Source organism: Nonomuraea rubra, from assembly GCF_014207985.1.
Taxonomy (GTDB): Bacteria; Actinomycetota; Actinomycetes; order Streptosporangiales; family Streptosporangiaceae; genus Nonomuraea; species Nonomuraea rubra.
This window is the reverse complement of sequence record NZ_JACHMI010000001.1, coordinates 8,080,887-8,190,731: the sequence shown is the minus strand read 5'-3', so window position 1 is coordinate 8,190,731 and position 109,845 is coordinate 8,080,887. Positions and strand designations below refer to the sequence as shown.

At 72.5% G+C, this 109,845-nt stretch carries 113 protein-coding genes and 1 tRNA gene (2 of these 114 running past the window's edge); 55 read left to right on the top strand and 59 right to left on the bottom strand.

The annotated features are described in order from the left end of the window. Positions 1 to 655: the 5' portion of an NAD(P)H-dependent flavin oxidoreductase gene (locus HD593_RS37195; RefSeq protein WP_185106594.1), read on the bottom strand. It extends 473 nt beyond the left edge of the window; only the first 655 of its 1,128 coding nucleotides appear in the window; it begins with the start codon at positions 653 to 655; the stop codon falls past the left edge of the window. A 45-nt stretch (positions 656 to 700) separates the two neighbouring features. Further along, positions 701 to 1,315, bottom strand: a complete 615-nt coding sequence (locus HD593_RS37190) for an acyltransferase (RefSeq protein WP_312903968.1) — start codon at positions 1,313 to 1,315, stop codon at positions 701 to 703. Positions 1,316 to 1,455: 140 nt separating this feature from the next. Between HD593_RS37190 and HD593_RS37185 the strand changes: the two genes are divergently transcribed. The 10 genes from HD593_RS37185 (at position 1,456) to HD593_RS37140 (ending at position 12,368) form a co-directional block, all read left to right on the top strand. Next, positions 1,456 to 3,120, top strand: coding sequence for a CTP synthase (locus HD593_RS37185; protein WP_185106592.1), 1,665 nt, complete (start codon positions 1,456 to 1,458; stop codon positions 3,118 to 3,120). Beyond that, positions 3,117 to 3,731 carry an NUDIX domain-containing protein gene (locus HD593_RS37180; protein WP_185106591.1) on the top strand — a complete coding sequence of 205 codons (615 nt, stop codon included), beginning with the start codon at positions 3,117 to 3,119 and terminating at the stop codon, positions 3,729 to 3,731. The genes HD593_RS37185 and HD593_RS37180 overlap by 4 nt, the downstream gene beginning before the upstream one ends. Positions 3,732 to 3,746: 15 nt before the next feature. Continuing rightward, entirely contained in the window at positions 3,747 to 4,652 is a 906-nt protein-coding gene (locus tag HD593_RS37175) for a site-specific tyrosine recombinase XerD (RefSeq protein WP_185106590.1), read from the top strand. A 124-nt stretch (positions 4,653 to 4,776) separates the two neighbouring features. Then, entirely contained in the window at positions 4,777 to 5,712 is a 936-nt protein-coding gene (locus HD593_RS37170) for a ParA family protein (protein WP_371250375.1), read from the top strand. Beyond that, a complete protein-coding gene (locus HD593_RS37165) occupies positions 5,709 to 6,527 on the top strand; it encodes a segregation and condensation protein A (RefSeq protein ID WP_185106588.1) in 819 nt (272 codons plus the stop codon). Before HD593_RS37170 ends, HD593_RS37165 begins: the two co-directional genes overlap by 4 nt. Before the next feature lie 541 nt (positions 6,528 to 7,068). Beyond that, on the top strand, positions 7,069 to 7,602 hold the full coding sequence (gene scpB / locus HD593_RS37160; RefSeq protein WP_185112363.1) for an SMC-Scp complex subunit ScpB: 534 nt from the start codon (positions 7,069 to 7,071) through the stop codon (positions 7,600 to 7,602). Further along, positions 7,599 to 9,527, top strand: coding sequence for a pseudouridine synthase (locus tag HD593_RS37155; protein WP_312903966.1), 1,929 nt, complete (start codon positions 7,599 to 7,601; stop codon positions 9,525 to 9,527). The genes scpB and HD593_RS37155 overlap by 4 nt, the downstream gene beginning before the upstream one ends. Before the next feature lie 69 nt (positions 9,528 to 9,596). Next, positions 9,597 to 9,956, top strand: a complete 360-nt coding sequence (gene aroH, locus HD593_RS37150; RefSeq protein WP_080040950.1) for a chorismate mutase — start codon at positions 9,597 to 9,599, stop codon at positions 9,954 to 9,956. Positions 9,957 to 10,051: 95 nt separating this feature from the next. Beyond that, positions 10,052 to 11,158, top strand: a complete 1,107-nt coding sequence (locus HD593_RS37145; protein ID WP_185106587.1) for a prephenate dehydrogenase — start codon at positions 10,052 to 10,054, stop codon at positions 11,156 to 11,158. 61 nt (positions 11,159 to 11,219) lie between these two features. Then, positions 11,220 to 12,368 carry an NAD(P)/FAD-dependent oxidoreductase gene (locus HD593_RS37140; RefSeq protein ID WP_185106586.1) on the top strand — a complete coding sequence of 383 codons (1,149 nt, stop codon included), beginning with the start codon at positions 11,220 to 11,222 and terminating at the stop codon, positions 12,366 to 12,368. A 57-nt stretch (positions 12,369 to 12,425) separates the two neighbouring features. On the opposite strand, the gene HD593_RS37135 is transcribed toward HD593_RS37140, so the two are convergent. Genes HD593_RS37135 through HD593_RS37125 form a run of 3 tightly spaced genes read right to left on the bottom strand, consistent with a single transcriptional unit; the run spans position 12,426 to position 14,378 of the window. Further along, the gene (locus HD593_RS37135) at positions 12,426 to 12,620 is read right to left on the bottom strand and encodes a DUF2795 domain-containing protein (protein WP_043638925.1); all 195 of its coding nucleotides are present in this window, start codon (positions 12,618 to 12,620) and stop codon (positions 12,426 to 12,428) included. 20 nt (positions 12,621 to 12,640) lie between these two features. Further along, on the bottom strand, positions 12,641 to 13,537 hold the full coding sequence (locus tag HD593_RS37130; protein ID WP_185106585.1) for a glycosyltransferase family 2 protein: 897 nt from the start codon (positions 13,535 to 13,537) through the stop codon (positions 12,641 to 12,643). Then, on the bottom strand, positions 13,530 to 14,378 hold the full coding sequence (locus HD593_RS37125) for a glycosyltransferase family 2 protein (RefSeq protein ID WP_185106584.1): 849 nt from the start codon (positions 14,376 to 14,378) through the stop codon (positions 13,530 to 13,532). The genes HD593_RS37130 and HD593_RS37125 overlap by 8 nt, the downstream gene beginning before the upstream one ends. Before the next feature lie 117 nt (positions 14,379 to 14,495). Here HD593_RS37125 and HD593_RS37120 point away from each other — a divergent pair, with 117 nt between their 5' ends. Together HD593_RS37120 and HD593_RS37115 are read left to right on the top strand one after the other, a co-directional pair. Further along, complete coding sequence (locus HD593_RS37120; RefSeq protein WP_221525175.1) at positions 14,496 to 15,125, top strand: TetR/AcrR family transcriptional regulator; 630 nt, start codon at positions 14,496 to 14,498, stop codon at positions 15,123 to 15,125. After that, the gene (locus HD593_RS37115) at positions 15,122 to 16,483 is read left to right on the top strand and encodes a carotenoid oxygenase family protein (RefSeq protein WP_185106583.1); all 1,362 of its coding nucleotides are present in this window, start codon (positions 15,122 to 15,124) and stop codon (positions 16,481 to 16,483) included. Before HD593_RS37120 ends, HD593_RS37115 begins: the two co-directional genes overlap by 4 nt. Before the next feature lie 114 nt (positions 16,484 to 16,597). Here the strand turns inward: HD593_RS37115 and HD593_RS37110 are convergent, their stop codons facing one another. Continuing rightward, on the bottom strand, positions 16,598 to 17,059 hold the full coding sequence (locus HD593_RS37110; protein ID WP_185106582.1) for a MarR family winged helix-turn-helix transcriptional regulator: 462 nt from the start codon (positions 17,057 to 17,059) through the stop codon (positions 16,598 to 16,600). A gap of 78 nt (positions 17,060 to 17,137) precedes the next feature. Between HD593_RS37110 and wrbA the strand changes: the two genes are divergently transcribed. The 5 genes from wrbA to aspS all read left to right on the top strand — a co-directional run bounded on the left by wrbA (position 17,138) and on the right by aspS (position 23,125). Continuing rightward, positions 17,138 to 17,854: an NAD(P)H:quinone oxidoreductase gene (gene wrbA, locus HD593_RS37105; RefSeq protein WP_185106581.1), complete on the top strand. Its 717-nt coding sequence runs from the start codon at positions 17,138 to 17,140 to the stop codon at positions 17,852 to 17,854. 26 nt (positions 17,855 to 17,880) lie between these two features. Beyond that, on the top strand, positions 17,881 to 19,386 hold the full coding sequence (locus HD593_RS37100) for an MFS transporter (RefSeq protein ID WP_246546908.1): 1,506 nt from the start codon (positions 17,881 to 17,883) through the stop codon (positions 19,384 to 19,386). A gap of 86 nt (positions 19,387 to 19,472) precedes the next feature. Further along, positions 19,473 to 20,129, top strand: coding sequence for a (d)CMP kinase (gene cmk / locus HD593_RS37095; protein WP_312903964.1), 657 nt, complete (start codon positions 19,473 to 19,475; stop codon positions 20,127 to 20,129). Between the two features lie 39 nt (positions 20,130 to 20,168). Further along, positions 20,169 to 21,563, top strand: a complete 1,395-nt coding sequence (der, locus tag HD593_RS37090; protein WP_185106580.1) for a ribosome biogenesis GTPase Der — start codon at positions 20,169 to 20,171, stop codon at positions 21,561 to 21,563. Between the two features lie 299 nt (positions 21,564 to 21,862). Continuing rightward, complete coding sequence (gene aspS / locus HD593_RS37085) at positions 21,863 to 23,125, top strand: aspartate--tRNA(Asn) ligase (RefSeq protein WP_185106579.1); 1,263 nt, start codon at positions 21,863 to 21,865, stop codon at positions 23,123 to 23,125. A 43-nt stretch (positions 23,126 to 23,168) separates the two neighbouring features. On the opposite strand, the gene HD593_RS37080 is transcribed toward aspS, so the two are convergent. The 3 genes from HD593_RS37080 to HD593_RS37070 are packed head-to-tail and all read right to left on the bottom strand — an operon-like array spanning position 23,169 to position 26,054. After that, the gene (locus tag HD593_RS37080) at positions 23,169 to 24,875 is read right to left on the bottom strand and encodes an MFS transporter (RefSeq protein ID WP_185106578.1); all 1,707 of its coding nucleotides are present in this window, start codon (positions 24,873 to 24,875) and stop codon (positions 23,169 to 23,171) included. Between the two features lie 10 nt (positions 24,876 to 24,885). Then, positions 24,886 to 25,536, bottom strand: a complete 651-nt coding sequence (locus HD593_RS37075; RefSeq protein ID WP_185106577.1) for an LppX_LprAFG lipoprotein — start codon at positions 25,534 to 25,536, stop codon at positions 24,886 to 24,888. A gap of 59 nt (positions 25,537 to 25,595) precedes the next feature. After that, positions 25,596 to 26,054, bottom strand: coding sequence for a MarR family winged helix-turn-helix transcriptional regulator (locus HD593_RS37070; protein ID WP_185106576.1), 459 nt, complete (start codon positions 26,052 to 26,054; stop codon positions 25,596 to 25,598). Between the two features lie 34 nt (positions 26,055 to 26,088). On the opposite strand from HD593_RS37070, the gene HD593_RS37065 reads away from it, so the two are divergent. Next, entirely contained in the window at positions 26,089 to 27,021 is a 933-nt protein-coding gene (locus HD593_RS37065; protein WP_185106575.1) for a cation diffusion facilitator family transporter, read from the top strand. Positions 27,022 to 27,085: 64 nt separating this feature from the next. On the opposite strand, the gene HD593_RS37060 is transcribed toward HD593_RS37065, so the two are convergent. From HD593_RS37060 to HD593_RS37010, 11 genes are all read right to left on the bottom strand, one after another. Then, positions 27,086 to 27,682 carry a 4'-phosphopantetheinyl transferase family protein gene (locus tag HD593_RS37060; protein ID WP_185106574.1) on the bottom strand — a complete coding sequence of 199 codons (597 nt, stop codon included), beginning with the start codon at positions 27,680 to 27,682 and terminating at the stop codon, positions 27,086 to 27,088. A 17-nt stretch (positions 27,683 to 27,699) separates the two neighbouring features. After that, positions 27,700 to 28,443 carry a hypothetical protein gene (locus HD593_RS37055; protein WP_185106573.1) on the bottom strand — a complete coding sequence of 248 codons (744 nt, stop codon included), beginning with the start codon at positions 28,441 to 28,443 and terminating at the stop codon, positions 27,700 to 27,702. Beyond that, entirely contained in the window at positions 28,440 to 29,789 is a 1,350-nt protein-coding gene (locus HD593_RS37050; RefSeq protein ID WP_185106572.1) for an MlaD family protein, read from the bottom strand. The genes HD593_RS37055 and HD593_RS37050 overlap by 4 nt, the downstream gene beginning before the upstream one ends. Continuing rightward, on the bottom strand, positions 29,786 to 30,784 hold the full coding sequence (locus HD593_RS37045; RefSeq protein ID WP_185106571.1) for an MCE family protein: 999 nt from the start codon (positions 30,782 to 30,784) through the stop codon (positions 29,786 to 29,788). Before HD593_RS37045 ends, HD593_RS37050 begins: the two co-directional genes overlap by 4 nt. Continuing rightward, on the bottom strand, positions 30,781 to 31,806 hold the full coding sequence (locus HD593_RS37040) for an MCE family protein (RefSeq protein WP_185106570.1): 1,026 nt from the start codon (positions 31,804 to 31,806) through the stop codon (positions 30,781 to 30,783). Before HD593_RS37040 ends, HD593_RS37045 begins: the two co-directional genes overlap by 4 nt. Continuing rightward, complete coding sequence (locus HD593_RS37035; RefSeq protein ID WP_185106569.1) at positions 31,803 to 32,828, bottom strand: MlaD family protein; 1,026 nt, start codon at positions 32,826 to 32,828, stop codon at positions 31,803 to 31,805. The genes HD593_RS37040 and HD593_RS37035 overlap by 4 nt, the downstream gene beginning before the upstream one ends. Further along, a complete protein-coding gene (locus tag HD593_RS37030; RefSeq protein WP_185106568.1) occupies positions 32,828 to 33,871 on the bottom strand; it encodes an MCE family protein in 1,044 nt (347 codons plus the stop codon). Before HD593_RS37030 ends, HD593_RS37035 begins: the two co-directional genes overlap by 1 nt. After that, a complete protein-coding gene (locus HD593_RS37025) occupies positions 33,871 to 34,884 on the bottom strand; it encodes an MCE family protein (protein ID WP_185106567.1) in 1,014 nt (337 codons plus the stop codon). Before HD593_RS37025 ends, HD593_RS37030 begins: the two co-directional genes overlap by 1 nt. Before the next feature lie 4 nt (positions 34,885 to 34,888). After that, on the bottom strand, positions 34,889 to 35,743 hold the full coding sequence (locus tag HD593_RS37020) for an MlaE family ABC transporter permease (protein WP_185106566.1): 855 nt from the start codon (positions 35,741 to 35,743) through the stop codon (positions 34,889 to 34,891). Then, positions 35,743 to 36,534: an MlaE family ABC transporter permease gene (locus HD593_RS37015; protein WP_080040927.1), complete on the bottom strand. Its 792-nt coding sequence runs from the start codon at positions 36,532 to 36,534 to the stop codon at positions 35,743 to 35,745. Before HD593_RS37015 ends, HD593_RS37020 begins: the two co-directional genes overlap by 1 nt. Positions 36,535 to 36,670: 136 nt before the next feature. Beyond that, positions 36,671 to 38,062, bottom strand: a complete 1,392-nt coding sequence (locus HD593_RS37010) for an aminopeptidase P family protein (RefSeq protein ID WP_185106565.1) — start codon at positions 38,060 to 38,062, stop codon at positions 36,671 to 36,673. 138 nt (positions 38,063 to 38,200) lie between these two features. Between HD593_RS37010 and HD593_RS37005 the strand changes: the two genes are divergently transcribed. The 5 genes from HD593_RS37005 to HD593_RS36985 all read left to right on the top strand — a co-directional run bounded on the left by HD593_RS37005 (position 38,201) and on the right by HD593_RS36985 (position 42,912). After that, positions 38,201 to 38,629, top strand: coding sequence for a CBS domain-containing protein (locus HD593_RS37005; RefSeq protein ID WP_185106564.1), 429 nt, complete (start codon positions 38,201 to 38,203; stop codon positions 38,627 to 38,629). A 21-nt stretch (positions 38,630 to 38,650) separates the two neighbouring features. Continuing rightward, on the top strand, positions 38,651 to 39,292 hold the full coding sequence (locus HD593_RS37000) for an Rv1352/Rv1906c domain-containing protein (protein WP_185106563.1): 642 nt from the start codon (positions 38,651 to 38,653) through the stop codon (positions 39,290 to 39,292). Positions 39,293 to 39,505: 213 nt separating this feature from the next. Beyond that, positions 39,506 to 40,354 (top strand): endo alpha-1,4 polygalactosaminidase, encoded by an 849-nt coding sequence (locus HD593_RS36995; protein WP_185106562.1) that lies wholly within the window; start codon positions 39,506 to 39,508, stop codon positions 40,352 to 40,354. A gap of 63 nt (positions 40,355 to 40,417) precedes the next feature. After that, positions 40,418 to 41,191 carry a cyclase family protein gene (locus HD593_RS36990; RefSeq protein ID WP_185106561.1) on the top strand — a complete coding sequence of 258 codons (774 nt, stop codon included), beginning with the start codon at positions 40,418 to 40,420 and terminating at the stop codon, positions 41,189 to 41,191. Continuing rightward, positions 41,188 to 42,912, top strand: coding sequence for a thiamine pyrophosphate-binding protein (locus HD593_RS36985; RefSeq protein ID WP_185106560.1), 1,725 nt, complete (start codon positions 41,188 to 41,190; stop codon positions 42,910 to 42,912). Before HD593_RS36990 ends, HD593_RS36985 begins: the two co-directional genes overlap by 4 nt. Positions 42,913 to 43,041: 129 nt before the next feature. On the opposite strand, the gene dhaM is transcribed toward HD593_RS36985, so the two are convergent. The 3 genes from dhaM to dhaK all read right to left on the bottom strand — a co-directional run bounded on the left by dhaM (position 43,042) and on the right by dhaK (position 45,081). Continuing rightward, on the bottom strand, positions 43,042 to 43,416 hold the full coding sequence (dhaM, locus tag HD593_RS36980; protein ID WP_185112358.1) for a dihydroxyacetone kinase phosphoryl donor subunit DhaM: 375 nt from the start codon (positions 43,414 to 43,416) through the stop codon (positions 43,042 to 43,044). 67 nt (positions 43,417 to 43,483) lie between these two features. Continuing rightward, entirely contained in the window at positions 43,484 to 44,101 is a 618-nt protein-coding gene (gene dhaL / locus HD593_RS36975) for a dihydroxyacetone kinase subunit DhaL (RefSeq protein WP_185112357.1), read from the bottom strand. After that, complete coding sequence (gene dhaK, locus HD593_RS36970; protein WP_185106559.1) at positions 44,101 to 45,081, bottom strand: dihydroxyacetone kinase subunit DhaK; 981 nt, start codon at positions 45,079 to 45,081, stop codon at positions 44,101 to 44,103. The genes dhaL and dhaK overlap by 1 nt, the downstream gene beginning before the upstream one ends. 45 nt (positions 45,082 to 45,126) lie before the next feature. Between dhaK and HD593_RS36965 the strand changes: the two genes are divergently transcribed. Continuing rightward, positions 45,127 to 46,302, top strand: a complete 1,176-nt coding sequence (locus HD593_RS36965; RefSeq protein WP_185106558.1) for a cytochrome P450 — start codon at positions 45,127 to 45,129, stop codon at positions 46,300 to 46,302. Between the two features lie 18 nt (positions 46,303 to 46,320). Further along, entirely contained in the window at positions 46,321 to 47,067 is a 747-nt protein-coding gene (locus HD593_RS36960; RefSeq protein WP_185106557.1) for a lysophospholipid acyltransferase family protein, read from the top strand. A gap of 10 nt (positions 47,068 to 47,077) precedes the next feature. Here the strand turns inward: HD593_RS36960 and HD593_RS36955 are convergent, their stop codons facing one another. Beyond that, positions 47,078 to 47,287, bottom strand: coding sequence for a hypothetical protein (locus tag HD593_RS36955; RefSeq protein ID WP_185106556.1), 210 nt, complete (start codon positions 47,285 to 47,287; stop codon positions 47,078 to 47,080). 119 nt (positions 47,288 to 47,406) lie between these two features. On the opposite strand from HD593_RS36955, the gene HD593_RS36950 reads away from it, so the two are divergent. Then, positions 47,407 to 47,628, top strand: a complete 222-nt coding sequence (locus HD593_RS36950) for a hypothetical protein (protein ID WP_185106555.1) — start codon at positions 47,407 to 47,409, stop codon at positions 47,626 to 47,628. Between the two features lie 68 nt (positions 47,629 to 47,696). Here HD593_RS36950 and HD593_RS36945 read toward each other — a convergent pair whose 3' ends face one another. Then, complete coding sequence (locus HD593_RS36945) at positions 47,697 to 48,503, bottom strand: serine/threonine-protein kinase (RefSeq protein WP_080040917.1); 807 nt, start codon at positions 48,501 to 48,503, stop codon at positions 47,697 to 47,699. Between the two features lie 56 nt (positions 48,504 to 48,559). Then, positions 48,560 to 49,807 carry an MFS transporter gene (locus HD593_RS36940; RefSeq protein WP_312903962.1) on the bottom strand — a complete coding sequence of 416 codons (1,248 nt, stop codon included), beginning with the start codon at positions 49,805 to 49,807 and terminating at the stop codon, positions 48,560 to 48,562. A 68-nt stretch (positions 49,808 to 49,875) separates the two neighbouring features. On the opposite strand from HD593_RS36940, the gene HD593_RS36935 reads away from it, so the two are divergent. Continuing rightward, a complete protein-coding gene (locus tag HD593_RS36935) occupies positions 49,876 to 50,460 on the top strand; it encodes an ArsR/SmtB family transcription factor (RefSeq protein WP_185106554.1) in 585 nt (194 codons plus the stop codon). A 289-nt stretch (positions 50,461 to 50,749) separates the two neighbouring features. On the opposite strand, the gene HD593_RS36930 is transcribed toward HD593_RS36935, so the two are convergent. From HD593_RS36930 to HD593_RS36910, 5 genes are all read right to left on the bottom strand, one after another. Continuing rightward, positions 50,750 to 51,373, bottom strand: a complete 624-nt coding sequence (locus tag HD593_RS36930) for a DJ-1/PfpI family protein (protein ID WP_185106553.1) — start codon at positions 51,371 to 51,373, stop codon at positions 50,750 to 50,752. Continuing rightward, the gene (locus HD593_RS36925; protein ID WP_185106552.1) at positions 51,370 to 52,341 is read right to left on the bottom strand and encodes a GlxA family transcriptional regulator; all 972 of its coding nucleotides are present in this window, start codon (positions 52,339 to 52,341) and stop codon (positions 51,370 to 51,372) included. The genes HD593_RS36930 and HD593_RS36925 overlap by 4 nt, the downstream gene beginning before the upstream one ends. Positions 52,342 to 52,396: 55 nt before the next feature. After that, positions 52,397 to 52,993: a hypothetical protein gene (locus HD593_RS36920; RefSeq protein WP_185106551.1), complete on the bottom strand. Its 597-nt coding sequence runs from the start codon at positions 52,991 to 52,993 to the stop codon at positions 52,397 to 52,399. A gap of 73 nt (positions 52,994 to 53,066) precedes the next feature. Further along, positions 53,067 to 54,692 (bottom strand): L-glutamate gamma-semialdehyde dehydrogenase, encoded by a 1,626-nt coding sequence (pruA, locus tag HD593_RS36915; protein WP_185106550.1) that lies wholly within the window; start codon positions 54,690 to 54,692, stop codon positions 53,067 to 53,069. Further along, positions 54,693 to 55,610: a proline dehydrogenase family protein gene (locus HD593_RS36910; protein ID WP_185106549.1), complete on the bottom strand. Its 918-nt coding sequence runs from the start codon at positions 55,608 to 55,610 to the stop codon at positions 54,693 to 54,695. A gap of 76 nt (positions 55,611 to 55,686) precedes the next feature. Between HD593_RS36910 and HD593_RS36905 the strand changes: the two genes are divergently transcribed. After that, positions 55,687 to 56,778 (top strand): PucR family transcriptional regulator, encoded by a 1,092-nt coding sequence (locus HD593_RS36905; protein WP_185106548.1) that lies wholly within the window; start codon positions 55,687 to 55,689, stop codon positions 56,776 to 56,778. Positions 56,779 to 56,799: 21 nt separating this feature from the next. Here HD593_RS36905 and HD593_RS36900 read toward each other — a convergent pair whose 3' ends face one another. After that, complete coding sequence (locus tag HD593_RS36900; protein ID WP_185106547.1) at positions 56,800 to 57,666, bottom strand: alpha/beta fold hydrolase; 867 nt, start codon at positions 57,664 to 57,666, stop codon at positions 56,800 to 56,802. A gap of 133 nt (positions 57,667 to 57,799) precedes the next feature. Between HD593_RS36900 and HD593_RS36895 the strand changes: the two genes are divergently transcribed. Beyond that, positions 57,800 to 62,272 (top strand): RHS repeat-associated core domain-containing protein, encoded by a 4,473-nt coding sequence (locus tag HD593_RS36895; RefSeq protein WP_185106546.1) that lies wholly within the window; start codon positions 57,800 to 57,802, stop codon positions 62,270 to 62,272. Positions 62,273 to 62,289: 17 nt separating this feature from the next. Then, positions 62,290 to 62,547, top strand: a complete 258-nt coding sequence (locus HD593_RS36890; protein ID WP_185106545.1) for a DUF7660 family protein — start codon at positions 62,290 to 62,292, stop codon at positions 62,545 to 62,547. Here HD593_RS36890 and HD593_RS36885 read toward each other — a convergent pair. From HD593_RS36885 to HD593_RS36870, 4 genes are all read right to left on the bottom strand, one after another. Beyond that, entirely contained in the window at positions 62,538 to 63,260 is a 723-nt protein-coding gene (locus HD593_RS36885) for a glycoside hydrolase family 16 protein (protein ID WP_185106544.1), read from the bottom strand. The genes HD593_RS36890 and HD593_RS36885 overlap by 10 nt on opposite strands. Positions 63,261 to 63,282: 22 nt before the next feature. Then, entirely contained in the window at positions 63,283 to 64,734 is a 1,452-nt protein-coding gene (locus tag HD593_RS36880) for an AAA family ATPase (protein ID WP_185106543.1), read from the bottom strand. 85 nt (positions 64,735 to 64,819) lie between these two features. Next, positions 64,820 to 65,872 carry a glycosyltransferase gene (locus HD593_RS36875; protein WP_246546906.1) on the bottom strand — a complete coding sequence of 351 codons (1,053 nt, stop codon included), beginning with the start codon at positions 65,870 to 65,872 and terminating at the stop codon, positions 64,820 to 64,822. Positions 65,873 to 66,029: 157 nt separating this feature from the next. Then, positions 66,030 to 67,862, bottom strand: a complete 1,833-nt coding sequence (locus HD593_RS36870; RefSeq protein WP_246546904.1) for a PP2C family protein-serine/threonine phosphatase — start codon at positions 67,860 to 67,862, stop codon at positions 66,030 to 66,032. 58 nt (positions 67,863 to 67,920) lie between these two features. On the opposite strand from HD593_RS36870, the gene HD593_RS36865 reads away from it, so the two are divergent. After that, positions 67,921 to 68,640, top strand: coding sequence for a GAF and ANTAR domain-containing protein (locus tag HD593_RS36865; protein WP_185106541.1), 720 nt, complete (start codon positions 67,921 to 67,923; stop codon positions 68,638 to 68,640). A 12-nt stretch (positions 68,641 to 68,652) separates the two neighbouring features. On the opposite strand, the gene HD593_RS36860 is transcribed toward HD593_RS36865, so the two are convergent. Beyond that, the gene (locus tag HD593_RS36860; protein WP_185112354.1) at positions 68,653 to 69,009 is read right to left on the bottom strand and encodes an STAS domain-containing protein; all 357 of its coding nucleotides are present in this window, start codon (positions 69,007 to 69,009) and stop codon (positions 68,653 to 68,655) included. 175 nt (positions 69,010 to 69,184) lie between these two features. On the opposite strand from HD593_RS36860, the gene HD593_RS36855 reads away from it, so the two are divergent. Next, the gene (locus tag HD593_RS36855) at positions 69,185 to 69,955 is read left to right on the top strand and encodes a SigB/SigF/SigG family RNA polymerase sigma factor (RefSeq protein WP_185106540.1); all 771 of its coding nucleotides are present in this window, start codon (positions 69,185 to 69,187) and stop codon (positions 69,953 to 69,955) included. Positions 69,956 to 69,971: 16 nt separating this feature from the next. Beyond that, on the top strand, positions 69,972 to 70,388 hold the full coding sequence (locus HD593_RS63735) for an ATP-binding protein (RefSeq protein WP_185106539.1): 417 nt from the start codon (positions 69,972 to 69,974) through the stop codon (positions 70,386 to 70,388). Positions 70,389 to 70,448: 60 nt separating this feature from the next. Here HD593_RS63735 and HD593_RS36845 read toward each other — a convergent pair whose 3' ends face one another. The 4 genes from HD593_RS36845 to HD593_RS36830 all read right to left on the bottom strand — a co-directional run bounded on the left by HD593_RS36845 (position 70,449) and on the right by HD593_RS36830 (position 72,505). Beyond that, entirely contained in the window at positions 70,449 to 70,646 is a 198-nt protein-coding gene (locus HD593_RS36845) for a hypothetical protein (protein WP_185106538.1), read from the bottom strand. A gap of 6 nt (positions 70,647 to 70,652) precedes the next feature. Further along, the gene (locus HD593_RS36840; protein WP_185106537.1) at positions 70,653 to 71,414 is read right to left on the bottom strand and encodes a hypothetical protein; all 762 of its coding nucleotides are present in this window, start codon (positions 71,412 to 71,414) and stop codon (positions 70,653 to 70,655) included. A 6-nt stretch (positions 71,415 to 71,420) separates the two neighbouring features. After that, positions 71,421 to 71,972 (bottom strand): hypothetical protein, encoded by a 552-nt coding sequence (locus HD593_RS36835; protein ID WP_185106536.1) that lies wholly within the window; start codon positions 71,970 to 71,972, stop codon positions 71,421 to 71,423. 68 nt (positions 71,973 to 72,040) lie between these two features. Then, complete coding sequence (locus HD593_RS36830; RefSeq protein ID WP_312903960.1) at positions 72,041 to 72,505, bottom strand: helix-turn-helix domain-containing protein; 465 nt, start codon at positions 72,503 to 72,505, stop codon at positions 72,041 to 72,043. Between the two features lie 58 nt (positions 72,506 to 72,563). Between HD593_RS36830 and HD593_RS36825 the strand changes: the two genes are divergently transcribed. Together HD593_RS36825 and HD593_RS36820 are read left to right on the top strand one after the other, a co-directional pair. Continuing rightward, positions 72,564 to 72,640, top strand: a tRNA-Pro gene (locus HD593_RS36825). A gap of 70 nt (positions 72,641 to 72,710) precedes the next feature. Beyond that, positions 72,711 to 73,385, top strand: a complete 675-nt coding sequence (locus HD593_RS36820) for a hypothetical protein (protein WP_185106535.1) — start codon at positions 72,711 to 72,713, stop codon at positions 73,383 to 73,385. Between the two features lie 5 nt (positions 73,386 to 73,390). Here the strand turns inward: HD593_RS36820 and HD593_RS36815 are convergent, their stop codons facing one another. The 4 genes from HD593_RS36815 to HD593_RS36800 form a co-directional block, all read right to left on the bottom strand. Next, on the bottom strand, positions 73,391 to 74,671 hold the full coding sequence (locus tag HD593_RS36815; protein WP_221525173.1) for an NAD(P)/FAD-dependent oxidoreductase: 1,281 nt from the start codon (positions 74,669 to 74,671) through the stop codon (positions 73,391 to 73,393). Between the two features lie 3 nt (positions 74,672 to 74,674). Next, positions 74,675 to 74,866: a ferredoxin gene (locus tag HD593_RS36810; protein ID WP_185106534.1), complete on the bottom strand. Its 192-nt coding sequence runs from the start codon at positions 74,864 to 74,866 to the stop codon at positions 74,675 to 74,677. Then, positions 74,845 to 75,789: a pyridoxamine 5'-phosphate oxidase family protein gene (locus HD593_RS36805; protein ID WP_185106533.1), complete on the bottom strand. Its 945-nt coding sequence runs from the start codon at positions 75,787 to 75,789 to the stop codon at positions 74,845 to 74,847. Before HD593_RS36805 ends, HD593_RS36810 begins: the two co-directional genes overlap by 22 nt. Before the next feature lie 62 nt (positions 75,790 to 75,851). Further along, on the bottom strand, positions 75,852 to 76,304 hold the full coding sequence (locus tag HD593_RS36800) for a VOC family protein (protein ID WP_185106532.1): 453 nt from the start codon (positions 76,302 to 76,304) through the stop codon (positions 75,852 to 75,854). Positions 76,305 to 76,421: 117 nt separating this feature from the next. Here HD593_RS36800 and HD593_RS36795 point away from each other — a divergent pair, with 117 nt between their 5' ends. Continuing rightward, entirely contained in the window at positions 76,422 to 77,027 is a 606-nt protein-coding gene (locus HD593_RS36795; protein WP_312903958.1) for a CGNR zinc finger domain-containing protein, read from the top strand. Here HD593_RS36795 and HD593_RS36790 read toward each other — a convergent pair. The 4 genes from HD593_RS36790 to HD593_RS36775 are packed head-to-tail and all read right to left on the bottom strand — an operon-like array spanning position 77,020 to position 80,270. Beyond that, positions 77,020 to 78,450 (bottom strand): aldehyde dehydrogenase, encoded by a 1,431-nt coding sequence (locus HD593_RS36790; RefSeq protein ID WP_185106531.1) that lies wholly within the window; start codon positions 78,448 to 78,450, stop codon positions 77,020 to 77,022. The two genes, HD593_RS36795 and HD593_RS36790, sit on opposite strands and share 8 nt — an antisense overlap. Before the next feature lies 1 nt (position 78,451). After that, positions 78,452 to 78,658 carry a tautomerase family protein gene (locus HD593_RS36785; RefSeq protein WP_185106530.1) on the bottom strand — a complete coding sequence of 69 codons (207 nt, stop codon included), beginning with the start codon at positions 78,656 to 78,658 and terminating at the stop codon, positions 78,452 to 78,454. Between the two features lie 59 nt (positions 78,659 to 78,717). Then, entirely contained in the window at positions 78,718 to 79,608 is an 891-nt protein-coding gene (locus tag HD593_RS36780; protein WP_185106529.1) for a VOC family protein, read from the bottom strand. Next, complete coding sequence (locus HD593_RS36775) at positions 79,605 to 80,270, bottom strand: class II aldolase/adducin family protein (protein ID WP_312903956.1); 666 nt, start codon at positions 80,268 to 80,270, stop codon at positions 79,605 to 79,607. Before HD593_RS36775 ends, HD593_RS36780 begins: the two co-directional genes overlap by 4 nt. Before the next feature lie 89 nt (positions 80,271 to 80,359). Between HD593_RS36775 and HD593_RS36770 the strand changes: the two genes are divergently transcribed. Continuing rightward, positions 80,360 to 80,959, top strand: a complete 600-nt coding sequence (locus HD593_RS36770; RefSeq protein ID WP_246546902.1) for a PadR family transcriptional regulator — start codon at positions 80,360 to 80,362, stop codon at positions 80,957 to 80,959. Positions 80,960 to 80,980: 21 nt separating this feature from the next. Here the strand turns inward: HD593_RS36770 and HD593_RS36765 are convergent, their stop codons facing one another. Further along, positions 80,981 to 81,901, bottom strand: a complete 921-nt coding sequence (locus HD593_RS36765; protein ID WP_185106526.1) for a GNAT family N-acetyltransferase — start codon at positions 81,899 to 81,901, stop codon at positions 80,981 to 80,983. Positions 81,902 to 82,115: 214 nt separating this feature from the next. Next, positions 82,116 to 82,478 carry a nuclear transport factor 2 family protein gene (locus tag HD593_RS36760; protein WP_185106525.1) on the bottom strand — a complete coding sequence of 121 codons (363 nt, stop codon included), beginning with the start codon at positions 82,476 to 82,478 and terminating at the stop codon, positions 82,116 to 82,118. 165 nt (positions 82,479 to 82,643) lie between these two features. On the opposite strand from HD593_RS36760, the gene HD593_RS36755 reads away from it, so the two are divergent. The 12 genes from HD593_RS36755 to HD593_RS36700 all read left to right on the top strand — a co-directional run bounded on the left by HD593_RS36755 (position 82,644) and on the right by HD593_RS36700 (position 95,957). Then, a complete protein-coding gene (locus tag HD593_RS36755) occupies positions 82,644 to 82,871 on the top strand; it encodes a hypothetical protein (RefSeq protein WP_185106524.1) in 228 nt (75 codons plus the stop codon). Between the two features lie 95 nt (positions 82,872 to 82,966). After that, positions 82,967 to 83,992 (top strand): zinc-dependent alcohol dehydrogenase family protein, encoded by a 1,026-nt coding sequence (locus HD593_RS36750; RefSeq protein WP_185106523.1) that lies wholly within the window; start codon positions 82,967 to 82,969, stop codon positions 83,990 to 83,992. A 62-nt stretch (positions 83,993 to 84,054) separates the two neighbouring features. After that, positions 84,055 to 84,825 (top strand): IclR family transcriptional regulator, encoded by a 771-nt coding sequence (locus HD593_RS36745; protein WP_185106522.1) that lies wholly within the window; start codon positions 84,055 to 84,057, stop codon positions 84,823 to 84,825. Between the two features lie 94 nt (positions 84,826 to 84,919). Continuing rightward, the gene (locus HD593_RS36740) at positions 84,920 to 85,768 is read left to right on the top strand and encodes a fumarylacetoacetate hydrolase family protein (RefSeq protein WP_185106521.1); all 849 of its coding nucleotides are present in this window, start codon (positions 84,920 to 84,922) and stop codon (positions 85,766 to 85,768) included. A 68-nt stretch (positions 85,769 to 85,836) separates the two neighbouring features. After that, a complete protein-coding gene (locus HD593_RS36735; RefSeq protein WP_185106520.1) occupies positions 85,837 to 88,620 on the top strand; it encodes an FAD-binding and (Fe-S)-binding domain-containing protein in 2,784 nt (927 codons plus the stop codon). A 100-nt stretch (positions 88,621 to 88,720) separates the two neighbouring features. After that, positions 88,721 to 88,873: a hypothetical protein gene (locus HD593_RS36730; protein ID WP_185106519.1), complete on the top strand. Its 153-nt coding sequence runs from the start codon at positions 88,721 to 88,723 to the stop codon at positions 88,871 to 88,873. 99 nt (positions 88,874 to 88,972) lie between these two features. Beyond that, entirely contained in the window at positions 88,973 to 89,887 is a 915-nt protein-coding gene (locus HD593_RS36725) for an LLM class F420-dependent oxidoreductase (protein WP_185106518.1), read from the top strand. 157 nt (positions 89,888 to 90,044) lie between these two features. Beyond that, entirely contained in the window at positions 90,045 to 91,640 is a 1,596-nt protein-coding gene (locus HD593_RS36720; RefSeq protein ID WP_185106517.1) for an FAD-dependent oxidoreductase, read from the top strand. Positions 91,641 to 91,689: 49 nt separating this feature from the next. Then, on the top strand, positions 91,690 to 92,895 hold the full coding sequence (locus tag HD593_RS36715; protein WP_185106516.1) for a cytochrome P450: 1,206 nt from the start codon (positions 91,690 to 91,692) through the stop codon (positions 92,893 to 92,895). Between the two features lie 85 nt (positions 92,896 to 92,980). Beyond that, positions 92,981 to 94,102: an L-talarate/galactarate dehydratase gene (locus HD593_RS36710; protein WP_281402493.1), complete on the top strand. Its 1,122-nt coding sequence runs from the start codon at positions 92,981 to 92,983 to the stop codon at positions 94,100 to 94,102. A 3-nt stretch (positions 94,103 to 94,105) separates the two neighbouring features. Next, positions 94,106 to 95,230, top strand: a complete 1,125-nt coding sequence (locus HD593_RS36705; RefSeq protein WP_185106514.1) for an L-talarate/galactarate dehydratase — start codon at positions 94,106 to 94,108, stop codon at positions 95,228 to 95,230. Positions 95,231 to 95,240: 10 nt separating this feature from the next. Next, complete coding sequence (locus tag HD593_RS36700) at positions 95,241 to 95,957, top strand: FadR/GntR family transcriptional regulator (protein ID WP_185106513.1); 717 nt, start codon at positions 95,241 to 95,243, stop codon at positions 95,955 to 95,957. Positions 95,958 to 95,997: 40 nt separating this feature from the next. On the opposite strand, the gene HD593_RS36695 is transcribed toward HD593_RS36700, so the two are convergent. The 5 genes from HD593_RS36695 to HD593_RS36675 form a co-directional block, all read right to left on the bottom strand. After that, positions 95,998 to 97,272, bottom strand: coding sequence for a glucarate dehydratase family protein (locus HD593_RS36695; protein ID WP_185106512.1), 1,275 nt, complete (start codon positions 97,270 to 97,272; stop codon positions 95,998 to 96,000). After that, on the bottom strand, positions 97,269 to 97,664 hold the full coding sequence (locus tag HD593_RS36690; RefSeq protein ID WP_185106511.1) for a universal stress protein: 396 nt from the start codon (positions 97,662 to 97,664) through the stop codon (positions 97,269 to 97,271). Before HD593_RS36690 ends, HD593_RS36695 begins: the two co-directional genes overlap by 4 nt. Further along, positions 97,661 to 99,172, bottom strand: a complete 1,512-nt coding sequence (locus HD593_RS36685) for a tripartite tricarboxylate transporter permease (RefSeq protein ID WP_185106510.1) — start codon at positions 99,170 to 99,172, stop codon at positions 97,661 to 97,663. The genes HD593_RS36690 and HD593_RS36685 overlap by 4 nt, the downstream gene beginning before the upstream one ends. Positions 99,173 to 99,181: 9 nt before the next feature. Next, positions 99,182 to 99,733: a tripartite tricarboxylate transporter TctB family protein gene (locus tag HD593_RS36680; protein WP_221525171.1), complete on the bottom strand. Its 552-nt coding sequence runs from the start codon at positions 99,731 to 99,733 to the stop codon at positions 99,182 to 99,184. A 64-nt stretch (positions 99,734 to 99,797) separates the two neighbouring features. Further along, a complete protein-coding gene (locus HD593_RS36675; protein WP_185106509.1) occupies positions 99,798 to 100,805 on the bottom strand; it encodes a tripartite tricarboxylate transporter substrate binding protein in 1,008 nt (335 codons plus the stop codon). Positions 100,806 to 100,976: 171 nt separating this feature from the next. Between HD593_RS36675 and HD593_RS36670 the strand changes: the two genes are divergently transcribed. From HD593_RS36670 to HD593_RS36660, 3 genes are all read left to right on the top strand, one after another. Beyond that, entirely contained in the window at positions 100,977 to 101,894 is a 918-nt protein-coding gene (locus HD593_RS36670; RefSeq protein ID WP_185106508.1) for a LysR family transcriptional regulator, read from the top strand. A 134-nt stretch (positions 101,895 to 102,028) separates the two neighbouring features. Further along, entirely contained in the window at positions 102,029 to 102,943 is a 915-nt protein-coding gene (gene kdgD / locus HD593_RS36665) for a 5-dehydro-4-deoxyglucarate dehydratase (RefSeq protein ID WP_185106507.1), read from the top strand. 9 nt (positions 102,944 to 102,952) lie between these two features. Then, positions 102,953 to 104,275, top strand: coding sequence for an enolase C-terminal domain-like protein (locus tag HD593_RS36660; RefSeq protein WP_312903954.1), 1,323 nt, complete (start codon positions 102,953 to 102,955; stop codon positions 104,273 to 104,275). On the opposite strand, the gene HD593_RS36655 is transcribed toward HD593_RS36660, so the two are convergent. Next, positions 104,272 to 105,138, bottom strand: coding sequence for a DUF72 domain-containing protein (locus HD593_RS36655; RefSeq protein WP_185106506.1), 867 nt, complete (start codon positions 105,136 to 105,138; stop codon positions 104,272 to 104,274). The two genes, HD593_RS36660 and HD593_RS36655, sit on opposite strands and share 4 nt — an antisense overlap. Before the next feature lie 69 nt (positions 105,139 to 105,207). On the opposite strand from HD593_RS36655, the gene HD593_RS36650 reads away from it, so the two are divergent. Then, on the top strand, positions 105,208 to 106,065 hold the full coding sequence (locus HD593_RS36650) for an NAD(+)/NADH kinase (RefSeq protein WP_185106505.1): 858 nt from the start codon (positions 105,208 to 105,210) through the stop codon (positions 106,063 to 106,065). Positions 106,066 to 106,421: 356 nt separating this feature from the next. Here HD593_RS36650 and HD593_RS36645 read toward each other — a convergent pair whose 3' ends face one another. Next, on the bottom strand, positions 106,422 to 106,889 hold the full coding sequence (locus HD593_RS36645) for an adenylyltransferase/cytidyltransferase family protein (protein WP_185106504.1): 468 nt from the start codon (positions 106,887 to 106,889) through the stop codon (positions 106,422 to 106,424). A 171-nt stretch (positions 106,890 to 107,060) separates the two neighbouring features. On the opposite strand from HD593_RS36645, the gene HD593_RS36640 reads away from it, so the two are divergent. Continuing rightward, positions 107,061 to 107,522, top strand: coding sequence for an ATP-binding protein (locus HD593_RS36640; RefSeq protein WP_312903953.1), 462 nt, complete (start codon positions 107,061 to 107,063; stop codon positions 107,520 to 107,522). A 32-nt stretch (positions 107,523 to 107,554) separates the two neighbouring features. Next, a complete protein-coding gene (locus HD593_RS64640) occupies positions 107,555 to 108,784 on the top strand; it encodes a cytochrome P450 (protein ID WP_221525170.1) in 1,230 nt (409 codons plus the stop codon). Here HD593_RS64640 and HD593_RS36630 read toward each other — a convergent pair. Continuing rightward, positions 108,781 to 109,845, bottom strand: the 3' portion of a protein-coding gene (locus HD593_RS36630) for an RNA polymerase sigma factor (RefSeq protein WP_185106502.1). It continues 195 nt past the right edge of the window; only the last 1,065 of its 1,260 coding nucleotides appear in the window; the start codon falls outside the window, past its right edge; the stop codon is at positions 108,781 to 108,783. The genes HD593_RS64640 and HD593_RS36630 overlap by 4 nt on opposite strands.

The window sequence follows — 109,845 nt, the reverse complement described above, 5'->3', positions numbered from 1 at the left end:
GCACGGGGACCGGCGCGACCGCGTCCACGACCTGCGGCACCAGCACCATCGTGGAGACGTCGCCGGTGTGCCCGCCCGCCTCGGTGCCCTGCGCCACGATGAGGTCCGCGCCCGCCGCGACCTGCCTGCGGGCGTGCTCGACCGTGCCGACCAGCGCGGCCACCGGCACGCCCGCCTCCCTGGCCCTGGAGACCATCTCGGGCGGCGGCGGCCCCAGGGCGCTGGCGATCAGCCCGATGCGGTGCTTGAGCGCCACGTCGATCAGCCCGGTCGCGCCGGCCGCCGTCACCCGCCTGCCGAACTCGTCGGCCACCGCCGTCATGGGCTGGCCGGGGGCGCTGACGCCGTACTTGGCCAGCAGGTGGGTGACGAAGTCCCGGTGGCGGTCGGGGACCGCCTCCATGAGGTGCGTGCGGCGGTCGAGCGCGGAGGCGTCGATCTTGCCGGGGACGAGCACGTCCACGCCGTACGGGCGGCCGCCCACCCGTTCGTCCAGCCAGGTCAGCTCCGTGTCGAGCTGCTCGGGCGAGTACGCGACCGCGCCCAGCACCCCGAAACCGCCCGCGTTCGTGACGGCGGCCACCACGTCGCGGCAGTGGCTGAAGGCGAACAGCGGGAACTCGATGCCCAGACGTTCACAGATGGCGGTCCGCATGGAACGACGCTAACTGTCAGAACCTTGTTCGGTCCAGAGGGTGACTCAGGGGAAGGTGTCCAGCGTGATCGGCGCGTGCCAGCCGAGCTCCGGCGTGTAGCCGCGCACGCGCCTGGCGGGCACCCCCGCCACCACGCTGTGGTCGGGGAACTCGCCGCGCACCACCGCGCCACCTGCGACCACGCAGTGCCGCCCCAGCGTGGTGCCCGGCAGGATGATCGCGCCCGTGCCCAGCCAGGAGCCGGAGCCGATGGACACGGGGCTGTTGCGCGGCCACTGCCGTCCGATCGGGATGTCCGGATCGTCGTAGACGTGGTTCTGGTCCGTGATGTAGACGTACGGGCCGGTGAAGACGTCGTCGCCGATCTCGACCGACTGGTGCGCGACGAGGTGCGAGCCGCGGCCGATCGAGCAGCTCGCCCCGATCCGCAGGATCGTGTCGGGACCGAGATCCCGGTCCGGGACCATGCCGCACGAGATCGACACCCGCTCGCCGATGAGCGTGTGGTCGCCGATCTCGATCCACTGCTCGCCGAAGATCGCGCCGGGCGGGAACGCGATGCTGACCCCGTCGCCGAGCCGGCGGAACCGGTACCCAGCGGGACTCTCCGGAGAGATCGCGCCGGCGTGGCGGATCGCCGCGTAGGTACGATGAATCAACGCGCCCAAAGCCCGCCGTACTACTGACATAGGGACCAAAGTTACCGCTAGGTCAGGCCGTTCAGGCATGTGAGGGGCGTTGTTTGATATCCTGAGAGCCCGTGGACACTTCGACCACACCTCGAGCCACGGGAGCCCCTTTGCGCAGCGCATCGCAAACCAAGCATCTGTTCGTCACCGGCGGTGTCGCCTCCAGTCTCGGCAAGGGGCTCACGGCATCCAGCCTCGGTCGCCTGCTCAAAGGGCGCGGTCTCAGGGTCACCATGCAGAAGCTCGACCCTTACCTCAATGTCGACCCCGGCACCATGAACCCGTTCCAGCACGGCGAGGTGTTCGTCACCGACGACGGTGCCGAGACCGACCTCGACGTCGGCCACTACGAACGGTTCCTCGACACCCACCTGCACGGCTCGGCCAACGTGACGACCGGCCAGGTCTACTCCAACGTCATCGCCAAGGAGCGGCGGGGCGAGTACCTGGGCGACACCGTCCAGGTCATCCCGCACATCACCAACGAGATCAAGGACCGGATCCGGGGGATGGCCGGCCCTGACGTGGACGTCGTCATCACCGAGGTCGGCGGCACGGTCGGCGACATCGAGTCGCTGCCGTTCCTGGAGGCCGTGCGCCAGATCAGGCACGAGGTCGGGCGCGACAACGTGTTCTTCCTGCACGTGTCGCTGCTGCCGTACATCGGGCCGTCAGGAGAGCTGAAGACCAAGCCCACCCAGCACAGCGTGTCGGCGCTGCGCAGCATCGGCATCCAGCCCGACGCGATCGTGCTGCGCTCCGACCGGCCGGTGCAGACGGCGATCAAGCGGAAGATCAGCCTGATGTGTGACGTCGACGAGGACGCCGTCGTCTCCGCCGTCGACGCCGCCTCCATCTACGACATCCCCAAGGTGCTGCACTCCGAGGGCCTCGACGCCTACGTCGTGCGCCGCCTCGGCCTGCCCTTCCGCGACGTCGACTGGAAGGAGTGGGAGCAGCTCCTGCGCCGCGTGCACCGGCCCGCCAAGGAGGTCACGGTCGCGCTCGTCGGAAAGTACATCGACCTGCCCGACGCGTACCTGTCGGTCACCGAGGCGCTGCGCGCCGGCGGGTTCGCCAACGACGCCCGCGTCAACATCCGCTGGGTCAAGAGCGACGACTGCGAGACGCCCGAGGGCGCCGAGCGCGAGCTCGACGGCGTGGACGGCGTGCTCATCCCCGGCGGCTTCGGCGTACGCGGCATCGAGGGCAAGATCGGCGCCATCCGCCACGCCCGCGAGAACAAGATCCCGCTGCTCGGCATCTGCCTAGGCATGCAGGGCATGGTCATCGAGGCCGCCCGCAACATGGCCGGCATCGAGGACGCCAACTCCGCCGAGTTCGACCCCGACACCAAGCACCCGGTCATCTCCACCATGGCCGACCAGGAGGACGTCGTCGCCGGCGAGCGCGACATGGGCGGCACCATGCGCCTGGGCAGCTACACCGCCAAGCTCGGCGAGGGCACCCTGGCCCGGCAGCTCTACGGCGGCAAGGCCAAGGCCGACGAGCGCCACCGCCACCGCTACGAGGTCAACAACGCCTACCGCGAGCAGCTCGAGCAGGTCGGCCTGGTCTTCTCCGGCCTGTCGCCCGACGGCCGCCTGGTCGAGTACACCGAGCTGCCCGTCGACGTGCACCCCTTCTTCATCGGCACCCAGGCCCACCCCGAGTTCCGCTCCCGGCCCACCAGGGCCAACCCGATGTTCAAGGGGCTCATCAGCGCCGCCCTCGCCTACGCCGACAGCCGCGTCGGTGCCAAGGTGGGCCCATGATGAAGGTGGAAGACACGCCCGAGGCGTGGGACGTCGTCGATTCCAAGCACCGGTTCAAGGGCTACGTGATCGAGGTCGTCACCGACAGCGTCAAAATGCCCCGCGACGAGGTCGCCGACCGCGATTACGTCGTCCATCCGGGAGCCGTCGCCGTGCTCGCCCTCGACGAGCACGACCGCGTCCTGATGATCAGGCAGTACCGCCACCCGACGCGGCACCTCATGTGGGAGCTGCCCGCCGGGATCCGCGACGTGGCAGGCGAACCGCTCGTCACCACCGCCGCCCGCGAGCTGGCCGAGGAGGCCGGCTACCGGGCCGGCACCTGGTACACCCTGCTCGACCTGCGCTCCTCGCCGGGCATGACCGACGAGCGCGTCCGGGTGTTCCTGGCCCGCGACCTGAGCAGGATCCCCGAGGAGGAGAACGGCTTCGAGCACCGGCACGAGGAAATCGACATGCCGGTCGAATGGGTCCCTCTGGCCGACGCGGTCGAGAAGGCGCTCATGGGAATGATCCACAATTCCTCGACCGTGGCCGGTATCCTCGCCGCATATGCGGCATCGGTCGAGGGGCATGCCCTGCTCCGCCCGGCCGACGCACCGGAGGCGTGACGGAAGGACCAGTTCGTGGAGGCGGTGCTCTCCAGCTACCTCGCCCATCTGGCCGTGGAGCGCGGCCTGGCCGCCAACACGCTCGCGTCCTACCGCCGTGACCTGCGCCGATACTTCGAACACCTCCAGGCGCGCGGGCGCCTGGAGCTCGGCGAGGTGGGGGAGGCCGACGTGCTGGCCTTCCTCGCCGCGCTGCGCGAGGGCGACGGCGAGCACCCCGCCCTGGTCGCCAGCTCCGCCGCCCGCGCCGTCTCCGCCGTGCGCGGGCTGCACCGCTTCGCCCTGCGCGAAGGCGTCACCGCCCACGACCCCGCCCACCAGGTACGCCCGCCGCGCCAGCTCCGCCGCCTGCCCAAGGCCATCGGCGTGGCCGAGGTCGAACGCCTCATCGCCGCCTCCGGCCCCGACGGCGCCCCCCTCACGCTGCGCAACCGCGCCCTGCTGGAGGTCCTGTACGGCACCGGCGCCCGCATCTCGGAAGCCGTCGGGCTGGCCGTGGACGACCTGGAGGACGACCAGGTACGCCTGCACGGCAAGGGCGGCCGTACCCGCGTCGTGCCCCTGGGGAGATACGCGCGTTCGGCGCTGGACGCCTACCTCGTACGGGCCAGGCCCGGGCTGCTCGCCCACGGGCGCGGCACCCCCGCGGTCTTCCTCAACGCCCGCGGCGGCCGCCTGACCAGGCAGGGAGCCTGGGAAGTGCTCCAGGCCGCCGCCGAACGCGCCGGACTCGACGGGATAAGCCCCCACGTACTCCGCCATTCCTTTGCAACCCACCTGATTGACGGCGGCGCGGACGTTAGGGTGGTACAGGAGTTGCTCGGCCATGCCTCTGTGACGACCACCCAGGTCTACACCCTGGTCACGGTCGACAAACTCCGCGAGGTCTACGCCGCGGCGCATCCCCGTGCCCGGCAGTGATCTATAGTCTTTTGGGACGTGCGCCGGCCCACGGCGTGCCGCCTTGCCGCGTTAAGTGGTGACGCCATAGTGTCCGTCCGGACGGTCCGGTTCGGGATCGTCAGGGAGGTTCGAGCTGGTGACTGTGACGACCAAGGGTTCGACCCCGGGGACCCCCGACAACCCCTGGGGCGACACGAAGACCAACGCGCCTTCCAACGGCGTCAATCTCGGGCCGACGCAGCGGCCCCGGCCGGTGTTCCCCGAGCCGGTGCCCCCGGCGGTGCACGGCCCGGCGCGCGTGGTCGCGATGGTCAACCAGAAGGGTGGCGTCGGCAAGACCACCACCACCATCAACCTGGGCGCCGCGCTCGTCGAGTACGGCCTCAAGGTGCTGCTGGTCGACTTCGACCCGCAGGGCGCCCTGTCCGTCGGCCTGGGCATCAACCCGCTCCAGCTCGACCTGACCGTCTACAACCTGCTCATGGAGCGCGGCGTCACCGCCGAAGAGGTGCTGCTGCAGACCGGCGTCGAGGGCCTCGACCTGCTGCCCAGCAACATCGACCTGTCCGCCGCCGAAGTGCAGCTCGTCACCGAGGTCGCCCGCGAGCAGGTGCTCGGCCGCGTCATCAAGCCGCTGCTGCCGCACTACGACGTCTGCCTCATCGACTGCCAGCCGTCGCTGGGCCTGCTCACGATCAACGCGCTCACCTGCGCCCACGGCGTGATGGTGCCGCTGGAGTGCGAGTTCTTCGCCCTGCGCGGCGTCGCCCTGCTCATGGACACCATCTCCAAGGTCCAGGAGCGGCTCAACGAGGACCTGGAGATCGAGGGCCTGCTGGCCACCATGTACGACGCCCGTACCCTGCACGGGCGCGAGGTGCTGGCCCGCGTCGTCGAGGCGTTCGGCGACAAGGTGTTCCACACCGTGATCAACCGTACGGTGCGCTTCCCCGACGCGACGGTCGCCGGTGAGCCGATCACCACGTTCGACCCGTCGTCCCTCGGCGCGAACGCCTACCGTGAGCTGGCCCGCGAGGTGCTCTCGCGCTGGCCGGCGCCTGCCACAATGGCCAGGTGACCACCGAGCAGCCGCCGCCCCAGGGCTTCCAGGTCCACCTGGACGTCTTCGAGGGTCCGTTCGACCTGCTCCTCGGCCTCATCGCCAAGCACAAGCTCGACATCACCGAGGTCTCGCTCTCCAAGGTCACCGACGAGTTCATCGCCTACATCCGCTCCCGCGGCCCCGAGTGGGACCTCGACCAGACCAGCCACTTCCTGCTGGTCGCGGCCACCCTGCTCGACCTCAAGGCGGCCCGCCTGCTGCCCACCGGCGAGGTGGAGGACGAGGAGGACCTGGCGCTGCTGGAGGCCAGGGACCTGCTGTTCGCGCGGCTGCTGCAGTACAAGGCGTACAAAGAGGTGGCCAAGGTCTTCGCCGGGCGGATGGCGGAGGAGGCGCTGCGCTTCCCGCGTACCGTGGCGATGGAGGAGCAGTTCGCCAACCTGCTGCCCGAGCTGATCCTCGGCATCGGCCCCGAGCAGCTCGCCCGCATCGCCGCCAAGGCCTTCACCCCCAAACTGCCGCCCACCGTCAACCTGGGGCACGTCTACCAGCCGCTGGCGAGCGTCAAGGAGCAGGCGGCGATCCTCGTCATGCACCTGCGCCGGCTCCGGCGCGCCACCTTCCGCGCGCTGGTGGCCGACTGCGACGGCACCATCGAGGTCATCGCCCGGTTCCTGGCCGTGCTGGAGCTCTTCCGGGAGTCGGCGGTGACGTTCGAGCAGATCGAGCCGCTGGGGGACCTGCACGTGACGTGGACGGGCTCCGACGAGGGGGACGTCGCGGTGGGGGACGACTACGAGGAATCCGCGGAGAAACCATCCCATGACTGACGACAACCCGCTGCCCAACCCCCGCCGCTCCCCGGACTCGGAGCCGCCCCTGCCCGCCTGGATGACCCTCCCGGGCTCCCTCGCCCAACCAGGCGCCCCAGAGCTCGAAGCCGAGCCCGCGGCCACCCCGGCGGACGAGGAGACCGGGAGGGCGGGTCCTGGGTTTGAGGAGGTCGCGCCGGTGGGCTCGGGGCTTGTGGACGCTGAGCCGGTGGGCTCGGGGCCTGAGGACGCTGGGTCGGAGGGTTCGGGGCCTGAGGACGCTGGGTCGGAAGGTTCGCGGCTTGGAGATGCGGCGCCGGAGGAGCCGGAGCTTGAGGACGCCGCGCCGCTGGCCTCGGAGCTCGACGGCGCCGGGTCGGCGGGGCGTGGTGTGGTGGAGCTCGGCGCAAACCGCGCGCCCGGGGAGCTGGCGATCACCGACGTCGAGCACGCTGAGGCTCCCGATGCGGGCGAGGACGCGGGGCAGCCTGAAGCTTCCGGTGCGGCGGAGGAGGCGGCTGGGGACGACGGGGCCGGCGGGAGTGGGGTGGGGCCGACGATGGAGGCCGCGTTGGAGGCTATCCTGCTAGTGGTCGACGAACCTGTTGCCGAGGTGACTCTCGCTCAGGTGCTGGAGCGCCCCACGCACGAGGTGAGTGCCGCCCTGCGCGAGCTGGCGGCGGAATACACCGCCGCCGGGCGGGGTTTTGACCTGAGAGAAGTCGCGGGCGGCTGGCGGTTCTACACGCGAGCCGACTGCGCGCAACTGGTCGAGCGGTTCGTACGCGACGGCCAGCAGACGCGGCTGACCCAGGCCGCGCTGGAGACACTAGCGGTCGTGGCCTACCGGCAACCGGTGAGCCGTGCCCGCGTCGCCGCTGTCCGCGGCGTCAACAGCGACGGCGTCATGCGAACGCTCGTCGCCAGGGGGCTGGTCGAGGAGGCCGGCACCGACCCGGAGAGCCAGGCAGTGCTCTACCGGACAAGCTCATACTTCCTTGAACGTCTGGGACTGCGGGACCTGAGCGAGCTCCCCGAGCTCGCGCCCTTCCTCCCGGACGACGTGGAGAATCTCGAGGAGACAACAAAGTGATCAACAGGCGTAGCACCCCGTCCGGTGATGGACGCGGTCGTGGACGCGCGGGCGGCTCCGGCCGTGGTGGGCGTCCCGCCTTCCGCTCCGACGACACCCGCGGCGGTTTCCGCCGCGACGACGACAATTTCCGCGGCGGCGGCCCCCGCCGCGAGAGCGGCGCCCGAGACGGCGCCCGAGACGGCGCCCGCGACGGCGCCCGCCGCGGCGACTCCTTGCGCGCCGACCGGGGCGGTTCCCGCGCCCGGTACGGCGGCAGGCGCGACGGCGAGAACGCGAGCCGTCCCAGCCGCGAAGACCGGTTCGGCCGCGAAGAGCGACCCGGCCGTGATGACCGGTTCGGCCGCGATGACCGCTTCGGCGCCCGCGCCGACCGTGGCGACCGCGCCGAGCGGGCCGACCGTGGCGCCCGCGCCGACCGTGGTGACCGTGGTACCTATGGTGACCGCGGTGACCGCGGCGGACGCGAAGCGCGTGACGGCCGCTATGGCCGCGACGAGCGCTACGGCCGCGATGACCGGTTCGGTGGCCGTGGTGGCGACCGCGACGATCGATTCCGCAGCCGCGATGACCGCTTCGGCGGCCGCGGTGACCGACCTGCCCGTGATGACCGCTTCGGTGGCCGTGGCGACGGTCCCGCTCGCGATGACCGTTTCGGCGGACGTAGTGACCGTCCCGCTCGCGATGACCGCTTCGGACGTGGTGAGCGTCCCGTCCGCGAGGAGCGCTACGGGCGTAGTGAGCGTCCCGTCCGCGAGGAGCGGTACGGGCGTGGCGAGCGTTATGAGCGCGCCCCCCGTCGCGACGATCGGGGCGGCGGTTACCGTTCCGAGGGCCGTGACGACCGGCGTGACGACCGGCGCGACGACCGGCGTGACGAGCAGCGCCGCGACGACCGGGCCGGTGGGTTCCGGGCCGGGCGGAGCGGGCGTCGTGAGGAGGCCGCGCCCAGGGCGGCGGCGGGCTCGACGCGTTCCCGTTACGGCAGGCGCGACGGCGATGACCGCCAGGGCGCCCGCGCACCCCGGACCCCGCGCCGCGACGACGTCCAGACCATCGGCGGAGGCACCAGGCGTGGCGGCGGGCAGCCGGGCTACGGCAGCCCGCAGCACGACCGGGTGAAGGCCGCCCGGCAGCCGATCCGCGACCGCGACCTCTACCCCGAGGGCTACACCGACGAGCGCGACACCACCGAGGTCCCGGGCGGCGTGCGCCTGCAGAAGGTGCTCGCCCAGGCGGGCGTGGCCAGCCGCAGGGCCTGCGAGGAGATGATCGGCGAGGGCCGTGTCACGGTGAACGGCCAGGTCGTCAGGAGGTTCGGCGCCAAGGTCGACCCGGCGGCGCAGGTCATCCACGTGGACGGCAAGCGCATCCCGACCGCCCCCGACCTGGTCTACTACGCGCTGAACAAGCCCATCGGCGTCGTCTCCACGATGGACGACCCGCAGGGCCGCCCATGCCTGGCCGACTACGTCGAGGAGCTGGCGCCACGCCTGTTCCACGTGGGCAGGCTCGACACCGAGACCGAGGGCCTGCTGCTGCTCACCAACGACGGCGAGCTGGCCAACCGGCTGACGCACCCCAGCTACGGCGTGCAGAAGAAGTACTGGGCCAAGGTGCCGGGGCCGATCCCGCGCGACCTGGGCCGCAGGCTCAAGCAGGGCATCGAGCTGGAGGACGGCATCGCCAGGGCCGACGCGTTCTCGATCGTGCAGGAGCACGGCCAGCAGGCGCTGGTCGAGGTCGTGCTGCACGAGGGGCGCAAGCACGTCGTGCGGCGGATGCTGGAGGAGGCCGGTCACCGCGTGATCGACCTGGCCAGGATCGAGTTCGGGCCGGTGAAGCTGGGCAGGACCAAGCCGGGCACCGTCAGAGCGCTGAGCTTGAAGGAAGTCGGCGAGCTGTACGCGGCGGTGAAGCTGTAATCTGGCCGGACGAAGGAGCCCGTGCGAACCTCCGCACGGGCTCTGCGGCTATGGAAGGGGACGAACCACATGGTGCGGGCGATCCGTGGGGCGATCCAGGTGGACGCCAACGACCGCGACTCGGTCATCTCCGGCACGACCGAGCTGGTCAGCGCGATCATGGAGCGCAACAGCCTGTCCCCGGACGACGTGATCAGCGTGTTGTTCACGGCCACGCCCGACCTGACGGCCGAGTTCCCGGCGCTCGCCGCGCGCAAGCTGGGTTTCCACGAGGTCCCGTTGATCTGCTGCACCGAGATCGACGTGCCGGGCGCGCTGCCCCGCGTCGTACGGCTGATGGCCCACGTGGAGACCGACCGCCCGCGTTCGGAGATCCAGCACGTCTATCTGCGCGGCGCGGTGGCGCTGCGCCAGGACATCGCCCAATAGAACCGCCCAATGAATCCGTAGCACCCCGTCAAGCGCGCGGCAAGCCGGGCGCGTGACACTACCAGCCCGTACGGCCCGATAAACAGGACATCGAGATGGATCTTCGTACCGTGCTCGTCGTCGGCACCGGTCTCATCGGCACGTCTGCGGCGCTGGCGCTGCGCAAGCGCGGGGTGCGGGTGCTGCTCGCCGACCGCGACCAGGGCGCCGTACGGCTGGCGCGGGAGCTCGGCGCGGGCGAGGAGTGGCAGCCGATGAAGGGCGGGCAGTCCGCGGCGCAGGCGGCCGAGCGGGCGGACCTGGCGATCATCGCGGTGCCTCCGGCGTACGTGGCGACGGAGCTGCTGGAGCTGCAGCGCCTGGACGCGGCCCGGTTCTACACCGACGTCGCCAGCGTCAAGGCCGAGCCCATCCACCGGGCCGCGCAGCTCGGCTGCGACCTGGCCACCTACGTCGCCTCCCACCCGCTGGCCGGCCGGGAGAAGTCGGGGCCGGGGGCGGCCAGGGACGACCTGTTCCTCGGGCGGCCATGGGCGCTGTGCCCGACCGAGGAGGCCGACCCGGAGGCGAAGGCGGCGGTGCTGCGGCTGATCGAGCTGTGCGGCGCCAACGCGGTGGAGGTCAGCGCCATCGACCACGACCGCGCGGTCGCCGTGGTCTCCCACGCGCCGCACGTGGCCGCCTCCGCCGTGGCCGCCCGGCTGGCCGACGCCACGGACGTCGCGCTGGGCCTGGCGGGGCAGGGCGTGCGCGACGTCACGCGGATCGCCGGCAGCGACCCCGGGCTGTGGCTGGGCATCCTGTCCGGCAACGCGTCCCCGGTCGCCGAGGTCCTGGAGGCCGTGGCCAACGACCTGGCCGACGCGGCGAGCGCGCTGCGCGCCCTGGCCGAGGGCGACGGCACCGCGACCAACGAGATCACCCAGCTGCTCAAGCGCGGCGTGGTCGGCCACGACCGCATCCCCGGCAAGCACGGCGGCCCCGCCTCCTCCTACGCCGCCGTCCAGGTCGTGATCGGCGACCGTCCCGGCCAGCTCGCGCGGCTGTTCCAGGTGTGCGACGAGGTCGGCGTCAACGTCGAGGACGTGCGCCTGGAGCATGCCCCCGGCCTGCCCCTGGGCATCGCCGAGCTGTCGGTGGAGCCCGACGCGGCAGGCACGCTCACCGAGGCCCTGCGCGAGCGCGGCTGGCAGGTTCCCTAGGCGATGTCACATCCTTGCCTCCCCGATTCGTCTGCAAGCACGAATCGAGGAGGTAAGGAAGATGACCGACATCCTGGTACTCGGCGGGGGCTACACCGGCGTCGCGGCGGCCATCAGGGTCGCGCACAGGACCCGCTCCACGGGCGCGCGCGTCACGCTGGTGAACGCGTCCCCCAGGTTCACCGAGCGGCTGCGCCTGCACCAGACGGCGGCGGGTGAGCGGCTGGCCGACCACGCGCTGACCGACGTGCTGGCGGGCAGCGGCGTCGAGTTCGCGCAGGGGCGGGTGACCGCCGTCGACCCGGTACGGCGGCAGGTGAGCCTCGGCGACGGCCGCACCCTCGGCTACGACAAGCTGATCTACGCGCTCGGCACCGTCACCGACGCGACCGTCCCCGGAGTCGCCGAGCACGCCCACGTCTACGACGACTACGCGGCCACCGTGCGCCTCTCGGAGCACCTGGACACCCTCACCAGCGGCACGGTGATCGTCGCCGGCGGCGGGCTGACCGGCGTCGAGTCGGCCGCCGAGCTGGCCGAGGCCCGCCCGCACCTGCACGTCGTCCTGCTGACCAGGGGACGTCCCGGCTCGATGATGAGCCGGGGCGCGCGGGCGTACCTGGACAGGGCGCTGGAGCGGCTCGGCGTCGAGGTGCGCGCGGGCGCGGACATCACCAAGGTGCTGCCCGACGGCGTCGAGCTGGCCGGCGGCGAGCTGATCCACTCCGACGCCACGCTCTGGACGACCGGCACCAGAGGCCTCCCGCTGGCCGCCGAGTCGGGGCTGACCGTGGACGAACGCGGCCGGATCGTGGTGGACCGGGTGCTGCGCTCGGTCTCCCACCCGGACGTGTACGCCGTCGGCGACGCCGCCGCGGTCACCCAGAAGTTCGGCGTCATGCACGGCACCTGCCAGGGCGGCATCCCCACGGGCCTGGGCGCGGCCGACTCGCTGGCCGCCACGCTGCTCGGGAGGACGCCCCCGCCCTTCAGGTTCGGGTACGTCCACCAGCCCGTCAGCCTCGGCAGGCGGGACGCCGTCATCCAGTTCACCCACCCGGACGACAGCCCGCGCCGGTGGTACCTGACCGGACGCGCGGCCATCGCCTACAAGGAGACGGTCAGCAGCAGCCCGCTTCCCCAGTTCAGGCTGCTCAAGCGCGGCCTGGTGCCGGTCTGGGCGTTCGGGCTGACGGCCGGGCGCTCGTGAGCGGGACGCGCGGTGGGCGGGGCCGTTCACGGCCCCGCCCACCGCACCCCCACGGAATCAGCGCTTGGTGACCGCCTCACTGACGGCGTTCGGGCCGTCGTACTGGCGGTCGGGCATGTTCTGCAGCGCCTGGACGATGTCGTCGCCCGCGTTGTGGTCGCGGGCGGCCTTGACCAGGTCGTCCTTGCTGGCCGGATAGTCGACCCCGCTCAGGTGCTTCTGCAGGTCGATCGGATTCGGTGCTGTGCTCATATCCGCCTGCTGCCCCGCGTTCACGAGACGTAACGGCGGGCCCGCGAGTTCTCCTGGGACGCCTCCAGGCTCGCCAGCCTGGCCTCCACGCGCGGCGGCACGCACCGCCGTTCCGCCAGCACCCACGGCAGCCCGCGCAGGGCGTCCAGGGCCGCCAGCGCCGAGACGCGGTCGCGTGGCACCGTCCTGGCCAGGTGCGCGGTACGCCGCAGCGCCGCGCGCAGCGGCCGCCGCAGCCAGGTGAACCAGAGCGTGTTGCGCAGCCCCACCCGCCGCCTGCCGTGCGCGTCCCGCCGCTCCGAGGCCTGGTGGTGGACCGTCAGCTCCTCCAGGTAACACAGCTCCCAGCCGGCCGTCGCCAGGTCCACGGCCAGCAGCTCCTCCTCGCCGCCCAGCCACAGCCGCCGCGAGAAGCCGCCGCATTCGAGGAACGCCTCCCGCCGCAGCACCGACGCCCCCGCCAGGAAGCTGCCCAGCGCCGGGCCGGGCAGCCAGCCGGGGCCGGGCACGGGGGAGTCGCGCAGCTCGGCCACGATCGGGTCGTCGCGCCCGCCGGGCTCGGCCAGGATGCGGGCCGTCACGACGGCCAGGCGGGGATGGGCGTCCAGCCTGTCGGCGGCCCGCGCCAGCGAGCCGGGCTCCCACCAGGTGTCGTCGTCGGCGAAGGCCACGTACGGCGTGCGCAGCCGCTCCACCCCGACGTTGCGGCCCACGGCGCCCAGGTTCTCGTCCAGGGCGACCACGTCCACCTCGGGGTAGGCGCGCGCCACGGCCTCGGCGGTGCCGTCGGCGGAGCCGTTGTCCACCAGCACCACCTGGGGCCGTTCCGGGAGCGCGAGCAGGCGGCCCAGCGCGGTCAGCACCTCCTCGCGCCGGTTCCAGGTGATCACGACGGCGCCCACGCGCGGGTCAGCCATCGGCCCGCTCCAGCGTGCGCCGCGCCCGCTCCACGGAGACCGGCAGCCCCCGTCGCTCGGCCAGCGCCCGCGGCAGCCTGCGCACCGCCGTACGCAGTCCCTCGCGGCCCGCGGAGCCGCCCCGCAGCGCCTCGAACGAGCGCCTGGCCACCACCCGCCACGGGCGGCGCAGCACGGCCGTCAGCACGGCGTTGCGCGCGGCCAGCACCTGCCTGCCGCGCGGGTCCCTGGCCGGCGAGGGGTGGTGGTGCGCCACCACGTCGTCCACGTACGCCAGCCCCCATCCCTTCGCGGCCAGATCCACGGCCAGCCGCTCCTCCTCGCCGAAGAAGAAGATCACGTCGTCGAACCCTCCCGCGTCGAGGAACGCCTCCTTGCGCACCACCGCCCCGCACGCCAGGAACCCCAGCACGCTCGGCCCCGGCAGGTCGGGCTCGACGCCGAGCGGGGAGTGGCGCATCTGCTCCGACACCGTGTCCAGCCGCTCCTCGGGCCCCACGAGCACGCGCGCGCCCAGGACCGCGAGGCGCGGGTAGGCGTCCAGCACGTCGGCGGCCCGGTCCAGCGCGCCCGGCGCCCACCAGGAGTCGTCGTCGGCGAAGGCGACGTAGGGGGTGTCGGCCATCTGGACGCCGATGTTGCGGCCAGGGGCGCCCAGGTTCCTGCCTGCCTCGACCACGTGGACGTCGGGGAAGTGGCGCCGGACGAACGTGGCGGTGCCGTCGGTGGAGCCGTTGTCCACGAGGATCACCGGGCGCGGGTGCAGGGGGAGCGAGCGGGTCAGCGCCCGCAGCCTGTCCTTGCTCGCCACGACCACCGTGACGCGGGCTCCGTTCTTCACACGGTGTCACTTACCGGAGCGGACGCCCTTACTCCTCCGCCGGGCCGTTGACGGGTTCCCGGAGGAGGCGTATAGAGGAGGTAACAGTGTTACCGAGAAGAAACGGCGTTACCGAGCATGGTGGTTACCGCGTACCAGCAGGCCCAGCGCGAGGGGCAGAGCGTCGTCAGGGCGGCCATCCTCGACGCGGCCAAGCGGCTGCTCGTCACGGAGGGCCCGGCCGCGCTCACCGTGCGGCGGATCTCCGGCGAGGTGGGCTGCTCGACCAAGGTGATCTACACGCTCTTCGGCGGGAAGGACGGGCTCGGGGAGGCGCTCTGGCTGGAGGGGTTCGCGCGGTTCGAGCAGGTGCTGCTGTCGGTGCCGGCGCGCGACGACCCGTTCGAACGCCTGCACCTGGGGCTGATGGCCTACCGCGAGTACGCGCTGAGCGAGCCCGACTACTACCGGGTCATGTTCCAGGGGGCGCTGCCGGGGCTGAACCCCAGCCCGGAGGCGGTCCAGGCGGCCAAGCGCACGTTCGGGCTGCTGGTGCGGGGGGTGGCGGACTGCCTGGACGCCGGGCTGCTGCGCGGGGCCGAGGCAGTGGAGATCGCCGACGTGTTGTGGATGGCCGTGCACGGCGCCGTGGGGCTGGAGATCTCGGGATTCTTCGATCGGGAGGTGGCCGGGCGGCGGTTCCGGCTCCTCTGCGTCTCGGTGCTCACGCCGTTCCTGGCTTGCGACGATGAAAGGGACCCGTCATGACCACTCCCTTCAAGGATGGATTCGCCCCGGTGAGCGAGGAGATCACCGCGTTCGACCTCGACGTCACCGGCCGCATCCCGGCCGAGCTCAACGGCCGCTACCTGCGTAACGGCCCCAACCCGCTCAGCCTCGACGACCCCAGCGCCGGCCACCTGTTCTTCGGCGAGGGCATGGTGCACGGGGTGCGGCTGCGCGACGGCCGCGCCGAGTGGTACCGCAACCGGTGGGTGCGCAGCGCGCGCGTCGCCGGGCGGCTCGGCGAGGAGGCCAGGCCGGGGCCCGTGCACGCCGGGCTGGACTTCTCGGCCAACACCCACGTCATCGGGCTGGGCGGGCGCACGTTCGCCACCGTGGAGGCGGGGGCGCTGCCGTACGAGCTGGGGTACGAGCTCGACACCATCGGCGCCTGCGACTTCGGCGGTGGGCTGCCGGGCGGGTTCGCCGCGCACACCCACCTCGACCCGGTCACCGGCGAGCTGCACGCGCTGGCGTACTTCTTCGGCTGGGACCACCACCAGCACCTCGTGCTCGACCCCAAGGGCGTGGTCCAGCGGGTCACCGACATCCCGGTCGCCGACAAGCCGATGGTGCACGACTTCGCGCTCACCGAACGGTTCGTGGTGATCTACGACCTGCCTGTCACGTTCAGCCTGGCCCACGCGGAGAGGGGCGACCGGCTGCCGTACGCGTGGAACGACGACCACCCCGCGCGCATCGGGCTCATGTCGCGCGAGAGCGGCGACGTGCGGTGGGTGGACGCGCCGCCGTGCTGGGTCTTCCATACGCTCAACGCCTACGACGACGGCGACGAGGTGGTCGTGGACGTGGTCAGCTACCCCAAGGGGTTCGTGGACGCGCGGCTCGACCTGGGCGGGCCGCCCGCGCTCGACCGGTGGCGGATCGACCTCACCACCGGCCGCGTCGGGCAGGCGCGGCTGGACGATCGCGCCCAGGAGTTCCCGCGCATGGACGAGCGCCGCACCGGCAGGCCCTACCGCTACGGCTACACCGCCGTCACCAGGGAGCTGGTCGACGTCGTGGGCGGCGGCGTGGCCGGCGAGCTGGAGGATCTGGCGGACGACGCGTTCGGCAACACGCTCATCAAGCACGACCTGCGGCGGGGCACGCAGGAGTCGCGGGAGCTCGGGCGCGGCGCGTACGTGGGCGAGCCCGTCTTCGTCGGTGCCGGGGAGGCCGAGGACGACGGTTACGTGCTGTCGTTCGTCAACAACCCGGCCAGGGGGGCCGCCGACCTGGTGATCCTTTCCGCGCAGGACTTCACCGGCGAGCCGGTCGCCACCGTGCACCTGCCCGCCCGGGTGCCGCTCGGCTTCCACGGGAGCTGGATCGCCGACTGACGCCGGCGACCTCCCGCTGGAGCTGGCCCGTGCGGGTGGCGACCCGCTGGAACGTCGGCCTGTGCGGGTGGCGGCCTGTAACAAGAGCCGGCCCGTGCGGGTGGCGGCCTGCGATCAGGGCCGGCCGTCGTTGTGCGGGTGGCGGCCTTTCGCGTCCACGTTGCCGGACAGCGTCCTGAGGATGCCGGGCAGGTCCGCCACCGTCTCGGCGGACAGGCCGGTCACCGTCTCCTCCGCCAGGTCGCACCAGAGCCGCTTGATCTGCCCGGTCAGCTCCCTGCCGCTGTCGGTGAGCTCGACGATGCTGGCGCGCCTGTCGGCGGGGGCGGGCGCGCGGCGGATGTGGCCGGCGGCTTCGAGCTTGCGGACCATGAGCGTGACGCTGGGCGGCTCGCAGCCGAGCGCCTCGCTGAGCTGGGTCTGGATGCTGGGGCCTGACCGGGCGAGTTCGAGCAGCAGCGCCTCCTGCCCGGGGTGCAGGCCGAGCGGGGCCAGCAACGCCGCGGCCCTGGCCCGGTGGCGCAGGCTCAGCAGGCGGATGGCCTGGTTGAGCGCGTCGGCTTGCTCGAAGTCCATGGGCTCTCCTTGACACATTAGTTATGCGCATAATTATTATGCGCATAACTAATGCTACCCGACTTCGAGGAGCCCGGTATGACCGTCAAGGTCGCCGTCATCTACTACAGCTCCACCGGCACCGTGCACGCGCTCGCGCAGGCCGTCGCCGGGGGCGCCGCCTCGGCCGGGGCCGAGGTGCGGCTGCGCCGCGTCGCCGAGCTGGCGCCCGACAGCGCCATCGACGAGAACCCGCGCTGGCGGCGGCACGCCGATGCCACCGCCTCGATCGCCGCCGCCACGATCGAGGACCTGGCCTGGGCGGACGCGTTCGCGTTCGGGACGCCGACCCGGTTCGGCGCGCCGGCCGCGCAGCTCAAGCAGTTCATCGACCAGGCCGGCGGGCTGTGGCGGGAAGGGAAGCTGGCCGACAAGCCGGTCACGGCCTTCACCTCGGCGTACAACCGGCACGGCGGAAGCGAGGCCACGATCCTGTCGCTGGGCAACGTCTTCTACCACTGGGGGGCGCTGATCGTACCGCCGGGATTCACCGACCCCGCCGTGTACGCGGCCGGCGGCAACCCGTACGGCACCTCGATGACCGGCCCGGCCACCGACGGCCCGGACGCCGCGACGCTGGAAGCGGCCAGGTACCAGGGCCGGCGGCTGGCCGAGGTCACGACGCGGCTGCTGGAGGGCGGCCGTACGGCCCCGGACGGCGGTGCCGCGACGGGGGTCACGGCCCTGGACGGCGACGCAGCGACGGGCGTCACGGCCCTGGACGGCGGCGCCGTGACCGTTTCCCAGGGCGTGTGAGCGGCCGGCCCGCAAGGAGAAATGTCATGACAAGCACCGACCCCGCGACGCACGCCCAAGAAGGCGCGGGCTCCGCGGACTCGCGGCTCCGCTCACAGCCCGGCTCGCAGTCCGGCTCACAGCCCGGCCCGCAGTCGCGCCCGCAGCCCAGCCCGCTGCCTGGACCGCAGCCCGGCCTGCACACTGGCCCGGCGTGGATGGTGCTGGCGCTGGCGTGCGCCTGCCAGTTCATGGTCATCCTGGACTCGTCCATCGTCAACGTCGCCCTGCCCTCGGTCCGCGACGACCTCGGCTTCACCTCCACCGGGCTGGCCTGGGTGATGAACGGCTACCTGCTCACCTTCGCCGGCTTCATGCTGCTGGGCGGGCGCGCCGCCGACCTGTTCGGCCCGCGCCGGATCCTGACCGCCGGGCTGGTCGTCTTCTCCGCCGCCAGCCTGGCCGGCGGCCTGGCGACCGCTCCGCAGGTCCTGGTGGCGGCCCGCGTCGCGCAGGGCGTCGGAGCCGCCCTGATGGCCCCGGCCACGCTGGCCGTGATCACCACCTCCTTCACGGAACCGCACGCGCGCGCCAGGGCGTTCGGCGCCTGGTCCGCCGCGGGCGGCGTGGGCGGGATGGCAGGCGCGCTCGCGGGCGGCGCCATCACCACCGGCCTGTCGTGGCGGTGGGTGTTCCTCATCAACGTGCCGATCGGCGCGGCGCTGATCGGCACGGCCCTGACGGCGCTGGCCGGCGCGCGGCCCGGCCGGCGCGAGCCGCTCGACCTCGCCGGCGCGATCACCGGGACGGCCGGGCTGGCCGCGCTGGTCTACGGGGTGATGCAGACCGCCGATCACGGCTGGACGTCCGTGCCGGTCGCCGGGCCGGTGGTGGCGGGCCTGCTGCTGCTCGGCGCCTTCGTCGCGGTGCAGGCGCGGCTCGCCGCCCGGCCGATGATGCCGCTGCGGCTGTTCAGGGTCCGGGGAGTGGCTGCGGGCAACGGCATGCTGCTGCTGTTCGGCGGGATCACCATCGCGATGTGGTACTTCACCTCGCTCTTCCTGCAGGGCGTCCTGGGATTCAGCGCCTTGCAGGCCGGGCTCGGGCAGACACCCGCGGCGGTCGTGTTCCTGGTGGTCGCGCGGTGGGCCGCCGTGCTGATGCCGCGGACCGGCGTGCGGCCCCTGGTCCTGGCCGGCAGCGCCTGCTTCCTGGCCGGGTTCGGCTGGCTCGCCCAGGCCTCCGCCGGCAGCGGGTACGCCGTCGGCGTACTCGGGCCCACGCTGCTCGTCGCGCTCGGCATCGGGCTGACCTTCCCCACCCTCATGGCCGCGGCGACCGCCGGCGTGCCCGAGGGGGACGCCGGCATCGTCGGCGGCCTGGCCAGTACGGCCGGCCAGGTGGGCGGGTCGATCGGCCTGGCGGTGCTGGCGACGGCCGCGGGCGCCGCCTCGCACTACGACCGGGTCTTCCTCATCGCGGCCGGGCTCGGCCTGGCCATCGCGGCGGTCAGCGTCCTGCTGCCACGGCACCGAACGGCTGATCCGGGGTGATCGGCCTGCCCCGTCGGCAACCATAAGAGCGTCCCGGAGGCGGTAGCCTCTTCGGGTTGGACCTAACACGTGAAGAGGGAGAGGCCGTGACCGGTCTGGTCGTCGCCATGGACGGCCCTTCGGGGTCGGGTAAGTCGAGCGTGTCGCGTGGCGCCGCCCGCGCGCTTGGCCTGCGTTACCTCGACACCGGGGCGATGTACCGGGCGATGACCTGGTGGATGCTCCGGCAGGGCGTCGACCTGGCCGACCCCGCCGCCGTCGCGGCCCGCTGCGGCGAGCCCGCCATCGTCTCCGGCACCGACCCCGACGGCCCCGCCATCCATGTCGACGGCGTCGACGTGGCGGAGCCGATCAGGCAGGCCGACGTCACCGGCGCGGTCTCGGCCGTCGCCGCCGTGCCCGAGGTGCGCACCCGGCTCGTCGCGCTGCAGCGCGAGATCATCGGCGCCGGTGACATCGTGGTCGAGGGCCGCGACATCGGCTCGGTCGTCTGGCCCCAGGCTGCCGTCAAGATCTACCTGACGGCCAGCGCGGAGGCCCGCGCCCGCAGGCGCAGCGCCGAGGTCGCCGGCTCCACGGTGGAGGCGCAGCAGGAGGCCATGGCCAGGCGTGACACCCTGGACTCAACACGTAAGACGGACCCGCTCTCGATGGCGGCTGGCGCCATCGAGCTCGACACCACCGCGCTGAACCTGGAAGAGGTCATCGCGGAGGTGCTGAGACTGGTCAAAGAGCGCACCTGAACCGTTCAGGTGCGGTACTCACTGTAAGGACGAGACATCGTGTCAACGGGGGATTGGGTCGAGGCCGACCTCGACGAGCTGGAGATCGACGAGCAGGAGCACCACAGCGCGCCGCTGCCGGTCGTGGCCATCGTCGGGCGGCCCAACGTCGGCAAGTCCACGCTGGTCAACCGCATCATCGGCCGCCGCGAGGCGGTCGTCGAGGACGTGCCGGGCGTCACCCGCGACCGCGTCACCTACGACGCCAACTGGCGCGGCCGCCGCTTCACCGTGGTCGACACCGGCGGCTGGGACCCTGACGCCACCGGCATGAACCTGCGCATCGCCGAGCAGGCCCAGGTCGCGGTCGAGCTGGCCGACGTGATCGTGTTCGTCGTGGACGCCACCGTGGGCGCGACCGACGCCGACGAGATCGTGGGCTCCGTGCTGCGGCAGTCCGGCAAGCCGGTCATCCTGGCCGCCAACAAGGTCGACAACCAGCAGCTCGAACTGGAGGCCGCCGCGCTGTGGTCGCTCGGGCTGGGCGAGCCGTACCCGGTCTCGGCCCTGCACGGCCGGTCCAGCGGCGACCTGCTCGACGTGATGCTCGACGCGCTGCCCGAGACGCCCGCGGTCACGTTCGGCACCGAGCGCGGGCCCGCCCGCGTCGCGCTGCTCGGCAAGCCCAACGTCGGCAAGTCCTCCCTGCTCAACAAGCTGGCCGGCGAGGAGCGGGTGCTGGTCGACCCGATGGCGGGCACCACCCGCGACCCCGTGGACGAGCTGATCGAGCTCGGCGGGCGCACCTGGCGCTTCGTCGACACCGCCGGCATCAGGCGGCGCGACCGCGAGCTGCAGGGCGCCGACTTCTACGCGGCCATGCGCACCCGCGCGGCGCTGGAGCGCACCGAGGTGGCGATCGTGCTGATCGACGCCAGCGAGCCGCTCACCGAGCAGGACCTGCGCATCATCGGCCTGGTCATCGAGTCCGGGCGGGCCATGGTGGTGGCCTTCAACAAGTGGGACCTGGTCGACGAGGACCGGCGCTACTACCTGGAGAAGGAGATCGACCGGCAGCTCGTCCGCACCCCGTGGGCGCTGCGGGTCAACATCTCCGCCAAGACCGGGCGGCACGTCGACCGGCTCGTCCCGGCCCTGGAGAAGGCGCTCGACTCCTGGTCCACGCGGGTGCCGACGTCGCGGCTCAACGCGTTCCTGACCGAGCTGGTGCAGCAGACCCCGCCGCCGGTGCGGGGCGGCAAGCAGCCGAAGATCCTCTTCGCCACGCAGGCGTCCGTCGAGCCGCCCAAGTTCGTGCTGTTCACCTCCGGGTGGCTGGAGGAGACCTACCGGCGCTTCATCGAGCGGCGCATCCGCGAGGAGTTCGGCTTCGCCGGGTCGCCGATCGAGGTGACGATGAAGATCCGCGAGAAGCGCGCCAAGAAGGACAAGTAATCGTTTTGCCGCCGGTCCCGCGTTGATCGTAGGATCGGCGGTAACACGTTGACGGAGACGAGTAGCCAGCGGCCCCGCACGGGCCCAGAGAGCCGCCGGTAGCTGCGAAGGCGGCGCCGTGCCCCGCTGGTGAAGACACTCCCGAGTGCGGGGAGGAAATGCCCCGCCGGCCTGACCCCCGTCATCGGGTCGTCGAGGCCGCCCCCGTCGCGGGGCGGCGAAAGTGCGGTGGCACCGAGAGTTCCCTTCTCTCCCGCACTCCCAAGGGGTCATGCACTTCCTTCATCAGAGGAGCTGTGATGATCTCTCGTGTCATGTCGGCGGAGCTCGCTGAGCACGCCGGCCAACGAGTGACGATCGCCGGTTGGGTCCATCGCCGCCGGCAACTCAAATCCGTGTCCTTCCTCGTCGTCAGGGACCGTACCGGGCTGGCGCAGGCGGTCGCCACCGGCGAACTGCCGCCCGAGGAGAGCGTCGTCCGGGTCACCGGCACCGTCGTCGCGGGCGAGCGGGCGCCGGGCGGCTACGAGCTGGTCTCGCCCGAGGTGGACGTGCTCGCGCGGCCGTGCGAGGCGCCGCCGTTCGACCTCTACAGGCCCGTCGTCGGGGCGGCGCTGCCGACCGTGCTCGACCACGCGCCGGTCGCGCTGCGGCACCCGCTGCTGCGGGCCGGGCTGGAGATCTCGGCGGCGAGCGTGGCCGGCTTCCGCGAGACGCTCGACCGGCTCGGCTTCACCGAGATCCACACACCCAAGATCGTCGGCTCGGCCACCGAGTCCGGCGCGAACGTCTTCGGCCTCGACTACTTCGGCCGGCCCGCCTACCTCGCCCAGTCGCCACAGTTCTACAAGCAGGCGATGGCCGGGGTGTTCGAGCGGGTCTACGAGGTGGGGCCGGTCTTCCGCGCCGAGCCGCACGACACCGTGCGGCACCTGGCCCAGTACACCAGCCTGGACGCCGAGCTGGGCTTCGTCCGCGACCACCGGGACGTGATGGCGGTGCTGCGCGAGGTGGTGGCGGGCATGCTGGAGTCGGTACGCGTGCGTGCCGCCGCCGCGCTCGGCCTGCTGGGGGCGGAGCTTCCCGAGGTGCCCGCCGAGATCCCCGCCGTGCACTTCACCGAGGCGCAGCGGCTGACCTCCTCCGGCGAGCCCGACCTGGCGCCCGCGCAGGAGCGGTGGCTGTCGGAGTGGGCGGAGCGGGAGCACGGGTCCGCGTTCCTGTTCGTCACCGGGTATCCGATGGCCAAGCGGCCGTTCTACACCCATCCCGACCCTGAACGGCCCGCGTACTCCAACGGGTTCGACCTGCTCTTCCGCGGGATGGAGCTGGTCACCGGCGGGCAGCGGCTGCACCGCTACGACGACTACGTGCGGGCGCTGGCCGGGCGGGGCGAGGGGACGCGGGCGTACGAGGGGTATCTGCAGGCCTTCCGGTACGGGATGCCGCCGCACGGCGGGTTCGCGCTGGGGCTGGAGCGGTGGACGGCGCGGCTGACGGGGGCGGCCAACGTCCGCCAGACCACCGCGTTCCCGCGCGACCTGCACCGGCTCTCGCCGTGACCTCCGCGTGCCCGTCCCGCCCGCGCGGCGGGGCGGGCACGCGTCAGCGGCGCGGCATGAGGACGGCGACCGCCGCGCCCGCCACGCAGATGAACGCCGTGACCAGGAACATCTCGGTGTACTCGGTGTGCAGGGCCGCCTGCACCTGGGCGGTGTAGTCGGCCAGTTGCCGCTGGTACGTCTCCTGGTCCACGCCGAACGGGAGCGGCGTGTCCAGGTGGGCCGTCAGCGACTGGAACCGGTAGAACCCCCACGCCGACACGGCCGCGATGCCGATCAGCATGCCCATCATCCTGGCCACGACGACCGCCGCCGACGCCACCCCGTGCTGCGCCGCCGTGCTCACCCGCAGCACCGCCGACGACACCGGCGCGATCACCAGGCCCAGGCCCAGCCCGGCGAGCACCAGGTCGCGGTCCATCACCAGGCCCGCCCCGGCCAGGTCGAGCGGCCAGCGGCTCATCAGCCAGTAACCCCCGGCCGCCAGCGCCATGCCCGCCACCGCCACGACCCGGTCGTCCAGCCTGCGCGCCAGCAGCCCGCCCAGCAGGGCCGCGACGGTCAGCGCCGCCAGGAACCTGGCCAGCACCAGCGACGCCGCCAGCGCCTCCTTGCCCAGCAGGGTCTGGGCGGTGATCTGGACGAACACCATGGTCACCAGGAGCGCGGCGCCGGCCAGGAAACTGACACCCAGGGTGGCCAGCAGCGGGCCCTTGCGGGTGGTGGTGAGGTCGAGCAGGCGTACGGGGGAGCGGATCTCCCACCAGACGAACGCCCCGGCAACCAGCACCCCGGCGGCGATCACCGGCGGGCCCCACGGGGGGAGGACGGCGGTGGCGGGGTCGGGGTTGTACAGGCCCACGACCAGCAGGCCCAGCGCCAGCGCGAGCAACGCCCCGCCCACCACATCCACCCGCCCGGCCGCGCCCGCCGCCGACTCCGGCGTGGGCGTGTGCGCGTCCGGGGTGTCCGCCGCAGTCTCCGGCGCGAGCGTGTGTGCGGCAGGTCCGGCTGAGGTCGCCGTGGCCGGTTCGCCGGCCGTGGCCGCGCCTGCCGGGCCCGGGTCCTGGTGCGAGGCCGTGACCGTGCCGCTCGCCGCATCGGGATCCGCGCCGGGGGACGGCACCTGCTCGCGGGTGGACGCCGGGGCGAGGGGGCGGGGCGGGACGGTGAAGTGGATGGCGACGGCGGCCAGGGCGGCGAGCGGGACGTTGATCCAGAAGATCGCGTGCCAGCCCCCCAGCTCCACCCCCGCGACCACGGCCCCGGGCACCCCGGCCAGCAGCCCCCCGTACAGGGGCCCGAGCGCGCTGCCCAGCTCCTGCGCCGCGCCCACCGCGCCCAGGGCGACCGGCCGCTCCCGCTCCTCCCACAGGTCCCCGATGAGCGCCATCGTGATCGGCAGCAGCGCGCCCCCGGCCACCCCCTGCACGGTACGCCCTGCCACCACCATGACCTCCCCGGCCGCCAGCGCCGTGAGCACCGAGCCGAGGGCGAAGGCCGCCAGGCAGGCGTGGATGAGGGGGCGGCGGCCGTACCGGTCGGAGAGCTGGCCGAGCAGCGGCATCGCGGCGACGTACCCGAGCAGGAAGCCCGTCACGATCGGCGTGGCCCGCTCCAGGTGGTTGAGCGGGATGCCGACGTCCCCGGCGATGTCGATGAGGACCGTCACCACCACGTACGCGTCCAGCGCCGCCAGCAGCACCACCGCGCCGCCCGTGCCGAGCACCACCCGGCGGGCGCGCCTCATCTCGCCGGCCTCACTCGGCGGCGGGCGGCGTGACCGTCACGGGGGCGTCATAGTCGCTGAACGACACCGTGACCGTACCGCCCTGCAACGGCAGGCTCGCCTTGGTGAGCCGGCTGCTGGCCTGGTCGAGCCAGACCTTGCCGTTCACGCCCTGCGTGACGCCCGGCACGATCGGCGCGACGACGTTCGCGGGGAAGGTGGTGGCGACCCGGTAGGAGCCGTCCTCGACGCCCTCCACCTTGGGGTCGGTGGCCGAGGCCAGCAGCTGCGCGATGCCCTTGGTGGGCTCCAGGATCACCGACGGGTCGTAGAACTGCGCGAGCTGCTCCCGCGTCATCTTCTGGAAGCCGCCCGTCGGCCCCTTGAAGTGCACCGTCTCGCCGACGAGGGCGAAGGAGACCTCCTGCAGGCTGCCCAGGAAGTCGAGCGTGAGCGTGCCGTCGGCGTCGCCCTCCGCCGTGAGCCGGCCGTCGGCCTTCTTGACCGGCACCTGCGGCTTGCCCTCGGTCGCGATCGAGAAGCTGGCCGACTTGACGGCCTTCATGGACTCGGAGGCCTTCTTCATCAGCTCGGGCCCGGCGGGCAGCTCGGCCCCGCCGCCGCCCGATGAGCACGCCGACGCTAACGCGAGCGCGGCCACGACGAGGAGTCTTCTGAGCATGACCGGATCGTATCGACCACCGGCGGAGGCCGTGCGCCGTCGCCGGTATCGGTTGGGTGTCAGCGCAGCTTCTTCAGCTGCTCCACCAGAGGCGCGTACGCCTCCTCGATCGCGTCGAGCTGATCGTCGGTGAGCCGGTCGACGAAGTGCTCGCGGACGCCCGCCACGTGGAACGGCGCGACCCGCTGGATCGTCTCCCACCCCTCGTCGGTCAGCACCGCGTACGTGCCCCTCCGGTCGTCACGGCAGTCCTCCCTGACCACCAGGCCCTTGGCCTCCATGCGGGAGATCTGATGCGACAACCGGCTGCGCGACTGGATCGTCGCGTCGGCCAGGTCGCTCATCCGCATGCGCCTGCCCTGGCTCTCGGAGAGGTTGACGAGGATCTCGTAGTCGTTCAACGAGAGAGAGTGCTCCTGCAACTCGCGGTCGAGCCGGTGCATGAGCAGCTTGTGCAGCGCCAGGTGCGTACGCCAGGCACGCTGTTCGGCGGGTGAAAGCCAGCGAGGCGCGCTCATGATCTCCAATCTAGCGCACGTACAGTGGAACGCTATGGGGGAGGCCGAGTCGGGGGAGAGCCTGGGCACCGTGCTCGTCGCCGGCGCCGCCAACCTCGCCATCGCCTTGGCCAAGCTCATCGCCGGGCTGATCGGCGGCTCGGCGGCCATGCTCTCGGAGGCGGCGCACTCGGCGGCCGACACCGTCACCGAGCTGCTCCTGCTGGTGGCGGTGCGCCGCTCGGGCAAGCCCGCCGACCGGCGGCACCCGTTCGGGTACGGCAAGGCCGGGTTCGTCTGGGCCATGATGGCGGCGGTGGCGACCCTGGTGGGCGGGGCCGGGTTCTCCGTCACGCACGGGCTGCACGAGATCAGCCATGGCGAGGAGCTGTCCAACCTGACGCCGTCCTACGTCGTGCTGGCCGTGTCGTTCGTGATCGAAGCCGTCTCTTTCTCCAAGGCGTACAGGCAGCTGCGCGGTGAGGCGCGCCGCTACGACGTGAGCCCCGTGCGGCTGGTGCGGCTCACGTCGGAGACCGCGCTCAAGGCGGTGCTGTTCGAGGACGCCGCCGCGCTGGTCGGGCTGCTCATCGCCGGTGCGGGGCTGCTCGGCTCGCAGCTCACCGGCTCGGCGCTCTGGGACGGCGCCGCGTCGGTCGCGATCGGGCTGCTCCTGCTGGTCGTCGCGCTCATCCTGATCCAGTCGAACCTGTCGCTGCTCATCGGCCAGGCCGCTCCGCAGGGGATCGAGACCGGCATCCGCGCCGTGCTGCTGGCCCAGCCCGAGGTGGAGGACGTGGTGGAGCTGCTGACCATGATGATCGGGCCGGGCGCGATGCTGGTCGCCGCGAAGATCGACTTCAGGGACGAGGCCAGCGCGCTGGGGGTGGAGCTCGCCTGCGAGGAGGTGGACCGTAGGCTGCGGGAGCGGTTCCCGGGGGTCAGGCAGGTCTTCCTCGACCCAACCCCGACCCGCCGCCGTTCATGATCCCCGGGAGGGCCGCGCTCCGCCGCCGTTCATGATCCCGGAGATGATCGTGCTGCGCCGCCGTTCATGAGTCCTCGCCGGGGATGGGCACGCGGCGGGCGGGGCTGTCGGTGACGACCGCCACCCTGATGTCCGGGCCGGCGCTCCACTCCAGCAGGTGCCGGCCGGTCAGGTCCGCGCCACCCTCGCTCACCTTGTCGAGCGTCAGCTCGCCGCGCTTGATGAGCGCCTCCTTGCGGGTCCAGTGCCTGATCAGCTCGTCGTTGCCGGTGACCATCGCCCGCTCGTACGGGGTGAGCACGCGGTCGGCCAGCACCGTGTCCAGCGGGCCGGGGCGTACGCGCTCCGCGTCCACGCCGATCTTGCCGGGACCCGCCGCCGCGCACACGTAGCCGCGCGTGTGGCTGAAGCTGACGCCGAGGTCCGGGGCCTGCTCGATGGACGGCCTGCCGTGCCCGAAGCCGTGCAGGTCGCAGTACTGCAGCAGCGTGAGCTCCGCAGGGTCGGCGCCGAGCACCTCGGCGGCGCAGATCCGCACGAGCAGGTGGGCGGCGACGAAGATGGTGCGGTCGTGGTCGAACTTGAAGCGGGCGGCCCGCTCCCGCTCCACCTCGGTGAGCCATTCTTCGGGGGCGCGCACCTCGTCGGGGCGCCCACCCATCGCTAAGGGGCCGATCGTCAGTCCTTGTTCTTCTCGTCGCCGTTGAGGTTGTACTGGTCCTCCGACGCCGCGCCGAGCACGGTCACGTCATGAATCTTCCAGCTCCCCTTCTCCTTCACAAGGCTGATCTTAAGGTGGGAGTCCTTGACCGAGCGGATCGCCTCCGAAGTGTTCACCTGTTGGTCCACGACGACGATGGCGTGGGCGGTGGCCTCGTCCACGTCCGCCAGGTAGACCTCGCGGACGGTGGCCTGCGAGGTGGCCTTGAGCTTGACGATGACCTGCGCCATCGCGCCGCCGAACGCCGTGTCGTACGTGGCCAGGAAGTCGCCCGTGGCCTGGGCGGCGAGGGTGGAGCGGGTGCTCTGGAGGTTCTGGTAGTCGTAGCTGAGCAGGGCGCGGCTGAACGCGCTGGCCGCGCCGGACACCTCCAGGCGCAGGGCGCGCTCCGACTCCAGGCCGGCGCGGGCGTCCTCGGCCTGGGCGGCGGAGATCCACTGCAGGACGGCGGTGGCGGTGATCGCGGTCACCAGCATCGCGGCCAGCGCCCCGACGACCTTGGCCCGCGTGAACCGCCCGCCCCTCGTGGACGTCTCGTCGCCGGCCGTGGCGCCCGCGTCCGGCGCGCCGGGCGAGCTGTCCTTGGCCTCCGGCTCGGCGAGCGGGGCCTCCTCGGCCTCCGGCTCGGGCGCGTCGGCAGGCGGGGCGGCGTCCTCCCGGGTGCTGTCCTCCAGAGTGGTGGCCTTGGGGTCGTCGGTCATGGTGACTCCTCACGGCGGCGGGCGGCCCGGCCCGCCGCTATCCAGCCCACGATGCCACCGCTCACCACCACGGCGAGGAAGATCGCGGCAATCAGCGGGGCGATGTCCATCGGGGTTCCTGACGCGGCCCGGTTGCCGGCCACGGCTCTGGGCGACTCGGTGGTGCTCTCGGGTGAGGGCTCCGGGGTGTCCTGCTCGCCGGCGCGTTCGGCGGGCCGGGAGGCGTCGGCGTGCCGGCCGTCCGGGTACGGGCCGGAGTCAGGGCCGGGGCCGGAGTCGGGGGAAGGGTCGGGGGCGGGCGCGCGGGAGGGACAGGACCGGACCTTGGGCACGGTGGGCGGCCCGAGGGGGCCCGCGTACTCCTCGGCCGGCGTCGGCCCGCCCGGCACGCTGAAGATGAACGACGCCTTCCCGTACACGGTCCCCCCGCGCCGGTCGCTGATGTCGCCGGCCAGGGTGAGCGCGGTCGGCACGATGCTCAGCAGGTGGTGCACGTTCCGCTCGGTCGCCGCCGAGAAGGCGGGCTGGTGCGGCAGCCCCGCCGCCGTGAGCAGGCACGAGAAGCCCGGCCTGGACGTCCGCACGGCCGCGTCGAGCTGCGCGAACACGCCGGGCCCCTGGTCCAGGAAGGCGTTCAGGTCCGTACGGGACTCCCGCAGCGCCGCCGTCACCGTGCTCAGGTCCGAGATCCCCGAGGCCAGCTCGCCGCGCTTGCCGGCCAGCGTGTGCGTCAGCCGGGTGAGCTGCACCGACAGGTCGTCGAGCAGTTCGGCGTTGTCGGCGAGGGTCCCGGTCAGGGTGTGGGCGTCGTCGACGATGCGCCTGATGGCCGGGGCCCGCCCGTCCAGGGCGACGGCCAGCTCGTGCACGATGGTGTCGGCGTCCTCGGGCGGCACCGCGTTCAGCAGCTTGCCGACCCCTTCGAACAGCTTCTTGTAGTCCAGCGGCACCGTCGTCCTGGCCAGCGGGATCGTGTCGCCGGCCGCCAGGGTGGGCCCGGCGACGCCGGTGGGCGGCGGCGAGAGCGCCACGTACGGCTCCCCGATGGCCGAGCGGCGGCGCACCTCGGCCGTGACGCCCTTCGGCAGCCGGATCTCCCTGTCGATGTCCAGCCCCACGACGATCCTGCCGGGCGCCAGCCGCACGTCGCCGATCTTGCCGACCCGGACGCCCAGGTACGCCACGTCGAAGCCGCGGATCAGCCCGGGGGAGGAGACGAACTCGGCCGACACCCGGTACGGCCGCTCGATCGCGTCCAGCCGGATGATCGTGCTGAACGCCCAGACCGTCATGACGATCCCCAGCAGCACGAAGAACCCGAGGTTGACGTAGATGCGGCTTCTCATCGCGGCGGCTCCAGCAGCAGGCTGAAGTCGCCGCCGCGCTCACGTACGGGGGTTCCGCGCACGCTCGGCAGCAGGCCCTTCAGCCACACGTAGATCAGCACCTGCCCGTTCACCGTGATCGGCGGCGTGTCGATGAACGCCTGCAGCTTGGCCACCAGCGCCTTCAGGTCCTCCTTGCCGCGCTGCATGGCCGTCGAGACGGCCTCCAGCTCGCGCAGCAGCGTGCGCAGCCGTTCGGCGTGGCGCGGGTAGACGGTGAGGTTGGCCTGCTCGGCCAGCTTGGTGAGCGCGACGATCGTCCGCTTGACGTGCCGGCGGCCGTGCGCGAGGCGTTCGGTGGCGGCGGCCAGCGTGCCCGGCAGCCGGTCCAGCTCGGCGCTGCCCTCGGCCAGGTCGTCGCCGAGCCTGGCCAGCGCGTCGATGGAGGTGCCGAGGTCGCGGCGGGCGGCGGCGTAGGCGTCGGTGACCTGCGCGGTCTGCTTGATCAGGCGGTTCACCTCGTCGCCCTGGCCGGCGAAGGCGGTGGAGGCGGCGTCGAGGATGGCGTTCACGTCCTGCGCGCCGAGCGCCTCGATGAGCGGCCCCGCCTTCGCGGTGACCTGCTCGATGTCCGGCTCGACCGACGTCTCGGCGATGGTCGCGCCGTCCTTCAGGTACGGGCCCGTGGCCAGGTTCTTCCCGGCGGGCGGGGTGAGCCGGACGTAGTTCTCGCCCAGCACGGACGTCTTGGCCACGGTGGCCGTGCTGCCCTCGGGCACCCGGTGCGCCGACTGGACCGACATGGTGACCCTGGCCCGGTAGCCCTCCAGCCGGATGCCGGTGACCGTGCCCACGCGTACGTCGGCGATCTGCACGCTGTGCCCGGCCACCAGGCTCTGCACGTCGTCGAAGACGGCGTGCAGGGTGAGGTCGCCGGTGGTCGCGCCGAGCGTCTGCAGCGAGCAGCCGGCGGCCAGGGTCAGCGCCGCCAGCCCGGCGATCAGCCGCCGGATCATCGTGAGCCTCCCCGGCGTGCGAAGGGGCAGTTGCTCAGCCCGGCCGGCAGGCACGGCACCGGGCCCAGGTTCAGCGCCTCGAACAGCGGCGTCAGCCACGCCCTGGTCATCGCGTTCAGCACGACGCGGATCTTCAGCACGTGCTGCTTGCGGTCCCAGGAGTCGATCAGGATGTCGGCGAAGTCGGCGGCGCCCTTGACGGCCCGCGCGGTGGAGGCGCTGTTGGCCCGGACCGTCAGCACCAGCTCGGCCAGCGTCGTGGCGGCCCTGGGCAGCCGTTCCGCGTACTGCTCGATGATCACGTCGCCGCGGCGCACGAACCCGGCCATGGCCGTGACGAACCCGCGCAGCCGCCGCCGTTCCTCCGCCAGGATCGCGCTCGCCTCGGAGAAGGCGTCGATGGCGCCGGTCACCTGGCGTTCGCGCTCGTTGAGGCTGGTGGCCAGCTCGTTCAGGCTCCTGGCCAGGTCCACGAGCTGCTGGTCCTGCTTGGCCAGCACGCCGGTGAGCTCGGAGGTGTCGGCGATCGCGTCGTTGATCGTCTTGCCGCGCCCGCGCACCCCGTCGGCCAGGTCGCCCGCCACGTCGCCCAGCTTCTCGTCGTCGAGCGCGTCGGTCAGCTTGGTGAACGCGTCGAGCGCCTCGTCGATCTCCACCGGCAGGTCGGTGCGCTCCAGCGGGATCGTCGCCCCGGCCTGGATCCGCTGGTCGCCCGGCTTCCACGGGGGGTAGAGCACGACGTTGCGCTCGCCGAGCGTGTTCTGCGGAGCGACCACGGCCTTGACGCCGGACGGCAGCGGCACGTGCCGGTCGATCCGCAGCTCGACCCGTACCTTGTCGCCAGATATCCGGATCCGTTCCACGTAGCCGGCGTCGAGCCCCATCACCTTCACCCGCGCCTCCTCGTACAGGGAGGGTGCCTGGCTGAAGATCGCCACCAGCAGGTACGGCCCCGCCCCGCCCACCGAGCAGCCGGAGGCGAGCAGCGTCCAGGCGAGCAGCACCGCCGCGAGCCGCCTCATCGGTCGTTCTCCCTGTCCTTGGCGATGGCGGCCAGCACCTCGGGGTTGATCGGCCCGAGGCCGGTGGCGATGGCCTCCAGCCACGGCCCCTGCCCGCCCATGGTGGCCAGCCCGGAGAACGTCGGCCCCGCCCAGGCCAGCAGCGAGTTGAGCCGTTCCGTGCTGCCGCTGAGCCGGGTGGTGATGGCGGCGTTGTCGTCGAGCACCCGCACCAGCGTCTTCTCGTGCTCGGTGATCAGCCGGGTGGTGCTCTGCACCAGGTCGCTGCCGTCGCCGAGGATGGTGCGCAGCTCGTCGCGGCGCCTGCGCAGCTCGCCCAGCATCACCTCGACGGCGTCGATGAGCCGCCCGAGCTGGGCGTCCTTCTTCTCCAGGACCTTCATGATCCGGGTGCCGTTGTCGAGCAGCCTCTGCAGCTGCGGCTCGCTCCTGCTGATGGTCTCCGACAGGTCGCCGATGTTGTCCAGGAGCCGGGTGACGCGGCCGTGCTTGAAGGTGTCCAGCTTGCCCAGCTCGGCGAGCAGGTCGTCCACGGCCTCGGTGTCGAGCCGCTCGACCAGCCTGGTGGCGTCCTTGACGGCGTCGTTGATCAGGGTGGGCACGCCGGTCCGCTGCACCGGGATGCGCCGCTGGGCCTCGGGGAGCTGGTCCAGGTACGGGGGCGCGACGGCGCCGGTGAGCTTGACGTACCGGCCGCCGAGCAGGTTGGACAGGGCGATGTCGGCCCGCGTGGAGCGGCCGAGCCGTACGCCGTCGTCGACCTTCCAGGTGACGACCACGTGCCCCTGGCCGTAGTCGGCCCGCACCTCGGTGACCTTGCCCACCCGCACCCCGGCGACGCGCACGTCGTTGCCGGTGCGCAGCCCGCCGGAGTCCACGAACACCCCGGACACCGTGTAGCCGCCCTCCAGCAGCCCCAGGTTGCCGACCAGGAACGTGGCCACGAGGACCACCGCCAGCGTGGCCAGCGACACCAGTCCGACGGCGTGCTTGTTCCTGTCGCGGAACGACTTGCGCGCCATCACCGGCCCACCAGCAGCTTCCTGAGGTCCTTCTCGCTCTGGATGCGGGTGTTGCGCAGCGGCGGCGGCGTCTGCATCCCGTACGGGCAGGGCGCGGCGCTCAGCGCCAGGCAGGGGACCGCGGTGATGAAGTAGTGGCCCCGGTTGACCGACGAGTACGCCCGGGTGAGCAGCGGCGGGAAGGTGTCGACCACCTTGTCGATCTCGCCCACGTGCCGCCTGATGCCGCCGGTCAGCCCCGACAGGTTGTCCACCAGCCCGCCCAGCTCGTCGGCGTTCTTGCCGAGCACCTCGTTGGAGGTGTGGAAGGTGGCCGACAGCTCCACCAGCGCGTCGTCCACGAGCTGCCGGTTGTCGGCGAACGCCTCCGACAGCGTGACCAGGTTGTCCACCAGCCGCTCGATCTGCTGGTCCCGCTTGGCGACCACGCCGGTGACGGTGGCGTAGTCCTCCAGCAGCCGCTCGATGGTCTTCCTGCGCTCGGTGACCGTGGTGGTGATCGCGTTGATGTTGTCGAGCAGGCGCGGGATGTTGCGGTCGTTGCCCTTGAGCGAGGTGGCGGCGGCCGTCAGGAGCTGGTTGATCTGCTCGGGGTCGAGGCTGCGGGTGAGCGGGCCGAGGTCGCTGACCAGCTCGCCGATGTCCACGACGGAGGAGGTGCGGGTGATGCGGGAGCCGGGCGGCAGCCTGCCGGGCGCGGTGCCGGGCAGCAGGTAGATCACGCGCTGGCCGACGGCGTTGCGCCAGCGGACGGCGGCCTCGGTGTCCGTGGGCACCCTGACCGCGTCCTGCACCTCCATGGTCACCTCCGCGCGCCCGTCCACGACGGTGATCGTGTCCACCTGGCCGACCGGCGCTCCGGCGATCTTCACCTGGTCGCCCTCGACCAGCCCCGACACGTCGTCGAACACGGCGGTCAGCCGGTAGCCGCCGCCCGTGCCCACCCGGGCGATCTGCACGGCGATGAACACGATCAGCGACACGGTCAGGCCGATGAACAGCACGAACCGCAGGAAGGTCCAGCGGCGGCGCACCCGTTCCATCAGCGCCTCCCGTCGGTCGGGCCGCAGGCGCCGACGATCAGCTCGCAGATGTCGGTGGCCACGAACGCCTCCACCTGGAGCTGCCGGCTGTTGCCGGGGCCGGGCGTCTCGATCAGCTCGTTGAGCAGGTCGACCAGCGTGTTCAGGCCGCGTACGCCGTCGCCCGCCAGGCCGAGCTGGGCGTAGATGAGCGCGGCCACCCGCTCGCCCGAGTGCACGCCGGCCCGCAGGTTCTGCCGGTGCTTGGCCAGGCCGTGCGTGACCTGCCCGGACACCGAGGTGATCTCCTGGAGCAGCGCACGGACCTTGTCGGCTCGCTCCAGCAGGTCCGGCGTGATGACGTTGACGTCGGAGGAGATGGAGACGAGCTCGTCGCCCTTGTCCGACAGCGCGGTGCCGAGCAGCGCCGTGTCGTGCAGGAACTGCCTGGCCCGCTGCCGGTGCCGGTGCGCCACGTCCACGACGGTGCCGGCGTCGCCGATCAGCTCGCGCAGGTCCTTGCCCTGCCCCTCCAGCCCCTTGGCGAGCGTGTGCACGATGACCGTGACCTCGCGCGGATCGACCGCGTCCAGGCCCTCGTAGGCGTCGCCGAGCGTGTCGGACAGGTCGAGCGGGTCCCGGGTCTCGGTGATGACGGCGCCGGCGGCCAGGTAGGGGCCGGTGGTCTCGCCGGAGCCGAGCTCCAGGCCGACGAACTTGGGGCCGAACACCGACGCGGGCTCCACGGTGGCGACCGTGGTCGCGGGCAGCCTGACGGTCACGTGCATGGTGACCACGGCCCGGCCCTGGGCGTCCAGCGACAGGTCCGTCACCTCGCCCACCGTGATGCCGCGGATCTTGACGGGGGAGCCGGTGTCGAGCCCCTGCCCGGCCCGGCCGAACACGGCGTCGATCCGGGTGCCGGGGACCTGGGTGGCGGCGCGCACGGCGTACAGGGCCGCGGCGGCGAAGACGGCCAGCACGGCCAGCGCGATGCCCAGCCGGGCGGCGAGAGGGAGATCAGCTCGGCCCACCGGCTCACCCCGTCAGCGGTATGTTGCCGCCGCCGCCCCAGAACAGGTACGACAGCAGCAGGTTGAGCAGCACGATCGTGACGATCGACTGGCGGATGGCCCGGCCCGCCGCCACGCCCACGCCCACCGGCCCGCCCGTGGCGTGGAAGCCGTGGAAGCAGTGGATCACGATGACGGCGAAGGCGAACACCGCGACCTTGGCGACGCTGAACACGATGTCGCTGACCGGCAGGTACAGGTAGAAGTAGTAGTCGTAGACGCCGGGCGCCAGCCCGAACAGCACGGTGCACATCAGCCGCGTGGCGAAGAAGCTGGCGAACAGCGCGATGAGGTAGATCGGCACCAGCGCCAGCAGCGCCGCCACGACCCGGGTGCAGATCAGGTAGGTGAAGGCGTTGATGCCCATCACCTCCAGCGCGTCGATCTCGTCCGAGATGCGCATCGCGCCCAGCTCCGCCGTGAACGACGAGCCGACCTGCGCCGCCAGCGCCGTGGCGGCGATGATCGGGGTGATCTCGCGGACGTTGGCGAAGCTGCCGACCAGCCCCATGAACGACTCCGCGCCGATGGCCTGCAACCCCTGGTAGCCCTGCAGACCGACGGTCGCGCCCACGACGAACGCCATCGTGAACACCACGAAGATCATGCCGCCGCCGATGACGGTCGCCCCGACACCCACGACGACGTCGCTGACCTGCCGGATGACGACCTTGAAGTACTTCAGCCGCAGCACGACGTCGCGTACGGAGTAGAACAGCACCCGCCACACGAACAGCGGCCAGTCGGCCAGCGACGCGAACCGCTCGGCGGCGTCCCGCCCCCTCAGGGCGATCCGCAGGCCCGCGGTCCGCGTGACCATCAGAGCGACCTCGGCGGGTAGGCCAGGAAGTACACGGCCGAGATCACGTAGTTGAACGTGAACACCAGCATGAACGTCACCACGGTCGCCTGGTTGACCGCCCGCCCCACCCCGACCGGGCTGGTCGCGCAGGTCATGCCCTTCCAGCAGGCCACGCCCGCCGCGACGAACCCGAAGATCCACGCCTTGAACAGCGTCACGTACAGGTCGGAGGCCACGACCAGCGACAGCGCCCCGTCGAAGTACGCGCCGGGCGTGACGCCCTGGACCACGACGTTGAAGAAGTAGCCCCCGGCCGCGCCCGCCACGATGACCAGCGGGCACAGGCAGACCGCGATCGTGCTGGCCGCCCACATGCGCGGCGTGACCAGGCGATGGATCGGGTTGACCGACATGACCTCCATCGCGCTCAGCTCGTCGCGGATGTGCCGCGCGCCGATGTCGGAGGTCATCGCGCTGCCGCCGGCCCCGGCGATCAGCAGCGCGCTGGCCAGCGGCGCCACCTCGCGGATGAGGCCGACGAAGACCGCGCTGCCGGTGGCGGAGCCGGCGCCGAGCTGCCTGGCCAGCTCGCCCACCTGTAAGGCCACGGTGGCGCCCAGCGGCAGGGCGACCAGCAGCACGGGGACGCTGGTGACGCGGGCCAGGAACCAGCACTGGTCGACGAACTCCCACCACCAGCGCCTGACGTCCCAGCTCCGGCGCAGGCCCTCCAGGACGATGACGAACAGGTCACCCACCTGGCCGAGGGCCGAGCCGGCCCGCCGCCCGACGTACCCGGACCAGGCCATCACCACCTCCGCCGCCTACGGATCGCCAACCCTACTGACGGGCTGTCCAGTAGGCCATGGCTTGGCGGGAATTTGCGCGAAAGGTATGAGAGCGGGGCCGGGCCTTGTCAGGCGGGTACGAATAGTGGCCGTTCCGTTACAGCAGGGCGCCCATCCACGACTCGATCTCGTCCGGGTGGCGGGGCAGCGCGGAGGACATCAGGGTGGCGCCGTCCGCGGTGACGACCAGGTCGTCCTCGATGCGGACGCCGATCCCGCGCAGCTCCTCCGGCAGCGTCAGGTCGTCCGGCTGGAGGTACAGGCCCGGCTCGACGGTCAGCACGTAGCCCTCCTCCAGGACGCCGTCCAGGTAGACCTCGGCACGCGACTTCGCGCAGTCGTGCACGTCCAGGCCGAGCATGTGGCCGCTGCTGCACAGCGTGTAGCGCCGGTACAGGCCCGTCTCCATCAGCTCGTCCGTGGACTGCTTGAACAGGCCCCAGTCGCGCAGCCCGTCGCAGATGACGCGCATGGCCGCGAGGTGGAAGTCGCGGAAGCGGGCGCCGGGCCTCAGGGTGGCGATGGCGGCCGTCTGGGCCTCGTACACCAGCTCGTACGCCTGCCGCTGCACGGCGCTGAACCGGCCGGACATCGGGATGGTGCGGGTGACGTCGGCGGTGTAGAGCGTGTCGGCCTCGACCCCCGCGTCCATCAGCAGCAGGTCGCCGGCGTCGAGCGCGCCGTCGTTGCGGATCCAGTGCAGCACGCAGGCGTGCGCGCCGGAGGCCACGATGCTGTCGTAGCCGACGGCGTTGCCCTCCAGCCGCGAGCGCAGCCCGAACACGCCCTCCAGGTACCGCTCGCCCCTCGGGTGCCCGAGCGCCTGGGGCAGCGCGCGCACGACGTCCTCGAAGCCGCGCGCGGTCGCGTCCACGGCGCCCTGCAGCTCGCCCAGCTCCCACTCGTCCTTGACCAGCCGCATCTCCGACAGGAACGACTCCAGCTCGGCGTCCCCATCGCCCCTGGGCACCCGGGCGTCCACGGAGGCGTCCACCCCGCGCAGCACCCTGGCGGGCCCGGTGAGATCCAGCTCGCGGATGTGCGCGCAGTCGAGCTGGTACAGCTCGGCCGCCTCCGCCAGGTCGGGGCGCGGGCCGGCCCAGAACTCGCCGTAGCGGCGGTCGCGGTAGAACTCCTGGCCCTCCTCGCGCGGGGCGCGCGGCCTGACGTACAGGACAGCCTCGCCGGACGGCTCGATCACCAGCACGTCGTCCGACTCGTTCGCCCCGGTCAGGTACGAGTACGCGCTGTGCGGCCTGAACCGGTAGTCGCAGTCGTTGCTGCGCACCTTCAGCGTGCCCGCCGGGATCACCAGCCGCTCGCCCGGGAAACGCTGCGCCAGCGCGGCGCGCCGCTTGGCCGCCCACGGGGCGATCGGGCGCGCGCTCACCCCGGCCGCGCCCTGCCGCCCCCAGCCGGTACGCATGAAGGCGGCCAGCTCCTCGGTGACGGGCAGGTCGTGGCTTCCGGTGTTGAGCGGCTCGGTCATCTGGCAGTCCTTGGGTGATATTTCGGTCTTTGTACGGGATTTCGTACGCCAAGCAGCCTACGTGACCCATTGACTCCGTCCCCACGGGCTTGTTTGCCTGGATGCAGGCTTGGAAGACTGAGGGCAGAGGTGATGCACATGCTCATCGGGACCATCCTTCGCGGCAAGGGCAGTGGCGTGACGACCGTGGCGCCCGAGGCGACCGTGCGGGAGCTGCTCGCCAAGCTCGCGGAGCACAACATCGGAGCCGTGGTCGTCTCGACCGACGGCGAGGTCATCGAGGGGATCGTCTCCGAGCGCGACGTCGTGCGGCGCCTGCACGACCGCGGCGCCGCGATCCTCGACGCCCCCGTCTCGGCGATCATGACGACCGAGGTCACCACGGTCGGCCCCGGCGAGAACGTCGACTCGCTGCGGCGCACGATGACCACGCAGCGGTTCCGGCACATGCCGGTGGTCGAGGACGGCCGGCTCATCGGCATCGTGAGCATCGGCGACGTGGTCAAGAGCGCCATCGAGGAGCTGGAGACGGAGAAGGCGTCGCTCGTCGACTATCTCCACCGTTGACAGGGATGGCACGCTTGGTCCGTGATGTACGGGCCTCCGCCTCCTGACCACCCCCGGTACCCCGAGTACCCGCGGGCGACGAGCAGTCCGCCGATCATCGTGCTCGTCTCGGGGCTCGCCGCGCTGCTGGGCTTCCTGCTGGGCGTGCTCGTCGGGTTCGGGGCGGGGACGACGACGGAGGAGCCCGAGCCCAGGGTCACGGTCACCGTCGAGGACACCCCGCCGGAGGAGACGGCCCCGCCCCAGAGCTCACCCCCTCCCGCGAGCTCACCACCCCCCGCGCAGACCCAGCCCGGCCAGACCGGACAGCCTCAGCCAGGCCAGACCGGACAGCCTCAGCCAGGCCAGACGGGGCAGCCTCAGCCAGGTCAGACCGGACAGACCCAGCCGGGACTGGGGACGACGACACCGGGCGCCACCGGTGCCGCCGTCGATCTCTCCTCGCTCCTGCGCACGCTGGTCGTCGGCACCGACATCCAGCCCGGCACGTACCGCACGACCGGACCCATGACCGGCTTCCCCATGTGCTACTGGGCCAGGCTGCGCACCACGACCGGCGGCGTGATCGCCACCGGCATGCCGAACGGCCCCGCCACCGTCACCATCCAGGCCACGGACAAGGCGTTCCAGACGGGCGGCTGCGTGGAGTGGACCCGCGCCTGACGCGCCTTCCTGACCGAAGGGGTGGACAACCCGGCAGAAACGCGCAATTCTGGCGGGCGACAGAGAGGAGGCACGCCCGGGCGTGCTGGCGTGTCGTCCCTGCGTTCTATGGGCCACGCCACTCCGGCGTCCCTGGCCAGGGCGCCTGGCGGAGAGTGCGGAACAGCACGCGTGAGCCACCGATCCGAACCGTCTCGTTCGCGAGGAGTGACCATGCGTCTGTCCGTACTCGTCTCCGCGGCCGTCCTGGCCGCCACCGCCCTCGTCCCCGCCCCCGCCCAGGCGGCCACCGCCCTGCCGGCCCCCGTCGCCTGCGACGGCTGCTGGAAGCCCGCCCTGAACACGAGCTGGGAGTGGCGGCTGTCCTCCCTGCCCGCCAAGCCGTTCCTCGACGTGCAGATGTACGACATCGACGGCTTCGCCGCCGCCGAGAGCGGCACCATCGTCAAGGCGCTCAAGGCCGCCAGGCCCGGCCGCAAGCTCGTCTGCTACATCAGCGCCGGCTCGCACGAGGACTGGCGGCCCGACGCCGGGCAGTTCCCGGCCGGCGTGCTCGGCAAGCCGCTGGACGAGTGGGAGGGCGAGCGCTGGCTCGACATCCGCCAGTACACCGGCAAGCTCGGCGAGATCATGAAGGCCAGGCTCGACATGTGCAAGGCGGCCGGGTTCGACGCCGTGGAGCCCGACAACGTCGACGCCTACACCAACGACAGCGGCTTCCCGCTCAAGGCCGCCGACCAGCTCGCCTACAACGCCTGGTTCGCCAACGAGGCGCACAAGCGGGGCCTGTCCGTCGGGCTCAAGAACGACGTGGCCCAGATCCCGCGGCTGCTGCCGTACTTCGACTTCGCGGTCAACGAGCAGTGCTGGCAGTACTCCGAGTGCACCACCGCGCAGAACGGCACGTACGGCTACGACCAGTTCGTCAAGGCCGGCAAGGCCGTCTTCCAGGTCGAATACGAGCTGAGGACCTCGCAGTTCTGCGCCAGGTCCAACGCCCAGAACTTCAACTCGCTGAAGAAGACCTACGACCTCGACGGGACCCGCACCGCCTGCCGCTAGAGCGGTGTTTGCACTGGTAGGGCGAGCGTAGGAGGATGCGCTCAACCCACCAAGGAGGAAGACATGTCGGTGTTGCGGAGCTTTGTCGACAGCGTGCGCAGCGGGGCCATCGAAGTGATCGATCTGACCGCGCCCCTCTCGGCGGAGACGCCCATCCTCCAGCTGCCCGAGCCGTTCGGCAACACGATCCCGTTCCGGCTGGAGGAGATCAGCCGGTACGACGACCGCGGCCCGGGCTGGTACTGGAACGACATCCACACCGGCGAGCACACCGGCACCCATTTCGACGCCCCCGTGCACTGGGTCACCGGCCGCGACGGCCAGGACGTCTCCCAGGTGCCCGCGCGCAGCCTGATCGCGCCCGCCGTGGTGCTCGACTTCACGGCGGAGGCGTCGAAGGACCCCGACTTCCTCCTGCAGATCGACCACGTCAAGGAGTGGGAGCGGGCCAACGGCCCGCTCCCCGACGGCGGCTGGCTGCTCTACCGCACGGGCTGGGACACCCGCTCCGGCGACCAGGCGGCCTTCCTGAACGCCGACGAGACCGGGCCGCACACGCCCGGCGTCTCCGTCGAGTGCGCGCGGTGGCTGGCCGCCGAGACCCCCATCCTCGGCATCGGCGTCGAGACCGTCGGCACCGACGCGGGCGCCGCCCACTCCTTCGACCCGGCCTTCCCCTGCCACTCCTTCCTGCTGGGCGCGGGCAAGTACGGCCTCACCCAGCTCCGCAACATCGACCGCCTGCCGGTGACCGGCGCCGTCGTGGTCGCGCCGCCGCTGCCCATCGTGGGCGGCTCGGGCAGCCCGGTGCGCGTGCTGGCCCTGGTGGAACGTTGATCGTCGCGGAGGCCGTCGGCCGGGCCCTGGCCGCGTGCGGGGCCGAGGCCGTGTTCGGCGTGGTCGGCAGCGGCAACTTCCACGTCACCAACGCCCTCGTGGCGAGCGGCGCGCGCTTCGTCGCCGCCCGCCACGAGGGCGGCGCCGCCACCATGGCCGACGCCTACGCCCGGATGAGCGGGCACGTCGGCGTGGTGTCGGTGCACCAGGGGCCGGGGCTCACGAACGCCATGACCGGCCTCACGGAGGCGGCCAAGAGCCGTACGCCGCTGATCGTGCTCGCCGGGGAGGCCACCGAAGCCCAGTCCAACTTCCACATCGACCAGGCCGCCCTGGCGACCGCGGTGGGGGCGGTGGCGCTGCGGGTGGCCTCGGCCGAGGGCGCCGTGGAGCAGGTCGTGGAGGCGTACCGGACGGCGGTGGGGGAGCGGCGCACGGTGCTGCTGAACCTGCCCCTCGACGTCCAGTCCGCCCCCTACGAGGGGCCGGAGGACGTCGCCGGGCTCGCCACCGCGCTGCTGCGCCCGGCGGCCACGCGCCCTCACCCGACCGCCCCGCCGGGCGGCGCCTCGGCGGGGGCCGCTCTGGCAGGGGCGGCTCTGGCCGAAGTCGCCTCGCCTGGCGGAGGCACGGAGGTGGAGGTGGCGGCGCTGGCCGGGGCGTTGGCGGCGGCTCGGCGGCCCGTGTTCATCGCCGGGCGCGGGGCCAGGCATGCCCGGCACGAGCTGGAGGAGCTGGCCGGGCGGACGGGCGCGCTGCTGGCGACGTCCGCGGTGGCCAGAGGGCTCTTCCGCGGCAGCCCGTGGGACCTGGACGTCTCCGGCGGGTTCGCCACGCCGCTGACCGCCGAGCTGATCCGCGAGGCCGACCTGGTCGTCGCCTGGGGCTGCGCGCTGAACATGTGGACCACCCGCCACGGCTCGCTCATCTCGCCCGGCGCCCGGGTGGCGAAGGTGGACCTCGACGCCGCGGCGCTCAAGACGCACGTCCCCGCCGACCTGGGCGTGGTGGGCGACGTGGCCGAGGTCGCCCGGGCGGTGACGGCCCGGGCCGAGCAGGCTTCCGGCTACCGTACGCCCGGGGTGGCCGAGCGCATCCGGGCCGAGGGGCGCTGGAGGGCCGTCCCGTACGGGGACGAGAGCGGCGGCGGGAGGATCGACCCGAGGACGCTCACGATCGGCCTGGACGACCTCCTGCCCCCGGAGCGGATCGTCTCCATCGATTCCGGGAACTTCATGGGATATCCGTCGATGTTCCTTGATGTCCCGGACGAGGGCGGGTTCTGCTTCACGCAGGCGTTCCAGTCGGTCGGGCTGGGGCTGGCGACGGCGATCGGCGCCGCCGTGGCCCGCCCCGACCGCCTCCCGGTGGCCGCGCTCGGCGACGGCGGCCTGCTCATGGGCCTGGCCGAGCTGGAGACCGTGGTCAGGCTCGGGCTGCCGATGGTGATCGTCGTGTACGACGACGAGGCGTACGGGGCGGAGGTGCACCACTTCGGGCCGCACGGTCACCCGCTCGGCACGGTCACGTTCCCACCGGCCGACCTGGCCGCCATCGCCCGCGGCCACGGCCTGGCCGCTGTGACCGTCACCCGCCGGGAGGACCTGGCGGGCGTGGCGGGCTGGCTGGACGGCCCGCGCGACCGGCCCCTGCTCGTGCACGCCAAGGTGGCGGGGGAGCGCGGCTCGTGGTGGCTGGAGGAGGCCTTCAAGGGCCACTGACCACACCCGGCCCACACCCGGCCCACACCCGGCCCGCAGGCGGCTCGCAGGCCGGTGGGCGCACCAGGCCCGGGTACTCGGAGCGGCCGTTCGGAGCGGGCGTTCATCGCGAGCGCTCGGAGCGGCCGTTCAGAGTTTGCGGAAGGCGCGGGCCTCCTCGGCCGCCTCCAGCACGTCGGCCAGGGAGGCCCCCGTGCCCGCCGCCACCGCCGCCGCGACCGCCCCCTCCACGAACGGCACGTCCGCCACCACCACCCGCCCGTCCTCCTCCAGCAGCCGGGCGGTCAGCACCGAGCTGCCGAGATCCGGGATGATCACCACCCCGAAGCCGCTGTCGACGCTGCGCACGGCCGCCTCGATGAGGTCCAGGCTCGTGCCCAGCCCGCCGTCCACCGTGCCCCCGGCCGCCGCCAGGGGCGCGTCCTCGCCCGCGATCCCGCGGACCAGTGCCACCGTCTCGTCCGCCAGCCCGGCGCTGTGCGAGACCAGCACCACACCCACCATCACGCCGCCCCGCCACCTCCCGTCGAAGCACCGCCGCCCGTCACAGAACCGGTCCGTGCCGCCACGGTCATCCGGCCACGGTGGCCAGCGCCGCCATGAAGAGTGCCGACGACGCCGCGCCCGGGTCCTCGTGCCCGATGCTGCGCTCGCCGAGGTAGCTGGCCCGACCCTTCCTCGCCTGCATCGGGATCGTGGCCTTGGAGCCGTCCGCGGCCGCGCGGGCCGCCTGGTCGAGCGCCTCGCGGACCCCGACCCCATCACGTACGGCCAGGGCCAGCGCACGGGAGGCGGGGGCCAGCGCGTCCACCATGGTCTTGTCGCCCAGCGCGGCCTTGCCCAGCCGCTCGACCGCCACCACGCCCTCCTCGAACGCCGCCGCGAACCCGGCCAGCGTCACCGGCGTCTCCAGCGCCTTGCCCATCTGCCGGAACAGCGACCCGTACAGCGGCCCCGAAGCGCCGCCGACGCGGCGGATCAGCGTCGCGCCCGCCGTCGCCAGCACCTGCGCCTCCGACTCGATCGCCGTGTCGGCCAGCGCCTTGAGCACCTCGGTGAGGCCGCGGTCGAGGTTGGTGCCGTGGTCGGCGTCGCCGATCGCCGCGTCCAGCCGGGTCAGCCGGTCGCGGTCGGCGCGTACGAGCCTGGCCGCCTCCTCGAACCAGGCCACGAACAGCGCTGCCTCCATCACCGCCCCCAGCGCAGGCCGGGCGTCTCGACCGGCGCGTCCCACAACCGGGTCAGCCTGTCGTCGAGCCGGCAGACGGTCACGGAGAAGCCCTGCATCTCCAGGCTCGTCACGTAGTTGCCCACCAGCGACCGCGTCACCCGCGCCCCCTTGCCCCTGACGAACGCCGCCACCTCGGCGAACACGACGTACAGCTCCATGAGGGGGGTGCCGCCCATGCCGTTCACCATCACCAGCAGGTCGCCCTGGAGCGGCAGGTCGCTGTGGACGGCCTCCATGGCCACGCCCGCCAGCTCGCGCGCCGACACCATCGGCACCCTGGCCCTCCCGGGCTCGCCGTGGATGCCGATGCCCAGCTCCACGTCCGTCTCCGGCAGGTCGAACGTGGGCTTCCCGGCCGCCGGGACCGTGCAGGAGGACAGCGCGATGCCGAACGACCTGCTGCGCTCGTCCACCTCGGTCGCCACGGCGGCCACCTCGGCCAGCGGCGCGCCCTCCTCGGCCAGCGCCCCGGCCATCTTCTCCACGAACAGCGTCGCGCCGGTGCCGCGGCGGCCGGCCGTGTAGAGGGAGTCCTGGACGGCCACGTCGTCGTCCACCAGCACGCTGACCACCTCGACGCCCTCGGCCAGCTCGGCGGCCATCTCGAAGTTGAGCACGTCGCCCGTGTAGTTCTTGACGATGTGCAGCACCCCGGCGCCGCCGTCCACGGCCTTCGTGGCGTCGATGATCTGGTCGGGGACCGGCGAGGTGAACACCTCGCCGGGGCAGGCGGCGTCCAGCATGCCGTGACCGACGAACCCGGCGTGCAGCGGCTCGTGCCCGGAGCCGCCGCCCGAGACCAGCCCCACCTTGCCGGGGCGGGGGCCGTCCGCCCGGTAGACCACCCGGTCGCGGATGCGGAGCGACGGGTGGGCGGCGGCCATGCCGTTCAGCGCGTCTTCAACTACGGAGTCCGCCGAGTTGATGAGCTTCTTCATGGTCAAAACATCTGCCCGTTTTCACGACCGCGCAAGCGTCGTAGCGTGGGCGGGGTGGATGTCGTCTACAACCCGTACGATCCCGCGGTGAACGACGAGCCCTACCCCGTCTACGCGCGGCTGCGTGCGCGAGCGCCTCTCTACCACAATCCCGAGCTCGGCTTCTGGGCGCTGTCCCGGTACGCCGACGTCTCGGCCGCGCTCACCGACAGCTCGCTGCTGTCCAGCGACCACGGCCCCATGCTGGACCCGGGCGCCTGGGGGCCGCACGCGCGCACGTTCCTGTCGTTCGTGGCCATGGACCCGCCGGAGCACACCCGCATGCGCGCCGCCATCTCCCGCGGTTTCACCCCGCGCCGGGTCGCCGCGCTCGAACCGATGATCAGGCAGATCGCCCGCGGGCACATCGAACGGGCGGTCGAGCGGCGCACGTTCGACTTCGCCCGCGAGATCGCGGCCCGGCTGCCGCTCGACGTGATCTCCGAGCTGGTGGGCGTGCCGCCGTCCGAACGGGCGCACGTACGCGGGAACTTCGGCGCCGCGCTCACGTACGACCCCGAGGGCAGGATGGCCGAGGACGGGCTCAGGAGCATCATCGGGCTCGGCGACTACTACCGCTCGATCATCGCGGAGCGCAGGAAGGCGCCCCGCGACGACCTCGTGTCCGTGCTCGTCGCCGACGACGAGCTGACCGACGAGGACATCGTGGCGTTCCTCTTCCTGCTCATCGGCGCCGGCGCGGAGACCACCACCCACCTGCTCAGCGCCGCCTGGTACTGGGCGTGGCGCAACCCCGGCCAGCGCGCCGCCGCCTTCGGCGGGGCGATCGAGGAGTGGATGGAGGAGTCGCTGCGCTACGACACGCCCGCGCACGGCATCGCCCGCCGCCTCACCCGCGACACCGACTGGTACGGCGTCCGTGTCCCCAAGGACTCCAGGGTGTGGCTCCTGATCGGCTCGGCCAACCGCGACGAGACCGTCTTCCCCGCCCCCGACGTCTACGACCTGGGCCGCGACACCGCCCGCGCGATCAGCTTCGGCTCCGGCCGCCACTACTGCCTCGGCGGCCCCCTGGCGAGGCTGGAGGGCCGGATCGCCCTGGAGGAGCTGACCAGGGCCGTCACGCCCGGCTACGACCTCGACCCGACCGGCATCAGGCGCACCGCCCACGGCAACGTGCGGGGCATGGTGAGCCTCCCGACTACCGTGACACCCGTCTGAGTAGGTTACCTTCTGCACATGGCTGAGATCGTGTACCCGCCGGTGATCGCCGCCGCGCGGACCCTCTTTCGCGTGCTCGACGTCCGCTTCCACATGGAGGGCACCGAGCACGTGCCGCGGTCCGGGGGAGCGGTGCTGGTGAGCAACCACATCAGCTACCTCGACTTCATCTTCGCGGGGTTCGCCGCGCTGCCGTCGAAGCGGCTGGTCCGCTTCATGGCCAAGGAGGACGTGTTCACGCACCGGATCTCGGGGCCGCTGATGCGCGGGATGCATCACATCCCGGTGGACCGGGGGGCGGGCGCGGGCTCGTACGCGACGGCGCTGCGGATGCTGAAGGCGGGCGAGGTGGTGGGCGTGTTCGCCGAGGCCACGATCAGCCGGTCGTTCACCGTCAAGGAGATCAAGAACGGGGCGATCCGCATGGCCATGGCCACCGGCACCCCGATCATCCCGGTGAGCCTGTGGGGCAGCCAGCGGCTGTGGACCAAGGGCAGGCCGCGCAAGCTGCTCCAGCGTCACGTGCCGCTCACCATCCTGGTGGGCAAGCCGATGTACCCCAAGCGCGGCGAGAACGTCAACGATCACACGGCCGACCTGCACTCCCGCCTGTCGGAGCTGGTGGACCGGGCGCAGCGCACGTACCCGGAGGTGCCGCAGGGGGTGTGGTGGCAGCCGGCCCACCTCGGCGGCACGGCGCCGACGCCCGAGGAGGCCGCGGCCATGGACGCCGCCGAGGCCGAGGCGCGCGCCAAGCGCGACTAGACGGGGGTGACTAGACGAGGCTGCCCTTCTCCGCCTCGATCAGCCCGTTGGAGACGGCGCGGAGCAGCACTTCCGGAGCTCCGCCGTCGTCCTCGTTCACGAAGACGCGGACCTGTTTCTGCGCCCGGCTGAGCGCCAGGTAGAGCAGCGACAGCAGCCGGGTCCGCTCGTTGGCGGTCGGCAGGGCGAGGCGCAGGTCCGGGATGCCGGCGACGAGCACGGAGTCGAACTGCAGCCCCGCCAGGTACTCCGCCGGGCCGACGATGAGCCCGCGATGCCGGTAGCCGAGCCCTTCGAGGCCGGACCGCCCGGAGACAGCGGAACGCAGGTGACCCGGCCGTGATGTTTGTCGTGCGCGAAGTCGCAGTCGGCGGTGATGATGAGCAGGTTTCTCCGCCACATCGACGCGGCCGGGTCGACGGCCTCCAGAACGACGCCCTGCCGGAGCGGATCGGCCGGTCCCAGCTCGCGATATTCGGTGAACGGCTCGGCCACCTCACCACCTCCGGCCCGGAGATCATGCGTTCGTCCCGTAGCTCCACGGTAACGGAAAAGGCATGATCCGGAACGGTCTATCCGGGTGTGGTGAAAGCCGCCGGCTTCACCACACCCGCGCGATCCCGGAAGGGTCAGATGGCCGCCTGGTACGCGCTGGCGCGCATGCCCGCCAGCAACCCCGCCGTCTGCTCCGGCGTGTACCGCCGCACCGGATCGTGATGCAGCAGCCCCTCGATGAGCGGCCGCATCACCCCGGCCCGCCGGGGCGGCGGGTACGGCCCGCTGCGGGCCATGCCGAGCACCGTGGCGGCGTCCTGCCCCGGGTAGGGCGGCTGGCCCTCGATGGCGCTGTAGAGGGTGGCGCCGAAGGACCACATGTCGGCCTCCTTGCTGGCCGGCCCGCCGTGCAGCCGCTCGGGCGCCATGAAGGCGGGCGTGCCGCGCAGGCGGCGGGAGGTGGTCATGCGGATGTCGCCCTCGGCGGTCGCTATGCCGAAGTCGGTCAGCACCACCCGGTCGCCGGTCAGCATGACGTTGGCGGGCTTCACGTCACGGTGCAGCACGCCGGCCTGGTGGGCGGTGCGCAGCGCCGCGAGCAGGTGCTGCCCGATGGCCGCCACCGACTGGGCCGGCAGCGTGCCCACCTGTGAGAGCAACTGGTGCAACGAGAGCCCGTCGAGGTACTCCATCACGATCCAGAGCTTGCCGCCCTCCTCGATCAGGTCGTGGACCGTGATGATGTTCGGGTGCGTGAGCCCGGCGGCCATGCGCGCCTCACGCAGCACCCGGCGGCGCACCATCTCGGCCTCTCCGGCCAAGGTCAGCTCCTTAAGCGCCACCGTACGGTGGAGGAGCTGATCGAACGCCCGCCAGACGACTCCCATACCCCCACGACCGGCCTCCTCATTCAGGAGGTACCGTCCGCCGATCTTCCGCATACCATCCCCTCAAGCTCGGGGATAATCATGTCACCTCAGCACAGGCTGTAGGGTGCCTAACGTGATCTGGATATGTCGGAAAGTGTAGGTTCGCTGGTCAGAGGCCCAGAAAATTGATCTGACAGGGCGCGCCACACCAGTCCGACTGCCACCAAACATACTCCTGCGGCGCCCACGAGGGCGGCCGTGAGCCCCGCGAGCTCCGCCACGACGCCGCCCAGGGCCGCTCCCAGCGGCATGCCACCCATCCCGATCAGGCGGTATGCCGAATTGACCCTGCCGAGCAGTCCGGCCGGGATCAGCCGCTGCCGGGCCGAGATCACCAGGACGTTCCCCGCGGCGCCGACCAGCCCCCACAGCACCGCCGTCGGGTACAGCGTCCACGGGGACGGCACGATCACCGGCACCAGGAGCAGCACGCTGGTGGTCATCCAGTTGCCCACGAGCGTCCTGAGCTCGCCGAACACCGCCGCGGCCCGGCCGGCCAGCAGCGACCCGAACACCGCGCCGACGGCGAAGGCCGTGGTCATGAGGCCGTACTCGCCCGGCTCCAGCCCGATCCGCGACCCGTCGCCGACCGCCCACAGCACGAAGACGGCGAAGTAGCCGGCGTTGGCGAGGTTGAGCAGGCCGGCGGTGATCGCGAGGCTGCGCAGGATCCGGTGCCCCCACAGGTAACGCAGCGCCTCGGCGATGTCGGCCCGCATCGGCCGGCGCGCGGGCGGGTCCGGCAGCCGGTACGTCCCGCGCATGCCCAGCAGGAGCAGCCCCGCGGCGCCGTACAGGACGGCGGGGGCGCCGAAGACGGCGGCGGGCAGCGCCACGACGAGGAGCCCCGCGACGGGGGCGCCGACGAAGTCGTTGCCGATCATCTGGGCGGTGGACACCCGGCCGTTCGCCCTGGTCAGCTCCTCGCCGCGGACGGTCATGGGCAGGACGGACTGCGCTGACAGGTCCGCGAACACCTCGCACACCCCGGCCAGCAGCACGGCGGCGAGCAGCAGCCAGAGGTTCAGCAGGCCGAGCACGGCCAGGGCGGTGACGGCGGCGAGGAGGGCGGCGCGGACGAGGTTCGCGCCGACCATGACGCGGCGGCGGTCGGCCCGGTCGGCCAGGGCGCCCGCGTGCAGCGCCAGGACCAGCCACGGCAGCGTGGCGGCCGCTCCCACGAGGGAGACCAGGGTGGGGGAGCGGGTCATCGTCACCGCCAGCAGCGGCGCCCCGATCTTGAGTACGCCGTCCGCCAGGTTGGACAGCCCCGTGGATGACCACAGGAAGGCGAACGATCGCCCGAGACGTGCCACGGCTTGCTCCGCTAGTGTGTAAGGAAAAGTGTGCACAGGTTTCTTTGCAAAGATAGGCTTGCACAGTCATGCGAATCAAGTCCTTCTCCTCGCGGACGCTCGGCGCGAACGCGCTGAAGTCCTTCGCCCACCCGCTGCGCCTGCGGATCTACCAGCTCCTGGAGGAGCACGGCCCCTCCACCGCCACCCGCCTGGCCGGCCTCCTCGGCCAGAACACCGGCGCCACCAGCTACCACCTCAGGGAGCTCGCCAAGCACGGCATGATCGAGGTCGTGGCCGGGATGGGCCGCGGCAAGGAGAAGTACTGGCGCATCACGCCCGGCGGCTTCTCCTACGGCGACGCCCGTCCCGCCGACCCCGAGGTGGCGGGCGCGCTCGACTACCTGCTCGACGACCTCGTACGCACGCGCGGCGCCGAGCTGGCCCGCTGGCGCCAGGAATCGGCCACAGCGCCCGAGGAGTGGGTCCAGGCCAGCGTGTACGGGCGCCGCTCGCTGCGGCTCACCCCGGAGGAGACGGCGCGGATGCGGGACCAGGTGTTCGAGGTGCTGGAGCAGTACCGGGCGCTGTCGGACAGCGGCGACCGCGACGGGACCGGGCACGTCATCGTGCACTTCGACGTCCTGCCGGTCGGCTCGGAACGCGACGGCTGACGGGCGCGGCAGGGCTCAGAGGTGCCCGGGGCGATCACGGCCTAGGGATTTCCCTAGGTGCCGCCCTGAAGCCAGGGCCTCGCGCGACGCCATAGTTTCTTCGGCATCCGGCCTCGGCGCGAGCGGCATCTGGAACGCTCCAAGCCGCCGCGCGAGACCTCCGGGCCCCGCCGGACACAGGGCCTGGAGGAGCGGCGCCCTCGCCCCGGGCTGGAGGGACGGGGGCGCCCGCTCCACACGCCCGCTCCACACGCCCGCTCCACACGCCCGCTCCACACAGGGGGGCCGGTCAGGGGAGCAGGCTGAGGGCGCGCTCCATCATGGCCTGCGAGGCCGTCTTCGCCGAGCCGCTGTCGAACGGCGGCTGCGGGTCGTACTCGATCATGAGCTGCACGCTCCGCGCCGTCTCCTCATCGCTCGCCTGCCCCAGCAGCGTCAGCGCCATGTCGATGCCCGCCGACACCCCCGCGCCCGTCACGACCTTGCCCGCGGTGACCACGCGCTCGCTCACCGGCTCGGCCCCGTAGGTCTTGAGCATGTCCAGCACCCCCCAGTGCGAGGTCGCCGGCAGCCCCTCCAGCAGCCCCGCCGCGCCGAGCAGCAGCGAGCCGCTGCACACGGAGGTCGTCCACCTGGTGTGCTCGTGCGCCTGCCTGATCCAGGTCACCAGGGCCTCGTCGGACAGTGCGTCGAAGGTGCCGCTGCCGCCCGGGACCACGATCACGTCCGGCGCGGGCAGGTCGGCGTACGCGGCGGTGGCGTTGATCGTGAGCGTGCCGTGGTCGTCGGCGACCGGCCCCGCCTGGCCGGCCACGAACGTGACCGTGACGCCCGGCGCGAAGGCCAGCACCGTGTACGGCCCCACCGCGTCGAGCGCGGTGAAGCGGGGATAGAGCGGGATGGCTACGTTCATGGCTCTCGCCTCTCCTTGGCGTGGAATCGTCTGCGGTGGTCGCCGGGCGAGATCCGCCAGTGCCGGCGGAAGACCCGGTAGAGCGTCTCCTGCGTGCCGAGGCCCGACTCCCTGGCCACCGCGGCCAGGGGGAGGCCGGTCACCTCCAGCAGCCGCCTGGCCGTGTCGGCCCGGCTGCGTTCGACGTACCGGCCGGGTGACAGGCCGGTCTGCTCGGTGAAGACGCGGGAGAAGTGGCGCTCGCTCATCCCGGCGCGCGCGGCCAGCGCGGGCACGCTGAGGTCGGCGCCCGGGTTCGCGTCGATGTAGGCCTGCAGCTCCCTGAGCGGCTCGCTGCGCGGCGTCATGGCCCGCATCGGCGTGCTGAACTGGCTCTGCCCGCCGGGCCTGTGCAGGTAGACCACGAGGCCGCGGGCGACGTTCCTGGCGAGCGGGTGGCCGTGGTCCCTGGCGACCAGTGCCAGCGCCAGGTCCACCCCGGACAGCACGCCGGCCGAGGTCCAGACGTCGCCGTCCTCGATGTAGAGCGGGTCGGGGTCCACCTCGACGTCGGCGTACCGGCTGCCGAGCTCGCCGGCGGACAGCCAGTGCGTGGTGACCCGCCGGTGGTCCAGCAGCCCGGCCTCCGCCAGCAGGAACGCGCCGTTGCACACCGAGGCCACGCGGCGGGCGCCGGCCGCCAGGCGTACGATGTCGGCGATCAGCTCCCGGTCCTCGACGTGCTCGGGCACGGTCAGCCCGCCCGCCACCAGCAGCGTGTCGACCGTCCCCGCGGCCTCGCCGAGCGCGCCGGCCACGACCGTGACGCCGTTCCCCGCGCTGACGGCGCCCCCGCCCGGAGCCGCCACCTCCACCGCGTAGCCGCCATCGGGCACGATCAGGTCCGCCGTCCCGAACACGTCGGCGGGACCGGCCATGTCGAGGAGCTGGAACCCGGGGAAGACGACGATCAGGATTCGTCGCTGCATGCCTTTCATGCTGGTCGCGCCGCCCGGGTGGCGTCAACGACACGAATATTGCAGATTACGCCACGGGGTCGCCCAGGATGACGACGGGCGCGTCCTTCACGTCCATGCAGTCGCGCTCGATGCCCACGCCCGTGGCCTGCTCGACGAAGGCCAGCGCCGCGGCCCGCCTGCCGTCGTGGTCCTCCGGGCCGAGGGTGTCGAGCAGGGCGCGGAAGCCCGCCAGCACGTCGGGATCGCCGCCCTCGCGGCGCTGCCCGGACAGGACGAAGTCCCGCATCCACGCCCTGACCCTGCCGCCGGCCGCGTAGAGAACGGTCGCACCCCCGTTGAAGTGCCAGGTCACCATCCAGGACTGGACGTCCTCGCTCACCCTGGCGAGCACGTCGTCGGGGACGGCGTAGCCGAGGGAGAACTCCAGCAGCCCCCACGCCCCCTCGTCCTCGTGGACCAGGAAGACGGGCCGCTCCTCCTCCATCGCGGCCTCCTCCCTGGGGAAGGCCATGACGCGATGCTCGGGGTCGCGGCCGCCGTTCAGCCGCCACAGGACGTCGTCGACCGTCAGGCCCTCGTCCAGCGGCCGCACGACGATCCAGCAGATGTGGTCCCCCAGCCAGCCGTACCGCTGGAGAAGGTCCCGGTAGTGGTCGATCACGCCCTCATTGTGGGGCCGGCGTCAAGAGCCCCCGGGGGGCAGGACCCCGGGGGCTCTTGACGGCGATGGGCGGTCAGCCCATGTGCGGGTAACGGTGGTCGGTCGGCGGCACGAACGTCTCCTTGATCGCGCGGGCGCTCACCCACCGCGTCAGGTTGAAGATCGAGCCGGCCTTGTCGTTGGTGCCGGACGCGCGGCCGCCGCCGAACGGCTGCTGGCCCACGACGGCGCCCGTCGGCTTGTCGTTGACGTAGAAGTTGCCCGCCGCGAAGCGCAGCCGCTCGGCCGCCGTGGCGATGGCGTAACGGTCCTGGGCGATGATCGACCCGGTCAGCGCGTACGGCGCGATGCCCTCCATCTGGTCCACGACCCGGTCGTAGTCGCGGTCCTCGTAGACGTGCACGCCGAGGATCGGCCCGAAGTACTCCTTGACGAAGATCTCGTCGGCCGGGTTCGCGCACTCCAGGATGGTGGGCTTGACGAAGTAGCCGACGGAGTCGTCGTAGGAGCCGGTGAGCACGTCGATGTCGGAGGCCGCGCGCGCCCGGTCGATCGCCTCCTTGTGCTTGGCGAACGCCCGGCCGTCGATGACCGCGCCCATGAACGTCGACAGGTCCGCCGCCACGTCGCCCACCGTCAGCGACTCGGCGGTGGCGACGAAGTCGTCACGCATGCGGCTCCACAGCGACCGCGGCACGTACGCCCGCGACGCCGCCGAGCACTTCTGCCCCTGGTACTCGAACGCCCCCCTGACCAGCGCCGTCGTCAGCACGGCCGGGTCGGCCGAGGGGTGGGCGAGCACGAAGTCCTTGCCGCCGGTCTCCCCGACCAGGCGCGGGTAGGCGTGGTAGGCGGAGATGTTGGTGCCGATCGTGCGCCACAGGTGCTGGAACGTCGCGGTCGAGCCGGTGAAGTGGATGCCCGCGAGCGCCGGGTGCCCCAGCGCCACCTCGGACACGGCCTGCCCGTTGCCCGTCACCAGGTTGATCACGCCCGGCGGCAGCCCCGCCTCCTCCAGCAGCCGCATCGTGAAGTGCGCGGCGAACTGCTGCGTCGGCGACGGCTTCCAGACGACGACGTTGCCCATCAGCGCGGCCGACGTCGGCAGGTTGCCGGCGATCGCGGTGAAGTTGAACGGCGTGATCGCCAGCACGAATCCTTCGAGCGGGCGGTACTCCATCCGGTTCCACACGCCGGGCGACGAGATCGGCTGGTCGGCGTAGAGCTGGCGGGCGTAGGCCACGTTGAAGCGCAGGAAGTCGATCAGCTCGCAGGCCGCGTCGATCTCCGCCTGCTGCACCGACTTCGACTGCCCGAGGACTGTCGCCGCGTTCAGCGTCGCCCGCCACGGGCCCGCCAGCAGGTCCGCGGCCTTGAGGAAGATCGCCGCCCGCTCGTCGAACGACAGCGACCGCCACGCCGGGGCCGCCGTCAGCGCCGCCGCGATGGCGTCCTGCACGTCCTGGGCCGTAGCGTCGTTGGTACGGCCCAGGACGGAGGCATGGTTGTGCGGCTGCACCACGTCGATGGGGGCGCCGCCGCCGAGCCGCTGCTCGCCGCCGATGGTCATGGTCAGGTCGAGCGACGCGCCGGCCAGCTCCTTGATGCGGCCCGCCAGCGTCTCCCGCTCGGCGCTGCCGGGCGCGTAGCCGAACACGCGCTCGTTCGCGGGCACCGGGACGTTGCTGATGGCATCCATTTACTTACCCCCAAGGGCACGAAGGAAGAAGGCGACGTTGGCCGGGCGCTCCGCGAGGCGGCGCATGAAGTAGCCGTACCAGTCGTCGCCGTAGGGGACGTACACGCGGACCGTGTGACCGGCTCCCGCCAGGGCCTCCTGCCGGTCGGTCCTGATTCCGTAGAGCATCTGGAACTCGTGGTCGCCGATCGTCCTCCCGAAGCGGTCGGCGAGCAGCTCGGTGATCGCGATCATGCGGTCGTCGTGCGTCGCCACCATGGGGTACCCCTTCCCCGCCATGAGGATCCGAAGGCATCGCACGTACGCCTTGTCCACGTCCGACTTGCCCTGGTGCGCCACCGACGCGGGCTCGCGGTAGGCGCCCTTGACCAGGCGCACGCGGGAGCCCTCCGACGACAGGTCGCGGCAGTCCTGCTCGCTGCGGAACAGGTACGCCTGGATCGCCACGCCCGTGGACGGGTAGTCCTCGCGCAGCTTGCGCAGGATCGACAGCGTGGAGTCGACCGTGGTGTGGTCCTCCATGTCGAGCGTGACGGTCGAGCCGTTGGCGGCCGCGGCGGCGCAGATCTCGCGGGCGTGCTCCAGCGCCATCGACTCGTCGAGCCGCTGGCCGACGGCCGACAGCTTCACCGACACCTCGCCCCGGGTGCCCAGCGCGAGCGGCTCGACGGCCTGCAGCAGCGTGATGTAGGCGTTCGCGGTGTCCTCTGCGGCCCGCGCGTCGAGCGTCTCCTCGCCGAGGTGGTCCACGGTGACGGCGAGGTTCGCGTCGCGCAGCCGCTCGATCGCGGCATGGGCCTCCTGGACGCTCTCGCCCGCGACGAACCGCTGCACGACCTTCCTCGTGAGCGGGAAGCCTGACACGGTACGGCGTACGAGGCCGCTTCCGGAAGCGGCGAGGAGCAGTTGACCCAGCATGGGTTCAGTGTAGAAACCGCAGCTCAGAGGGGGCCATCGACGGGCGTAACGCGGCTTGTGGCAGGCTGTCGTACAAATGCACAACTCGGCTGACCTACAAGAGATCGTCGACGAGATCGCCGCCCGGCTGGGCGCGTCCGCGACGCTGGAGGACCGCTCGTTCCGGCTGCTGGCGTACGGGGCCCAGCACGGCGACATCGACACGGTCCGCCAGGAGTCGATCCTGCGCCGGCGCGCCACGGGCGAGGTACGCGACTACTTCGAACGCTACGGCATCGCCAGGGCCGGCGGCCCCGTCAGGATCCCCGCCGACGCCGAGCTCAAAGTGCTGGCCAGAGTCTGCTGGCCGCTGCGCCACGCCGACGTCACCTACGGCTACCTGTGGCTGCTGGACTCCGGCGAGCTGACCGACGAGTGGCTGCGGGCCGCCGCCCCGCTCGTCGCGCGCGCCGCCGCCGCGCTCGCCCAGGAGGCCAGGAGCCGCCAGGACCTCGGGCACGGCCTGCGCGCCCTGCTCTCCGCCGACCCGGAGGAGCGGGCCGGCGCCTCCATCGAGGTGCCGGGCCCGGTCGCGGCCATCGCCGTCCGCGAGTCGCAGGATCGCGTCGCCGCCCTCTGGACGCTTCCGCGCGGCGTCCTGGCCCGCGCGGGCTCCCCCGTCGCCCTGCTCGCCCCCGCCCACCTGGCGGCGGAGGTGGCGCAGACCGTGCGCGGCGCGTACGGCACCGCGGCCGGCATCGGCGCCCCCCGCGACGACCCGGCCGACGCCTGGCTGAGCTGGCGCGAGGCCCGCCAGGCGCTGCGCATCGCCGAGCACTTCCCCCGCCACGCGCCCATCGCCCGTTGGGAGGACCTGGGCGTGCACCGCCTGCTGGCCCGGCTGAGCCAGGCGGACCTGCGCGAGCTGGCCGAGGAGACCGCGGCGCTGGACACCGAGCTGGCCCAGACCGTGGAGGTCTACCTCGACCGCGGCGGCCACGTGCAGAAGACCGCCGCCGAGCTGGGCATCCACCGCCAGACGCTCTACTACCGGCTGGGCAAGGCCGAGCGCCTCACCCACCGCGACCTGTCGGACGGCGACGACCGGCTGGCCGTGCACCTGGGCCTGAAGGCGGCCCGCCTACGCACTCACGAGCCCCCGAGCGGTCCCGCTGCCACCCGCCCATGAAGCTGCGGGCCGGCCCGGGCGTTACGCGCTCAGGACCTGCCTCAGTGCGGCGGCGAAGGCCTCGGGCTGGCCCGGCATGCCGAACTCGTTACCCATGAAACCTCCGTGGTTGCTGGGGAAGGTGACGGGCTTCGTACCGAGCCGCTCGGCCGCGCCCTCGCCCCCGCGACGGGCCATCTCCCCCTCCGACTCGGCACCGACCGCGATCACGACCCGGGTCGAGGCGGCCCGCAGCGCGTCGAAGTCGGGCTCGTAGTGGGTGCAGGTGACGAGGTTCTGCCCCAGCAGCGCGTCGTCGCGCGACCCGTCGTCCTGCGCCGGCAGGCCCATCATGGCCGGGTCCGGCACCGGCAGCTCCTTCGGATCCGCCGGGAACTCGCCGCGGTGCCCCGTCAGCGCGATGAACTGCGCCATCGCCGGCCCGAAGCCCTCACGCTCGTACGTCTCCCGCATGTGCTTGATCGCGGCCATCGCCCGCTCCCGGTCCGGCAGCACCTTGGCGAGCGGCGGCTCGTGCGCCACCAGCGTGCGCACCTGCTCGGGATGCCGCGCCACCAGCGCCAGCGCGTTCACCGCGCCCCCGCTGCTGGCGAAGACGTCGACCGGGCCGCCGCCGATCGCGTCGATCAGCCGGTGCAGGTCGTCGGCGTGCAGCTCGGGCGTCGACTCGGCCAGGCCGTCGGTCCGCTTGCTCCGGGAGACCCCGCGCGGGTCGTACGTCACCACCGTGCGGTCCTCGAAGTGGCCGGCCAGGGTGGTGAAGCCGGTGGCGTCCATCGGGGAGCCGATCATCAGCAGGATCGGCTCGGCGCTCCCCTCGGCCGCGCGCACGTCGTAGGCGATGGTGGCGCCGGGCACCTCAAGGGTGTGGGTCTGGGGCTCGGTCATAGGGTCGCTCCTTCTCGTCGGTCGTCAATCTAGACCAGGAAACCGACAGAAAGTCATCGGCTTGAACCCCGGCCTCCGCCGGCCGCGTACAACACCGCGAGACCCAGCACGGGTCAGCGAAGCAGGTGATCTCATGCCGGGCGGATGGGAAACACTCGGGCTGGCGGGCGACCCTGCGCCGGGGGACCCGGTGCAGGTGCGGGCGCTGGCCACGCGTCTCCTTGACCAGGCGAAGCTGGCCGAGGACAACACGGCCCGGCTGGCTACGGTCTCGGGCAACAGCCCGGCGCTGAACATGCGCGGCGACTACGCGGCCAAGTACGCCGAGGCCCTGCGGACGCTGCCGGATGAGCTGGCCAAGCTGGGCAGGGCCTACCGCGGCGCGGGCACCGCGCTGAACACCTACGCCGGCAGCCTGGAGCAGGCCAAGACCCAGGCAGGTAGCGCGTTGCGGCAGGGGCAGGCGGCCGACGAGCAGTACCAGGGGGCGCTGCGCGAGGTTCGGGCCCAGTTGCCCGCCACGGCGGCGACGGGCAGCCTGGCCGAGGTGGAGTCGGCGGTGAGCGCGGCCGATCCGGCGGTGCAGGCGGCGGTACGGCCCGCCGTCACCCGCGCCCGCAACGCCGACGCCGACCGCACCCGGGCCCGGCGGATCGCCGAGGAGGCGGCCGGCCTGCGCGGGGATGCCGAGTCGCGGGCGGTGCGCGAGATCGAGCAGGCCCTGCACGGCAGCGGCATCCAGAACAAGTCCTGGCTGGAGAAGGCGTGGGAGACGGTCTCCACGCCGTTCCGGTCCTGGGACGACTTCGTGAATCTGGCTCGCAACGTGGCGATGGTGGCGGGGATCGCGGTGCTGATCGTCGGCACCGGCGGGCTGGCCGGGGCGATCCTCCTGGGGGCGGCGGTGGTGGCAGGGGCGGTGGTGTTCGCCGACTCGCTGAACAAGTACCGGCAGGGCAGGGCGGGCCTGGGCCAGGTGGTCCTGGACGGGATCGGCGTGTTCCCGGGCGGCCGCCAGGTGGGGATGCTGGCGCAGGGCGCCAAGGCGGTGGCGGCGCTGGGCGGGCTGGCGGCGGGGGTACGGGCCGGTGGCGGCACCGCGATGGGCCTGTTCCGGACCGCGGGGATCCCGGCGGGCGCGACGGCGGTCGCCGGTGCGGGGTTGCGCGGGGCGCTGGCCGGCGGCGCGGGCCGGGCCGCGACGGCCGCAGGGACGGCGTGGCGGAAAGCCAGGCAGTTCTTCAGCAAGGACCCGGTGCACTTCCCGACCGGCACCGTGCTGCTCCCCCAGCACGACGTCGAGCTGCCCGGGGTGTTACCGCTGGTGCTGGAGCGCACGCATCTGTCGTCCTACCAGGTGGGCCGCTGGTTCGGCCCGTCCTGGGCCTCCACCGTCGACCAGCGGCTGGAGATCGACGAGCAGGGCGTGTGCCTGGCGCTGGCCACCGGCGCGCTGCTCACCTTCCCGCACCCCGGCCCGGACGAGGTGCTGCCGGACGCGGGACCGCGCCTGCTGCTGACCCGCGACCCCGATGGCGAGGTCTACCGGGTGACGGATCCGGCCACCGGCCACACCCTGCACTTCACCGAGATCGACCAGGCCGAGGAGGAGGCGCGGGTGCTCCCGCTGACGGCCGTCACCGACCGCAACGGCAACCGCATCGACCTGCGCTACACCGGCGGCGTGCTCGCCGAGGTGTCACATTCCGGCGGCTACCACCTCGACATCGAGACGCACGCCGGCCTGATCGTGGCGATCCGGCTGCGCGAGGCCGGCCAGACGCTGGTCGCCTACCGCTACGACGAGCACCGCAACCTGACCGAAGTGATCAACTCCTCCGGCCTGCCGCTCCGCTTCGACTACGACGAGCACGGCCGGCTGACCCGCTGGATCGACCGGATCGGCACCTGGTACGCCTACACCTACGACGAGCAGGGCAGATGCGTCGAAGGCAGCGGCAGCGACGGCATCTTCGACACTCGGATCTCCTACGCCGGCGGCATCACCACGGCCCGCGACTCCCTCGGCCACGAGACCACCTACCACTACAACGACCTGCTCCAGGTCACCGAGCAGACCGACCCGCTGGGCAACACCACCCACTACCAGTGGGACCCGTACGACCGCCTGCTGTCCGAGACAGACCCCCTGGGCCGTACGACCACCTACACCTACGACGCCCGCAGCCTGCTCGCCATCACCCGCCCCGACGGCGCCCGCCGCACGCTCACCCGCGACGCCCTGGACCAGCCCGCCACCATCACCGACTTCGACGGCACCTCCTGGCGGCTCACCTACGACGAGCGCGGCAACCTCACCGCCGACCCCCGCAACACCTACACCCACGACGAGCACGGCCACCTGACCACGGTCACGGACGCCCTCGGCCAGGTCACCACCATCGAGAACAACCCGGCCGGCCTGCCCATCGCCGTCACCGACCCGCTCGGCGCCGTCACCCGCTACGAGCGTGACGCCTTCGGCCGCATCACCGCGATCACCGACCCGCTCGGCGACCTCACCCGCCAGAGCTGGACGGTCGAGGGCAGACCAGCCGCCCGCACCCTGCCCGGCGGCGCCACGGAACGGTGGACCCACGACGCGGAAGGCAACCTGACCGGGCACACCGACCCGCTCGGCCGGATCACCCGCCTCGACATCGGCCCCTTCGACCTGCCCAAGGCCAGGACCACCCCGGACGGGGCCCGCACCGAGTTCACCTACGACACCGAGCTGCGCCTCACCCAGGTCACCAACCCGCTCGGCCTCACCTGGCACTACACCTACGACCCCGCGGGCGCCCGCACCGGCGAGACCGACTTCAACGACCGCACGCTCGCCTACCGCTTCGACGCCGCCGGCCGGCTCACCGAGCGGGTCAACGGCGCGGGCCAGACCACCCGCTACACCCGCGACGTGCTCGGCCAGGTGGTCGAGCAGCGCTCCGGCGACCGTGTCACCACCTTCGCCTACGACCTGGCAGGCCGGCTCGTCCAGGCCGCCAACCCCGAGACCGACCTGCGCCTCGTCCGCGACGACCTGGGCCGGATCACCGAGGAGATCTGCAACGGCCGATCCCTCGCCTCCGCCTACGACGCCACCGGCCGCCGGGTGCTGCGCCGCACGCCGTCCGGCGCCGAGAGCACCTGGCTGTACGACGAGGCCGGCCACCCGGCCGCCCTGCACACCGCGGGCCAGACCATGCGCTTCACCCACGACCCGGCGGGCCGGCAGACGTCCCTGAGCTTCGGCGCCGGCGTGTCGCTCACCCAGGACTGGGACCCCGACTCCCGCCTGCGCGACCAGACCCTGCGCACGGCGAAGGGCAGGGTGCTGCAGCGGCGCACGTACGCCTACGGCCCGGACGGCGGGCTCACCGGCCTCGACGACCTCCTGGCCGGACGGCGCCACTACGACCTCGATCCCGCCGGCCGGGTCACCACCCTGCACGGCCTCGACTGGACCGAGCGCTACACCTACGACGCGGCCGGCCAGATCACCGACGCCCGCTGGCCGTCATCGCCGGACGTCCAGGGCCCCCGCACGCACACCGGCACCCAGCTCCGCAGGGCGGGAAACGTCCGCTACGAGTACGACGCCCAGGGCCGCGTGGTCCTCCGCCGGCGCAAGGGCCTGTCCGCCAAGCCCCGGACCTGGCACTACACCTGGGACGCCGACGACCGCCTGACCGAACTCGTCACCCCCGACGGCAGCCGCTGGCGCTACGTCTACGACCCCCTCGGCCGCCGCGTCGCCAAGGAACGCCACGACGGCACGGACCGCGTCGACTTCACCTGGGACGGCTTCACCCTCGCCGAGCAGACCGCCGCCGGGCGGGCCACCGTCTGGGAGTGGGAGCCGGAGGCGGTCCGCCCACTCACCCAGACGGAGCGCGTCCTCGAGGCCGGCCAGGAGTGGATCGACCGCCAGTTCTACGCCATCACCACCGACCTGGCGGGCACCCCGGCCGAGCTCATCGACCCCGAAGGCACGCTCGCCTGGCGTGCCGGGCACACGCTGTGGGGCTTCGCCTCGCAGGTCATGTCGGCGGGGGCGCACTGCCCGCTGCGGTTCCCGGGCCAGTACGCGGACGAGGAGTCGGACCTCCACTACAACCTGTTCCGCTACTACGATCCGGCGAGCGGGCGCTACACCTCCAGCGACCCTCTGGGGTTGTCGGGCGGCTGGAACCCGTACGCGTACGTGGTCAACCCGGCGACCTGGCTCGACCCGCTGGGCCTCAGCCCGTATCCGGCCAGGGGCGAGATCAACCCCAACGAGGTCCGGTTCTCCCAGGACAGTGTGAGTCCTCGGTACAGGACGGGGCAGACCATCGAAGAAACCGCCGAAGCCCTGCGGAACGGCACGCTCAGCCCAGCGGACCTGCCGACCATTCGCCTCTTCGAGCGCGATGGCCACTTGTTCACGTTGGATCACCGCCGGCTCGTCGCCTTCCAGAAGGCCGGACTAGAGTCCGTGCCCTATCGGATGGCGACTCCCGAAGAGATCAGGGACGAGGTCGGACGCAAGTTCCAGACGCGGACGGAGGGCATCGGCATCCAGATCCGTGGCGGTGAATGGCACGGCCCCCGGCCGGCTGACTGATGGGATGGTGAACGGACGTGAATCTGTATCAACAGGCCGACCAAGTGGTGACTCGGCAAGACCTTGCCAGGCTCATCGCCGCCATGGCGGAGGCCGCCGAGTCGCCGGAGAGCTCGAACTGGGAGAACATCACGTTGCCGCAGTTTCTTGAGGCTCTGGCCGCCTGGACCGACGGCATGGACGGCTATTTCCGCAACCAGGGAATGGCCGAACCGGAGCAACCCTCATGGTGGCTGATCGCCCAGATGCTCACCGCGGCCACCATCTACGAATAGCGGGCCTTGTAGACCTTCACCCAGTCCACGTACATCGACACGGTGTCAGGCGTCGAGGAGTCGCGGCAGCGCGGCTCGCACACCACGTCGTTCTGCAACGCCAGCCCCATCCGCCGCCCCTCCGGAACGTGCGCCCCCCGATACTCCCAGACCTTCTCCCCGTCCATCCAGAACGTCAGCCGCCCCGGCAGCCAGTCCACCGCCACCGTGTGCCACCGCGTGAAGTCGCCCCGCAGCACCTTCCTGGCACGGCCCTGCTTGCTGTGCACGAAGATCCCGCCGCCCTGCCGCTTCGGGTCGACGATCTCGGCGAAGTTGACCTCCGAGTGGGATCCGTCCTGGGAGGACGGCCAGAGCAGCGCCACCGGCGTGTACCCGGCCCCGGCCTCCGCCCTGAACCTGACCTCCCACCGGCCGTACTGCTGGGCGAGCCTGGTCGCCACGCCGCCCGACAGGTCCTTGCCGCCGTACAGGCCGCCCTTCAGCCGCAGCGCGCCGTTCGAGACCGAGGCGGCCTTCCCGGTGCGCGGGTTGTGCCGCGCCTGGGGCGAGTGGTAGATCATCCAGCGGTTCGTGTCGATGGCGGAGCCGTTGAAGTTCTCCACGAGCACGGGGCGGCCCCAGCTCGCCGGGGTCTGTGCGTGCGCGGTCTGGGGGAGGGCGGCGACGCCCGCGAGCGCCACCGCCGCCAAGATCGGACTGCGTGTAGGCATGCGGTCCATCGAAGCAAAGATCTCACTCGGATAACAACCCTTCTGTCCCTTCCGTCACTCCAGGAACGGAACGCGGGACGGGGCGGACGGTGCGCGGGGCGCCGAGCAGCGAGCGGGTGAGGGCCTCGCGGCCGCGCAGCATCTCCTCCAGCGCGGCCGTCAGGTGCCCCATGCCAGGCCTGTCCGGGACGGGGTCCTCGCGCAGGGACTCCAGCACCGCCCGGCGCAGCAGCTCCTTGAAGAACGAGGCGGTCATGCCCTCGGTCCTGGCCACCAGCCGCTCCAGGTCCGGTCCGGCCAGGTGGGCGGCCCCGTACAGGCGCAGCAGCGCGGCCCGGCAGAGGGCGTTCGGCCTGGGCACCTCCACGGCCAGGTCCACCCGGCCCGGGCGGTCGGCGAGGGCCTCCTCCAGCAGGTCGACGCGGTTCGTGGTGAGCACGAACGTGACGTCGGCGTCGGCGCCGATGCCGTCCATCGCGTCGAACAGCGTGAACAGCAGCGGGCTGCCCTCCGCGGAATGGCGGCGCTCGTGCGCGAGCAGGTCGACGTCCTCCACCACCACGATCGCCGGTTGCAGGCGCCTGGCCAGGGCCGCGGCCTCGGAGACGGCGCTCAGGGCCGTGCCGGCCATGACCACCACCGTCACGCCCGGCATGCGGCCCATCAGGTAACGCACCGTGTGGGTCTTGCCCGTGCCGGGCGGGCCGTGCAGCAGCAGGCCGCGCTTGAGATGCTGGCCGCGGCCGAGCAGCGCCTCCGCGTGCCGGCCGATGCCCGCCACGTGCCGCTCCACCGTCTCCAGCACGCCCTCCGGCAGGATCACCTCGCCGGGGCCGAGTGCCGGGCGCGGCAGGAACCTCACCAGGCTGTTGCCCCGGTGCTCCGAGACGCCGAAGGTGAGGATCTGGCCGCGCATCACGTCGTGCCGGCGCATCAGCCGCTCGATCTCCTCCCGCGCGGCGGTGGCGCTCGTCCTCGACGCGGCGATCACCTCGACCCGGCAGCCCTCCCTGCCGAACATCTCGGCCGGCCCGCGCATCCCGATCACGATGGGCGCGCCGTCCGGCGCGACGGTCTCGACCAGGCCGAACGTCACGACGTCGATCGTCTCGTCCGGGCCGGTCGCGGTGGCGGCGTAGTCGACGGCGCCGATCACGAAGTGTTCGAAGCCGCGTCTGGACATGGTCAGGATGTCCATCGTGTCGCTGTGTGGCCGGCCCTGCGCGGACACGCCGTACCAGGCGGGCTCGCCCCTGGCCGCCAGGTACGCGTCCACGCCGCGCTGGAGGCTGGCGTGCTCCCAGTTCCGGAAGGACTGCGTGACGCACACCAGGTCCTTGAGCGCGCAGGACAGGTGCGCCGTCACCCTGGCCGCCAGCTCGGAGACCGGCCGGGACTCGTCGATGACCTTGTGGGCGTCGTTGAGGAGCTGCTGGAGGGCACGGGCCAGCGCCTGAGCGTCTTGGAGGTCCATGCGCGCACGATCGCACACGCGGGACGGTCCGGAAATGGCGCCGGCAGGTGGCCACCGCCACCTGCCGGAGTCGTGTGCCGAGGGGTCAGGCGCAGGCCGCCTCGTAGACGCGTACGAGCTCCTGGCTCACCCGCTCCCAGGAGTAGCGCGAGCGCGCCCGGTCGGCGCCCGCGTAGCCCAGCGCGGTGCGCAGGGTCGGGTCGTAGAGCAGCTCGCGGGCCAGCCGCGCGGTGCGGGCGGGCCGGTCCGGCGGCACCAGCAGGCCGGTGACGCCGTCGATGATGGAGTCGAGGTGCGCGCCCACGGCCGAGGCGATCACCGGCACGCCGCAGGCCATCGCCTCCAGCGCCACGATGCCCGTCACGGCCTCGCGCGGCACCGACACCACGGCGTCCGCGCTGCGCATCAGCTTCGGTACGGCGGCCCGCTTCACCTGGCCGAGCAGCGTCACCCGGTCGGCCACGCCGAGCTGCTCCGCCAGCGCGCGCAGGCGGCGCGCGTCCCTGTCCTGGTCGAGGTCCTCCGGCTCGGGCCCGCCCGCGATGACCAGCTCGACGTCGCCGAGCCCCGGCAGCGCCCGCACGATCGTGTGCGAGCCGCGGTCGATCGAGAGCGGCCCCACGTGCAGGAGACGCTTGCGGCTGCCGCGCGTGGCGACCGCGCCCCGGCGCTGGAAGCGCTCGGTGTCCACGCCGTACGGCACCACGGCGATGTTGCCGCGCGGCACGCCCAGCCTGATCAGCGCCGACTCCTCGTCGCCCGAGCCCGCGATGACCGCGTTGGCCCGGCGGCCGAGTGCCCGCTCCAGCTCCATGTGGGTGGTGTCGACCGTATGGAACGTCTGCGTGACGGGAACGCCCAGCCCCTTGGCGCCCGCCACCGCGACCAGCCCGCCGGTCCACGAGTGCGCGTGGATCACGTCGGGACGATCCTGGTTCCACCGCTTCATCAACTGGTTGCCGACCTCGTTGAGGTAGGGCACCACGTCGTCACCCGTGAGCTCCTCGGCCGGGCCCACGTCGATGTGCTCCAGCGTGACACCCGGGGCCACCCGCGTCTTGGGCTTGCCATCGGCGTTGTCACGGCGGGAGTAGATGGTGACGTGATGCTCGCGCCCCAGCTCGCGTGCAACGGACATGATCCGGTGGCGCTGGTTACCGTTTGCGGAAGCGACGATCGCGATATTCATGGCACACCTCAGCGTGGAAAGCGTTAAAGGTGTGCCTGCGTCTTAGGCACGTCGTTCTACGTCTTCGACCATACCCAGATTTCCGTCGATCGCAAACCCCCGCAGATCAGACACCTCGCAGCGCGAAGACCACGATCTCGTCCCACACCTGGCCGCCGGAGAACGTGTGCCGATCCGCCTCCACCGCCTTGACCACGGTGGACGGCGCCTGGCCCGCGCACCGGCTGAGCACGTCGGCCAGCCGCTCCTCCCCGTACGGCTCGCCGTGCTCGTTCCTGGAGGAGATCAGCCCCTCCGAGTACAGCAGCAGCGTCTCCCCGGGGGAGATCGTCAGCGTCTCCACCCCGGTCTCCGCCTCGGGCGAGATGCCCAGCGGCACGCCGCCGCCCGCCGCGAAGCGCACGCCGCCGTCGGACTGCAACGTCACGGCCGGATGGTGCCCGGCCGACGACAGCCGGATCTCCCGCCCCTTCACGAACCCCGCCACGGCCATCACGAACATGCCCGTGCCCTGCGTCACCAGGGCCTGGTTGACCTTGCGCATCACCAGGTCGGGATCGGTCTCCCAGACGCTGAGCACGCGTAGCCCGCCGCGCACCATGGCGCTGACCGAGGCCGCCTCCTCGCCCTTGCCCGCGGCCCCGCCCAGCGCGAAGCCCCAGCCGCCCGAGACGGGGAACACGTCGTAGAACTCGGCGCCCACCGACGAGCCCGGGTGGTAGACGGCCGCCGCCTCGTAGCCGGGCACGTCGGGCAGGTTGCGCGGGGCGACGCTGGCCGACAGGGCGTCCGCGGCCCGCGAGCGGCTCTGAAAGCTGCTCTGAGCGCGTACGGCCAGCCCGATCTGCAGCCCCACCTCCTGCAGCACGGCCAGGTCCGCCAGCGCGAACGGCGGCCTGTCGTGCCCCCGCACCAGCGTCAGCACCCCGTCGCCGCGGCCGATCGGCACGCACAGCACCGAGCCGGCGCCCATCGCGGTCAGCAGCGGCCCGTCGGCGCAGAAGCCGAGCAGCGTGTCGTCGTCCACCATCTCCAGCACCATGCCGGAGCCCCGATCGAGCACCTGCAGCACGAGCTGGCTGCCCGACGGGTCGGCGGACTCGACGTGCCGGACGAGCTCGCCCAGCGGGTGGTTCTTGGGCGCCATGACGACCGAGCGGCGCGGCGCGCCGTCGCGGACCATGTCGGCCACGACCCAGTCGGCCCACTCGGCCGCGAGCAGCCGCGAGGCCCGCTGCAGCGCGACGGGGCGCAGCAGCGCCTCCTCGTCGAGCAGCAGCCTGCCCATGCGCGTCAGCAGATCCTGCCGCTTGGCCGCGGCCAGCAGCAGCGCGCCGTCGCTCTGCTCGGGCCGGCGCGCGCCCGGCTCGGGGAGCTGCACCTCGGTCGGCAGCGCCACCGCCGCCACCATCTGCTGCGGCTCGCCCGGCATCGTCAGCCTGGTCAGCGCGAGCTGGACGGTGTGCGTGCGCCCCTGGTGCGCCAGCCTGGTCTCGAACGCCGCCGGCTGCCCGGTCTGCAGCACCGACGTCAGGTGCGAGCGGAACGCCGCCCGTCGCGACACGTCCACCAGCAGCGGGAACGAGCGCCCCACCAGGTAGCCGTCGGGGCTGCCGAGCACGCGGGAGGTCTCGGGGTTGATCCGGCGCACCACGCCGCCACCGTCGAGCACGACGACGGGCACGGGGAAGGCCCGCAGGACCTGGCGCAGCAGCTTCAGCTCCCGCTGGCCGCCGTCCTTGCGGCCGGTGGCCCGCTTGGGAGCCTTGCGCAGCTCCTCCTGGGCCTCGGCCAGCAGCTCGGCGGCGGTGTCGAGCTCGGCGAGCGCGGCGTCCAGCGTGGGTGCCAGGTCGGCTGGGTAAGCGGCCCTCGCTTCGCGCAACGAGGAGACGCGCCCGGTCAGCGCGTCAAGCGCGTGTTCGAGGTCCGGCATGGTCATGGTCTGACGCTACGCCACTCGGGATAATGCTAGCCATAAGGGGTAGAAGCTTGTTGCTATGGAATCGACCGCGATGATCACCCCTGGCCTCGCCCGAGATCTCGCCGCACTGGGCCGCCTGGGGGAGGACACCTCGACCGAGAGCGTACTGCGCGGCCTGACCACGGCGCTGGCCACCGGCGTGCCCAACTGCTCGGGCGCCTCCGCCGAGCACTGGCGTGACCACCGGGTCATCGTCTCAGGCTCCCACAGCGAGCTGATCATGCTCGTCGAGGGCGAGCGCGAGCTGGGGGAGGGCCCCTCCGTCGAGGCCAGGCAGAGCGGCGGCCGCGCCACCGTCACGGACGTGCTCAAGGAGACCCGCTGGCCCCGCTACGACGCGCTGGCCACCCGCTGGGGCGTGCGCTCCGTGCTCGTCGTGCCCATCGAGGTGTCGCCCGCGCTGCTCGTCGTCGGCCTCTACTCCGTACGGCCCGGCGCCTTCTCCCCCCAGGGGGCGGGCTCGCTCGCCGACATGCTGACCGAGCAGGTCGGCGTGGCCATGGCGAACATGTGGGAGTTCGAGGAGGTGCGCACCGACCACGCGCAGCTCCAGGAGGCCCTGGCCGGCCGCTCGGTGATCGACCAGGCCAAGGGCATCATCATGCAGACCAGCGGATGCACCGCCGAGGCCGCCTTCGAGGAGCTGCGCAGGATCTCCCAGCACCACCAGGTCAAGGTGGCCGACCTGGCCAGGCTGCTGGTCGACGAGCACCAGCGCAAATCGGCGCGGCCCTGAGGGGCCGGCCGGTCACTTGATGGCGGCCAGCGCGTCCTCCAGCGTGTCGTAGAGCGGCAGGCGCTGGGCCAGGCCGGTGATCCACATCACCTTGGACTTGGAGTACTCGACCCCGATCAGCGCGAACTTGGCGCCCGCCGCCAGGCTCGTCTGCCAGTGGTGCACGATCAGCCCGAGCGCGCGCGAATCCATGAACGTCACCCCGGCCAGGTCCAGGATCAGGTCCGAGCCCGCCATCGCGAGGTAGTCGGCGAACTGGGCCCGGGTCGTGGCGTCGAGCACGCCGTCGACCCTGACCACGGTGATCTCGTCCACGGTCGACGACGTCAGGCTGAGGGCCGCCACTGGCTCCTCGCCGTTCTCCGGCATTGTCACGGAGCAACCCTACTGTCACCGCGCGATCGAGGAATACTTCCCGGCGCATGGGGGATACTGGAGCCGAAGTCCAGCAGAGGGCTTCGGTCTCGAGAGTAGAGCGAGGCGTGCCTCTGCATGGGCTTTTTCCTTTGCGGCAGGCCGCCTGCGACCCATATGAGGAGCAGCGATGGCTGTGCAGGAATACGTCCTCGAGGAGATGACCGCGGAAGAACTTCTGGCCGAGATGGCCAGGGAAGAGACGCCCGACAGCCACAGGGAGCGCCTGCGCGAGCGCATCGTCGAGATGCACCGCCCGCTCGCCATGGAGATCGCCCGCCGCTACCGCTACCGCGGCGAACCTTTGGAGGATCTCCTCCAGGCCGCGTATGTTGGCCTGATGAAAGCCGTCAACGGCTTCGACCCGACCCTCGGGCACGCGTTTCGCGGGTACGCGGTCGTGACGATGACCGGCGAGGTCAAGCGCCACTTCCGCGACCGCACCTGGGCCATCCGGGTGCCGCGGCTCTACCAGGAGCGCCGTTCGGAGCTCAACCGGCTCGTGGCCGACCTCAGCCAGGACCTCGGCCGGTCCCCGACCGTGGCCGAGCTGGCGGCCAAGATGAACATCAGCGAGGAGGACGTCCTGCTCACGCTCGACGCCTCCGCCGCGTACAGCACCCTGTCGCTCGACGCGCCGCTCGGCACCGACGACGACGCCGCCTCGCTCGGCGACGTCATCCCCGAGGACGACGACACGCTGAGCAACATGGTCGACAGGGAGGCCGTCAAGCCGCTCATCGACGCGCTGCCCTCCCGCGAGAAGCACATCCTGCTGCTGCGCTTCTTCGGCAACATGACGCAGGCCGAGATCGCGGCCGAGTTCGGAATCTCCCAGATGCATGTATCGCGCATTCTCCGCAAGGTTCTCGACCAGCTTCGCGCCGAGCTGGTCGGCTGACGAGGGCGGTCGCCGGGTGAACGAGGACGTCGAGCCTCAGTCGGGCTACACGAGCCCGCCACCCGGCGCGCCCGTGAAATCGCTGCTGTTCCGGCTGGCCGACCTGCCGGAGGTCCGGCAGTTCGCCGAGGAGGAGGCCCGGGCCGTCGGCATGCCCGAAGAGGTCATCGGCGACTTCGTCATCGCCGTCAACGAGGTGGCGACCAACGCCGTCACCCACGGGGCCGCCGACGCCCGCATGCGTACCTGGGTGATCAGCGGAGATCTGATCGTCGAGGTGCACGACGACGGCGCCTGGAAGCCGGGGCCGCTGCCCGGCGCCGTCGGCGGCATGGGGCTGTGGGTGGCGCGGCTGCTCTCCTCGGACCTGACCCTGCGCGTCGGCAGCGGCGGCAGCACGGTGATCATGAGGTTCCCCGGCAAGGGTGGCTGACCACCCCTGAACAGCGGATCGCCGGACGGCACGGCCGCCCGGCGATCCTTTTCGATCCCGCTATCGGCGGGCTCTGCCCCGCCAGTTGCTGTAACCCGTACGGATGCTGGCCGTGCCGACGCCTGCCTGGTGCAGGGCCAGCAGGGTCAGCCCCAGCAGGACGAACGTCATGCCGGAGAACCCGCCGGGAATCGTCGCGCCTACCAGGTCGAGCAGGAAGCCCAGCCCGAAGATGATCGCTGCGATGACCGCGAGCATGTCATGTCACCTCATTCCCTGACTCTGGAACGGATCAGGCTGCGAGGTCTGCGCCGGCAGTGTCTGTTGTGCCGGCTGTGTCTGTTGTGCCGACTGTGCCGGTTGTGCCGGTGACTTGCTGGACAGGGCCAGCAGGCGTTCCAGGACCGTCCGGTAGTCGCGCAGGGCCAGGCGCAGCTGCTCGGTGTCGGCGCTGCTCCCGGTCTCCTTCCAGCGGTCGCGCAGGGCGTTCGTCCGGTTGCTCAACGTGCTGGTGAGGGAGTCCACCACCTCGCTGACCAGCCCGTCCGCCCGCTGCACGGCCTCGCCGGGGTCGTCCACGAAGGAGGACTGCACGTCGCGCCAGCGGGCCTGCACCTCGGCGGGGTCCTGGTCGAACAGCACGATGTCGTCGGGGGCGGCGTGGGAGCCGGCGGTGGCGTGGGCGGGGTCGGGGGCGGGCTCGGGCTCCGGCTCGGCCAGCATGTCGCCGCCGGTCCTGGCGTACGGGTCCCGGTACGAGGGGTCGTCGTCGGCGACGGTGGCGCCGGGGACGGCGGCCGCGTACTCCTCATCGGCGCGGGGGCTGCGGCCCGTCCCTTCCTCCTCCTCGTCGTTGTGCCGGGGGAGGTTCTCGGTCCTGGCCTCGCTGCGGGCGAGCTCGTCGCCGTCGACGGGGTCGTTCCTCAGGGCGTCGTGGTCGTTCCTCAGGGCGTCGTGGTCGTCGTCGTTGTCGTGTGCGTCATCACGCTGCTGCTGCGACGGGACCTTCAGCTCGTCGCTGCTCATATGCGTTCACCGTCCTCGGGTGGTCTCTTGCAGCAGCTCCTCGAACAGCGCGCGGTAGTGCACCATGGCCTGACGGAGGTCCTCGGTGGAGGCCTCCTTCCTGGCCGCGCGCCCGCTGATCTCGTGAGCCGTCCTGTAGTGGTCGAGTGTCGCGGCGTGCCCCACCGACAGGTCGGACACCCGCTGCTCGAAGTTCTCCGTGGGGTAGCCGCGCTCGGCCATGACCGCGGTGACGAGCTGGTCGGCCTCGGTCACCGCGAACCCGGGTGCGTCCACGAAACGTTCCTGCACCTCGGTCCACCGGTTGGCGTAGGTGTCGCGCGACTCCTGTGTCAGGGGGCGGATGTCGAGGCCGGCGTGCCGCTGCTCGCGGCTGAGTAGTTCCTGCTCCGCCTCGCGGCGGTTGTTGTCGTGCTCTGCGACTATGCGTTCGTACTCGGGGCCGAAGCGTTCGCGGAGATGGGTGCGGCGCTTCTGCTGCTGCAGCACGAAATAACCGACTGCGGCGAGCGCCACCACCGCGACCACGACGACGGCCACCCAAGCCCAGGTGGACATGATGTTCGCCTCCGGTCTCTGTGTCGAGACCAGCGACTGCCCTCGAACGGCAGGTCGAAACGCCTTTCTCAGCGGGTGTCGAGTGCCTTCCTGGCCGCGGCCAGCACGGATGCGACGTGCGAGCCCTGAGGGGCGGCGGGCACCTCCGTGAAGCCGCCGGCGGCGTCATAACGCACGTCGAGCCCGGCGTCCACGAGCCGCTGCGCCCACCGCAGCGCCGTGTTCAGCCGCTCCGCCGCGGGCGGCTTCCCCTGGGCCGCGGCCGACAGGTTCCGCAGGTTCGTGGCCGGCCCGGACTGGGCGTGCTCGCGGGCCAGCTTCCACGGGAGCGCGGCGCTGTGGTCCAGCATCGGCTTGGCCAGCCCGGCGGCCCGCTTCGCCTGCAGCACCCCCGACTCGCTGACGCCGAAGTGAGCGGCCAGCTCCTGCACGCTCATCCCCTCCGCCACCCGCCGCGCCAGCTCCTCGCGATCAATGGTCGGCTTGCGCCCCACCTGGCCGCCTCCGCTCCCGCTCTCCGTGTACGCGTGCACGTCCGATGTGCGCTAAGGTTATGACGTCCCGCCCCCCAGAGGGGCGGCCGACACAAGCCGGGACGTAGCGCAGCTTGGTAGCGCACTTGACTGGGGGTCAAGGGGTCGCAGGTTCAAATCCTGTCGTCCCGACCAGGGTTTCGCTGGTCGATCAGGGTGTCACTCTTCCGGGTGGCACCCTTTCGCACATCTGGGTGAGGATCGGATGGTGGACTGGTCACGGCAGAGCCTCATCTTCACCTCCGAGCAGCCGGTCCGGAGCGCGGCGCGGGCACTCGCGGCGGCGCTCGGCATCGAGCTGGAGGAGACGCACCGCGACGGGTTCGTCAGCTTCCACGCCGGCGGCCCGGACGGGGAGTCCATCGGGGTCACGGACACCGACGCCCAGCGCGCCATGTTCGGCTCCCTGCCCGCCGAACAGCGGGAGGCGGTGCTCGCTACGATCCCGCGCGAGCCGACCGGCGTCCTGATCCATGCCACCGGCCGTGCCGGGAGCGTCGTCGACGCGCTGACCTCCGCGGGTTTCACCCTCACGCACCGTGACCCGTTCCCACCTGCCGACGTCCAGGAGGCCGACGCGGCCTGGGCGCGGCTGCTGCCCGAGCTGCGGTCCAGGGGCTGGGAGATCGACGTCACCTGCTTCGCCGCGCCGGTCCAGCTCGAAGGGGCCGTCCCCGAGGGTGACCGGTTCTACTACCGGTGCCGCTGGGACACCTGCTCACTCGACATCGGCGGCGACGACCCGTCCGCCGTCGGCGACTGGGTGGGCGAGCAGAGCCTCGAAGGCGAGTACGCGGCGAGCTACCTCCACCCGGACGAGGCCGTCCGCATCCTGCTGGAGCTCCATGGGCGGTGGCTCCAGGAGGCCGGCACCGGCTGAGCGGGTCATGCGTACGCCTCGGCCAGCAGGTGGCGATAGGCGGACAGGTGGCGTACGAAACCGGCGGTCACCGCGCCGACCACGCGGCCGTCACGCTGGTACTCGACCAGGAAGCGGCCGTCGGGTTCGAGGTGGACCAGCCGCGGCCGGTAGCCGGTGCCGGTGACGCCGACGGACCGCAGGCGGTGGCCGTACAGGTCGCACCAGAACGACGGGACCGCGCCGGGCGGGGCGGCGGCGCCGAGGAGGGACCGGGCCGCGTGCGCGCCCTGCTCGACGGCGGCACTGTAGTGCTCCACCCGGACGAGCTCCCCGCCCAGCAGGACGGACGGCCGCCGGGCGACGTCTCCGGCCGCGGCCACCCCCGGCGCGGCCAGGCCGTGGCGGTCGGTGACGACACCCCCGTCCAGGCGCAGGCCGGAGCCGTGGAGCCAGCCGAGCTCCGGTTCGGCGCCGAGAGCCACGACGAGCAGGTCCGCCGGGAGGACCGTGCCGTCGTCGAGGCGTACGTGCTCGACGCGGCCGGTGCCGGCGGCGGCGGCCACGCGGCGGCCGAGCCGCAGGTCGACGCCGTGGGCGCGGTGCAGGTCCGCGATGACGGCGCCGAGACGCTCGCCCAGCGGCCGGCGCAGCGGCACCCGGCCGGGTTCCACCAGGGTGACCGGCAGGTCCAGGGACCGCAGGGTGGCGGCCAGCTCCGAGCCGAGGAAGCCGGCGCCGGCGATCACCACGCGGGGGCGGGCGCCGAGCGCGGCCCGCAACGCCCGGGCGTCGTCGAGGCCGCGCAGCGTGACCACGCCGGGCAGGCCGGCGGTGCCCGGCAACGTTCTGGCCCGCGCTCCGGTGCCCGGCAACGTTCTGGCCCGCGCTCCGGTGGCGATGATCAGGCCGTCGAACGCGACAGGCTCCAGGGCGCCGCGGAGCAGCCGGCGGCCGGCCAGATCCAGGCCGGTGGCCGGCTGGCCGAGCAGCCAGGTGGCGCCGAGCTCGCCGGTGCCCGGGAGGGCGACGTCGGCCTCCGGGTCGAGCAGGAACTCCTTGGACAGGGGCGGCCTGCGGTAGGGCCGGTGGCGTTCGGCGCCGACCAGGCTGATCTCGCCGTCGTACCCGAGGCGCCGCAGCTCCTGCGCGGCGGTCAGCCCGGCCAGGCCGGCGCCCGCGATGGCGATACGGCGCATGGCCAGGCCGGCGGTGGTGGTGGCGACGCGGCGCATGGCCAGGCCGGCGCCTGCCGTATCGATGCGGCGCATGGCCAGGTGGGCGCCGGCGGTGGCGATGTGGCGCACCGTTCAGTCCCCGTCCAGGGAGATGGCCCGCACCGGGCAGGACAGGACGGCCTGCTCGACCGCGGGCCGCAGCGCGTCGCCGGGCGTGGCGTCGTACACCAGCTCGTCATCGTCGTCGAGCGCGAACACCGCAGGGGCGGCGAACACGCACTGGGCATGGGTCTCGCACAGGGTCAGGTCGACACGGACGCGCATGGCTGCCTTTCATCGAGGGCGGGGTTGAACCGCGAGTACTTGCCGAAGGACCAGCGCTGGGGGAGGCCGCCGGTGATCTGGACGACCCGTTCGACGTCGAAGTCGACCAGGCGCTGCGCGCCCGGCACGGCGGCGGCCCTGACCGGATCCCAGTCGACCCGGGCACGGCCGGTCAGGTGCAGCGTGTGCCCGTGCTCCCAGTCCAGGAACAGCAGCCCGCAGCGTGGTTCGAGCTCGAGGTTGCCCAGCGTCATGTACATGGAGTTGCCGAGGTAGTCGGGCCACGTCAGCCGGCGGGCGCCGGACACGGTGACGAAGCCGGGGTTGCCGCCCCGGTGCGAGGCGTCGGCCCCCAGCCCGGCCACCCGGGTGGCGATGAAGAACGTGTCGGCCGTGGCGACCCACCGCCGCTGATCGGCGGTCAGCTCGCCCGTGACGTGCGCGGTCCCGCCGCTGGCGGGCGGGGTGTCGGCGTAGGTGCGGGTCTGGATGTACTTCGGGCAGTTGGAGTACACCTGCTCGGTACGCACCACGAGCCGGCCGCCGTCGGCCCGGGCACGGCCGTTGACCCGCATGCGCCTGCGGCTGGACGGCTCGATCGCGAGGATGCCGATGTCCCGCCCGATGTCAGGCGCGCCGTCGAACGCGCCGGCGAGCGGGTCGCCGGGGCCGGGGAGCCGGTCGGCGACGACGGTACGGTCACCGGGCGCGGTGACGAACCCTGGCGGGCCGGTGAGCGCGCTCGCCCATGGGGTGCCGCTCTCGTCGGCGGCCGCGATGACCACCAGTCGTTGCAGGCCGAGAAATTCGGCGGCCACCGGGGGGACGGCCGCGCCCACGCCGGCCGATCCCCAGCCGTCGGCCGTCACGCCGGCGCGGCGCTGCACCGCGCGTTCGCCCTGATGAAGCACGGGATGAGGCATGGGAGGCTCCTTTCGTTGCCGGCCCGGGCCGCGGCGTGCGGCCCGGGGCGCGAGTGGCCGTCTTAGAAGAAGCCGCAGGTGGGAGAGCCCTGGACGGGCGCGGGTGCGAGGTCGGCACCGGTGGGCGCGTAGATCTCCAGGCGGATGCCGTCGGGGTCGGTGAAGAAGACACCGCCGGAGGACGCGCCCTCGCCGTGCGGGACGATCCCGTCGTAGGCGAACTCCACCCCGAGCTCCCGGAGGACGGCCTCGGCGCGGCGGACCGCCTCGATGTCGGGCACCTGGAACGACATGTGGTGCAGGCCGGGACGGTCGGTGGCGAACGTGCCGCCGCTCTGCTGCCACAACGCGACCACCAGGGTGCCGTCGCGGCCGAGGAGGGCGAACCTGCGGTCGCCGTCGGTGCGCTCGGCCATGGTCTCGAAGCCGAAGACCGTGCCGTAGAAGGCGGTGGAACGTGCCAGGTCGGTCACGTTCAGGGCGACGTGCCCGGGCTGCAGGGCCGGTGTGCTCATGCGGAAACTCCAAGCTGGATGGGACGACCCCATTTTCTAATGGATCGCTGCCATGATGGCCATTAGAATGCTGGCAGCCGTTTCTAGCGGTGTCAACTCGGAGGTAGCGTTAGAAAGGTGGAAGTGGCACACCTGACAGGCGGCGGCGCCCCACTCCTGGGCGAACCGCCGCCGATCGAACTCGGCAACACCTCGTACGCGGTCAGAGGCCGTGCCAGGGAGGGGCTGGAAAGCGCGGAACACCTGGCGGCGTGGCTGCGTGACGTGCGCCCGCACCTGGCGGTCACGCTCGCGGACGCCGACCTGCACGACGTGACCGACGGCGACCTGCATGCCGCCAGGGAGCTCAGGGACGTCATCCGCTCGCTGGCCGCCGCGACCATGGACGGCCGCGAACCCGATCCGGCCACGGTCGCGACCCTGAACCATCACGCGAGCCTGACCCCGCGGTGGCGCGAGCTGCGCACGGCCCCCGAGCCGGGCATGACGGTGTGCAGCGCGGGGCGGCCCGTGGCGGCCGCGCTCGCGTGGCTGGCAGAGGAGGCCGTGGCCCTGTTCGCCGGGCCGCTCCGCCACGACCTGCGTGCCTGCCACGGCCCCGGCTGCGTGTTGTACTTCGTCCGCGAGAGCCCGCGGCGCGAATGGTGCTCGCCCGGCTGCGGCAACCGGGCGCGGGCCGCCCGCCACTACGCCAAGGTGCGGCAGGGGCCCCAGATCAGCTGATCTGCATGACGACGGCCTTGGGCTCGGTGAAGAACTCGCGGCTGAAGGTGCCGCCCTCGCGGCCGACGCCCGAGTCGCCCACGCCGCCGAAGGGGGCGCGCAGGTCGCGGATGAAGAAGCAGTTCACCCAGACCGTGCCGGCGCGCAGGCGGGCCGAGACGCGGTGGGCACGTGACAGGTTCTCGGTGAACAGCATGGCGTTGAGGCCGTAGCGGGTGCCGTTCATGAGGGCGACGACCTCGTCCTCGGCGTCGAACGGGGTGACCGTGACCACCGGGCCGAATATCTCCTCGCGCTGGTGGCGGCCGGTGGCGGGCATGCCGGTGACGATCGTCGGGCGGACGAACCAGCCGTCGCCGAGCCCGCCCGAGTGCACGGTGCCGCCCTCGCCGGCGACGGTCTCGACGTAGCCGCGGACCTTGCGGTAGTGGGTCTCGGAGGCCAGCGGGCCGAGGTCGGTGGACTCCTGCTTGGGGTCGCCCAGGCGCATGGCCTCGGCGCCGGCCGTGAAGCGGGCCAGGAACTCCTCGAAGACCGGCCGCTGCACGTACAGGCGAGAGCCCGCCAGGCAGACCTGGCCGGCGTTGGTGAAGATGGCCTTGAGCGACCAGTCCACGGCGTTGCCCAGGTCGGCGTCGGCGAAGACGGCGTTGGCGCCCTTGCCGCCGAGCTCCAGGCTGACCGGCACCAGGTGCTTCGCGGCGGCGGCCGAGATGACCCGGCCCGTCGCGGACTCGCCGGTGAAGGTGATGCGGTCGATCCCCGGGTGCTCGGTCAGCGCCTGCCCGGCCGAGCCGGGGCCGTAGCCGTGCACGACGTTCAGCACGCCGGGCGGCAGGCCCGCCTCCAGCGCGAGCCGGGCGAGGATGGTGGCGGAGGCGGGGGTGTCCTCGGCGGGCTTGAGCACGACCGTGTTGCCCCACGCCAGCGCGGGCGCGATCTTCCAGGTCTCCAGCATGAGCGGGAAGTTCCACGGCGCGATGGCGGCGGCCACGCCCACCGGGTCGTACCGGGTGTAGGCGTGGTGGCCGGAGTCCATGGGGAGCGCTTCAGCTGGTGTCAGGCGGGCGTGGTCGGCGAAAAAACGGAAGTTGTCGGCGGCGCGGGGCACGTCCTTGCCGCGGCTCTGGGCGATCGGCTTGCCCATGTCGCGGGTGTCGGCCAGGGCGAGCCGGTCGGTGTCGGCCACGATGAGGTCGGCCAGGCGGTGCAGCAGCCGGCCGCGTTCCGCGCGGCTCAGGCGCGGCCAGGGGCCCTCGTCGAAGGCCCGCCGGGCCGCCGTCACGGCCCGGTCCACTTCGCCGGCGCCGCCGAGCGCCACCTCCGCCCACGGCTCGCGGGTGTAGGGGTCGACGCTGGCGAACGTCTCGCCGCTCGCGGACTTCACCTCCGCGCCGTCGATGACGTGTCCGAAGAATTCCATGTCAACCACCTCTGCTGGCTTCGTCGCGTTCGGCCAGCGTCTGGTCGCCGGCCGCCCAGTGGGTGCGCGGCACCTCCCGTACGATCACCCGGATGCTCTGCGCGGGAGAGCCCAGCGAGCGCTCCACGGCGGCGTGCACCTCGTGGATGAGCGCCCTGATCGCGGCCGGATCGCGCCCTTCCGACAGCGTCACTTCCACCAGCGGCATGTCACACTCCTCATGGTCTCGCGCTCCGGCGGCACCTCGGCGGTGCGTTCGGTCATGGGTCAGCCCTGCCCGAGCGGACGGCGGAGCTGGGGCTGGGTGTGCACCCGGCGGGTCGGGCCCTGCCACATGTCGATGGAGCCGATCTCGGCCGGGTCGAAGTAGCGGGGCCGCCAGGCGTCCTCGTCGGTGATGAGCCGCACGCCCCAGGAGTACTCGTACGTGATGCCCTCCGGGCCCTTGAAGTAGACGAAGACGGCCGTGGACTGCGGGTGGCGGCCGGGGCCCATCTCGATCTCGACGCCGTTCGCCTCCAGGAAGTGCCAGTTGCGCATGACGTCGTCGAGCGAGTCGACCTGGAAGTTGATGTGGCACAGGCCCGGCTCGCTGCCCTGGAAGACGGCCAGCTTGTGGTGGACCTGGTCGATGCGCATGAGGCAGGCCCAGTCGCCGATCCAGTCGGAGACGCGGGCGTTGAAGTGGCCGTTCCAGAACCGGTACGCCTCGCGCACGTCGGGGGCGTCCAGGCACAGGTGGCCGAACTCGGTGATGCCGGACGCGCGGCCGCCGTGCACGGGCGCGGTCAGCGTGACCTGGTCGATCGCCAGGTCGACACGGTTGCCGAAGGGGTCGTCGAAGGCGATGAAGTCGCGGACGCGGCGGGAGCGGGCGGCCTTGGCATCGCCCCTGGCGACCTCGATGCCGGCCCTCTCCAGCTCGGTCTCGGCGGCGGCCAGCGCGTCCTCGTCGCGGACCAGGAAGCCGGAGCTGATCACCCCGGACTCGCCCTCGACCAGGGCCAGGCAGTGGTGGCGCTGGTCGGCGCGCAGGTAGGCGACGCCGTCCTCCTGGGCGGTCAGCTCCATGCCGACGATGTCCACGGCGAAGCGCACCGCGTTGTCCAGGTCGGCCGCTCCCGAGCGGACGTAGGCGATGTCGGTTAACTCGATCATGAAGTCTCCCGGAGATGGGACCAGATGCGGCCGGTCAGTTCGGTACGCACGGCCCGCCAGGCCTGCTGCTCGGCGGGCGTGATGGGGGTGGGGGTGCCCGAGGCGGCGGCGGTGGCGTTCATGCGGGCGCTCGCCTCCAGCACCCACATCAGGGCGACGGCCTCGCCGACGCTCGCGCCGACGGTCACCGCGCCGTTGCCCCGCATGACGAGGGCGGGGGCATCGGCCAGGTGCTCGGCCAGCGCCCTGCCGCGGGCGCGGTCGCGTACCAGCACGGCGTCGTCGAACACGGGCACCTCGGGGCCGAGGAACGCGCCCTGACCGTGCAGCGGCAGGATCGGCACCCCGGCCGAGGCCAGCGCGGTGGCGGTGGGCGGCTGCGCCCGGCAGATCGCGTGCACGCCGGGCCGCGCCCTGGCGATCTCGACGTGGATCCACGCCTCCCTGGGAGCGTTCGCAGGGAGGCCGGGGGCGTCCAGGGGGATCTCCGCGTACGGGGCGCCGGGGGTGAGCGTCCCCAGCGGCACCGGCGGGGTCATGAGCAACCGGTCGGCCGGTAGCCGGGCCGACACGTGCCCGAACGCGGTGACCAGCCCGGCCGCCGCCAGCACCCGACCGGCGTCCGCCAGCGCCCGCACCGTGTCCGCCGGTTCTGCGTTCACGCCAGGTCCTCCTCGTTGATCAGGCAGGACCATACATGTATCTCGATACATGTTCTAGGGGTTCTGTGTGCCTCCCTATGCTGAGGGGCATGTCGCTTCAGCACGCGCTGCTCGGCGTCCTGGAGGCGCGCCCGATGAACGGGTACGAGCTGACCCGCTTCTTCGAGGCCGCCCCACGCTGGGTGTGGTCCGCGCCGCACAGCCAGATCTATCCGACGTTGCGGCAGATGGAGCAGGCAGGGCTGATCGAGGGGCAGCAGGAGATCCGCGGCACGAAGCTGAGGCGGATGGTGTACTCGATCACCGAGCGGGGGCTGGAGGAGCTGCGCACCTGGGTGGGCAGCGGGCACGCCGCGCCGCCGGTGCGTGACGCGTTCTTCCTGCAGGCGCTCTTCTTCGACATGGTCGAGCCGGAGCGGGCCGCGTCCGTGCTGGGGACGTACATCGCCGAGCAGGAGAAGCTGATCGCCGAGTGGCGCGCTCACAGCGAGGCGCTGCTGGCCAAGGAGACCGATCTGCTCAAGGAACGGCTGAAGAACCGGCCGGTGGCCGAGCACGACCGGATCGCCAAGCTGAAGGCGCACGTCTTCGCCGGTCAGATCGCCGTCGCGCAGGCCCGCGCCGACTGGGCCCGCGAGAGCCTGCGCCTCCTGGCCGAGGACGGGGCGGCCGGTCGCGAGGACGCCTGAGCGGGAGTGCTCCGGCGTCGCTCAGCCGAGGTCCGGATGGGGGACGTAGCGGTCGGGGCGGATCAGGCCGAGCGCGGCGTCGTCGGCCATGAGGGTGTCCAGGTCGCCGATCCGCCAGCCGGCCGCGACCAGCACGGGCACGAGCGGATGCGTGCCCGGCACGGCGATCTTCGCGGTGCCCGGCGTCGCCGAACCCGGCGCGGTGCCCGGCGTCGCGGTGCTCGATGGCGCGGTGCTTGATGGCGCGGTGCTTGATGGCGCGGTGCTTGATGGCGCGGGGCCTGGTGTTGCGGTGGCGGCGAGGGCGCCGAGGACGGCGTTCACGCTGTCCTGTGGTGTGGTGCCGCCTGCCGGGCCGATCACCGCCTCGTCGTCGATGGCGCGGACGAAGGCGTAGCCCTCGCCCGTCGTGTACGCGGCGACCCCGGGAACGGCCGCGTACCAGGCGAGGGTTCGCCGGCGGTCGCCGCCCGCCACGCCGGCGTCCAGGGCCGCGACCTCGCCGGGGGACGTCACGCGTACAGGCGGGGCGGGCAGGCCCGTCGCCGGCCCGGTCAGGTAGAGCAGCGGGCACCACGGACGCAGCCCGTGCCGCACGTACAGGCCCAGGGCGCGATGGTCGGAGGAGGCGAAGGTGACCCTGGGACCGTCCCCGGCCAGCAGCCGCGCCAGCAGGGCGCCGCCGAGCCCCGACGACTGGTGGGCGGGCAGCACGAAGAGGTCGCCCAGGTGGGTGAGCTCGCCCCTGCGCAGGGTGCCGCCGAACCCCAGCGCGTGCCCGGGCCGGCCCGGGGCGAGGAGCAGCGTGCCGAAGGCGCGTTCGGCGTCGAGGAAGTCGGGGGCGCCGGGCCGCCAGCCGCCCAGCAGGCCGAAGCGCCGGGCGACGGCCCGCACGGCCGGCATGTCGCCCTCCGCCGCGGCCCGCACACCGGTCTCCAGCACGTGCCCGCCCCTCGTCAGCCTGTCCCGCCGCGATTCTAGAAGCCCGGCCGTGACCGCCCGGAACCCGGGGACTGCTCCGATGGGAATGCGGGGGATGCGACCGCCTGGAAGTCGGGGGACGCGCCGCCCGGCACCCGGGGACTGCGCCGCCTGGAATCTCCGGCAACGGGGTCCGGCTCGCGCCCCGGTGTCCCGCTCCGCGCCCTCCGGCGTGCTACGGCGCGTAGACCGGGGCCAGGTCGACGAAGATGCGGTAGTCCGTGATCAGGCCGTCGGAGCCGGTGCGCCAGATCGACACCGCCGGCACGCTGACGTCCTTGCCGTCGAGCCTCCGGTACGTGACCTCGGTCTCGGCGATGGTGTCGTCCCCCGCCTGCCAGGTCCTGACGATGCGGTGCCGCAGGCCGCCGATGGTGGAGAAGAACGTCCGGAGCCCGGCGGCGATGGCCTCGCGCCCGACCGACGGCTCGGCGTTGGCGAACACGAGCGTGGCGTCCTCCGCCAGCAGCTTCACGAACTCGTCGGGGTCGAACGAGTCCACCACCTGGAAGACGTGTCGTACCGCAGCGACGGTCATGCCGCTCACCCCTCACGTGATCAGGATCGTTGCTGGGGACGATACGGGACGAGATGCGCCGCGCAACTAGCAGAAAAGGGAGGATTCGGGGTGGACGGCCGGGGGTGTGGCGCCGATCCTGGTGAGGAGCACGGTCGTGATCACCGGTCGAGTCGAGGAGCCCCCATGATGTTCCGTACCCGGACCCGCCGCGCCGCCGCCGCGACCGGCGCGCTGCTCGCCGTGCTGGCACTGGGCGCCTCTCCGGCGCAGGCGGACGGTGTGTCGGACCCGTGCGGCGACGCGAACGTGGTCCGCACGCCGCAGAACGTGACCGCCGCGACCGTGGTGCGCACGCCGCAGAAGGCCATGGTGCTGGCCGACGGCGAGTCGGGCACCAAGCGCCCGCTGTGACGGTGTCCTTAGTTCGTTAGCCATCAAAGTTTGACAGTCATCGAACTTCCGTGCTGGAGTGGACGCTCGCTCCCTGTGACGGAAGGACTGTTGCGATGGCCAGGATGGTGGTGTTCCGCGAGCTCGGCGGGCCCGGGGTGATGCGGCTGGAGGACGTGGAGGTCCGCGACCCCGGCCCCGGCGAGGTGCGCGTCCGCGTGGCGGCCATCGGGCTGAACCGGTCGGAGGTGCTGTTCCGCTCCGGCCTGTACATCGAGCCCGTGAGGCGGTTCCCCGCCACGCTGGGCACGGAGGCCGCCGGCGTCGTGGAGGCGGTCGGCGCGGGGGTCACCGGTCTGCGGCCGGGGCAGCCGGTCAGCACGGTGCAGACGTTCTCGATGAACGACTACGGCGTTTACGGCGAGCGGGTGATCGTGCCCGCCGCGGCGGTCCTGCGCCGCCCGGAGGGGGTCGGCGAGGTCGAGGGCGCAGCCGTGTGGATGTCGTACGTGACGGCCTACGGCGCGCTGATGGAGACCGGCGGGCTGCGGCCCGGCGACACGGTCGTGCTGAACGCGGCCTCCAGCAGCGTGGGCCTGGCCGCCATCCGCGTCGCCGACCGCCTCGGCGCCACGCCGATCGCCCTGACCCGCTCCGCCGCCAAGAAGGAGGCGCTGCTGAAGGAGGGCGCCGCCGAGGTGATCGTCACCGGGCCTGAGGAGGGCGTGGCGGAGGAGGACGTGGCGGAGGACGTGGCGGAGCGGGTGCTGGCGGCCACCGGCGGCCGGGGCGCCGAGCTCGTCCTCGACGCGGTGGCGGGCCCCGGCGTTCGGGACCTGGCCAGGGCGGTCGCGGACGGCGGCATGCTGCTGGTGTACGGGGCGCTGAGCGGGCAGCCGACGCCGTACCCGGGGATCGAGCTGGGCATGCCGCCGGTGGCGATGCGGACGTACACGATGCTGGAGACCACGACCAGCCCCGAGCGGCTGCGTCGCGCGGAGGCGTTCGTGGCGTCCGGGCTGCGCTCGGGGGCCTTCAGGCCCGTCGTGGACCGCACGTTCGAGCTGGAGGAGATCGCCGAGGCGCACCGCTACCTGGAGTCGAACGCGCAGGTCGGCAAGATCGTGGTCACCGTCCCCTGATCCACGCCCGCCGGCGAGGCGGTAACTTTCGTTTACCGGAACGATGGTCTAGGGTTCGGAACATGTCCGAGCAGAATTCCGCGGACAGGCTCGTCGGATCCGACCGCGTGCTCGCGGTGCTGGCCGAGCTGGCGCGCCACCCCGACGGCATCGGGCTGGAGGAGATGGCGCGGGCGGTGGCCAGCCCGAAGCCGACCGTGCACCGCGCGCTGGCCGCGCTGCGCCGCGCCGGCCTCGCCGCCCAGCACGGCCACGGCCGGTACGTGCTGGGCGACGAGTTCCTGCGGATGGCCTTCGCGCACCACGAGGCGCGGCCCGACCACGTCAGGGTCATGCCGGTGCTGCGGGCGCTGTGCGAGCGTTACGGCGAGACGGCGCACTACGCCGTGCTCGACGGGCCCTCGGTCGTCTACCGGTCCAAGCTCGACCCGGCTGACGGGGCGGTGCGGCTCAGCTCGGTGGTGGGCGGCCGCAACCCGGCCCACTGCACGGCGGTCGGCAAGGTCCTCCTCGCCGACGCGCTCAGGACCGAGGACGCGGTCCGCGCCTGGGCGGACGGCCGCCCGCTGGAACGCCCGACCGAGCGCTCGATCGGCACGGCGGGGGAGCTGCACGCCGAGCTCGTACGCATCCGCGAGCAGGGCTACGCCACCGACGACCAGGAGAACGAGCCCGGCGTCAACTGCGTGGCCGTCGCCGCCTACCTGACCTCGCCCACCGTGCCCAGCGGCGCCATCAGCGTCAGCGGCCTGGCCTACCGCACCCCGCTGCGCAAGCTCGTCGACGACGTGCCCGCCATCCGCGCCATCGCCTCAGGGGAGCACCTCCCGTGACGTTCACCCCGGCCACCGCCGGCCTGGGCGCCCCGGACCCCGGCGACGGCCGCCTGCCCATGCCCTACTGGAACCCCCTCTGAGAGAGACGCCCATGTACCTCATGCGCATCGGCGCGCCCGGCGCCGAGAAGCCGGTCGTCCGCGTGGACGACACCCACTACATCGACGTCTCCGACGTCACCCCCGACTTCGACGAGCGCTTCTTCGCCGCGGGCGGTCCCGCCCTGCTCGCCGACCGCGTGAGCCGCGGGGACACGCGGGAGTTCGCCGGCGAGCGGATCGGCGCGCCGATCGCCCGGCCGCACCAGATCCTGTGCATCGGCCTCAACTACAGCGACCACGCCGCCGAGACCGGCCAGGCCGTGCCGGAGGAGCCGATCCTGTTCACCAAGTCGCCCAACACCCTCGTCGGCCCGTACGACGACGTGCGCATCCCGCGCGGCTCCACCAAGACCGACTGGGAGGTGGAGCTGGGCATCGTCATCGGCAGGCGCACCTCCTACCTGGACTCGGCCGAGGAGGCGAAGGCCGCGATCGCCGGGTACTGCGTGGTCAACGACGTCAGCGAGCGCGCCTTCCAGATGGAGCGCGGCGGCCAGTGGAGCAAGGGCAAGTCCGCCGAGACGTTCAACCCGGCCGGGCCGTGGCTGGTCACGCCGGACGAGCTCGCCGACGTGAAGAACCTCGCCATGTGGCTGGACGTCAACGGCGTGCGCCGCCAGACCGGCACCACCAAGACGATGATCTTCGACCCGTACGTCATCGTGCACCACCTGAGCCAGTTCATGGTCCTGGAGCCGGGTGACCTCATCAACACCGGCACCCCGCCCGGCGTCGGCATGGGCCACGACCCCCAGATCTGGCTCCAGCCGGGCGACGTGATGGAGTTGGGGATCGAGGGCCTCGGCAGCCAGCGCCAGCAGGTGATCGCCCCCCGCTGAAGCCACCGCCAGAAGGCGCCGTCCCCGGCGCGCGCCGCCGAACGTCTCGTTGGAAACACGGAGTGAGCATGAGCCTGACCGCACCCGATCCCGCCGTCCTGGCCGCAGTGGAGGCCGCCGTCCCCGGGATCGCCAGGGCGCGGGCGAGCGACCGGCTCGGCCTGGCTCACGACGCCTCGCACTACCTGCTCACCCCGCAGGCCGTGCTGGTGCCGGAGAGCGCGGAGCAGGTGGCGGCGCTGCTGCGGACGGGCCTGCCGCTGACGTTCCGCTCGGGCGGCACCAGCCTGAGCGGGCAGGCGGTCAGCGAGCACCTGCTCGTGGACACCCGGCGGCACTTCCGCGGCATCGAGGTGCTGGACGGCGGGAAACGCGTGCGGGTGCAGCCCGGCGCGGTGCTACGGCAGGTCAACGCCCGCCTCGCGCCGTACGGCCGCAAGCTCGGCCCCGACCCGGCCAGCGAGTCGGCGTGCACGATCGGCGGCGTCGTCGCGAACAACTCCAGCGGCATGACCTGCGGCACGCACGCCAACACGTACCGGACCCTGGAGTCGATGACGATCGTGCTGCCCAGCGGCACCGTCATCGACACCGGAGCCCCCGACGCCGACGAGCGCCTGCGCACGCTGGAGCCCGCCCTCGCGGAGGGCCTGGCCAGGCTGCGCGACAGAGTCCGGAAAAATCCGGACTCGGTGCGTCGCATCCAGGCGCAGTTCTCGCTCAAGAACACCATGGGGTACGGGCTGAACAGCCTGCTCGACCACGACACGCCCGCGCAGATCCTCGCCCACCTGGTCATCGGCAGCGAGGGCACCCTGGGTTTCGTCGCCGAGGCCGTCTTCCGCACGGTCCCGGCGCACCGGCTGGCCGCCACCGGCCTGCTCGTCTTCCCCACCCTGCACGCGGCCATGGCCGCCATGCCCCACCTCGTCGAGGCCGCCCCCGCCGCCGTCGAGCTGCTGGACGCCGAGTCCCTGCGCGTGGCCAGGACGGACGCCGAGGCCGGCGAGGCGCTGCGCTCGCTCGCCGTCGCCGAGCACGCCGCCCTCCTGGTCGAGTGGCAGGAGTCCGAGGAGGAGCTGCTGGCCGGGCGCGAGCGCGCGGCCGGGGACCTGCTGCCCGAGCTGGAGCTGGCCGCCCCCGCCGCGCTGAGCAGGGACGCCGGCGGCAGGGCGGCGCTGTGGCACATCCGCAAGGGCCTGTACGCCTCGGTCGCCGGCGCCCGCCCCAGCGGCACCACCGCCCTCCTGGAGGACGTCGCCGTCCCCGTCCCCGCGCTGGCCGGGCTCTGCGACGAGCTGACCGCGCTGTTCGCCCGGCACCGGTACGAGCGCAGCGTCATCTTCGGCCACGCCAAGGACGGCAACCTGCACTTCATGCTGAACGAGCGCTTCGACACCGAGCTGGAGCGCTACGCCGCCTTCACCGAGGACATGGTCGAGGCCGTCCTGTCCAGGGGCGGCACGCTCAAGGCCGAGCACGGCACCGGCCGCGTCATGGCCCCGTTCGTCCGCCGCCAGTACGGCGACGAGCTGTACGAGGTGATGCGCGAGATCAAGCGCCTGTGCGACCCGGACGGCACCCTCAACCCGGGGGTCGTGCTCACCGACCGCGACGACGCCCACCTGCGCGACCTCAAGCACGTGGTCACCGTCGAGCCCGAGGTGGACCGGTGCGTGGAGTGCGGCTACTGCGAGCCCGTCTGCCCCAGCCGCGACCTGACCACCACCCCGCGCCAGCGCATCGTGCTGCGCCGCGAGCTGGCCGCCGCCGTCGCCGCAGGAGACCGGGCCCTCGCCCGCGAGCTGGAGGCCGAGTACGGCTACGACGCCGTGGACACCTGCGCCGTGGACGGCATGTGCGCCACCGCCTGCCCCGTCGGGATCAACACCGGCGACCTGACCAAACGCCTGCGCGCCGAACGCCACGGCCGCGCCGCGCGGCAGGGCTGGAAGAGCGCCGCCAGGCACTGGGACGGCGTCACCCGGGCGATGAACCTCGCCCTGGACACCGCCGCCGCCACCCCGCCCGCGCTGCCCGAGGCCGCCGGCCGCGCCGCCCGAGCGCTCACCGCCGACGAAGCCGTCCCCCAGTGGAGCCGGGACCTGCCGCGCGGCGGGATGCGCCGCCGCCCGCTGCCGAACGCCGACGCCGACGTGGTCTACCTGCCGTCCTGCCTGAACACCATGTTCGCCCCCGCCGACGGCGGACCCGGCGTGATGATCGCGTTCGCCCGGCTGGCCGGGCGCGCGGGCGTGCGGCTGCACGTGCCGGAGGGCATCGGCGGGCTGTGCTGCGGCACGCCCTGGTCGTCCAAGGGCTACGCCGACGGCCACGAGGTGATGGCCGGCCGCGTCCGCGACACGCTCCTCGAAGCGACGGACGGCGGCCGCATCCCGGTGGTCAGCGACGCGGCCTCCTGCACCGAGGGTTTCAGCCACCTGGGCCTGGAGGTGATGGGCCTGGAGGTGACGGACGCGGTCGCCTACACCGCAGCCCACCTGCTGCCCCGCCTGGCCGTCAAGCGCCGCCTGCCCACCCTGGCCCTGCACCCCACCTGCTCCTCCACCCGCCTGGGCCTGGACGCCGCCATCGACCTGATCGCCCGCGCGGTCGCCGACGAGGTGACGGTCCCGCAGGGCTGGCAGTGCTGCGCGTTCGCCGGTGACCGCGGCCTGCTCCACCCGGAGCTGACCGCCTCCGCCACCCGGGCCGAGGCCGCCGGCGTGCTGGCCGGGGACTTCGCCGCGCACGCCTCGGTCAACCGCACCTGCGAGCTGGGCATGACGCGGGCCACCGGCAAGCCGTACCATCACCTGCTCGAACTGCTCGACCGGGCCACCACACCCTGACCGGCACCGGCGCCGCGCGTGGGGCCGTGGCCGGTGCGTCGTGACCGCGGGCGCACCGGCCGGGGCCTGAGACCGGTCCTGGCGGGGCAGGAACGTCACCATGCACGCCCTCGACATCCTGGCCATCGCGGCGCTCCTCGCCGGCATCGTCGTCGCGCTCACCCAGAAGGTGTGGCCGGTGGCGCTGCTGTGCCTGGGGCTGCTCCTGGCCGTCCTGGCCGACGCGGGCGTGATCCCGGCGCGGGTCCCGTGAGCGGGATGGCCGGGAGCACGGCACGTCATTAACCTGCCTCGACCATGGGCTGCCTATCGTGGATCTCGCAAGCCCGGTCCGACGAGGTGGTGGAGCACGATGCCGGAGACGAGCGAGATCGAGGCGCTGAAGCGGCGCCTGGGGCGCGTAGGGGTCTGGAACGCCACCCTCAGCAGGGAGCCGGCCTCGGTCGAGCGGGAGGCCGCCGCGGAGATCGAGAGCCTGGGCTTCAAGGCGTTGTGGGTGGGCGAGACGCCGAACGGCAAGGAGTCGCTGGCCCACGCGGCGATCCTGCTGGGCGCCACGAGCAGCCTCACGGTGGCGACCGGCATCGCCAGCATCTGGGCGCGCGACCCCATCGCCGCCGCCAACGGCGCCAGCGCGCTCGCGGAGGCGTACGAGGGCCGCTTCCTGCTCGGCCTCGGAGTCAGCCACGCGCCCGCGGTGGCGGCGCGCGGGCACGACTACCGCAAGCCGGTCTCGGCCATGCGCCACTACCTCGACGCCATGGACGCCACCGAGTACGCGGGCCCGCTGCCGGAGCCGGCGCCCCGGGTGCTGGCCGCGCTGCGGCCCAGGATGCTGGAGCTGGCCGCCCAGCGGGCCAGCGGGGCGCACCCCTACTTCGTGCCGCCGGAGCACACCGCGCAGGCGCGGGCCGTGCTCGGCCCCGAGCCGCTGCTGGCGCCGGAGCAGACCGTGCTGCTGGAGACCGACCCGGACCGGGCGCGGCGCCTGGCCCGCCAGTTCACCACGCGTTACCTGGCGCTGCCGAACTACGCCAACAACCTGCGCGAGCTGGGCTGGAAGGACGAGGACCTGACCGAGGGCGGCAGCGACGCGCTGGTCGACGCCCTGGTGGCGTGGGGCGATCCGGAGACGATCATCCAGCGGGTGCGCGCGCACCTCGACGCGGGCGCCGACCACGTCTGCATCCAGCCGCTGACCGGCAGCGCCGGGGAACTGCTGGAGCACCTGCGCATCCTGGCCCACTCCGACGTCGTGGAGACCTGAGCCCACCGCTCGTGCCGGTCCCGGCCTCGGCAAGGGCAGGGAAAGGAATGGAACGGGCGGGCTACGGCCCGCGGCGAAGGGGAAGGGCGCAGAGAGGACGGGCGGGCGCTCCCCACCGCACCCGTCGCGATCCGGCGCGTCAACGGGGGAGTGTCTTGTGCGAGTCGTCGTCGATCTGACGCGCTGCCAGGGGTACGGGCAGTGCGTGTTCCTCGCGCCCGACGTCTTCACCATGCGCGACGAGGCGCTCCTGTACGACCTGCAGCCCGCCGCGGAACACCGCGAGCACGTCCTGAGGGCGGCGGCTGCCTGCCCCGTCCAGGCGATCCACCTCGACAGGACGGCGCTGCCCATGCCGCCGCCCGGCGCTCAGGAGCCGCGGAGCGCGGCGTCCGGCGGCGACGGGCGGATCGTGATCGTGGGGGCCTCGCTGGCCGGGGCGCGGGCGGCCGAGGTGCTCAGGCGGGAGGGCTTCACCGGGTCGCTGACCATGATCGGCGACGAGCGGCGCGAGCCGTACGACCGGCCGCCGCTGTCCAAGCAGGTGCTCACCGGCCAGGTGCCGCCCGAGCACACCCTGCTGCCCCGCCTGCGCGAGGTTGACGCCGAGCTGCTGTTCGGCACGCCGGCGACCGGGCTGGACGTGGCGGGCAAGCGCGTACTGCTCGCGGACGGCAGGGAGATCGGCTTCGACCGCGTCCTGCTGGCCACCGGCACCCGCGCCCGCCCCTGGCCTGACGCGGCCGAGGGCGCGCTGCACGGCGTGTACACGCTGCGCGACGCGCGGGACGCCGCCGAGCTGCGGCAGGCGCTGGCCGCCGGCCCGCGCCGCGTGCTGATCCTCGGCGCCGGGTTCACCGGCAGCGAGATCGCCTCCGTCTGCCGCGAGCTGGACCTGCCGGTGACCGTCGTCGAACGCGGCCCCGCCCCGCTCTTCAACGCCATGGGCGGCGTCATCGGCGACGTGGCCGCGCGGCTCCAGCGGGACCACGGCGTGGACCTGCGCTGCGGCACGACCGTCACGGCCCTGGAGTCGGACGGCAACGGGCGGCTGCGCGGCGCCCGGCTGTCGGACGGCAGTACGGTCGAGGCGGACGTGGCCGTGGTGGCGCTCGGCTCCGTGCGCAACGTCGAGTGGCTGCGGGACTCCGGGCTGGCCGCCGGGGTGTGGGGCGTGACGTGCGACGCGGGCTGCCGGGCCGTGGACCTCAACGGCCTGGTCACCGACGACGTCTTCGTGGCCGGTGACATCGCCCGCTTCCCGCACCCGCTGTACGAGTACCAGTTCATGAGCCTCGAACACTGGGGCAACGCCGTCGCCCAGGCCGAGATCGCCGCGCACAACATGGTGAGCGACCAGGCGCACCGCTGGCCGCACCTGTCGGTGCCGGTCTTCTGGTCCAGCCAGTTCGGCGTGAACATCAAGTCGGTCGGGGTGCCCACGTTCGCCGACCAGGTCGTCTTCACCCAGGGCTCGCCGGAGCAGGGGCGGTTCGTCGCCGTCTACGGCTACCAGGGCCGGATCACCGCCGCGGTCACCTTCGACCAGGCCATGTGGCTGGAGTTCTACCAGCGCCAGATCGAGCGCGCGGCCCCGTTCCCGCCGGACTTCCGTCACGTCGGCGGCGGCGTGGACGGGGAACCGGTGCCCGCGCGGGTCCCCGAGCGGCTGGTGGCCGCGGCTGGGGCGACGGTCGTGGTGACCGGCCACGACCCGGCGGAGCGCCGCGCCTCCCTGGTGCACCCGCACTGACGGCAGGACAAGAGCGAAGACAAGAGCGGAGACAAGAGCGGAGAACAGCATGGACATCCTGAAACAGATCCTCGACCCGGCCGCCCGCGCCGACCCGTACCGGTTCTTCGGCGCGCTCCGGGAGAGCCCCGTGGCGTTGCAGGACGACGGCACGTACCTCGTCAGCACCTACCGGGAGATCGTCGCCCTGCTGCACGACCCGCGCATCAGCTCCGACCGGCGCAACCTCGACAGCGCCGCGCCCTACGAGCCGGACCTCCACCCGTCCTTCATCGGCCTCGACCCGCCGGAGCACGACCGGCTGCGCCGCCTGGCCATGCGGCACTTCGGCCCGCCGCACGCGCCGGAGACGGTCGAACGGCTGCGCCCGAAGATGCTCGCCCTGACCACCTCGCTGATCGACGCGCTGGCCGGCAGGAACCGGGCCGACCTCGTGGAGGAGGTGGCCTACCCGCTGCCGGTGGCGGTGATCTGCGCGCTGCTCGGCGTACCGGAGGAGGACGAGCCGCGCTTCCACGCGCTGGCGGACGAGGTGGTCGAGACGCTCGGGCCGGGGGAGGAGGACCGCGCGGAACGCGAGCGGGCGCGTGAGGCGGCGTCCATGGAGCTGTCGCGCTACCTCGCCGGGCTGGCCGAGGCGCGCGGCCGGGAGCCGCGGGACGACATGCTGTCCGGGCTCATGACCTACCGCGGGCCCGAGGGCGGCATGACGCAGGACGAGGTGGTGTCCACGGCGGTGCTGCTGCTGATCGCCGGCCACGAGACCACGATCAACCTCATCGCCAACGGCATGCTCACCTTCCTGCGCCGCCCCGAGCTGCTGGAACGGCTGCGCGCCGAGCCCGACCTGATCATCCCGGCCGTCGAGGAGCTGCTGCGGTACGAGCCGCCCGTGCAGTTCGTGTCCTCCCGGGTGGCCCTGGACGACATCACGATCGGGGGCACCACGATCCCGGCCGGGGCGCCCGTCGTGCTGGCCATGGCGGCGGGCAGCCGCGACCCCGGCCACGTGGCGCACCCGGACGAGTTCGACCTCGACCGGCCGCGCAACGAGCACCTCGGCTTCGGCGGCGGCGTGCACTACTGCTTCGGCGCGCCGCTGGCCAGGACGGAGGCGCAGATCGTGCTGAACGAGCTGATCCGCAGGCTGGACAACCCGCGCCTGGCCGCCGACCCGCCGCCCTACCGGCCGAGCGCCGTCCTGCGGGGGCCGCGCCACCTGGTGGTGGAGTACGACGGCGTCGCCCCCGCGTGACCGGCGCAAGCCGACATGTTGTCATACGACTTACAGAGTCATACGATGACGGATGAATCTGCCGCCGACCACGCCGAGGACCCCCATGGACCGCATCCGCCACGTCGCCCTCTCCTCCGTCACGCTCCCGCTGGACGTCCCCATCAGTGACGCCAAGGTCCTGACCGGGCGGCAGAAGCCGATGACCGAGATCGCCTTCCTCTTCGCCGAGATCTCGACCGAGGACGGCCACGGCGGCACCGGCTTCAGCTACTCCAAGCGGGCAGGCGGCCCCGCCCAGTACGCGCACGCCAAGGAGGTCGGCGAGAACCTGCTCGGGCAGGACCCGTCCGACATCGGCAAGGTGTACGAGTCGCTGCTGTGGGCCGGCGCCTCGGTCGGCCGGTCGGGGGTGGCGACGCAGGCGCTGGCCGCGATCGACGTGGCGCTGTGGGACCTGAAGGCCAAGCGGGCCGGGCTGCCGCTGGCCAAGCTGCTCGGCGCCTACCGCGACTCCGTCAGGACGTACAACACCTCCGGCGGCTTCCTGCACGCGCCGATCGAGGAGGTCAAGGCGCGGGCGACGCAGTCGCTGGCCGACGGCATCGGCGGCATCAAGATCAAGGTCGGCCAGCCGGACATGAAGGAGGACCTGCGCAGGCTCGCCGCCGTGCGCGAGCACCTCGGGGACGGGGTGCCGCTGATGGTGGACGCCAACCAGCAGTGGGACCGGCCGAGCGCGCTGCGGTTCGGGCGCGCGGTCGAGGATCTCGGGCTGGTGTGGATCGAGGAGCCGCTGGACGCCTACGACGCCGAGGGGCACGCCCAGCTCGCCGCCGCGCTCGACACCCCCATCGCCACCGGCGAGATGCTGTCCAGCGTCGCCGAGCACGTGCGCCTCATCGAGGCGCGCGCCGCCGACATCATCCAGCCCGACGCCCCGCGCGTCGGCGGCATCACCCCGTTCCTGCGCCTGGCCACCCTCGCCGACCACGCGGGCCTGCAGCTCGCGCCGCACTTCGCCATGGAGATCCACCTCCACCTGGCCGCCGCGTACCCGCGCGAGCCCTGGGTCGAGCACTTCGAGTGGCTCAACCCGCTGTTCAACGAGCGGCTCGAGACGCGTGACGGCCGCATGATCGTGCCGGACCGGCCCGGGCTCGGGTTCACGCTCAGCGAGCAGTGCCGCACGTGGACGGTGGACTCGGTCGAGTTCGGGCGGGCCTGAGCCGTGGGCATCGCCTCCGTACGGTTCGGCCGCTACGCCGTGCCCCTGGCGAGGCCGGTCAGCGACGCCAAGGTGGCCACCGGGCGGCAGCGCCCCCTGGCCCAGCTCGACGTCCTGACCTGCGAGATCGCCACGGCGGACGGCCTGGAGGGGCTGGGGTTCTCCTACACGACCAGGGCGGGCACGCCGGCGCAGTTCGCGCACGCCAGGGAGGTCGGCGAGCTGCTGCTGGGCGAGGACCCGTCCGGCATCGGCAGGATCTACGACCGGTTGTCGTGGGCGGGCGCGTCCGTGGGCCGGTCGGGGGTGGCCACGCAGGCGCTGGCCGCGATCGACGTGGCGCTGTGGGACCTGAAGGCGAAGCGGGCCGGGCTGCCGCTGGCCAAGCTGCTCGGCGCCTACCGCGACTCGGTGCGGGTCTACAACACCTCCGGCGGCTACCTCCAGGCCCCGATCGAGGAGGTGAAGGAGAAGGCCACCCGGTCGCTGGCCGGCGGCATCGGCGGCATCAAGATCAAGGTCGGCCAGCCCTCGATGGGCGAGGACCTGCGGCGGCTGACAGCGGTGCGCGAGCATCTCGGGGACGGGGTGCCGTTGATGGTGGACGCCAACCAGCAGTGGGACCGGGCCGGCGCGCTGCGGTTCGGCCGGGCGGTCGAGGACCTGGGGCTGGTGTGGATCGAGGAGCCGCTGGACGCCTACGACGCCGAGGGGCACGCCCAGCTCGCCGCCGCCCTTGACACCCCCATCGCGACCGGTGAGATGCTCACCGGCGTGCCCGACCTCGTCCGCCTGATCGACCTGCGGGCCGTGGACTTCCTGCAGCCCGACGTGCCCCGCGTCGGCGGCATCACCCCCTACCTCAAGGTCGCGGCGCTGGCCGACCACGCGCACCTCCAGGTCGCCCCGCACTTCGTGATGGAGATCCACGTGCACCTGGCCGCGGCCTACCCGCGTGACTCCTGGGTGGAGCACATCGAGTGGCTCTCGCCGCTGTTCGAGGAGCGGCTGGAGATCGCGGGCGGGCGGATGGCCGTGCCGGACCGGCCGGGGCTCGGGCTCACCCTCGCGGGGCGGGCGCGGGACTGGCGGCTGGACGAGGTCGAGTTCCGCGCGGACGGCCGGTAGATTGTCCGCCGTGCCGCCCGACCAGAGACTCGACCGCGACACCGGTCGCGGGCTCGCGCACGAGCTCGTCGAGCGGCTCAAGGCCCGCATCCTGGCGGGCGAGATCCAGCCGGGGCAGAAGCTGCCCACCGAGTCGTCGCTGATCCAGGAGTTCGGGGTCAGCCGCACGGTGGTGCGCGAGGCCGTCTCGCGGCTGCAGGCCGCCGGGCTCGTCGAGACCTTCCAGGGGCGCGGGTCGTTCGTGCTGGCGCTGCCCGCCTCCACGGCGTTCTCCGTGGAGGCGTCGCAGGTGCGCACGCATCGCGACGTCCTCGACATGATCGACTTCCGGATCGGGGTCGAGACGGAGGCGGCCGGGCTGGCGGCGGAGCGGCGTACGGAGCTGCAGCTCAAGGCGATCGAGCGGGCCCTGGTCGACCTCGGGCGGATCGGGGAGCAGCCGAGCAACGCGGTCGAGGCCGACTTCGAGTTCCACCTCAAGATCGCGCTCGCCGCGAACAACCGGTTCTACTCCGACCTGCTCACGTCGCTCGGCCCCATGATGATCATGCTGCCACGGACCCGGCTGGAGCACGTCTACACGGTCTCCGACGCCACCCACTTCACGAGGGTGACGCTGGAGCACGAGAACATCTACCGCGCCATCGCCGGGCAGGACGCCGCGGCGGCGCGGGCGGCCATGCGCCTGCACCTGTCCAACTCGCGGGCCAGGCTGCAGGCGCCCTGACGCGCCGGGTCGTCCGCAGGCCGGGCCGGGGCCCGGCCTGCTACCAGCGGGCCGTGTTCGGGGTGAAGTCCGGGACGATCGAGCGCATGTACGCCGTGTCCTCGCGCCCCCGCTGCCCGCACCGGACGTACTGCTCGTGCAGGGCGGCCAGCGCGTCCTCGTCCAGCTCGACGCCGAGCCCGGGCCCGGTGGGCACGGCGACGGCGCCCTCGCGGAACTCCAGTGCCCCCGGCTTGACGACCTCCTCCGTCTTCCACGGGTAGTGGGTGTCGCAGGCGTAGGTGAGGTTCGGGGTGGCGGCGGCCAGGTGGGTCATGGCGGCCAGGCTGACCCCCAGGTGCGAGTTGGAGTGCATGGACAGCCCCATGCCGAACGTCTCGCAGATGCCCCCCAGCAGCGCAGAGCGGCGCAGGCCGCCCCACAGATGGTGGTCCGACAGCACGACCTGCACGGCGTCCGCGGCGACCGCCGGCTTGAGGTGCTCGAACGAGATCACGCACATGTTCGTGGCGAGGGGGAGGTCGGTGTGCCTGGAGACCTCGGCCATGCCGGGAATGCCGGGCGTCGGGTCCTCCAGGTACTCCAGCACGCCGGAGAGCCGGTCGGCCGCCTCGATCGAGGTCTCGACGGTCCAGGCGCCGTTCGGGTCGATGCGCAGGGCATGGCCGGGGAAGGCCGCCGCCAGGGCCTCGACGGTCTCGAACTCGTGGCGCGGCTCGTACACGCCGCCCTTGAGCTTGACGGCGGTGAAGCCGTACTCGTCGATCATCCGCCGCGCCTGGGCGACCATCTGCTCGGGCGTGCGCCCCTCGCCCCAGGTGTCCTCGTCGTGGCCCGGGTGGCCGGCCCACTTGTAGAACAGGTACGCCGAGTACGGCACGCGGTCGCGTACGGCCCCGCCCAGCAGGTCGCTCACCGGCCGGCCGAGCGCCTTGCCCTGGAGGTCGAGCAGCGCCACCTCGAAGGGCGACACCACGGTGTCCACGGCGCTGGAGACCTCCAGCATGCCGCCGAAGCTCGCGCCCGCACCTCCCGTGGAGGCGCCGAGCGTCTCGGTCACGATGCGGCGCAGGGCGTGCAGGTCGAAGACGTCCGCGCCGGGCAGGGCGGCGGCCACCGCCTCCAGCCGCCCCACGTGCGCCGTGTCGGCGTACGTCTCGCCGAGGCCGACGAGCCCCTCGTCGGTGTGCACCTGGACGATGGCCCGCAGCACGTACGGCTGGTGCACGCCCACGACGTTGAGCAGGGGCGGGTCGCGGAAGGCGACCGGGGTGACGGTGACCCTGCTGATCCGGCCGGCTTCGCGAGGGCTCACTGGGCCGCCTTCACGGTCAGCACGGGCACGGTCGACTCCATGAGGATGCGCTGCGCCTCGCTGCCCATGATGAACTTGCCCACCAGCGACCGGTGCCGCAGCCCGATCACGACGAGCGACGCGCCGGTCTCCTTGACCAGCGCCTCGAAGGTCTCGGGCAGGTCGTCGTCGTGCAGCGGCTGGCGCAGCTCGGCGTCCACCCCCGCCTCCCGCGCCCGGCGCAGCAGCTCGGCGCCCGCGGCGTCGTCGATCTTGTGCTCGTCGATGGGGGCGCCGCGGCGCGGGGAGTTCACGATGATCACGCGCTCCCCGCGCAGCTTGCCCTCGCGCAGGCCCGCGTCGACGGCGGCCTCGCCCTCGGGTGTGGGCAGGTACCCGACGAGGATGGTCATTTGATCTTCTCCTCAACACGATCAGCGGATGTCTTGCGGGGTATCGCCTTGCGGATCAGCGGCCAGGCCGCCACCACCACGATCACGGCGAAGATCGTCCCCGAGATCGGCCGGGTGAGGAAGCCGGTCGGGTCGCCGCCGTAGATGAGCAGCCCCTGCCGCGCCGAGCTCTCGATCATGGAGCCCAGCACGAACGCCAGCACCAGGGGCCCCGGCTCGAAGCCGAACTTCTTCATCAGATACCCCAGCACGCCGAACACGATCACCAGGAAGATGTCGTAGACCTGGTTGCGCACCGTGTACGCGCCGAGCAGCGTGATCAGCACCGTGATCGGGGCCATGATGGCCGGCCGCACCCGCAGGATGCGCACGAACACGCCCACCATCGGGATGCTCATGATGAGCAGCAGGATGTTCCCGATGTACATCGAGTTGATGACGCCCCAGAACACGTCGGGGTGCTCGGTGACGAGCTGCGGCCCCGGCTGGATGCCCTGGATGAGCAGCGCGCCGAAGATCAGCGCCATCGTGGCGTTCGCCGGGATGCCGAGCGTCAGCAGCGGGATGAACGAGGAGGTGGCGGCGGCGTTGTTGGCCGTCTCCGGGGCGGCCACGCCCTCGACCGCGCCCTGGCCGAACCGCTCGGGCCGCTTGGCGCGGCGCTTCTCCAGCGCGTACGCGGCCAGCGACGACAGCACCGCGCCACCGCCGGGCAGCACGCCCAGCACGAACCCGATCAGCGAGCCGCGCCCGATCGCGCCACTGGCCTGCCCGAGGTCCTTGCGCGACGGCCACACGTTGCCGACCTTGGCCGGCGAGTGCACCTGGTTGTGCCGCTCCTCCAGGTTGTAGAGGATCTCGCTGAGGCCGAACAGGCCCATGGCGATCGGGATGAAGTCGATGCCCTCGGCCAGGTTCAGGCTGCCGAAGGTGAAGCGCTCGGCGCCGGTGAACGTGTCGCGGCCCACGGTCGCGATCAGCAGGCCGATGCAGGCGGCGATGATGGCCTTGAGCTTGTTGCCGTTGCCGATCGAGGAGATCAGCAGCACGCCGAGGATGCCCAGGGCGGCGTACTCGGGCGGCCCGAAGTCGAGCGCGAACCCGGCCACGACCGGCGCGACGATCGTCAGGCCGATGATCGAGACCGTGCCGCCGATGAAGGAGCCGATGGCCGCGATGCCCAGGGCCGTGCCTGCCTTGCCCTGCTTGGCCAGGGCGAAGCCGTCGAAGACGGTGACGACGGAGGACGCCTCGCCGGGCAGGCGGAGCAGGACCGAGGTGATCGTGCCGCCGTACTGGGCGCCGTAGAAGATGCCCGCCAGCATGATGATCGCCGACACGGGCCCGATGCCGTACGTGATCGGCAGCAGGATGGCGATCGTCGCGCCGGGCCCGAGGCCGGGCAGCACGCCGATGAGCATGCCGATGATGACGCCGATGAGGCAGTAGAGCAGGTTGGTCGGCTCCAGGACGACGCCGAAACCGTCGAGGATCGGGGAGATGTCCATGTGACTTTCTCAGATGAGGCGGGGGAGCGGGATCTGCAGCAGCAGCACGAAGAGCACGTAGAACGCGGCCACGGCGCCGACGCTGATCACGATGGAGGAACGCCACGACTCCTTGCCCAGCCAGCGCAGCCAGATGAACATCAGCAGCAGCGAGGGGACCTCGAAGCCGATCACCGGCAGCAGCGCGGCCAGCCCGACGAGCGTCACCAGGCCCACCGCGGTCATCAGGCTGGAGCGGGAGAACCGCTCGGTGTCCTGGAGGCCGCGGCCCGTGACGACGAGCACCGCCGACAGCACGATGATGACGACGCTGATGGCGAACGGCCACAGGCCGGGGCCGGGCTGGGTGAGCTGCCCGAGCCCGAGCGCGTACGAGCCGACCGCACCGAAGACGCCGACGGCGAGCGCCACCAGCGCGGCGGCGATCTGCGAGATCGGGCCCGCGTGCGGCGGCCTGGCCTCCTCCAGCTCCGCCTGGAGCCGGTCGGCCTCCTCCTGCAGGTCCATCGCGACCGCGGCCTGCCCGGGCTCCGCGCCCGGCGGCTTCGTGGGGTCGGACATGGCTATGCACACTCCTTTGTGCCGGCGACGGCGGCGGCCGGGGTGCCCGGCCGCCGCCCCCGCATCAACCGGCGAGGTTGATGCCGAACTTGTCGAGCTGCGCCTTGAACGTGGTGGAGTCGTTCTGCAGCGAGGTGAGGACCTCCTGCGGGGAGACCTCCATCGGGGTGAGCGAGTTCTCCTCGTTGAACTTCTTGTACTCCGGCGTGGCGAACGTCTTCTTGGCCGCGTCGAGCAGCTTGGTCTTGACGTTCTCCGGCGTGCCCTTGGGCGCGGTCAGGAACCGGTACTGCGTCACCAGGACGTCGAACCCCTGCTCCTTGGCCGTCTTCACGTCCGGCAGGTACGGGATGCGCTCCTGCGAGAAGACGGCGAGCGGGACGAGCTTGCCGCCCTTGATGTTCTCGATGGCCTCGCCGATCTGCATGGTGGACACGTCCACCTGGTTGCCCAGCAGGGCGGTCAGGTTGGGGGCGCCGCCGTCGAACGGCACGGCCGTGGCCTCGATGCCGGCCGACTTGAAGGTCAGCGCGGAGGCGAGCTGGGCGCCGGTGCCGACGCCGGTGGTGCCGTACCTGATGGTCTTGCCGGCCTTCTTCAGGTCGTCGATCGACTTGTAGCCGGACTGGGCGCTGGTCGCCATGACGTAGTCGTCGCGGGAGATGCCGGTGATGACGTCGAACGAGTCGATCTTCGTGGCCTCGGCGGCCGACACCGTGAGCGGCGTGATCGTGAAGAGCGAGGCGTTCTGCACGGCGATCTTGTAGCCGTCGGGCTTGGCCGACTGGAGCTCCTTGGCGTTCAGCGCGCCGTTCGCGCCGGGCTTGTTCAGCACCGGGGTCGACACGCCGAGCTCCTTGCCGATGCCCTGGGCCAGGGCACGGGTGATCAGGTCGGTCGAGCCGCCTGCGGAGGCGCCCACGCTGAACTCGATGTTGCCCGTGGGATATTCGCCGTCCCCGCCACCGGAGGAGGTTGTCTTGACACCACCACAGGCGGTCAGCGCGACCGCGGCGGCGGCGCCGACGACACCCAGGAGGATGCGGCGGGGGGCTGTCCGAGATGTCGGCATTGACTTCTCCTTCATGCGGGCGGGGGGCCGCCCGTGGATCTTCGTGAAGCGGAGTGAAGGGGTTGCGTAAGGTTACGGCAAGGTTTCCGCTCTGTAGTCTCCGGAGACTATGGACCAGCCTCGATGCCTGTCCAGGCTTAATTCGGTATCGAGTGATACTCTTCCTGCATCATGCTAACACTCGATCAGATCCGGGCTTTCGTAGCGGTCGCCGAGGAGCTGCACTTCGGTCGCGCCGCTGATCGGCTGCGCATGACCCAGCCCCCGCTGAGCAGGCACATCCAGAAGCTGGAGCGCGTGATCGGCGTGACGCTGCTGGAACGGGACAACCGGCGCGTGGTGCTCACCGACGCCGGCCGCGGATTCCTGGACGACGCCCGCCGCATGCTCTCCCTCGTCGACACCGCCGGCGACCGGGCGCGCCGGATCGCCAGCGGCGCGGCGGGCACCGTACGGCTGGGGTTCACCGCCGTCTCGGCCATCAGCATGCTCGGCGCGCTGCTGCGGCGGCTGTCGGAGCAGCTCCCGGAGATCGACGTCATCCTGCACGAGCGGGTGACCGCCGGTCAGGTGGACGGCCTGCTGCGCGGCGAGCTCGACCTGGGCCTGGCCCGCCCGCCGTTCGACATCGACACGCTCGACTCCCGCGTCGTCTTCCGCGAGCCGCTGTGCGCCGCCGTGCCGCTCGGCCACCCGCTGGCCGACCTCGGCCGGCCGCTGGCGCCCGACGACTTCGACGGCCTGCCGGTGATCAGCTACAACCCGGTCCAGTCACGCTACTTCCACGAGCTGACCGTGCGCTTCCTGACCAACGCGCATCCCCGGATCGAGCAGCAGGTCCACCAGATCCTCACCGCCGTGCTGCTCGTCGCGGCCGGCCGGGGCGTGGCGCTGGCACCCGCGAGCGCGCGCTCGCTCGGCGTGGACGGCATCGCCTTCTGCGACCTCGTACGCGGCGGCGGCGACCCCCTGGACGGCGACGAGGGCACCGGCGAGCCGGTCGAGCTGCACGTCATCTGGAGCCGCGAGTCCACCAACCCCGCGCTCGCCCGCGTGCTGGAGCTGCTGCCGGACCTGGAAGCGCGTTGATGCTCTGTGGGTATCGCCGGATACATAATCGCACTTGGACAAGTATCGCCCCACTTCCTTAGCCTGTCGGCGTCAGTTCTTACCGGCGGTGCGGGAGAATCCCACGGCCGCAAGTGAAGCGAGGAGCGTCCGCCATGCCCCATTACTCCCCGCAGGAGCTCGCCACACAGCTCAAGAGCGGTCTGTTGTCGTTCCCCGTCACCCATTTCACCCAGGACCTGGAGTTCGACGAGGCGGCCTACCGCGACCACCTGGCGTGGCTGAGCTCGTACCCCGTGGCCGGCCTGTTCGCGGCGGGAGGCACCGGCGAGGGCTTCTCGCTGACCCCCGAGGAGATCGACCGGGTGGTCCGCGCCGCGGTGAGCGAGGTGAACGGCAAGGTCCCGGTCATGGCCCCCGCCACCGGCGGCACCGCCAGCGCCGTCGCCCAGGCCAGGGCGGCCGAGGCCGCCGGCGCCGACGGCATCCTCCTCATGCCCCCGTACCTCACGGAGGCCGGCCAGGAGGGCCTGGTCGAGCACGTCTCCGCGGTCTGCCGCGCCAGCGGCCTCGGCGTGATCGTCTACAGCCGCGCCAACGCCGTGCTGAACGACCGCTCCGTGGCGGCCCTGGCCGAGCGGAACGAGACGCTGATCGGCTTCAAGGACGGCGTCGGCAACATCGAGAACCTCACCCGCATCTACGCCTCCGTCGGCGACCGCCTGGCCTACATCGGCGGCCTGCCCACCGCCGAGACGTTCGCGCTGCCGCTGCTGCAGCTCGGCATGAGCACGTACTCCTCGGCGATCTTCAACTTCGTCCCGCAGTACGCCCTCGACTTCTACGCCGACGTCCGCGCCCAGGACCGCGAGGCCGTCTACCGGCGCATCCGCGAGTTCGTGCTGCCGTACCTGGACATCCGCGACCGTACCAAGGGCTACGCCGTCTCGATCATCAAGGCGGGACTGGCCGCCGTCGGCCGCCCGGCCGGCCCCGTGCGCCCGCCGCTGTCGAACCTGAAGGACGGCGAGCTCGCCGAGCTGACCGCCCTCATCAACAAGATCAGCTAGGGGCCTCACGTGTCTCCCACGATCCAGCGCGTGGAGGTCGTCCCGGTCGCCGGGTACGACAGCATGCTGCTCAACCTCAGCGGCGCCCACGGCCCGTTCTTCACCCGCAACGTCGTCATCGTCACCGACTCCGACGGGCGCACCGGGCTCGGCGAGGTGCCCGGCGGCGAGGCCATCAGGCGGACCATCGAGGAGGCCGCCGAGCTGCTGACCGGCCGGCCGGTGGCCCGCTACCGGTCGCTGCTGCGGTCGGTGTCCGAGCGGTTCGCCGCCAGGGACGCCGGCGGGCGCGGCCTGCAGACCTTCGACCTGCGGACCACCGTCCACGCTGTCACCGGCCTGGAGTCGTCCCTGCTCGACCTGCACGGCCAGTACCTCGGCCTGCCCGTGGCAGACCTGCTCGGCGAGGGACGGCAGCGCGACCGGGTGCCGATGCTCGGCTACCTGTTCTACGTCGGCGACCCCGGCAGGACCGACCTGCCGTACCTGGTGGACGACGGCGGCGACGACGCCTGGTCCAGGCTGCGCCGCCGCGAGGCCCTCACCCCCGACGCCGTCGTCGCGCTGGCCGAGGCCGCGCGGGAGCGCTACGGCTTCACCGACTTCAAGCTCAAGGGCGGCGTGCTGCCCGGCGAGGACGAGGTCGAGGCGGTCAGGGCGCTGGCCGCCCGCTTCCCCGAAGCACGCGTGACGCTCGACCCCAACGGCGGCTGGCTGCTGTCCGACGCCGTACGGCTCTGCCGCGGCCTCGGCGGCGTGCTCGCCTACGCCGAGGACCCGTGCGGCGCCGAGGGGCGCTTCTCGGGGCGGGAGACGATGGCCGAGTTCCGGCGCGCCACCGGCCTGCCGACCGCCACCAACATGATCGCCACCGACTGGCGGGAGATGGCCCACGCCATCCGCTCCGACGCCGTGGACATCCCCCTCGCCGACCCGCACTTCTGGACCATGGCGGGATCGGTCCGCGTCGCCCAGCTCTGCCACGACTTCGGGCTGACGTGGGGCTCGCACTCCAACAACCACTTCGACATCTCGCTGGCCATGTTCACGCACGTCGGGGCCGCCGCGCCGGGCGACATCACGGCGCTGGACACGCACTGGATCTGGCAGGACGGCCAGGCGCTCACCACCAAGCCGTTCCAGATCACCGGCGGCGCGATCGACGTGCCCGCCACGCCCGGCCTCGGCGTCGAGCTCGACCGCGACGCCCTGGCCGCGGCCCACGAGCTCTACCTGCGCCACGGGCTCGGCGCCCGCGACGACTCCGTCGCCATGCGGTTCCTCGTGGAGGGCTGGGTCTTCGACCCGAAGCGGCCCTGCCTCGTCCGCTAGAAGAGGGTCAGGGGCTCGTCCGGTGCCGGGCCGTCCGGCATCGGGTCGGGCAGCGGCTCCAGCTCGGGAACGCCGGCGCGTACCTCGTCGTGGAAGCGGCGGGCCAGCCGCAGCGCGTCGGCGTTGTCCGGGGTGTGCACGAACACGGTCGGCTCCCTGCCCTCGCGCAGCCACCGCGTCACCTGCTCCACCCACGGCCGCCAGCCCTCGACCGTGTGCTTCTCGGCGTCGCGCCCCAGGTAGCGCACGATCGGGCGGGCGGTCAGCGCGCGGGTGCGGCGCGGCACGCGCGGCTTCTTCGTCCACGCGTCGCGCTCGGCGTCGCTGGTGGGCGGAGAGGCGAACATGACCGTGGTGTCGAACGGCACCCACTCCGCGTCCACCGGGGCCAGGACGCGCTCCAGCAGGCGCTCGGCGCGCTCATCCTCGAAGAACGCGCGGTGACGGACCTCCACGGCGTACCGGTGCTCCCGCGGGAGCCTCCTCAGGAACGCCGCCAGCGTGCCGGCGTCGGCGGGGGAGAAGGAGCCGGGCAGCTGGATCCAGAAGGCGTGCACCCGCGGCCCCAGCGGCTCCATCGCCTCCAGGAACGCCGCCACCTCCGCCTCCGCGCCCACCAGGCGGCGCTCGTGCGTGATCGGCTTCGGCAGCTTGATCACGAAGCGGAAGTCGTCGGACGTCTGCGCCGCCCACGACTCGACCGCGGCCCTGGACGGGGTGGCGTAGAACGTCGTGTTGCCCTCCACCGCGTCGCACCAGGTGGCGTAGGCACGCAGGCGGTCACCGGGGCCGAGGTGGCCGGGCAGGTACCGTCCTTGCCAGCGCGCATGTGTCCACATCGCGCATCCCACGTGAAGCCGCATGGGCACGACGTTATCGCCACCCGCGCCCCCTGGCGTTCCCGTGAATCGGGTGGTCGTAGTGTGGGCGGCATGGGCATGGTCGGGACGGTCGGGCTGGTACTGCATCCGCAGCGCGACTCCAAGAAAGCGATAGACACGATCCTGCGGTGGGCCGCCGGCAAGGGCGCCACCGTGCTCGGCCTGCCCGAGGAGGTGGGCCGCATCGACTGCACCGCCGTCCCCGTGGACGCCGCCACCCTGGTGGAGCGGGCCGACCTGCTCGTCGGGCTGGGCGGCGACGGCACGATGCTGCGCACGATGCGGCTGCTCGCCGGGCGGCCGACGCCCATCCTGGGGGTGAACCTGGGGCGGCTCGGCTTCCTCGCCGAGATCGACGTGGACGAGCTGGCGGGCACGCTGACGGCGATCGACGAGCACGCGTACACGATCGAGCCGCGCATGGCGATCCGCAGCTCGCTGGCGGGGGTGGAGGTGACGGCGTTCAACGACATCGCGCTCGTCCGCACCCCCGGTGACGGGCTGGCGGCCGTGTCCGTCACCCCGTCGGGCAGCCCCTTCGTCCGCTACTCCGCCGACGCCGTCATCGTGGCCACCTCCACGGGGTCCACGGCCTACAGCTTCTCCGCCGGCGGGCCCATCGTGTCGCCGCGGGTGGAGGCGGTGCTGGTGGTGGCCGCCGCCGCCCACTCGGCCTTCAACCGGGCGCTGGTACTGCCGGCGGACGAGGAGGTGACGCTCCAGGTGCTGCCCAGCAGCGGGCGGCTGGCCGTGGAGGTCGATGGGGCCGTGATGGGGCACCTGTCGCCGGGGGACAGCGTCACGGTGTCGGCGTGGCCGGGGGCCGCGAAGGTGGTGCGGTTGGGGACCACGTTCTACGAGCGGGCGCGCCGCAAGCTCCGCGTGGACGGCAGCGCCGAGGCCGACTGACGCGCCGCCGCCCCGCGCCGTCCGGCGCTGCCCCGTCCCGTCCGGCGCTGCCCCGTGCCGGCCCGCGCCGTCTCTTGGCGAGGTCCTGTCCCGGGAGCCTGGGCCGGCCTGTGCTGGCTCGGGCGCCGTGCGTGTTGCGCCGGGCCGCGCCGCACACCGTCCCGCCGACCCGGCGCAGGGGAGGGCGGCGGGTGTTCGCTGCACGCGTCGGGCGGCGCGGCGGGCGCCCCTCCGCGCATGCGGGGGCCCGGGCGGCGGGCACCCCCGCACACCGGGAGGGGCCGTGTGACGGGCGATTCCCGCGCCCGTGCCGGGCCCTGCAGCGGGTGCCCCGCGCGCGTGTCGGGGCGGGTGGGTCAGCCCTTGCCGGCCGCGTTGACGATGCGGGTGGTCGAGCGGTCGGGGATGGCGTTCATCTCCCAGCACTCGGCCCCCAGGATCGCCGCCGCCGCGGCGCGGGCGCCCGCGTGGGGGTCGCCCGCCGTGTGGGCGAGGGCCGCCGGGCGCATCGGGGCCAGGAGGTCGATGTAGTCCTCCGGGCCGTGCGCCTCGGGTGGTCCGGTCACGATGAAGACGCCGGTGACGAAGCGGAGCGCGGCCAGGACCTCGGCGCGCTCCGCCGATGGGTTGAACGGTCGGGTCGGCCCCTTCCACGCGCGCACGCGCGGATCGTCCTCGACGCCCACGATCAGCGGCAGCCCGCGCGCCGCCACGGCGCCCAGGTAGCGCACGTGGCCCACGTGCAGAATGTCGAAGACACCGGTCACGACCGCCGCCCCCGGCCGCTCGTACGGCTGCGTCCAGACGGCCTCCAGGCTGCTCACGCGACCTCCTGCTCCCCCACGGGCCTAGACGACTCGTCGATCGCAGCGTACTCGGTCGGTGAACCGGGGCGTGCAGGCGACCTCGGGAAAGGTCATTCCTACCTTTTCGCGATAATCTCCGGGTGCCCTCCGGGACGTCTCATAACGGCACCGGATTTGGGGGAGGTCACCGTGGCACCGCCGGACTCGCACCACGTGGACGGGGACGATCAGACCGGCGGCGGTGATCTCGTGGCCAGGTTGCCGGGGATGCCGTCCCAGGTGGCCAGGGCGAGGGAGCTCGTCACCGCGGCGCTCGGCCGCGACCATCCGCTCTACGACGACGTGGCGCTGCTCACCAGCGAGCTGGCCACGAACGCGATCCTGCACACCAAGTCCGGCGCCGGGGGCTCGTTCACGGTGAGCGTGGCCAGCTCGGCGACGGCGGTGCGGGTGTTCGTGGCGGACGGAGGGTCGGAGGAGCCGCCGTGCGTGTGCCGTACGAGCACGCAGGCCACCAGCGGCCGCGGCCTGCCGTTGATCGAGGCGCTCAGCCACCGGTGGGGGTTCATCCGGGAGGCCGGGTCGACGACGGTCTGGTTCGAGTGCCTGAAGGAACGGGTGCCCGCCCGCCTGGCCGTCCAGCCGTCTTGATCCGCGGCCGGTCCCGAAGGACCATGGTCAGCGTGAGTCGGGACGATGGCGACGACCGGAAGGTCGAGCGGCCAGGCGCGGGGCCGCGGCGGACCTGCCCGGTCCAGCGGGCGGACGACGGCACCTGGCAGGTGAGCGGCCTCGCGGCGGCCCGCGCCGTGCTGCGCAGCGAGGCGACCGTCCAGGCCGGGCTGGGTGTGGAGACGGTGGAGAAGCTGCCGGCCAGGGTCCGGCGGCCGGTGTTGTACCGGGACGGTCCCGAGCACCGTGAGGATCGGCGGCAGACGGCGCGGTTCTTCACGCCCCGCCGCGTGGACGAGCGGTATCGCGGGCTGATGGCGGAGGTCGCGGACAAGCAGCTGGCGAAGCTGCGGGCGGCGGGCGAGGCACAGCTGTCCGAGCTGAGCTTCGGGATGGCGATCGAGGTGGCGAGCGCGATCATCGGGCTCACCTCCGGCAGGCCGGGCATCCGCGAGCGGCTGGAGCGCTTCTTCCCCGAGAAGTACGGCCGGCCGGGCCTGACCAGCCTCCACGGCCTCTACTGGACCGTCAGGCAGAACGTCAACTGGCTGCGCGTCTACCTGGCCGACGTGCGCCCGGCGATCCGCGACCACCGCCGCGAGCCGCGCGACGACCTCATCTCGCACCTGCTGGACGACGGCTGCTCGGCGGCGGAGATCCTCGGCGAGTGCCTGACGTTCGCGGCGGCCGGGATGGTGACCACCCGGGAGTTCATCTGCGTGGCGGCGTGGCACCTGTTCACCGACGACGCGCTGATGGCCCGCTACCGGGAGGCGGACGAGCCGGAGCGGCTGGCCGTGCTGCACGAGATCGTACGGCTGGAGCCGGTGGTGTCCCGGCTGCGGCGGCGCACGACGGCCGCGATCGAGCTGCCCGGCGCCGGCGGGCCGGTCACGGTGCCGGCGGGCGCGCTGGTGGAGGTGCTGGTCGACGCGGCGAACACCGATCCCGCCGCCGTGGGCGCCGAGCCGCTGGCGGTGCGGCCTGGCCGGCCCGTGGGCGACGGTACGGGGGCCGCGGCGCTGGCGTTCGGCGACGGCCCGCACAAGTGCCCCGGTTCCGGCGTCGCGATCCTCGAGACCGACGTCTTCCTGACCCGGCTCCTGGCCATGGAGGGGGTCCGGATGGCGCGGGCCCCGAGGGTGACGTTCAACAACGACATCGGGGGATACGAGATCCGCGGCCTCGTTGTCGCCCTCCCGAGGTCGGAGGACCAGCCCCTGACGAGGTCAGGGGGCTAGTCGTCGCCCTCTCCTGAGCAGGTCTCCAGCCTGCGGCGCAGGTGCGCGCGCTCGGGCTCCGTGCCCGCCCAGCCGAGGGCCTGGCGGTAGGCGTCGGCGGCGGCGCGGTGGCGGCCGAGCCGGTGCAGCAGGTCGCCGCGCGCCGTCGGGTACGGGTGGTATCCGCGCAGCCGCGGCTCCCCGGCCAGCTCGTCGAGCAGCGCGAGCCCGGCCTCGGCGCCGTCGCGCATGGCCACCGCCACGGCCCGGTTGAGCGCGATCACCGGGGACGGGGCGAGCGCGAGCAGCACGTCGTACAGGGCCACGATCTGCGGCCAGTCGGTGGTGGCCAGGTCGGCGGCCTCGTCGTGCAGGGCGGCGATGGCGGCCTGCACGCCGTACAGGCCGGGCGGGCCGCCGGTGAGCGCGGCGACCACCAGGCCCTGCCCCTCCTCGATCATCGTGCGGTCCCACCGGGAACGGTCCTGGTCGTCGAGCAGGACCAGCTCGCCGTCCGCGCCGATCCTGGCCTCGTGGCGGGCGTGCACGAGCAGCATCAGGCCGAGCAGTCCGGCGATCTCCCGCTCGCCCGGCAGCAGCCGGCGCAGGATGCGCGCCAGCCGGATGGCCTCCTCCGCCAGGTCCGGCCGCTGCAGGTCGGGGCCGGTGCTGGCGGCGTACCCCTCGGTGAAGACGGAGTAGATCACCTGGAGCACGCCGGGCAGCCGCTCGGGCAGCTCGTCCGCGCCCGGCACGCGGAACGGGATGCGAGCCTCGCGGATCTTCTTCTTGGCCCGCACGATGCGCTTGGCCATGGTGGCGGGCGGCAGGAGGAAGGCGCGCGCGACCTCCTGCGTCGTCAGCCCGGCCAGGCAGCGCAGCGTCAGCGCCACCCGGTCCTCGGCGGGCAGAGCCGGGTGGGCGCAGGTGAAGAAGAGCTGCAGCCGCTCGTCCGGCAGCTCGCCGGACGAGCCGGTGCCGGCGGGCGCCGCGGGACCGGCGCGGTCGGCCTCCACCTGGAGGATGGCCAGGCGGGCCGCGTACGTACGGTCGCGGCGCAGCCGATCGACGGCCCGGCGGCG

What these genes read in the sequence shown, in the direction of transcription:
- HD593_RS36820 (WP_185106535.1), top strand. Translation starts at nt 72,711, where the DNA reads ATGGTGGACTGGTCACGGCAGAGCCTCATCTTCACCTCCGAGCAGCCG.
- HD593_RS36840 (WP_185106537.1), bottom strand. Translation starts at nt 71,414, where the DNA reads ATGAGCAGCGACGAGCTGAAGGTCCCGTCGCAGCAGCAGCGTGATGAC.
- HD593_RS37115 (WP_185106583.1), top strand. Translation starts at nt 15,122, where the DNA reads ATGACCACTCCCTTCAAGGATGGATTCGCCCCGGTGAGCGAGGAGATC.
- HD593_RS36805 (WP_185106533.1), bottom strand. Translation starts at nt 75,789, where the DNA reads ATGCCTCATCCCGTGCTTCATCAGGGCGAACGCGCGGTGCAGCGCCGC.
- HD593_RS37135 (WP_043638925.1), bottom strand. Translation starts at nt 12,620, where the DNA reads ATGAGCACAGCACCGAATCCGATCGACCTGCAGAAGCACCTGAGCGGG.
- HD593_RS36945 (WP_080040917.1), bottom strand. Translation starts at nt 48,503, where the DNA reads ATGCGGAAGATCGGCGGACGGTACCTCCTGAATGAGGAGGCCGGTCGT.
- aspS (WP_185106579.1), top strand. Translation starts at nt 21,863, where the DNA reads ATGATCTCTCGTGTCATGTCGGCGGAGCTCGCTGAGCACGCCGGCCAA.
- HD593_RS36715 (WP_185106516.1), top strand. Translation starts at nt 91,690, where the DNA reads ATGGACATCCTGAAACAGATCCTCGACCCGGCCGCCCGCGCCGACCCG.
- HD593_RS37010 (WP_185106565.1), bottom strand. Translation starts at nt 38,062, where the DNA reads ATGACCGAGCCGCTCAACACCGGAAGCCACGACCTGCCCGTCACCGAG.
- HD593_RS36760 (WP_185106525.1), bottom strand. Translation starts at nt 82,478, where the DNA reads ATGACCGTCGCTGCGGTACGACACGTCTTCCAGGTGGTGGACTCGTTC.
- HD593_RS37035 (WP_185106569.1), bottom strand. Translation starts at nt 32,828, where the DNA reads ATGGCGCGCAAGTCGTTCCGCGACAGGAACAAGCACGCCGTCGGACTG.
- HD593_RS36925 (WP_185106552.1), bottom strand. Translation starts at nt 52,341, where the DNA reads ATGCAGCGACGAATCCTGATCGTCGTCTTCCCCGGGTTCCAGCTCCTC.
- dhaL (WP_185112357.1), bottom strand. Translation starts at nt 44,101, where the DNA reads ATGGAGGCAGCGCTGTTCGTGGCCTGGTTCGAGGAGGCGGCCAGGCTC.
- HD593_RS37180 (WP_185106591.1), top strand. Translation starts at nt 3,117, where the DNA reads ATGATGAAGGTGGAAGACACGCCCGAGGCGTGGGACGTCGTCGATTCC.
- HD593_RS36690 (WP_185106511.1), bottom strand. Translation starts at nt 97,664, where the DNA reads ATGACCATCCTCGTCGGGTACCTGCCCACACCCGAGGGCGAGGCCGCC.
- HD593_RS37070 (WP_185106576.1), bottom strand. Translation starts at nt 26,054, where the DNA reads ATGAGCGCGCCTCGCTGGCTTTCACCCGCCGAACAGCGTGCCTGGCGT.
- HD593_RS36650 (WP_185106505.1), top strand. Translation starts at nt 105,208, where the DNA reads ATGGGCATGGTCGGGACGGTCGGGCTGGTACTGCATCCGCAGCGCGAC.
- HD593_RS36935 (WP_185106554.1), top strand. Translation starts at nt 49,876, where the DNA reads ATGCGAATCAAGTCCTTCTCCTCGCGGACGCTCGGCGCGAACGCGCTG.
- HD593_RS36860 (WP_185112354.1), bottom strand. Translation starts at nt 69,009, where the DNA reads ATGCCGGAGAACGGCGAGGAGCCAGTGGCGGCCCTCAGCCTGACGTCG.
- HD593_RS36855 (WP_185106540.1), top strand. Translation starts at nt 69,185, where the DNA reads ATGGCTGTGCAGGAATACGTCCTCGAGGAGATGACCGCGGAAGAACTT.
- HD593_RS37120 (WP_221525175.1), top strand. Translation starts at nt 14,496, where the DNA reads ATGGTGGTTACCGCGTACCAGCAGGCCCAGCGCGAGGGGCAGAGCGTC.
- HD593_RS36710 (WP_281402493.1), top strand. Translation starts at nt 92,981, where the DNA reads ATGGACCGCATCCGCCACGTCGCCCTCTCCTCCGTCACGCTCCCGCTG.
- HD593_RS36960 (WP_185106557.1), top strand. Translation starts at nt 46,321, where the DNA reads ATGGCTGAGATCGTGTACCCGCCGGTGATCGCCGCCGCGCGGACCCTC.
- HD593_RS37040 (WP_185106570.1), bottom strand. Translation starts at nt 31,806, where the DNA reads ATGAGGCGGCTCGCGGCGGTGCTGCTCGCCTGGACGCTGCTCGCCTCC.
- HD593_RS37100 (WP_246546908.1), top strand. Translation starts at nt 17,881, where the DNA reads ATGACAAGCACCGACCCCGCGACGCACGCCCAAGAAGGCGCGGGCTCC.
- HD593_RS36780 (WP_185106529.1), bottom strand. Translation starts at nt 79,608, where the DNA reads ATGATCGAGTTAACCGACATCGCCTACGTCCGCTCGGGAGCGGCCGAC.
- HD593_RS36895 (WP_185106546.1), top strand. Translation starts at nt 57,800, where the DNA reads ATGCCGGGCGGATGGGAAACACTCGGGCTGGCGGGCGACCCTGCGCCG.
- HD593_RS36750 (WP_185106523.1), top strand. Translation starts at nt 82,967, where the DNA reads ATGGCCAGGATGGTGGTGTTCCGCGAGCTCGGCGGGCCCGGGGTGATG.
- HD593_RS36880 (WP_185106543.1), bottom strand. Translation starts at nt 64,734, where the DNA reads ATGGACCTCCAAGACGCTCAGGCGCTGGCCCGTGCCCTCCAGCAGCTC.
- HD593_RS37065 (WP_185106575.1), top strand. Translation starts at nt 26,089, where the DNA reads ATGGGGGAGGCCGAGTCGGGGGAGAGCCTGGGCACCGTGCTCGTCGCC.
- HD593_RS36735 (WP_185106520.1), top strand. Translation starts at nt 85,837, where the DNA reads ATGAGCCTGACCGCACCCGATCCCGCCGTCCTGGCCGCAGTGGAGGCC.
- dhaK (WP_185106559.1), bottom strand. Translation starts at nt 45,081, where the DNA reads ATGAAGAAGCTCATCAACTCGGCGGACTCCGTAGTTGAAGACGCGCTG.
- HD593_RS37140 (WP_185106586.1), top strand. Translation starts at nt 11,220, where the DNA reads ATGACCGACATCCTGGTACTCGGCGGGGGCTACACCGGCGTCGCGGCG.
- kdgD (WP_185106507.1), top strand. Translation starts at nt 102,029, where the DNA reads ATGCCCCATTACTCCCCGCAGGAGCTCGCCACACAGCTCAAGAGCGGT.
- HD593_RS36785 (WP_185106530.1), bottom strand. Translation starts at nt 78,658, where the DNA reads ATGCCGCTGGTGGAAGTGACGCTGTCGGAAGGGCGCGATCCGGCCGCG.
- HD593_RS36755 (WP_185106524.1), top strand. Translation starts at nt 82,644, where the DNA reads ATGATGTTCCGTACCCGGACCCGCCGCGCCGCCGCCGCGACCGGCGCG.
- HD593_RS37020 (WP_185106566.1), bottom strand. Translation starts at nt 35,743, where the DNA reads ATGGTCACGCGGACCGCGGGCCTGCGGATCGCCCTGAGGGGGCGGGAC.
- scpB (WP_185112363.1), top strand. Translation starts at nt 7,069, where the DNA reads ATGGAGGCCGCGTTGGAGGCTATCCTGCTAGTGGTCGACGAACCTGTT.
- HD593_RS36910 (WP_185106549.1), bottom strand. Translation starts at nt 55,610, where the DNA reads ATGCTGGGTCAACTGCTCCTCGCCGCTTCCGGAAGCGGCCTCGTACGC.
- HD593_RS36930 (WP_185106553.1), bottom strand. Translation starts at nt 51,373, where the DNA reads ATGAACGTAGCCATCCCGCTCTATCCCCGCTTCACCGCGCTCGACGCG.
- HD593_RS37030 (WP_185106568.1), bottom strand. Translation starts at nt 33,871, where the DNA reads ATGGAACGGGTGCGCCGCCGCTGGACCTTCCTGCGGTTCGTGCTGTTC.
- HD593_RS37080 (WP_185106578.1), bottom strand. Translation starts at nt 24,875, where the DNA reads ATGAGGCGCGCCCGCCGGGTGGTGCTCGGCACGGGCGGCGCGGTGGTG.
- HD593_RS37050 (WP_185106572.1), bottom strand. Translation starts at nt 29,789, where the DNA reads ATGAGAAGCCGCATCTACGTCAACCTCGGGTTCTTCGTGCTGCTGGGG.
- HD593_RS36865 (WP_185106541.1), top strand. Translation starts at nt 67,921, where the DNA reads ATGGAATCGACCGCGATGATCACCCCTGGCCTCGCCCGAGATCTCGCC.
- HD593_RS36885 (WP_185106544.1), bottom strand. Translation starts at nt 63,260, where the DNA reads ATGCCTACACGCAGTCCGATCTTGGCGGCGGTGGCGCTCGCGGGCGTC.
- HD593_RS36835 (WP_185106536.1), bottom strand. Translation starts at nt 71,972, where the DNA reads ATGTCCACCTGGGCTTGGGTGGCCGTCGTCGTGGTCGCGGTGGTGGCG.
- HD593_RS36875 (WP_246546906.1), bottom strand. Translation starts at nt 65,872, where the DNA reads ATGTCCGTTGCACGCGAGCTGGGGCGCGAGCATCACGTCACCATCTAC.
- HD593_RS36675 (WP_185106509.1), bottom strand. Translation starts at nt 100,805, where the DNA reads ATGCCGACATCTCGGACAGCCCCCCGCCGCATCCTCCTGGGTGTCGTC.
- HD593_RS36680 (WP_221525171.1), bottom strand. Translation starts at nt 99,733, where the DNA reads ATGTCCGACCCCACGAAGCCGCCGGGCGCGGAGCCCGGGCAGGCCGCG.
- wrbA (WP_185106581.1), top strand. Translation starts at nt 17,138, where the DNA reads ATGACCGTCAAGGTCGCCGTCATCTACTACAGCTCCACCGGCACCGTG.
- HD593_RS37145 (WP_185106587.1), top strand. Translation starts at nt 10,052, where the DNA reads ATGGATCTTCGTACCGTGCTCGTCGTCGGCACCGGTCTCATCGGCACG.
- HD593_RS36730 (WP_185106519.1), top strand. Translation starts at nt 88,721, where the DNA reads ATGCACGCCCTCGACATCCTGGCCATCGCGGCGCTCCTCGCCGGCATC.
- HD593_RS36740 (WP_185106521.1), top strand. Translation starts at nt 84,920, where the DNA reads ATGTACCTCATGCGCATCGGCGCGCCCGGCGCCGAGAAGCCGGTCGTC.
- HD593_RS36685 (WP_185106510.1), bottom strand. Translation starts at nt 99,172, where the DNA reads ATGGACATCTCCCCGATCCTCGACGGTTTCGGCGTCGTCCTGGAGCCG.
- HD593_RS37045 (WP_185106571.1), bottom strand. Translation starts at nt 30,784, where the DNA reads ATGATCCGGCGGCTGATCGCCGGGCTGGCGGCGCTGACCCTGGCCGCC.
- HD593_RS37130 (WP_185106585.1), bottom strand. Translation starts at nt 13,537, where the DNA reads ATGGCTGACCCGCGCGTGGGCGCCGTCGTGATCACCTGGAACCGGCGC.
- HD593_RS36995 (WP_185106562.1), top strand. Translation starts at nt 39,506, where the DNA reads ATGCGTCTGTCCGTACTCGTCTCCGCGGCCGTCCTGGCCGCCACCGCC.
- dhaM (WP_185112358.1), bottom strand. Translation starts at nt 43,416, where the DNA reads ATGGTGGGTGTGGTGCTGGTCTCGCACAGCGCCGGGCTGGCGGACGAG.
- HD593_RS37015 (WP_080040927.1), bottom strand. Translation starts at nt 36,534, where the DNA reads ATGGCCTGGTCCGGGTACGTCGGGCGGCGGGCCGGCTCGGCCCTCGGC.
- HD593_RS37075 (WP_185106577.1), bottom strand. Translation starts at nt 25,536, where the DNA reads ATGCTCAGAAGACTCCTCGTCGTGGCCGCGCTCGCGTTAGCGTCGGCG.
- HD593_RS36770 (WP_246546902.1), top strand. Translation starts at nt 80,360, where the DNA reads ATGTCGCTTCAGCACGCGCTGCTCGGCGTCCTGGAGGCGCGCCCGATG.
- HD593_RS36790 (WP_185106531.1), bottom strand. Translation starts at nt 78,450, where the DNA reads ATGGAATTCTTCGGACACGTCATCGACGGCGCGGAGGTGAAGTCCGCG.
- HD593_RS37005 (WP_185106564.1), top strand. Translation starts at nt 38,201, where the DNA reads ATGCTCATCGGGACCATCCTTCGCGGCAAGGGCAGTGGCGTGACGACC.
- HD593_RS36745 (WP_185106522.1), top strand. Translation starts at nt 84,055, where the DNA reads ATGTCCGAGCAGAATTCCGCGGACAGGCTCGTCGGATCCGACCGCGTG.
- HD593_RS36800 (WP_185106532.1), bottom strand. Translation starts at nt 76,304, where the DNA reads ATGAGCACACCGGCCCTGCAGCCCGGGCACGTCGCCCTGAACGTGACC.
- HD593_RS36900 (WP_185106547.1), bottom strand. Translation starts at nt 57,666, where the DNA reads ATGACCGAGCCCCAGACCCACACCCTTGAGGTGCCCGGCGCCACCATC.
- HD593_RS36810 (WP_185106534.1), bottom strand. Translation starts at nt 74,866, where the DNA reads ATGCGCGTCCGTGTCGACCTGACCCTGTGCGAGACCCATGCCCAGTGC.
- HD593_RS36655 (WP_185106506.1), bottom strand. Translation starts at nt 105,138, where the DNA reads ATGCGGCTTCACGTGGGATGCGCGATGTGGACACATGCGCGCTGGCAA.
- pruA (WP_185106550.1), bottom strand. Translation starts at nt 54,692, where the DNA reads ATGGATGCCATCAGCAACGTCCCGGTGCCCGCGAACGAGCGCGTGTTC.
- HD593_RS37060 (WP_185106574.1), bottom strand. Translation starts at nt 27,682, where the DNA reads ATGGGTGGGCGCCCCGACGAGGTGCGCGCCCCCGAAGAATGGCTCACC.
- HD593_RS36670 (WP_185106508.1), top strand. Translation starts at nt 100,977, where the DNA reads ATGCTAACACTCGATCAGATCCGGGCTTTCGTAGCGGTCGCCGAGGAG.
- aroH (WP_080040950.1), top strand. Translation starts at nt 9,597, where the DNA reads ATGGTGCGGGCGATCCGTGGGGCGATCCAGGTGGACGCCAACGACCGC.
- HD593_RS36905 (WP_185106548.1), top strand. Translation starts at nt 55,687, where the DNA reads ATGCACAACTCGGCTGACCTACAAGAGATCGTCGACGAGATCGCCGCC.
- HD593_RS37055 (WP_185106573.1), bottom strand. Translation starts at nt 28,443, where the DNA reads ATGACCGACGACCCCAAGGCCACCACTCTGGAGGACAGCACCCGGGAG.
- HD593_RS36870 (WP_246546904.1), bottom strand. Translation starts at nt 67,862, where the DNA reads ATGACCATGCCGGACCTCGAACACGCGCTTGACGCGCTGACCGGGCGC.
- HD593_RS36725 (WP_185106518.1), top strand. Translation starts at nt 88,973, where the DNA reads ATGCCGGAGACGAGCGAGATCGAGGCGCTGAAGCGGCGCCTGGGGCGC.
- HD593_RS36845 (WP_185106538.1), bottom strand. Translation starts at nt 70,646, where the DNA reads ATGCTCGCGGTCATCGCAGCGATCATCTTCGGGCTGGGCTTCCTGCTC.
- HD593_RS37110 (WP_185106582.1), bottom strand. Translation starts at nt 17,059, where the DNA reads ATGGACTTCGAGCAAGCCGACGCGCTCAACCAGGCCATCCGCCTGCTG.
- HD593_RS36990 (WP_185106561.1), top strand. Translation starts at nt 40,418, where the DNA reads ATGTCGGTGTTGCGGAGCTTTGTCGACAGCGTGCGCAGCGGGGCCATC.